We start from the raw sequence: 111,620 nt of genomic DNA, 5'->3' as shown, positions 1-111,620 counted from the left end.
ATGGACGGGCATCATTTCCTTGAGACGGCGGTCGTTTTCCTGCTCGCGACGGTGATCGCCGTCCCGCTCACCAAGCGCTTCCGCCTCGGTGCCGTCCTCGGTTACCTCCTCGCCGGTGTGGTCATCGGCCCATCGGTGCTGGGCCTCATCAGCGACACCGAAGGCGTCGCGACCATTTCCGACTTCGGCGTCGTGCTGATGCTGTTCGTCATCGGCTTGGAATTGTCGCCGTCGCGCCTGTGGGTCATGCGCCGCGCCGTTTTCGGCAGCGGCAGCCTCCAGGTGCTCACCTGCGCGCTGGCCTTGGGCGCGATCGGCTACTTCCTGTTCGGTCTCACCTGGAAGGCCGCGGTGATCGTCGGCGGCAGCCTGGCGTTGTCCTCCACGGCGTTCGGTCTGCAGATCCTCGCCGAGCGCAAGGAAGCCGGCACCGTCTATGGTCGCCAGGCGTTCGCCATCCTGTTGTTCCAGGACCTCGCGGCGATTCCGTTGATCGCGGCCGTCGCCCTGTTGGGCGGCACGATCGCGCGTGACGCCCACGCGCCCGACCTCATGAGCGTCCTCCGCGTGGTCGGCACCATCCTCGCGGTGATCGTCGGCGGCCGGCTGCTGTTGCGCCACGTCTTCCGCTTCGTGGCGCGCGCGAAGAGCACCGAGGTCTTCACGGCCACCGCGCTGCTGGTCGTCATGGGCACGGCGTGGCTGATGGAACTCGCGGGCATCTCGACGACCCTCGGCGCCTTCCTCGCCGGTCTGCTGCTCGCGGACTCGGAGTACCGGCACGAGCTCGAATCGAACATCGAGCCATTCAAGGGATTGCTGCTCGGCCTGTTCTTCATCAGCGTCGGCATGTCGGTGGACCTGGCCATGCTGGTCGACAAGCCCCTGCTGGTGTTGGGCATGCTGGGCCTGTTGCTGGCGGTGAAGGCGCTGCTGATCATGCCCCTGGGCAAGCTCGTCGGCGCGCTCACGACCGCGGACGCGGTACGGTTGGCCGCGGTGCTCGCCTGCGGCGGCGAGTTCGCCTTCGTCATCCTCAACCTGGCCCAGCAGAACCGCCTCATCACCGACAGCCAGCGCGGACTGATGGTGATGGCCATTTCGCTGTCGATGGCGGTGACGCCGCTGCTCGTCCTCATCGCCGCGCGGCTGATGACGGAGCGCGTGCGCAAGCCCGATCGTGAATTCGATGCCATCGAGACGGATACGCCGCGGGTGATCATCGCCGGCTTCGGGCGGATGGGGCAGATCGTCGCCCGCATCCTGCGCGCCCAGGGGATCCAGTTCGTCGCGCTGGAAAGTTCGGTGGAGCAGGTGGACACGTCACGCCGCTTCGGCGGTACGTCGCTGTTCTTCGGCGATCCGGCGCGCCCGGAGATGCTGCGTGCCGCGCAGGCCGACAAGGCCGAGGTCTTCGTCATCGCGACGGACGATCCGGAAGCGAACCTGCGCACCGCGCGGCTCGTCCGCCGGCAGTACCCCCACCTGAAGATCGTGGCCCGTGCGCGCAATCGCCAGCACGTGTTCCGCCTCATGGACATCGGCGTCGACGACCCGGTGCGCGAAACCTTCTACTCGAGCCTCGAGATGACCCGCCACGTGCTGGAGTCGCTTGGGATGAGTTCGGACGTCGCCGAGAACCGCATCGAGCGGTTCCGCAAGCATGACGACCAGGTGCTACGGGCGCAGTACCTCGTCTACGACGACGAGACCGCGCTGGTGCAGACGAGCAAGGAAGCGCTGCACGACCTGCAGCAGCTCTTCGAGGCGGACGCCGTCGAAGAGCGCGTCCGCGACGGGGAGAAATAACCGCCGTTGGCGGTTACTTCGCCTGGTCGACCATCCACTTGACGGTGTTGGTGACCTGCTCGTCGGTGAGGGCGGGATTGCCGCCCTTGGCCGGCATGTGGTTCCCGTCCGGGCCGGTATAGCCCTCGATGGCGTGCTTGGTGAGGGTGGCGAGGCCTTCGGCCACGCGGGCCGACCAGGCGCCCTTGTCCCCCAGCTTCGGCGCCCCGGCCACGCCGGCCGTATGGCAGCTGTGGCAGAGGTTGTCGTAAATGGTCTTGCCGTCGGTGCTGCCGCCGTAGGCGACCTGCGAGGCGGCGGCCTTGGCCGCGGCTTCCTGGGCGGCCAGCATCGCGGCACGGCCCGTGTCACCGGCGTACACCCCGCCGACGGGCGCGATCCGGGCCTCGGTGCGCTTGGCTACCGCCGGATCCTGTTCCTTCGGGATGTTGCTGTAGATGGTATACGCGATGACCATCAGGACCAGGGCCAGGACACTGAGGCCGGCGGTCAGCCATGAGAACTGACGCATGAAGTTCTGGTCGGACTTGCTCGGAGAACCGCTCACGCATTGACTCCACTGGTTTTGGGTGTGCCGTCCCCCTCCCCGGGATCCGGCGTGCCTGCCGGCCGCTACGCGCGGCGTCGAACCCAGCGAGTATAGCGGAACCTCCGCGCGAGTCAGCGGTCCCGATTCCGACGATGGCAGGGGATGGGATTTCGAGACATGCCGTCAGTCATGGCATACCCCTGTCAACCGGCATTGTTCAATTCCGTTCCCGTACACCTATATTGGCGCCGTCTATCATTCACCTTTTACGGGTATAAACCCCCGTGGCGCAGGCCGCATCGGACGGAACTGTGAGGCCGTCCGGCTATTCATCTGGGAGTGTTGCATGTCGCGTTTTTGGAAGATCGCGCTGGCGGTCATCGTGGTTGTGGTGGTTGCGGGCATTTTTGTCGTGCCGCGCCTGGGCCACCACGGTGGCGACGCCAATGCACAAGGCAAGACCAACGGCGAGGGGCAGGGCGACCAGCCGCCCGTGCCGGTGACCGTCGTTCCCGTGGCGTCCCAGGACGTGCCCGTCTACCTCGTCGCCACCGGCACCGCGCAGGCACGTAACTCGGTGGTCGTGCGCCCGCAGGTGGGCGGCCAGCTGATGAAGCTGAACTTCCAGGAAGGCCAGGAAGTGAAGGCGGGCGACGTCATCGCCGAGATCGACCCGCGCACGATCCAGTCGCAGTACGACCAGGCCGTGGCGAAGCTGCGCCAGGACCAGGCTGCCGCGGCCACCGCGAAGAACAACCTCGAGCGGTCGCAGAACCTGGTCAGCAAGGGCGGCCAGCAGTACGTGTCCAAGCAGGACCTGGACAACCTCAAGAACACCCTCGACCAGGCCGCGGCGACGGTCGTGGCCGACCAGGCCTCCATCCGCGCCTCGCAGGTGCAGCTCGGCTTCACCAAGGTCGTCGCCCCGATCGACGGCCTCGCCGGCATCCGCGCCGTGGACGTGGGCAACATCGTCGCAACGTCCGACACGATCGTGACCCTCACCGAGGTCCATCCGATCTACGTCTCGTTCAACCTCCCCGAGAAGAACCTCGACCTTGTCCGCAGCGCCATGCGCGAGGACCCCGCCACGCCGCTGGAAGTGGACGCGCTCGACCGCATCGACGCCCACGTCATGTCCACCGGGCGCCTGGACGTCATCGACAACGCCATCGACACCACGACGGGCACGTTTCGCCTGCGCGCGCTGTTCGACAACCAGAAGACCGAGCTCTGGCCGGGGCAGTTCGTGAACGCGCGGGTGAAGGTCCGCACGGTGAAGGGTGGACTCGTGGTGCCGGCCCAGGCCGTGCAGCGCGGTCCCGACGGCGACTATGTCTACCTCGTGCAGGGCGACAACACGGTCAAGATGCAGGCGGTGGAAACGGCGAGCGAGGTCGGTGACAGCCACGTCCTCATCGGCAAGGGCCTGAAGCTGGGCGAAAAGGTGGTCACCGAAGGCCAGTTCCGCCTGAAGCCGGGCTCGAAGGTGCAGCCGCTGGCGCCGGGACAGGTGCCCGCCGCGCCGACGGCCGAGGAGTTGCAGAAGGCGGCTGCCAAGAAGGGCCAGGGCCGCCAGGGCGGACGCCGCTGATAGCGCGCGGCGCGCCCACGACGGGCGCGCCGACCATGGACCGCAAGGTCCCGACACCAGGATCACACCGTGGGTTTCTCGACACTCTTCATTCGCCGGCCGATCGCCACGTCACTGCTCATGGTGGCGGTGCTGCTGCTCGGCATCCTCGGCTATCGCCAGCTGCCGGTGTCGGCGCTGCCGGAGATCGACGCGCCGAGCCTGGTCGTCACCACGCAATACCCGGGTGCCAGCGCCAGCACGATGGCCGCGCTGATCACGACGCCGCTGGAGCGCAATTTCGGCCAGATCTCCGGCCTCAACATGATGAGTTCGGACTCGTCGGCCGGTCTGTCGACGATCATCCTGCAGTTCAACATGGACCGCGACATCGATATCGCGGCGCAGGACGTGCAGGCGGCGATCAACCAGGCGCGCGGCACGCTGCCGAACAACCTGCCGTATCCGCCGGTGTACAACCGGGTGAATCCGGCCGACGCGCCGATCATGACGCTGATGCTCACCTCGGAAAGCCGTCCGCTGCGTGACGTCAACAACTACGCCGATTCCATCCTGGCGCAGAAGCTCTCGCAGGTGCAGGGCGTGGGCCTGGTGTCCATCGCCGGCAACGTGCGCCCCGCCGTGCGCATCCAGGTGAACCCGGCGCAGCTGGCCAACCTCGGCTTGACCATGGAGGACGTGCGCAGCTCGCTCACCCAGGCCAACGTCAACGCGCCCAAGGGCACGCTCAACGGCAAGACGCAGTCGTACAGCATCGGCACGAACGACCAGCTGGTGGATGCCGCCGAGTACAAGGGCACGATCATCAGCTACAAGAACGGCGCCCCCGTGCGCCTGTCCGACGTGGCGAACGTGGTCGACGGCGTGGAGAACGACCAGCTCGCCGCGTGGGCCAACGGCAAGCCCGCGGTCCTGCTCGACATCCGCCGCCAGCCTGGCGCCAACATCGTGCAGACGGTGCAGCAGATCCGCGAGACCATTCCGGACCTGCAGAAGGTGCTGCCCGCCGATGTGCACCTGAAGGTGTTCTCGGACCGCACCATCACCATCCGTGCCTCTGTCGAGGACGTGCAGTTCACGCTCATCCTCACGATCTGCCTCGTCGTGGCGGTGATCTTCGTCTTCCTGCGCCGCCTGTGGGCCACGGTGATCCCGTCGGTCGCCGTGCCGCTGTCGCTGATGGGCACGTTCGGCGTGATGGCGTTCGCCGGGATGTCGCTGGACAACCTCTCGCTGATGGCGCTGGCGGTCGCCACCGGCTTCGTGGTGGACGACGCGATCGTCATGATCGAGAACATCGTCCGTTACATCGAGCAGGGCCAGGATGCGAAGACGGCCGCCGAGGTGGGCGCGAAGGAAATCGGCTTCACGGTGCTGTCGCTGACCGTGTCGCTGGTCGCGGTCTTCCTGCCGCTGCTGCTGATGCCCGGCGTCACCGGCCGACTCTTCCACGAGTTCGCCTGGGTGCTGACGATCGCGGTGACGATCTCGATGCTGGTATCCCTGACGCTCACGCCGATGATGTGCGCGTACCTGCTGCGGGCGGACCAGCTGCCCGACGCCGAGGATGCGCACGAGCACGCCGCGGCCGCCGGCAAACACACCACGTGGTCGCGCATCGTCGAGGGTTACGGCCGCAGCCTGGACTGGGTCCTCGACCATCGGCCTCTGACCATGATCGTGGCCGGCCTCAGCGTCGCGCTGACGGTCGTGCTGTACATCGTCATCCCCAAGGGTTTGCTCCCCGAGCAGGACACCGGCCTCATCACGGCCGTCGTGCAGGCCGACCAGAACGTGGCTTTCCCGCAGATGGAACTGCGCACGAAGGCCGTGGCCGATGCGCTGGCCAAGGATCCCGCCGTGGCCGGCGTCGCCGCCTTCATCGGCGCGGGCTCGATCAATCCCACCCTCAACCAGGGCCAGATCTCGCTGGTGCTGAAGGACCGCGGCGATCGCGACGGCCTCGACGAGGTGCTGCCGCGCCTGCAGAAGTCGGTGTCGCAGGTGGCGGGCGTGGCCCTTTACCTGAAGCCGGTGCAGGACGTGACGCTGGACAGCCAGGTCTCGGCCACCGAATACCAGTACTCGATGTCGGACGTGAATTCGACCGAGCTGGCCGGCTATGCACAGCAGATGACATCCGCGCTGCGCAAGCGGCCGGAACTGGCGGACGTGGACAACAACCTCGCCGATAAGGGCAATGCGCTGAAGCTGACGATCGATCGCGACAGCGCCAGCCGCCTCGGCGTGCCGGTGCAGACGATCGACGACACGCTGTACGACGCGTATGGCCAGCGCCAGATTTCGACGATCTTCACCCAGCTCAACCAGTACCGCGTAGTGCTGGAGGTGTCGCCGGAGTACCGCAACAGCACGGACCTGCTCAACAAGCTGACCGTGCGCGGCAACGGCAACGGTGCCCTCACCGGTTCGAACGCCACCAGCTTCGGCCAGCTCGCGTCGAGCAACTCGGCCACTCCGGCGGGTATCGGCAACACCGGCAACGTGGGCTTCCAGGTTGGTGTCGGCGGCACGATTCCCCTGGCGGCACTCGCCAGCGCCCAGGTAACCAGCGCGCCGCTGGTGGTCAGCCACCTGCAGCAGCTGCCTTCGGTGACCATCTCGTTCAACCTCGCGCCGGGCTATTCGCTGTCCACCGCGGTGGACGCGATCCATGAGGTGGAGAAGGATCTGAACTTCCCGCCGCAGGTGCGCGGACAGTTCATTGGCAAGGCGGCGGAATTCTCGTCCTCGGTGGGCGACGAGGTACTGCTGCTCCTCGCGTCGATCATCGTCATCTACATCGTGCTGGGCGTGCTGTACGAGAGCTACATCCATCCGCTGACGATCATCTCCACGCTTCCGCCGGCGGGCGTGGGCGCGCTGCTGGCGCTGCTCCTCTGCGGCATGAGCCTCTCCGTGGACGGCATCGTCGGCATCGTGCTGCTGATCGGCATCGTGAAGAAAAACGCGATCATGATGATCGACTTCGCCATCGAGGCGAAGCGCACCGGCATGAATGCGGCCGACGCCATCCGTCGCGCCTGCCTCCTGCGCTTCCGCCCGATCATGATGACCACCGCGGCAGCGCTGCTCGGCGCCCTGCCGCTGGCCCTGGGCAATGGCATCGGGTCGGAATTGCGCAAGCCCCTGGGCGTGTCGATCGTCGGCGGCCTGCTGCTCTCGCAGCTTGTGACGCTCTACACCACGCCCGTGATCTACCTGTACATGGAACGGTTCTCCGACTGGCTGGCCGAGCGGAAGCGACGACGCGCCCTGGCGCACGACGCCCAACCCCAAGCCGCGGGCTGATGACGGTCAGTCCGAAGGCCACCGAAGCACCCTTTTCGCCGGACGGTTCGCCGCCCGGCGAAACCTTTTTCCGGCTGGCGCGTTAGGGTTCGGATGCCCCGCTTTCCCATGCCCCCGACAAGCCTCCCCGCGCCATGAATATCTCCGGCCCGTTCATCCGTCGCCCCATCGGCACGTCGCTGCTCGCCATCGGCATCTTCGCGGTCGGCATCATCTGTTACGCCCTCCTCGGCGTCGCGGCGCTTCCGAACATCCAGTTCCCCGCGATCTTTGTCCAGGCGTCGCAGTCGGGCGCCGACGCGAGCACGATGGCCTCGACCGTGGCCGCACCGCTCGAGCGCCATCTCGGCCAGGTGCCGGGCGTGGAATCGATGCGCTCGAACAGCTCCGAGGGCAGTACCTTCGTGCTGCTGTTCTTCCAGAACGGCGTGAACATCGATTCCGCGGCGCGCGACGTTCAGGCGGCGATCAATGCGGCCCAGCCCGACCTTCCGTCGGGCCTGCTGAACCAGCCGTCGTACACCAAGGCCAATCCGAACGACGACCCGATCATCGTGCTGGCGCTGACTTCGGACACCGTGGCGCCTACCGACCTCTACAACGTGGCGGATTCGGTCCTGGCCCAGCGCCTGCGCCAGCAGGAAGGCATCGCCACCGTCGACATCGCCGGCAGCGCGACGCCGGCCATCCGCGTGGACGTGAACCTGCGTGCGTTGAATGCCATGGGCCTCTCGCCCGACCAGCTGCGCAATGCCCTTACCGCCGCCAACGTCACCTCGCCGCAAGGTTTCCTCAGCGACGGCCATACGACGATGGCCGTCACCGCGACCGACTCGCTGCACAAGGCCGACGAGTTCGCCAAGCTCATCATCGGCGTGAAAGACGGCGTGCCGATCCGCCTCTCCGATATCGCCAAGGTCTACGACGGACAGCAGGACGCCTACCAGGCCGCGTGGTTCAACGGCCGCCCCGGCATCCTGATGTACGTGTACAAGAAGGCCGATGCCAACGTCATCGAGACGGTGGACCGGGTGAAGGCGCTGATGCCGCAGATGCAGACGTGGCTGCCGGGGGGCGTGCAACTGCATTCCTTCTTCGACGGCACGCCGACCATCCGCGCGTCGCTGCACGAGGTGCAGGCCACGCTGCTGATCAGCCTCGCCATGGTCATCATGACGATGGCGCTGTTCCTGCGCCGGCTGGCGCCGACCCTGATCGCGGGGCTGGCCGTGCCCTTGTCGCTGGCTGGCGCGTTCATCGCGATGTATGCGTTCGGTTACACGCTCAACAACCTCACGCTCCTGGCGCTGGTGATCGCCATCGGCTTCGTGGTCGACGACGCCATCGTGGTCATCGAGAACGTCATCCGCCACATGGACGAAGGCATCCCCCGTTTCGAGGCGGCGCTGCTCGGCGCACGCGAGATCGGCTTCACCATCGTCTCGATCACCGGCTCGCTGGTCGCCGTCTTCATCCCGCTGCTGCTGGCGCCTGGCGTCATCGGCATGTTCTTCAAGGAATTCACCGTCACCCTGGTGTCGGCCATCGTCGTCTCGGCGCTGGTGTCGCTGACACTCACGCCGTCGCTCTGCGCCCATTTCCTCACCGCGCACAAGGACGACAAGCCGGAGTCGCGGCTCGGCCGGGCGCTCGAGCGCGGGCACGCGCGCCTGCTCGGCGCGTACCGCAGGGCGCTGGACTGGACGCTGCGCCACGCGCTGCTCATGGCACTGACGCCGCTGATCCTGATCGGCATCACCATCGTCCTCGCCGGCATGGTGAAGGGCGGGTTTTTCCCGCCGCAGGACACCGGCCTCATCGGCGCCCGCGCGACGTCGAGTTCCACCGTCTCCTTCGGCGAGATGAAGACGCGACAGGCGCGCATCACGGAGATGCTCCTGGACGATCCGGACGTGAAGGCCGTCGGCTCCCGCCTGGGAACCAGTCGCACCGGCTCGAGCGGCTTCTTCAATATCGAACTGAGGACGATGGCGGAGGGACGCAAGGACAGCACCTTCGTCGCGCTCGATCGTCTCTCGGCGAAGGCCAACAAGTTTCCCGACCTCAACCTGCGCCTGCGTCCGATCCAGGACCTGCCCACGGGCGGTGGCGGCGGCAATTCGCAAGGCGGGCAGTATTCGGTGTCGCTGAAGGGCGACGACGTGGCCGAGCTGCAATTGTGGATACCGAAGCTGGTCGACGCGCTGAAGAAGAACCCGATGCTGAAGGATGTCGGCAGCGACATCGATGCGGCCGGCCTGCGCCAGAACATGGTGATCGACCGCGATACGGCCGCACGCCTCGGCGTGGGCATCGGCGACATCGATGGGGCGCTGTACAACGCCTTCGGCCAGCGCGCCGTGTCCACCATCTATTCGGACATCAACCAGTACCGCGTCATCGTCAACGCCTTGCCGCAGATGGCTGCGACACCGGAGGCGCTGAACCAGCTTTACGTTCGCTCGAAATCCGGCGCCATGGTGCCCATGTCGGCCCTGACCCGGCAGGAGCCCGGTCTCGCGCCGACCCAGGTCGTGCACGAGGACCAGTACACGAGCATGAGCGTCAGCTTCAACCTCGCGCCGAACGTGAGCATGGGCGAGGCCATGGAGATCATCCAGAAGACGGTGGAAGGCATGCGCATGCCCGGCAACATCCGCCTCGATGCCGACAGCAGCTTCGGCCGCTTCCAGCAGGCGCAGAGCAACATGCCCCTGCTGATCCTCGCGGCGATCATCGTCGTCTACCTGCTCATGGGCATGCTCTACGAGAGCCTGATCCACCCGGTCACGATCATCTCCACGCTGCCGGCCGCGGGCGTGGGCGCGCTGGCCGCGCTGGTCATCACCGATACCGAACTGTCGGTCGTGGCGATGATCGCGCTGGTACTGCTGATCGGCATCGTGAAGAAGAACGCGATCATGATGATCGACTTCGCCCTGGTGGCCCAGCGCGACCACGGCCTGAGCTACAAGGAGGCGATCCGCGAGGCCTGCCTGGTCCGCTTCCGCCCGATCATGATGACCACGATGGTCGCGATCCTCGCGGCGACGCCGCTGGCGATCGGCCTGGGCGAGGGGGCGGAACTCCGCCGGCCGCTGGGCATCGCGATGATCGGCGGCCTGGTCATCTCGCAGAGCCTCACGCTGCTGTCCACGCCCGCCCTCTATGTGATCTTCGCCTGCCTGTCGGAGCGCTGGAAGGCGCGCAAGGCACGGCGGCTGGAGCGGCGCCGGGCCTTGCGCGCCTCGCGAGCCTGATCGCAGGCTCGCTTTCCCCTCCGGCGCCAATCGGGCCACAATGGACAGGTTTCCAGTCCATGACCTGGCCCACTCAAAGCACAAGGCTCGCCGAATCATGTCCAGCTCGCCCAAGATCATCTACACGCTTACCGACGAGGCGCCGTTCCTCGCCACCGCTTCTTTCCTGCCGATCGTCGAGGCCTTCGCCGGCACCGCGGGCGTGGCCGTGGAAACGCGCGACATCTCGCTCGCCGGCCGTATCCTGGCGCAGTTCCCGGACCGCCTCACCGACGCACAGAAGATCGGCGACCACCTGGCCGAGTTGGGCGAACTGGCCACGACGCCGGACGCGAACATCATCAAGCTGCCGAACATCAGCGCCTCCGTGCCGCAGATGAAGGCGGCCATTCGTGAACTGCAGGCACAGGGTTACGCGCTGCCCGACTACGTCGACGCGCCGGCCACCGAGGAAGACAAAGAAACCAACGCCCGTTACGGCAAGGCGATGGGCAGTGCCGTGAACCCGGTGCTGCGCGAAGGCAATTCCGATCGCCGGGCCCCGCTTTCGGTGAAGAACTACGCCCGCAAGCATCCGCACCGCATGGGCAAGTGGTCCCCCGATTCCAAGTCGCACGTCGCCCACATGGACGGCGGCGATTTCTACGGCAGCGAAACGTCCGCGACCATGGACAAGGCCGGCAGCCTGCGTATCGAATTCGTCGGCAAGGACGGCGGCACGAAGGTGCTGAAGGATAAGGTCGCGGTCAAGGCCGGCGAGATCGTCGACGCCGCGGTGATGAGCCGCAAGGCCCTCGCCAGCTTCATCGACGCCGAGATCGCCGACGCCAAGGCGAAGGGCGTGCTGTTCTCGCTGCACCTGAAGGCGACCATGATGAAGGTGTCCGACCCGATCATGTTCGGCGTCGTGGTGCGCGAGTTCTACAAGGACGTGCTTGCGAAGCACGCCGACGCGCTGAAGCAGGTGGGCTTCGATGCCAACAACGGCATCGGCGACCTGTATGCGCGCCTCGACAAGCTCGACGCAGGAAAGCGCGCCGAGATCGAAGCCGACCTGAAGGCCGAATACGCCAACCGTCCGGCGCTCGCCATGGTGAATTCCGACAAGGGCATCACCAACCTGCATGTGCCCAGCGACGTCATCATCGACGCCTCCATGCCGGCCATGATCCGCGACTCCGGCGGCATGTGGAATGCCGAAGGGAAGCTGCAGGACGTCAAGGCCGTCATTCCCGATCGTTCCTACGCCGGCGTCTACCAGGCGGTGATCGACGATTGCATCGCGCACGGCGCCTTCGACCCCGCCACCATGGGCAGTGTGCCGAACGTGGGCCTCATGGCGCAGAAGGCCGAGGAATACGGTTCGCACGACAAGACCTTCCAGCTGCCAGCCGACGGCAGCGTGCGCGTGGTCGCCGACGATGGCTCGGTGGTCTTCGAGCACGCGGTGGAGCAGGGCGACATCTGGCGCATGTGCCAGACCAAGGACGCGCCGATCCAGGACTGGGTGAAGCTCGCCGTGCAGCGCGCGCGCCTGTCGTCGACGCCGGCGGTGTTCTGGCTGGACAAGGCACGCGCGCACGATGCGCAGGTGATCACCAAGGTCGAGCGCTACCTCAAGGACCACGACACGAGCGGCCTCGACATCCGCATCCTCTCGCCGGTCGACGCAACGACGTTCTCGCTCGAGCGCATCCGCAAGGGCGAGGACACCATCTCCGTCACGGGCAACGTGCTGCGCGACTACCTCACCGACCTGTTCCCGATCATGGAACTCGGCACCTCGGCGAAGATGCTTTCCGTCGTTCCGCTGATGGCTGGCGGTGGCCTGTTCGAAACCGGCGCCGGCGGCTCGGCCCCGAAACATGTGCAGCAGTTCGTGGAAGAGGGCTACCTGCGCTGGGATTCCCTCGGCGAGTTCCTCGCCCTGGCCGCCTCCCTGGAACACCTGGCCGAGCGTTACGACAACCGCCACGCCCGCGTGCTGGCGAAGACCCTCGACCAGGCGAACGGCCGCTTCCTCGACAGCAACAAGTCGCCCGCGCGCAAGGTCGGCGAGATCGACAATCGCGGCAGCCACTTTTACCTGGCGCTGTATTGGGCCCAGGCGCTCGCCGCGCAGGACGACGACGCGGACCTGAAGGCGAAGTTCGCGGGCGTGGCGAAGGCGCTGGAAGAGAACGAGGCGAAGATCAATGGCGAGCTCATCGGCGCGCAGGGCAAGCCCGTCGACATCGGTGGCTATTACCACCCGGACATGCAGCGCGTGCGCGCCGCCATGCGCCCGAGCGCGACGCTGAACGCCGCGCTGGCTTCGCTTGTCGCGTCACGCTAACCCGTTGGAAAGTGGCCCCGTAGATCGGACGGGGCCCTCTCCTACACGGGATCGCTTGCGGTCGTCAGGGTCGCCAGTTCGCCCTCGGTAAGTGCCAGCGACGTCGCCTTTGCAAGGTCATCCAACTGCTCCACCGATGTCGCACTGGCGATGGCCGCCGCGATGGCGGGTTGTGCCATGACCCAGGCCAGCGCGACTTGCGCGGGCGTGGCACGGTGCGCCTCCGCCACCTGGTCGAGCGCACCGAGGACGCGGTAGCCGCGGTCGCCGAGGTACGTCTTCACCCGTCCGCCGCGCGCCGCGCTCTTCCCGAGGTCGGCTTCGCTGCGGTACTTGCCGCTGAGGAAGCCGCTGGCCAGCGAGTAGTAACTGATCACGCCGACGTGTTCCTTCACGCACAGCGGCTGCAGGTCATCCTCGAAGCCCTTCCGGTCCATGAGGTTGTACTCGGGCTGCATCGACTCGTAGCGCGCCAGGCCCTTGGAGGCACTGGTGTCGAGGGCGTCCGCGAGCCGTGTGGCGGCATAGTTCGATGCTCCGATGACGCGCACCTTGCCGGCCGTCACCAGGTCGTCGAACGCGCGCAGCGTCTCCTCGAGGGGAACCTTGGGATCGTCCTCGTGCGACTGGTACAGGTCGATGCGGTCCGTGCGCAGCCGGCGCAGCGAATCGTCCACGGCCTCGCGGATGTTGGTCGGCGAGAGTCCGGGATAACGGGCCCACTTGCCCACCTTCGTGGCGATGACCACCTGATCGCGCTTGCCACTCCGGGCAAGCCAGTTGCCGATGATCGTTTCGGATTCGCCGCCTTCGTTGCCGGGCACCCATGCCTCGTACACGTCGGCGGTGTCGATCAGGTTGAAGCCGTGGTCCACGAACGCGTCGAGGAGGTCGAACGAGCGGGCCTCGTCGACGCTCCAGCCGAACACGTTGCCCCCGAAGGCGAGCGGAGCCACCTGCAGGGGCGAGCGGCCGAGTTGGCGAAGCTTCATGCGTCATCTCCTGTGGGGTGGGAAACACCCATGATGACGCACGCCAGGTTCAGAGGGTGTGTCCGTCAGCAGCAGGCGGCACAGGCCGGGTCGAGGGGTGCGGTGCGGGGCGAGGACTCCGGCCGCAGTGCCGCGGGGGCGTCGGTCGAGCGCGCTCCCGCGCCGCGGTCGTCGTCGCCCCGACCCAGGCGCAGGACCAGTTCGCGGTCGACGATGTGGCCGTGCATGAAGGCCAATCCGGTGAAAATCGGTGCCATGACAACCTCTCAGTGGGAGCGTCGCGAACACTTGCGACTACAGGGGAAGTGCAGGGTGCCCGTTCCGCGGGGCGCCAAAAAGCGATATGTTTGCAACCCGGTCTTGAGGATTTTTCACATGTCCCGGTTGCCGCTCGGTCTGCTTCAGGGGTTTGTCCTGGTCGCCCGGACGGGCAAGCTTTCGCGCGCCGCGGAACAGCTGAACCTCACGGTCAGCGCCTTGAGCCACCAGATCCGCAACCTCGAGGAGCGCCTTGGCCGCTCCCTGTTCGACCGCGGTCCCCGCGGCGTCACGTTGACCGCGGAGGGTGCGGGCCTGCTCGACGCCATCGGGCACCACTTCGAAGGCATCGAGCAGGCACTGGGTCGCTACCAGGGGCGTCAGCAGGACGCGGTGAAGGTGAGCGTGCTTCCGTCGGTGGCGTCCAGTTGGCTCGTGCCCCGCCTGCCGCGCCTGGTGGGCAAGCATCCGGAGCTGGAGCTCAGCCTCCACTCCTCGGTCTCGATCGTCGACTTCGACACCGAGCCCACTGTCGACGTCGCCATCCGCTACGGTCTCGGTGCGTGGGCGCGCACGAAGGCCGACAGATTGTTCGACGAGTACATCGTCCCGATCGCCAGCCCCTCGCTGGTCCGCCGCATGGGTGGGCTGCCGGACACGTCGCTCGCGGGCTGGCCGTTGCTTGGCGATCCCTCGGGTCGATGGAACAACTGGTCCGAAGCCTTCGGCATGCCGCTGCCCTCGCGCTACGTCGCCCGCTTCGACAACACCGAGCACCTGCAGCGCGCGGTGCTCGAGGGCATGGGCGTCGCCCTCGGGCGCCTCGTCATGGCCCGCTCGCTGATCGAATGCGGCGCGCTCACCGTGCTGTGCGATGAACGCCTGCGTGTCGCGGAAGCGTATTACCTCGTTTACCCAAAGCGCTCCGAGGCGCACAGCGGCGTCTCCCGCTTCCGCGAATGGCTGCTGGGTGAAGCGAAGGAATACGAGGCCGGGCTCGGGGACGGCACCCGCCTTGGCGTCGAACGATACCTGCCCTGAACAGGGGCGCTTGACCGCCTTACGCTGCGGCGCGACAATTCACCGGCTACCACGCGGTGTCTCGCGTGGCGGCATCCTCCTTAGCTTATCCAGGCATATGGACGTCTACCCTAGTCGACGCGCCGGCTCCCGCACGCATCGGGTCCCGGCGCTGGCAAAACTCATCGCCCGCGGCGACCGCACCCGGTCGGCCGGCGCTTTCCTCCGCTAGGGAAAGTCCGGCTCTCCTCGTCCGGAAGCCGTGAGCTTCCGTTATTCGAGGATTGAGCCATGAACCTCCAGCTCGACAAGAACGGTCCGCGCATGTTCGGCCGTCGTCTCGCTTTCGCACTCGCTCGTCGCCGTGCCACCGGCCCGGTGCCGGCCAAGCGCACGATCACCGTCCCGCGCTCGCTCGATGCGGCCGAAAGCCCGGCGAAACCCGTGGATGGCAAACTCCCGCGGCCATGAACTGCGACATAGACACGACGGCGCGGCCCTCGCCGCTCACCGCTCATCCCCCAAGCGACACCGACCGTCGGCTCCGCGCCGGCGCGCCTGCTCTCGGCTGACGCCGACGAGCGCTCGCGCCCTCCGGACCGGGTCCGGAAAGGCAGCGAGCCATGAAGATCCACACCTCGCAGGCGGCCGTGGCCGCCAAGACCGGCGCCAGTGCCATCGCGGATGCGTACCGTCCCGCGGGCGACCTGCTGCGCGCGCTCGACGCACGTCCCGACGGTCTCGACGAAGCGGCCATCGCCGAGCGCCTTGATCGTGACGGCATCAACGAAGTGGGCCACGAGAAGCCGCCGCACTGGTCGATGCAACTGCTGCACGCCTTCCGCAGCCCCTTCATCATCGTGCTGCTGGTGCTCGCGGTCGTGCAGCTGCTTACCGAGCCGGACGACTACACGGGCCCGGTGATCGTCGCGGTGATGGTCGGCATCAGCGTGCTGCTGTCGTTCACCCAGGAATTCCGCTCGTCGCGCGCCGCCGAGTCGCTGAAGGCCATGGTGCGCAATACCGCCACGGTCACCCGTCGCGCGGAAGATGGCCATGCCGAGCGCATCGAGGTGCCGGTGGAGGAACTGGTTGCCGGCGACATCGTGCACCTGGGCGCCGGCGACATGGTGCCGGGGGACCTGCGCCTGCTCGCGGCGAAAGACCTGTTCATCAGCCAGGCCATCCTCACCGGCGAGTCGATCCCCGTGGAAAAGGCGGCGCCCAACGCGACGACCGCAGCCGATCCCTCCGTCGGTCCGCTGGACCTGCCGACCGTCTGCTACATGGGCACGAACGTGGTCTCCGGCACGGCAACCGCGGTGGTCCTGGCCACGGGCCCGCGCACCTACCTCGGCTCCCTGGCTCGTACGCTCTCGGGCGAGCGCGTGCAGACCAGCTTCGACCGCGGCATTTCCTCCGTGAGCTGGCTGCTGATCCGCTTCATGGCGGTGATGGTGCCGGTCGTGTTCGTGATCAACGGCTTCGACAAGCACGACTGGGTCGAGGCCTTCATGTTCGGCCTCTCGGTCGCCGTCGGCCTCACGCCCGAGATGCTGCCGCTCATCGTCACCGCGAACCTCGGCAAGGGCGCCATCGCGATGTCGAAGCGCAAGGTCGTGGTGAAGCGCCTCAACGCGATTCAGAACTTCGGCGCGATGGACGTCCTCTGCACGGACAAGACCGGCACGCTCACGCTGGACCGCATCGTGCTCGAGCGCCACGTCGATCTCGCCGGTAACGACTCGGACGAGGCGCTGCAATACGGCTACCTCAACAGCCGCTTCCAGACCGGCCTGCGCAACCTCATGGACAAGGCCGTGCTCACCCACCGCGATCTCGAGGCGACCGCGCGTCGCTTCCGCATCGTCGACGAGATCCCGTTCGACTTCCAGCGCCGGCGCATGTCGGTGGTGGTGGCGGACGGGGAGGGCGAGCAGCTTCTCGTGTGCAAGGGCGCGGTGGAGGAGATGCTGGCGATCTGCACGCAGGCGCGCACCGGCAACGTCGTCGAGGCGATGACGGAGGACAAGCGCGCCGCGATCCGTTCGATGACCCGCCGCCTCAACGAGGACGGACTTCGCGTGCTGGTCGTGGCGATCCGTCGTGATCCGTCGAGCGATCGCGCCTATGGCGTCGCCGACGAATCCGGACTCACCGCCGTCGGCTGCCTCGCCTTCCTCGATCCGCCGAAGGATTCGGCCGCCACCGCCATCCAGGCGCTGCGGCACCACGGTGTCGCGGTGAAGGTCATCACCGGCGACAACGAGGCGGTGACGCGGAAGATCTGCGCCGAAGTGGGCCTCGACGTGGATGCGTCGGCGCAGGGCCGCGATATCGAGCAACTCGACGACGAAGCACTGGACGCGATGGTCGACCTGACCACCGTATTCGCCAAGATGTCGCCCGTGCAGAAAGCGCGCGTGGTGAAATCGCTGCAGCGGCGCGGCCACACCGTCGGCTTCCTCGGCGACGGCATCAACGACGCACCGGCGCTGCGTGAAGCCGACGTGGGTATTTCAGTGGATACCGCCACTGACATCGCCAAGGAGTCGGCGGACATCATCCTGCTGGAAAAGAACTTGATGGTGCTGGAAGAGGGCGTGATCGAAGGTCGCGTCACCTTCGGCAACATCATGAAGTACATCAAGATGACCGCCAGCTCGAACTTCGGCAATGTGTTCAGCGTGCTCGTCGCCAGCGCCTTTCTGCCGTTCCTGCCGATGCTTCCGTTGCAGATCCTGGTGCAGAACCTCCTTTACGACCTCTCGCAGTTGTCGATTCCCTTCGACCGCATGGACGAGGAGTACCTGCGCCAGCCACGTAAATGGGACGCTGGCGACATCGGTCGCTTCATGGCGTGGATCGGGCCCGTCAGCTCGGTGTTCGACATCACCACCTTCTGGCTCATGTGGCACTACTTCGGTGCGAACGACGTGGCGCACCAGTCGCTGTTCCAGTCCGGCTGGTTCATCGAGGGCCTGCTTTCGCAGACGCTGGTGGTGCACATGATCCGCACGCGGCGCGTCCCGTTCCTGCGCAGCATGGCGTCGGCACCCGTGCTGGCGCTTACCGGTACGATCATGGTCGTGGGCATCATCATCCCGTACACCGGCCTGGGTACGCGTATCGGCATGCAGCCGCTGCCGGGCATTTACTTCGCGTGGCTTGCGCTCACGCTGGCGAGTTACTGCGTGCTGACGCAGGTGGTGAAGACCCTCTATATCCGCCGTTACGGTCGCTGGCTCTAGCGAGTATCGCCACGCCGGGACATGGGCGTCGCTGGACAGACGGGCGCGGCGGCAACGGGTTTCATACGTGCTCCCATGATGGAGACACGCCCATGTACCGCTTTTCCTTCGCTGCCGCCCTGTTCATCGTTCCCGCCGCCTGCCTCGCCCAGGTCCCAAACTCGGTGCCGCCGCGCTACGTCGATGCCATCGACTGGCCCGCGCATGAAGCGGGCCTGGAGAATTTCGCCCTGGCCGAGGAAATGCTCGCGCTCAGTTTCGACAGGCTTTGCAACGACACCTTCTGCGAGGGCCCCTACGGGAACCTGCGCCCGATGCAACTGAGTTGCTCGGTGGACGCCGCCAAGGGCACGCTGAAACAATGCCTGTGGATCTTCGCGGGCAGCGCCACATCCGTGAACGCGGCAACGGGGGCCGTGCAGGTCTCGGCCAAGATATTCAAGCGCAAGCTCCAGCTCGCCCGCAACACGCCGGTGGCGTCGTTCTACGATGTCATGCAGGGCGGCGAACTGCTCAACGAGAAGCTCCCCATGACACGTCGGACGGTCTATGAGAACCTCGTGGGCTGCTTACCGTGATACGACGGCTTACACAAAGGCGCGGGCGTCGGCGAGCAGACGCGATCCGGGGATGAGGGTCTCATACGTGCTCCTTACCACGGAGACAACCGCATGATCCGAAAGACCCTCGCCGCAAGCCTTTTCGTCCTCACCGCCGCCGGTTTCGCCGGCACCGCATTCGCCGCCGCGGAGCCGGTCGCCCAGCGGTACGTCGATGCCGTCGATTGGCCGGCCCACGAGGAAGGCATGAGTCGCTTCTTCGCCGCCGAAGCAAAACTGGTCGCCGGCTTCGACGCCGTCTGTGGCGACACGTTCTGCGAAGGCGAATACCCTAACCTGCGCGCCATGGAACTGCGCTGCTCGGTGGACGCCACGAAGTCGACGCTGAAGCAGTGCCGGTGGACCTTCGCCGGCAGCACGGCCAGCGTGAACAACAAGACCGGTGCGGTGACGACCACGGCCAAGCTCTTCAAGTGCAAGCTCATGCTCGCCAAGAACACGCCGATCGAGTCGTTCTACGAAATGGTGAATGGGGAAGACCCGCTGAACGCGAAGCTTCCGATGTCCCGTCACTCCGTCTACGACAGCATCAACGGCTGCCTGTAGTGATGCCGGCATCCGTCCCGCCACGTGCGGGGCGGGTGCCTTCGGTCAGGGCCGCGCCAATCCGAATGGCTGTTCGGTCCGCGTGGCAGCCATCGGGGGTGGCGCCTTCGCCGTCGCATGTTCCTCCATGGCGACCACGACGCGGTCGCGTCCCGTCGATTTGCCGCCGTAAAGTGCCTCGTCGGCCACGACGAGCAGGCGATCGAGGTCGTGACCGTGACGCAGCGTGCATGCAACGCCGAAGCTCGCCGTAACACGCGCGCTCGACGGGCCGCCGGCGGGAGGGGCGGCGATCCCTGCACGGATAAGTTCGGCACGCTTCGCACCGGCGGCCTCGTCGATGCCCGGGAACAGGATCGCGAATTCCTCGCCGCCGAGACGCCCGAACACATCGTCCTGGAGCAGATGGTCGCGGCATTCGGCCACCACACGCAACAGCACCCAATCACCTTCGGCATGGCCGTAGGTGTCGTTCACCAGCTTGAAGTGATCGAGGTCGAACAGCACGAGACACGACGGTTTGCCCGTCTTTTGCGCCGCGAGCAGCACCTGCTGCGCCCGTTCGACGAAATGCTGGCGATTGCAGATCCCGGTCAGGCTGTCACGGCGGGCCATGCGCATGAAGCGCAGCTGCGAGCGCTTCGTGCGCGCGAGCCACAACCCGATAGTCGCCAGCACCGTCAGGAGCAGCACGATATAGAGGCGGCTGGTTTCCACGGCGCGGCGGTCCACTTCGCGCTGCAACTGGAGGATCTGGTTCTGCCGGTCGAGCGCGTCGGCCTCCATGCGGCTGGAGGTGAGCTGCTGTTTCACCATCTGGTAAGCGAGCGCGCGCGCGCTCACATCGTCCAGGTAACCCTTGTCGGCCTGCATGTACCGTTCGAGCCATTGCACCGCGGTTTCAAAGTCGCCGCGCTGCCTGGCGATCAGGAACAACGTGCGCAGCGCCGCGGCCAGCGGCTCGGAGTAGTCCTTGCCCGGCGCACTCTTCACGGCGGCATCGGCGTATTTCTCCGCGGCAGCGGCGTCGCCCACATCCCACCAGGCTTGCGCGAGCAGCGATTCCACTTGCGACGTGAGGCTCGCGTAGCTGTCGCGCAGGACCGCGGGGTAGTTCTTTTCGAGGATATCGATGGCATCGCGCGGGCGTTTGTCGCGGATGGCCGTGTCGGCCACGTCCGCTCGCAGCGCATTGGCGATCAGGTTTTCGCTGGCGGCCTCGCAATCGGCGATGCCCTTCGCGTAACGTGGATCGTTTCCATCGATGCGCTTGCCGCGAAAAAGCGAGTGCAGCTTGATGAAGGTGCCCTTGCATGCGCTGTCGCCGGCGGGCGTGCTCTGGATCATGCGGTCCGCGTATTCGGCGGCGAGGTCGTATTGCCCCGCCGTCGCGAGCATCTGCGCCGCCTCGCCCAGTCCTTGCAGTCGCGCTTGCGGATCGGTCACGCTCGGCAGCATGTCGGTGAGATCCGAGAGCCGCGAGAACGCCTCCTCGTAGCGGTGGCCGATGCCCAGGATGTTGATCAGCGTGGCCGTGGCGCGGAACCGCAACACCTTGTCGGGTGAACTTCCGACGACGGTTTCCAGGAGCGGCACGGCGGTCTCATAGTCGCCCGCGTATGCCACCTGCCACGCTTCGAGGTAGCGGAGATGGGCGCGCTGCTTGTCGGTCAGTGTGGCCGCCTCGTGTCCGAGACGGGTGACCGTTTCAACGAATTTCTGATGGTCCGACGTCTTGTTCGCGTCGGCCCAGGCCAGGGTCGCGGTAGCGTTCTCGCCCGGTTGGAGCTGCGCAATGGCGACGCCGGCATGGCCAGCCAGGGCGAGCAGCGCGATCGCCAGCCGGCAGCGGTGCACGACGCGACCCACGATGCCCATCGGGGATGCTTACGCCTGGTACTGCGCGAGACGAACGGTGGCTTCCTCGTCGTCCTTGCGTTCCTGTTCCGGGTCCGGATCCTCTTTTTCGCGATCGAGCTGGATCCCGTAGAACGTGCGGGGGGCAAGCCTGGCGCGGAGCGTGTCTTCGTCACCGGCAAGGATTGCCGCCGCGAGGTCTCCCTCGACCCCGGAGGCGGTGAGTTCGCGGGTCAGCTCGTCGGCGCCCGCGGCACGCAGCGCGGCGTCGGCGCCCATGCGCTCCAGGAAATCGATGACGTTGGACATGTGTTCCCCTGTCGATGGCGCCGGACACCTCCCAGGTCCCCGTACGCCCTCCGATCATAGCGCGGCGGACCCGCCTGTCGGTGAAGATTGTCGTTCAGGACGCCCGGGCGAGCGCCGTCAGCCGGTCACGTATGGAGGGATCGGGCTCGAGGGCACGGCACGGTGGTACCGCGAGGGTATCGGACGTGCCCAGGGTGGTCTCCGGCAGGGTGGCGAGGGCGATGCGCTCGATGCGTGGATCCTGGAAGGGCAGGGTGGCCGCCCGGTAGACGATGACGTCGTGCTGCACCGGGTAGTGTCTTGCCAGGACGTCCGCGAGCACCGCGAGTCGCCGCGCGTCGGTGTCGAACCGCCCGCCGGTGAGGTCGCCGGCGATGCCTGCCTGCCAGAGCAACAACCAGGCGGAGGTGTCGACCACGCGGCGGTAGAGCATGAATTGCGTCGCTTCGAAATGCTGGCAGCCGACCCGGCCAGGATCTACGCCGAGATCGGCGTAGAGGCAGTCTTCCGACGATACCCCCGGTTCCATCCGGGCGACGTAACCCTCCTCCCGCGCTCGTGCCACGGCCTCGTGCGGTGCCTGTGCGAAGACGCCGGGATGGCCGTAGAAGACCCCACAGACCCGCCGGCCCGCACGGACTTCGCCAAGCATGGCGTCGACCATCTCCCGGTACGTCTCCTGGCGCGGCTTTTCCTCGCCGTACAGTGGCTGCAGGCTGCGCACGTCGCCGTGCATCCGGCGTACCCACTGTTCGACCAACCCGTCGGACACGCCGACGAAAACGACATCGGCCGACGCGATATGGCTGCGGGCCAATGGCGTGATGTGGGACCCGAGCGTCATGCCCACGCCCACGCAAGCGAGCGACCCGCGCGCCGTATTCGCCATTCGTCGTGCCCCGATGCCATCCCCGATGCGCCATCGTAGCGTCCGAGGCCCCGGCGTGCCCGCGAAACGCCACGACCCGGGCCCGAACATGGCCTTGGGGTGGCTCAGTATCTCGCCACCGACAAGGGGAGATATCGATGCACAGGACGCCAGGGCTGGACACGCTGCGCGCGATCGCGATCGTCTGGGTGATGCTGTTCCACAGTTTTTACGTCGGAGGCCTCGGCGAGGGCTACGGTGGGCTCGAACGCTCCGGCTGGATGGGCGTGGACCTGTTCTTCGTGCTCAGCGGTTACCTCATCGGATCGCAGGTGCTGGCATCGTTGCAGGCGACCGGGCGCCTCGATGTCGTGGGTTTCTACCGGCGCCGCGGCGTGCGCATCCTGCCGGCCTTCCTCGTGGTGTTCGCCATCTACGCGCTCTTGCCCGACTGGCGCGAAACGCCGGGCATGCAGCCGTTGTGGCAGTTCCCGACATTCACCTTCAACCTGCTGTTCGATACCAGCGACAACTACGCGTTCTCCCACGTCTGGTCGCTATGCGTCGAGGAGCATTTTTACCTCGCGTTCCCCTTCCTCGCCTTCGCGCTGACGCGCCGGCCAGCGGTCTGGAAGTTCGTCGCGGTGTGCGCCGTCGTAGTCCTCGGCGGCATGGTCCTGCGTGCCTGGTTGTGGACGCACGTGGTGGCGCCGGTGCAAGCGGCGGGCGGAAATGCCGGACTGGCATACCTGCGCCACCTCTACTACCCGACGTGGTCGCGCCTCGACGGACTCCTGGCTGGCGTCGTACTGGCGGCGTGCCGCGTCTACCGGCCGGCGATCCTCACGCGGTTGCGGGCACACACGACGAGGCTGCTTGTCACGGGCCTGGTCCTGCTCGCGGCATCGCTCGTCATGTTCGACGGCGCACGGACCGCGTTCTGGCCCTGCGTCATCGGGTACCCGCTGCTTTCGGCGGCCATGGCTGTCTTTGTCATCGCGGCGAGCGGAGGGACGTGGCTGGCCCGGCTCCAGGTTCCCGGCGCGGGCTGGCTTGCCGGTACCTCTTACAGTCTCTACCTCAGCCACAAACTCGTGTTCGCGCTGGTGGAAAGGGGCCTGGACGGACGATGGGCCGACGACCGCTACCTGCGTTTCGGCCTCTTCGCCGCCGCGACCCTCGCCGGCGGCGCCTTGCTGCACTACGCCGTGGAACGGCCGTTCCTGCGCTGGCGCGACCGGCGCGTTCCCGCTTCGGCTACACTGTCGCCGCCCAAGGTGATCCAAGGCGTCAGCGCCGCGGATTGAAACGGGAATCCGGTGACGCGCGCGGTCTCCATGCCGCCGCCATTCCGGAGCTGCCCCCGCAACGGTAGGCGAGCAAGAGGACGGCATCCAGCCACTGTGCCCTCGAGGCATGGGAAGGCGCCGCCCGGCAGGCCCCACGGCCTGCGCTCGCGAGCCCGGAGACCGGCCTCGAGGTACACCGGACAGGCGGAGGGCCATGTCGTGGGTGGCCGTCGAGCACGCCCCGCCGGCAATCCCGCATTCCCTGCTCCCGTCCCTCGCCATTCATGCCGCGCGGGTTGGCGCGGTCAGCAGGGAGTTACACCGTGTCGTTTCGTTCCTCCACCCTCGCGGTCGCCATCGCGACGGCCTTCCTCGTGCCCGGCGTGTCGTTCGCCGCCGACGCTTCCACGGACCTGGACAAGGTCGTGGTCACCGCCAGCCGTACCGAGCAAGCGCTGGGACAGGTGCTTGCCGCCTCCACGGTGCTCGACCGCGCGGACATCGAGCGCCTGCAACCGCGCTCCCTGGCCGACCTGCTCGGCAGGACGCCCGGTGTCTCGATCGCCAACAATGGCGGGCCCGGCAAGGCCACCTCCGTCTTCATGCGTGGCACTGAATCCGACCACGTGCTCGTGCTCGTCGACGGCGTGAAGGTGGGTTCCGCCACCTCCGGCACCGCAGCCTTCCAGGACATCCCGGTCGACCAGATCGAGCGCATCGAGATCGTGCGCGGGCCCTACTCGAGCCTGTACGGATCCGATGCGCTCGGTGGCGTGATCCAGATCTTCACCCGCCACCCCGACGGTGCCTTCGTACCGAATGCCTCCATCGGTGTCGGTAGCTACGGCACCGTGCGCGGTTCCGCCGGCTTCGCCGGTCGCGGCGCGCAGGGTTGGTACTCGGTCGAAGCAAGCCACGACCAGACCGATGGCATCAATGCCTGTCGTGGCAAGCCCAGCCCGGGCGGTGGCGGCTGCTTCACGTACGAGCCGGACAAGGACGGCTATCGCAACAACGCGCTGTCGTTGAAGGGCGGTTGGCGCTTCGACGAACAGTGGGATGCCGACGCCAACGCGACGCGCACGGAAGGCCGCAACCACTACGACGGCACGAGCAGCAACTTCGCCGAGTCCGCGACCCAGGTGCTGGGCGGCCGACTGCGCTACAAGCCCGCGCAGGAGGTCGTGGTGACGGCGAACCTCGGCCGTAGCGACGACCTTTCCACCGACTACGAGAACGGGACGTACGCCGATACGTTCAACACGCACCGCGACCTCGCTTCGGTGCAGGCGGACATCGGCCGGGTCGCCGGTGGCGCCGGCCTCACCACGGTGGGCTTCGATTGGCAGCGCGACCGCGTCGTGGGCAACACCGATTACCTGGTCGACGCGCGACGCAACCATGCGTTGTTCGCGCAATGGCAGGGCGAGTTCGGCGACAGCTCCGTGCAGGGCAGCCTCCGTCGCGACGATAACAGCCAGTTCGGCGGCAAGACGACCGGCAGCCTGCAATACGGCTATGCGCTGACGACGACCCTGCGCGTCACCGGCAGCTACGGCACCGCGTTCAAGGCGCCCACGTTCAACGATCTCTACTATCCGGACTACGGCAATCCCGACCTCGGTCCCGAAACGTCGCGGAACTGGGAGCTGGGACTGCGCGGCACCCCTGGCTGGGGCGGCTGGTCGCTCAACGCGTTCCAGAATCGGATCGACAACCTGATCGTGTTCGACGCCAGCCTCAGCGGACCGCTGTTCCCGTTCGGCGGCGCCAACAACATCGCGCGCTCGCGTATCCGTGGCGTCGAACTGGCGGCCGATACGACGCTGGGTGAGTGGCGCCTTTCAGGGAACGCGACCTGGCTCCAGCCGGAAGACGAGACCGATGGCCCGACGCACGGGAACCTCCTGCCGCGGCGCGCCCGCCGTAGCGCCAACCTCGACGTCGATCGCAACTTCGGTGCGTTGAGCATCGGTGCCGGGCTGTCGGCCTCGGGCTATCGCTACGACGACACCGCGAACGCGCACCGCCTGGGCGGCTACGCGCTCACCGACCTGCGCGCGGCCTACGCGTTCGCGGATGCCTGGAAGGTCGAGTTGTCGGCGAACAACGTGTTCGACCGCCACTACGAGACCGCCCGCTATTTCAACCAGCCTGGTCGCAACTGGCTGCTCACGTTGCGTTACCAGCCCCGTTCCTGATCCGCACACTCCCGGAGATTCCGCGATGAAGCCTTTGTCACGCCCCCTGTTCGCCGCCGTCGCCGCGCTGTTCGCGCTGCTCATGATCGCCACGCGTTTCAACCACTTCGGCGACGCGTTGCACCTTCCCGACGCGTCGATGGCCCTGTTCTTCCTCGGCGGCATCTACCTGCGTAAGCACCTCGCCTTCCTCGCCTTCGTGGTCCTCTCGGTGCTGGTGGACTGGTACTCGGTGAGCTATGCCGGCGTGAGCGATTTCTGCATCACGATCGCGTACTCGTTCATGCCGCTCGCGTACGCCGTGCTCTGGTATGCGGGCCGCCTGCTCGCGCCGCGTTACAACGGCTCGCTGGCCTCGCACGCCCTGGTCTTCGCGGGTCTGCTCGTGAGCGCCACGCTCTCGTACGCGGTATCCAACGGTGCCTTCTACTGGCTCGGCGGCCGGTATGCGGAGCCGAACATGGCGCAGTATGTACAGCGCTTCGCCCAGTGGGCGCCGCTCTTCGTCCGCGCGGCCGCGGGCTATGTGCTGACCGCGCAGGTCGTGCAGGCGCTGGTATTCCGCTTCGCGCCCAGCGCCACCGGCGATCGGGCCGCGCAGGCATGAGCGACGCCACGCCCTGGGCAGGCATGGACGACGAAGCGCGCCATCGCGACCGCATGCGTCGCAAGAAGGAACTGATCGACCGGCGCATCGCCCGTGCCACGATCGATCGTGGCGTGCTGGTGGTGAACACCGGTAACGGCAAGGGCAAGAGCTCGTCCGGCTTCGGTATGCTGGCGCGGTCGCTCGGCCATGGCTTTCGCTGCGGCGTGGTGCAGTTCATCAAAGGCAGCTTTTCCACCGGCGAGGAGGCGTTTTTCCGCATGTTCGAGGACGGCCCGCTGGACTACCACGTGATGGGCGAGGGCTACACCTGGGAGACGCAGGACAAGGCGCGCGACATCGCCGCGGCGACCGCGGCCTGGGAAGAAGCGGAGCGCATGCTCGGCGACCCGTCGTACGACTTCGTGCTACTGGACGAACTCAACATCGCCCTAGTAAAGGGTTACCTGCCGCTCGACCGTGTGCTCGTAGCACTCAGTGCGCGTCCCGAACGACAGCACGTCGTCGTGACCGGCCGCGGCGCACCGAACGAGCTCGTCGCGGCGGCGGACACCGTCACGGAGATGCGCGTGGTGAAACACGCGTACCAGGCAGGCATCCGGGCGCAGAAGGGCGTGGAGTTATGAGCCGGCACTGCCCGGCGCTGCTGGTGTCCGCGCCCGCCTCGGGGCAGGGCAAGACCAGCGTCACCGCGGCTCTGGCCCGTGCGCATGCGCGGCAGGGACGGCGCGTGCGCGTGTTCAAGACGGGTCCCGATTTCCTCGATCCGATGATCCTCGCGCGTGCCAGCGGTGCGCCGGTGTACCAGTTGGATGCCTGGATGGGTGGCGAGGCGGAGGTGCGATCCCGCCTCTACGACGCGGCTGGCGACGCGGACCTGATCCTCGTCGAAGGCGTGATGGGATTGTTCGACGGATCGCCGTCCAGCGGCGACCTCGCGATCGCCTATGGTCTCCCGGTGCTGGCCGTCATCGACGGCAGTGCCATGGCGCAGACCTTCGGCGCGCTGGCGCACGGGCTGGCGACCTACCGTTCCGGGCTGACGCTGCGCGGCGTGCTCGCGAACCGCGTGGGTGGTGCGTATCACGCCGGTTTGCTGCGCGACAGCCTGCCGCCCGGCATCGACTGGTATGGCGCCTTGCCGCGAGACGCGTCGATGGCCTTGCCGGAGCGCCACCTTGGCCTCGTCGCCGCCGGCGAGCTGGACGATATCGACGTGCGTCTCGATGCCCTCGCCGATGCGTGGCTGGCCCAAGGCGTGTCGGGTCTTCCACCCACCGTGGCCTTTGCCGCGCCTGACGTCATCGCGCCCCGACAGCCTTTGCGAGGCGTGCGTATCGCGGTCGCGCACGACGCCGCGTTTGTGTTCATCTACCCGGCGAACCTCGACACGCTTCGTGCGGCGGGCGCGGAGCTCGCGTTCTTCTCGCCCGTCGCCGGTGACGCGTTGCCGCCGTGCGATGCGGTGTGGTTGCCGGGCGGTTACCCCGAGCTGCACATCGAGGCGCTCGCGGCACACGACGACCTGCGTCGCTCCCTGCACGCGCATGTGGATGCGGGCCGCCCGTTGCTCGCCGAATGCGGCGGTCTCCTCTATGCGTTGGACCGACTGACCGACCGCGACGGTCACGAAGGCGAGATGGCGGGCTTGCTGCGCGGCAGCGCAGCGATGCAGCCGCGCCTCGCCGCCCTCGGGATGCAGGAAGCGCGGCTCCCCGAGGGAACCTTGCGGGGCCACTCGTTCCACTACGCGCAGGCCGACGTGGAGGCGGAGCCGCTGGCGATCGCCGGTAATCCGCACGGTGGTCCCACCGCGGAGCGCATCTATCGGCGAGGCAGGATGACGGCGAGTTTCGTGCACTTCTACTTCCCTTCCGATCCCGATGCAGCGGCGCGCCTGTTCCTGCCATGACGACCGCGCTCGCGATGCTGGTCGCGCTGCTGTCGGACGCGGTATTCGGTGAACCGCGACGCTTCCATCCCCTGGTCGGCTTCGGGCGCTTCGCGAGTGCCTGCGAACAAATCCTGTATGCCGACGCCCGGTTCGCCGGCGTCGCGGCATGGTGTTTCAGCGTCCTCGCGCCCGTCGCCTTGCTCTGCGTGCTGCGTGCATACCTGCCCATGGCTGCGTCCTTCGCGGTCGATGTAGTCGTGGTCTGCTTCGCGGTGGGCAGGCGCAGTCTTGGCGACCATGCGCGGCCCGTGGCGCAGGCGTTGCTCGACGGCGACCTCGATCGCGCCCGCGAAGGCGTGGGCAGGATGGTGAGTCGGGACACCGAGGCGCTGGACGAGACCCGTGTCGCCGCCGCCGCGACGGAATCCGTGCTCGAGAACGGTCACGACGCCGTCTTCGGCGTGCTGTTCTGGTTCGTGCTGCTCGGCGCGCCCGGGGCCTTGCTGTTCCGGCTCGCGAACACGCTGGATGCGATGTGGGGCTATCGCACGCCACGTTACGAACGCTTTGGATGGGCCGCGGCGCGCGCCGACGACGTGCTCGGTTTTCTTCCGGCCAGGCTCACGGCGTCGACATACGCGGCGCTCGGCCACTTCAGGGGTGCCATCCGTTGCTGGCGCGCGCAGGCTGCGGCGTGGGACAGCCCCAACGCCGGCCCGGTCATGGCGTCGGGCGCCGGTGCGCTGCGTGTGCGGCTCGGTGGCCCTGCGCCTTACCACGGCCGTTGGGAGGAACGTCCCGAGCTGGGCGAAGGCGATCCGGCGGATGCTGGTGCCGTCTTTCGCGCGCTGCGGCTCGTGGATCGCGGTGTCGTGGCATGGCTCGTGATCGCTATCGTCGTTGGAGCGGCTGCCCATGCTTGAGCACGGCGGACGCCTCGGGCGCGCGGCACGCGAGTTCAGCATGCCGCGCGAAGCCTGGCTGGATCTCTCTACCGGCATCAGCCCGCACGCATGGCCCCTGCCGCCGGTACCCGCATCGGCATGGCACCGCTTGCCGGAGGACGACGATGGCCTGCTCGACGCTGCGCGGGATTATTACGGTACGGACCATGTGTTGCCGGTCGCCGGATCGCAGGCGGCGATCGGTGCGCTGCCACGCCTGCGCCCACCATCGCGCGTCGCGGTCGTTGACCCGGCATACGCGGAGCATGCGCACGCATGGCGTCAGGCGGGGCACGAGGTGGTGGCGCTTCCGCTGGAGGAACTGCTTGCGCATGCGTCGACGTTCGACGTGCTGGTCCTCGTTCGCCCGAACAATCCCACGGGCGTGTGCCTCGATCGCCATCGCCTTCTCGAGCTGCATGCCGATGCACGGCGTCCCTGGCTCCTTGTCGATGAGGCATTCATCGACACGCAGCCCGAGCAAAGCCTCGTATCCCACGTGCGCGAGGGCCTGATCGTCCTGCGTTCCGTCGGCAAATTCTTCGGTCTCGCTGGCGCTCGCGCTGGCTTCGTCGCCGCGTGGCCGGCATTGCTCGAGGCGCTGGCCGAGGCGCTGGGTCCGTGGACTCTGGCGGGACCGACGCGTCACGTCGTCGCCCAGGCACTCGCTGATCGCGCATGGCAGGCGTCGGCGCGTACGTGGTTGCGCGATGCGTCGGCGCGGTTGGCTGCCCTGTTGACGAGGCATGACCTGCGTCCCTCCGGTGGTTGCGAGTTCTTCCAGTACTGCGAGCGTCCCGACGCGGAGGCGCTTTATCGCGCCTTGGCGACACGCGGCATCCTCGTGCGCCATTTCTCCGCGCCACAGGCGCTGCGTTTCGGTTTGCCTGCCGACGACACCGCCTTCGCGCGGCTGGATCGTGCGTTAACGGAACTGCGTGCATGAGCGCCCGCGTCGTCATGGTCCAGGGATGTACCTCGGATGCGGGCAAGAGCACGGTCGTGGCCGCGCTGTGCCGGTGGCTGCACCGCCGGGGCGTCGCCGTCGCGCCGTTCAAGCCGCAGAACATGGCGCTCAACGCCGCGGTGACGATCGATGGCGGGGAGATAGGTCGCGCCCAGGCCGTGCAGGCCCAGGCCGCGGGCGTGCCGGCGCACACCGATTTCAATCCCGTGCTGCTGAAACCGAACAGCGACACGGGCGCACAGGTGATCGTGCACGGCCGTTCCGTCGGGAACATGGATGCCGTCGGCTACCACGCCTATAAACGCGTGGCGATGGAGGCCGTGCTCGCCTCGCACGAGCGCCTCGTTTCCACGTATGCCGCCATCGTGGTCGAGGGGGCGGGAAGCCCGGCCGAGATCAACCTGCGCGACCGCGACATCGCCAACATGGGTTACGCGGAGGCGGTCGACTGTCCCGTGATCCTGGTGGCCGACATCGATCGCGGCGGGGTTTTCGCCCATCTGGTGGGTACGCTGACGCTGCTGTCGGAGAGCGAGAGAGCACGGGTCGTCGGCTTCGTCGTCAATCGTTTCCGCGGCGATATCGCGCTGCTGCAACCGGGCCTCGATTGGCTGGAGCGGGAGACGGGAAAGCCGGTGCTCGGTGTCCTTCCGTACCTGCATGGGCTGGTGCTCGAAGCGGAGGATGCGCTGCCACAGGCCCGCGCAGCGAAAGAAGGCGCGCGCCTGCGCGTGGCCGTGCCGGCGCTGCCGCGCATCAGCAATCACACCGACCTCGACGCGCTGCGCCTGCACCCGGAGGTGGATTGCCTGTTCGTCGGCCCGGGGGAAGTGTTTCCCGCCTGCGATCTCGTGGTGCTGCCCGGTTCGAAGTCCACGCGCGCGGATCTCGCGTGGTTGCGCGGGCAAGGGTGGGACAGCGCGATCCTTCGCCACGTTCGTTACGGCGGCAAGGTGATCGGCATCTGTGGCGGCATGCAGATGCTCGGCCGTGCCGTGCACGACCCAGAGGGCATCGAAGGTGCTCCCGGTTCCGACAACGGCCTGGGCCTGCTCGACCTCGAGACCACGCTGGCGCCGACGAAGCAGTTGCGCAACGTCCATGGCCGTCTCGTTCCGGGCGGCGCCGAGGTTGCCGGCTACGAGATCCATTGTGGCGTGAGTGTCGGGCCGGGCCTGGCGCGGCCTGCGGTGCAGCTGGACGACGGACGCGGCGACGGTGCGCGGTCCGACGATGGCCGTGTGCTGGGAACGTACCTGCACGGCCTCTTCGACCATCCGCAGGCGCTTGCGGCACTGCTGGGCGAAGCGGGTCTCGACCACGCAGCGCCACTGGACCTCCCGTCCCTGCGCGAAGCCACCTTCGATCGTCTTGCGGATACCGTCGACGCACATCTGGACACCGCCATGCTCACTTCGCTGTTTGGTATGTCGCCATGCTGAGCCTCGTCCTCGGTGGCGCGCGTTCGGGCAAGAGCGCCCTGGCGGAACGGCTTGCCATCGCCAGCGGCCGGGAAGTGGTGTACGTCGCCACCGCGCAGGCGCTGGATGCCGAGATGAGCGAGCGCATCGCTCACCACCGCTCGCGGCGCCCGACCGGATGGCGTCTCGTCGAGGAGCCGCTCGCGCTCGCCGACACGCTGGCCAGCCATGCGCGCGACGATCGCTTCGTCCTCGTCGATTGCCTCACCTTGTGGCTTTCGAACCTCCTCGGCGCGGAAGACGCGTCGCGCTTCGAGAGGGAGCGCGACGCTTTGTTGCAGGCAAGGGCGCTTCCCGGCGACGTGTGTTTCGTGAGCAACGAGGTCGGCCTCGGCATCACACCGCTGGGCGAACTCACCCGCCGTTTCGTCGACGAGGCGGGCCGGCTCCACCAGGCTCTCGCGCAGCGATGCGACCGCGTCGTCTTCGTCGCGGCGGGCCTGCCCCTGACCCTCAAAGGAACGCTTCCATGAACGACTGGCTCGCGGCGCCCTGCCGCGTACCGGATCAGGCCGCCGCCGCTGCGGCTGCGGCACGGCAGGGCACGCTTACCAAGCCGCCGGGCTCCCTCGGCAGGCTCGAGGCGCTCGCTATCCAACTTGCCGGCCTGCAAGGCATCGCGCGACCGAGCGCCACGCGCGTGCGCATCGCGGTGTTCGCGGCGGACCACGGCGTGGCGGCCGAAGGCATCTCGGCATTTCCGCAGGCGGTGACGGGCGAGATGCTGCGCAACTTCGCGCGGGGTGGCGCGGCGATCGCCGTGCTCGCGCGCGAACTGCAAGCGACGCTCGAGGTGGTGAATCTCGGCACGGTAAACGACCCGGGCGAGATCCCGGGCGTGCGCCGTCATGTCATCGCCGCTTCCACCGCTAACTTCTGCACCGGGCCCGCGATGACCGAGGTACAACTCGACGCCGCACTGGCCGCGGGCGTCGCGAGCGTCGCGGATGCGGTCGCGACAGGCACCGACATCTACGTCGGCGGCGAGATGGGCATCGGCAATACGACGGCCGCCGCGGCGCTCGCCTGCGCACTGCTCGGCGAGGCGCCCGAGGCGTTGGCCGGGGCGGGCACCGGTCTCGGCACCGACGGCGTCGCGCACAAGGCACGCGTGATGGCGCTTGCGCTGGCGCGGCATGCGGACGCCGTCACGCCGCGGGAGCGGCTGCGCCGGCTCGGTGGCTTCGAGATCGCCGCACTTGCCGGTGCGTTCGTCGCCGCGGCACAACGCGGGTTGCCCGTCCTCGTCGACGGCTTCATCGCCAGCGTCGCGGCCCTCGCCGCCGTGGCGCTGCGCCCCGACACGCGGCCATGGCTGATCTTCGCGCACCGCTCGCAGGAGCACGGCCATGCGCGCGTGCTGGAGGCGCTCGCGGCGGAACCCCTGCTCGACCTGCACCTTCGCCTCGGCGAAGCCAGCGGTGCGGCGGTGGCGGTGCCGCTGCTGCGCCTGGCTTGCGCGTTGCACGGCTCGATGGCGACCTTCGCCGAAGCGGGAGTGTCGGAAGCATGAGCATCCATCTGCTACGGCACGGCGACACGGGCCAGCGCAGCTACCGCGGACAACGGGACGACCCGCTGTCGACACTCGGATGGCAGCAGTTGCGCGACGCGGTGGAGGGCATGACGTGGGACCGCGTGGTGTCGTCGTCGCTGTCGCGTTGTGCCGCCTTCGCGAACGAATTTTCGGAACGGCGTGGCCTGCCGTTGCGCATCGATGCGCGCCTGATCGAATACCATTTCGGCGCATGGCAAGGCGTGCCCATCGAGACGATCGCCGAGCGGGACGGCGAAGCGCTGGCTCGCTTCTGGCGTGACCCCGTCGCCTACCCGCCACCTGATGGCGAGACCTTCGAGGCGTTTCGCGGGCGGCTCTCGCAAGCGCTCGACGATGTCGCCATCGAAGCATCGACGGCACGCGTGCTGGTGGTGACACACGGTGGAGCGATCCGCCTGCTGCGCTGCCTCGTCGAAGGGCGCGACTTCGGGGACATGGCGGGGATCGACGTGCCGCACGCCTCGTTGCATGCGCTGGCATGGCGCGCGTCGGGTACGTGATGCGCGGCCTCGCCATCGCCTTCGGCTTCCTCACGCGCCTTCCGGTGCCGCGGATCGAGCCCCGGTCGGATGCGCTCGCCGGCTCGCTCAAGTGGTATCCGCTGGTGGGCCTCGTGCTCGGCACGCTGCTGGCGGGCGCCGCGACACTCCTCTCTGGCGTGCTTCACCCGCTTCCGGCGGCGGCCATCGTGCTCGTCGCGTGGGTGGCCCTGACCGGCGCGCTGCACCTCGACGGCCTTGCCGACAGCGCGGACGCCTGGATCGGCGGCCTCGGCGACCGCACCCGCACGCTGGCCATCATGAAGGACCCGCGCAGCGGCCCCGCCGGTGTCGTCTCGCTCGTCCTGGTATTGCTGCTGAAGTTCTCGGCGCTCGCCACGCTGGGCGATCCATGGCTGCTCTTGCTGCCGCCGCTGCTGGGCCGCGCGGCGATCGTCGTGTGGTTCCTCATGACGCCTTATGTGCGCGCGGGTGGTCTCGGCGACCCCTTGCGCGGCGCACCTATCGCCGGATGCCATGTCGCGATCGCACTGGCCGTGCTGTCGTCGCTTTGCTTCGGCAAGGCGGGCGTGATCGCGCTCCTCGGCGCCTTCGCGATCGGCTGGCTATGGCGCCGTGCCGTCATGCGCAGACTCGGCGGCTTCACCGGCGACACGGCCGGTGCGCTGGTCGAACTGGTGGAAGCCGTGACCTTGATGATCCTCGTCTCGCGATAGCCTTCGGCGATCGGCACCTGGTCGCTATCGGCCATTCTGCCGATGGGCAAGGGTGCCGGACAGGCGTACATTCCAACGCTTCCGCGGGCCGGCGACGCCCGTCAAACGGAGTCTGGCATGATCGCTTTCCTGCGCGTCTTCGCCTTATCGCTGCTCATGGCATCCGCCGCCCAGGCCCAGGAGATGCACGACCACGGTGTCCCCGAGAAACTGGGCGACGTGTCGTTTTCCACCTCCTGCGCGCCATCGGTGCAAACGTCGTTCGATCGCGGCGTCGCCCTCCTTCACTCGTTCGCGTATGCCGCGGCCCGTCAGGCCTTCGAGGGCGTCGTGGCGAAGGACCCGAAGTGCGCCATGGGCCACTGGGGGATCGCGATGGCGTTCTTCCACCCTGTCTGGTCGCCCGCCCTGCCGGCGGAAACCTTCGCCCGCGCACAGGCCGAGGCTCGCGTGGCGGCGCGCCTGGCGACGAATGCGTCACCGCGTGAGCGGGCGTACATCCAGGCGCTCGGAAAGCTCTATGGCGGCGAGGACGCCAAGCCCGCGGCGCGCACGCTCGCCTACGAACAGGCGATGGCCGGTGTCGCGCGCGACGATCCCGAGGACGTCGAGGCCCAGGTGTTCTATGCGGTGGCACTGCTGTCGAACGCGCCGATGACCGACAAGACGCACGCGAAGCAGAAGCAGGCCATCGCCATCCTCGACCCGCTGTTCCGCGCCCATCCCGATCACCCGGGCATCGCGCACTACCTGATCCATGCCTGCGACAGTGCCGAACTGGCACAACGCGGCCTACCGGCGGCGAGGAAGTACGCGGACATCGCCCCTTCGGCGCCGCATGCGCTGCACATGCCCTCGCACATCTTCACCCGGCTCGGCCTGTGGGACGATTCGATCCGCTCCAACCTCGCTTCGAAGAAAGCGGCACGCGAGCATGACGACACCATGGGCCAGGTGCACGCGATGGACTACCTCGTTTATGCGTACATGCAGAGCGGTCGCGATCGCGAAGCGCGGGGAGTCATTGGCGAGTTGAAGGCCATGCACGGCCTGGACATGGACGACTTCGGGATCGCCTATCCGGTGACGGCCATGCCTATTCGCGAAGTCGTCGAACAAGGCCGGTGGAACGAGGCGGCTACGATAGCGCCACCTGCCGGCGCCCCGGCGTCCGTCGTCGCCATCGCGGTGTGGGCGAAGGGAATGGGTCTCGCGCGGAGCGGACATCCCGAGGAGGCCAACGCCCAGGCGAGCCGCCTCGATCGGATCCAGGCGCAACTCAAGACCGCCGGCGACGACTACTGGTCCGTGCAGACCGGGGTGCTCGCCTCCGAGGTGAAGGCATGGGCCGCTCAGGCCAAGGGCGACGCTTCGGCAGCCGTGGCCCTGATGACCGACGCCGCCGAACGGGAAGACAGGGTCGAGAAACGTCCGGTGACGCCGGGGCCCATCGTCCCCGCCCGTGAGCAGCTCGGTGAAATCCTGCTGGCGCAGAAGCAACCGGGACCGGCGCTGGCCGCGTTCAACATGGCGCTCAGCCAGGCCCCTGGTCGCGCCGGAGCCTTGCGCGGCGAGAAAGCCGCGGAAGCCACGCGGTAGCGCACCGCGTGGCCTCGTCGCTGCGTGGGCTTAGCCGCCTATCTCGCGCATCCACGCGTCCATGCCGCCTTCGACGTTGAATAGCTGCGTGAAGCCATGCGCCGCGAAGCGCTCGGCGGCCGCGCGGCTGGAGACGCCCACGTTGCAGATGAAGGCGATCGGCGTGTCCTTCGGCAGCTGGGCGAGGCCTTCGTAGCCTTCGTTCTCCAGGATGCGCGCACCGTCGATCGGTGCGACCACCGCGCGATTCTGGGCAGGACGGGTATCGACGAGGACCACGTCGCCCGCGTCGAGCTTCGCCTTCAATGCCTGCACGCTCATCGAAGCGATCTCGACCGCGCCCGGGAATTTCAGGCTGAGGCCTTCGCCCTGCACCGTCGACACCCAGTCGATGACGACGCCCTTGGCGCGCGCGGCGCTACCCGGGTCGAAGTGCACTTCGATGCCGCTGGCGACGGTCACGATGTCGTGGTCGCCGGCAGGCGCCAACTGGAAGCCGGCGCTGTGGTCGGGGCCGATCTCCAGGTGCAGGGCCATGCCTTCGGCGTTGGCCATGCCACCGCGGATGGCCTCGGCGGCCTTCTCCGTGATGGTGATTTCCGGCGGCGTGCGATCGGGCGCCGGCGCGCCGAACAGGCTGTAGAGCTCACCGCTGGTGTACATCTGGCGGATGATGTCCGAGCCGCCGACCAGCTCGCCCTTGACGTAGAGCTGCGGGATCGTGGGCCACTGGCCGAAATCCTTGATGCCCTCGCGGATTTCCGGATCCTCCAGCACGTTGACGGTGTGGTAGGTCGGGATCACGTCGTTCAGGGTGTTGATTGCCGCGGCGGAGAAACCGCACATCGGCTGCTGGCGCGTACCCTTCATGAACAGCACGACGTCGTGCTGGCCGAGCAGGGATTCGATGCGCTCGCGGGTGGGTGTATCGAGGGCCATGGGGTCACCGCGGGAGGGGAAAGGGGAGCCATTTTACCGGCATCCCTCGCACATGGGCCCGTTCCGGTCCGTTTCAACCCGCTACGGACACCCCGGCCCCGCGCAAGCTCGACAGGTCGGCCCGGCAGTCCGCCAGCGGTGCGAAGCCCAGCACGGCCTGGGGCGACGGGAGGACCGTCTCGCGGCTGGCACGGCCCAGCGGAGTGACCCGGTCCGTCCAGTGGATCAGCTCCATGGCGCCGGTGAAATCTTCCACCAGGGCGGTGCAATGCTCCACCCAGTCACCGTCGTTCAGGTACAGGATCCCGTCCATCGGACGTACGTGGCCGAAATGGATGTGACCGCAGATGTGGCCGTCGAGTCCGCGCTCGGCAGCGTCCCGTGCCACGCGCTGTTCATAGTCGCGGATATAGGCCAGCGCGGCGCCGACGTGAGACTTCAGGATGATCGACAGCGGCAGGTACGGCAGCTCCAGGCGTGAGCGCACCGCGTGCACACGGCGGTTCGCCCAGCAGATGAAGCGATGCAAGGTATCGCCGAGCCATGCGATCCAGCGCCGGCCGACGTGTTCCGGATCGAACTCGTCGCCATGGCTGACCCGGTACCGGCGTCCATCCGCGCCTTCATGGATGGCGTCCAGTTCGACCCTGATGCCGGCGATGCTGGTGCCGACCAGGCCGCGCATCTGGTAGTCGTGGTTGCCGGGAATGTAGATCACCTCGATCCCGCGCCCGGCGATAGCCACCAGTTCCGCCAGGACGGCGGTATGGTCCGGATGCCACCAATGACGCTTCGCGAGTGCCTCGAGGTCGACGATGTCGCCGACGAGGTAGAGCCTCTCGCATTCCAGGCTGCGCAGGAAGTCGAGGAGGTAGGCCGCCTTGCAGTCGGGCGTGCCGAGGTGCACGTCGGAGATGAAGGCGCTGCGGCAGGTGAGCTTCGCCATGGCATCGGTTCCCGGGGTCGTCCCGGGTTGCCAGTCTCCGGGCGCGAGGTAACCGGGTCATGGCGGGGGTGTTGCAGGGATGTTGCGCCTCCGCATGGACGACGGGCGCCATCTTCTCGCATCATTAGCCCCAACCGCCCGTGTGAAACAGGAGAGCTACGATGCGCCCTTCGATCCTGCTCGACCTGAAACGAGAAGCCATCCGGGAAGCCGCCAGCCGCTTCCGCACGACCAATCCGCGCATCTTCGGTTCGGTGTTACACGGCACCGACCAAGACGGAAGCGACTTGGACGTACTCGTCGATGCGCTCCCAGGGGCCACGCTTTTCGATCTGGGTGGTTTGCAGGTTGAGCTGGAGAGCCTTTTAGGTATCCCGGTCGACCTCCTGACGCCAGCCGATTTGCCCCCAGCGTTCCGCGCACAGGTCCTGGCGGAAGCCAGGCCAATATGACGAATCATCGCCAGTGCGATTATCTCGACCACATGAGGCAGGCGGCGACGGACGCGTGAGGATTTGTGGAAGCCATGGAAAAGGCCGACTTCCTCAGTGACAAGCGTACGCAGCAGGCGGTCATCATGAGCCTCATCATCATCGGCGAGGCCGCTACCAAACTCATGGACGGCTATCCGGACTTCATCTCGACACATACCGATATTCCATGGCGTAGCATGCGCGGCATGCGAAATCGCATCGCTCATGGATACTTCGATATCAACCTGGATGTCGTATGGGAAACTGTCGAGACCGCGCTCCCCGACCTCTTGACGCAACTGAACCGTCTCGCTAGCTAGCGCTAGTCAATTTTGCCGCGCAGCGCAGCCTCCGTTGCAGGAATGATGGCTTCAACCCAATGCGAATACTGCGCGGAGGAGGGGTGCAGCCCATCATCCGCCAGCATTCCAGACAGCGCGCCCGCTCCGCGCGAAGCCGACGTCACGTCCACCGACCGCGCATGCATTCGTAACGTCTCTTCACGTGCAATCGCGTTGAAGACGTCGATCTCACGCGCGATCGCCGTGCGGTCGCGTCCTTCCGCGAACGTCGTGACGCCCCAGTCGGGGATGGACACCACCACGACCCGGCCGGCATCGCCGGCGAGACTCACGGCGCGCTGGAGCAGGGCGGTGAACTGCTCGCGGTATTCGGCGACGGATCGCCCGCGATACTGGTTGTTCACGCCGATCAGCAGCGTGACCAGCGTGTAGTGGGGCTCGAGCCGGGAGGCGTCCATCGCCGATGCGAGTTCGTCCGTGGTCCAGCCCGTCGCGGCGATGATGCGCGGCGCATCCATGGCGAAGCCGCGTTCGCGCAGCCGCGCAACCAGCTGCACGGGCCAGCGGCCTTCCTCGGCGACGCCCTCGCCGATGGTGTATGAGTCGCCCAGGGCGAGAAACGTCGCTGCCGCCACGGATCAGGCGACCGCGCTGGCGGCCGGAGTCGCCTCCGTCGCCATCCGTCCGAGCACACGGTCGATGCGCACGATTACCTCGGCCAGCTGCGCCGGCTCGGGCAGCAAGGTGAGGCGCAGGTGTCGGCTCGCGGACAGGTTGAAGCTGGTGCCGGGAACGACGAGGACGTTTTCCTCTTCCAGCAGGCGCAGCGCGAAGGCGGTGTCGTCGAACTGCGCGATGGCTTCCGCGCGTACTTGCGGGAAGGCGTAGATCGCGCCGCCGGGCGCCACGACATCGAGGAAGGGGCTGGCGGCGACGCCGTCGAGCACGATGCGGCGGGCTTCATGAAGGCGTCCGCCGGGTGAGGTCAAGGCGCCGATCGTCGGTTTGTCGAGGAGCGCGGGGCGCACGGCCCATTGCGCCGTGACGTTCGCGCACAGCCGTAGCGCGGCGAGCAGTTGCAGCGCGTCGCGGTAGTCGGCGGTGCGCCGCGGGTCACCGGAAAGACTCATCCAGCCCACGCGGTAACCGCATGCCCGGTGCACCTTCGACAAGCCGCCGAAGCTGACGCAGGGATGGTCGCCCGCGATGGCCGCGAGGGGCTGGAAGGGCACGTCGTCGTAGAGGATCTCGTCGTAGATCTCGTCGCAGAGCAGGAGCAGGCCGTGCCGGCGTGCGACCTCCACGATGCGTTCGAGCAAGGCCCGGGGGTAGACCGCGCCCGTGGGATTGTTCGGATTGATGAGCACGAGCGCTCGCGTGCGCGGGCCGACCAGCGCATCGATCTCGTCCGGGTCCGGAAGGTGGCCATTGGCGGCGAGGCAGCGGTAATAGCGCGGGCTGCCGTCGTTGAGGATCGTGGCGGCGCTCCACAGCGGATAATCCGGACTGGGCAGCAGGACTTCGTCGCCGGGCTGGAGCAGCGCGCGGAGCGAGATGTCGATCAACTCACTGACGCCGTTGCCGACGAAGACACGGTCCATGTCCACGTCCGTCGCGCCGCGCGCCCGCTGCTGGGCCACGATGGCCTCTCGGGCTTCTTCCAGCCCTTGTTCGTGACCATAGGCCTCGCTGTCGCCCAGGTGCGCGCCGATGGCTTCGCGCAGGTGCGGCGGCGTCGTGAAGCCGTAGCGACCGGGATTGCCGATGTTGAGCTTGATGATCGGCTGGCCGGCCGCTTCCATCTCGCGCGCGCGCCGTGTGAGGGCGCCGCGGATTTCGTAGCGCACTTCCGCCAGGTGCGCGCTGGGCTTGATCGGTGACACGTGGTGCGTCCGCTGGCTGCGCCGGGCATTCCCCGGCGGTCGTGTCCCGATCCTAGCAGCGTCCTTCCAGCCCCGCGAGCAGGCATAATCGCGGCATGACCGACACCTCGGACCTGGCGCGCCTGCGCCATATCGGCTGGCGCGATGCGGCCCTGCCCGACGATCCACGCCGACTCGCGCGCGTGGTGGCGCAGCATCGCGCCGGTTACGAGGTGCACGACGGGTCGTCGGCGTTCAACGCGCAACCCGCCGGCCCCTTCCTGAAGCGTGGCCTGGATCCATCGCTGCGCCCGGCCGTGGGCGATTTCGTCTTCCTCGACCATGCCAGCCATCCGGTGATCGAGGCGGTGCTGCCACGGCGCTCGGTGCTGACCCGCGCGGCGGCGGGCGAGCGCTACGAGCGGCAGATCATCGCGACCAACATCGACTACGTATTGGTGCTCACCGGGCTGGACGGCGACTTCAATCCGTCCCGCATCGAACGTTACCTGACCCTCGTCGAAGGCTCGGGTGCGCGTCCGGTGGTGTTGCTGGGCAAGGCCGACACCGGTGTGGACGTCGATCGGGCAGTCGCCGAACTCGTGCCGCGCCTGCCCGCCGATGCCGCCGTGCATGCCATCAACGCCAAAGACACGGCGACGGTCGACCTGCTGGCGCCCTACCTCGGCCCCGGCATGAGCGCCGTGCTGGTCGGATCGTCGGGGGCGGGCAAGTCGACCCTCACCAACACGCTGTTGGGCGAAGAACGGATGGCCACGGGTGCCGTACGCACGCACGACAGTCGCGGCCGGCACACCACGACGCACCGGGCCCTGCTCAGCCTGCCGTCCGGTGGGTGCCTGATCGACACGCCGGGCATGCGCGAGCTCAAGCTCACCGGCGAGGAAAACCTCGACCTCTTCGCGGATATCGAGGCGCTCGCCGCGCAGTGCCGCTTCGCGGATTGCAGCCATGGCAACGAGCCCGGCTGCGCCATCCAGGCCGCACTGGCTTCCGGTGAACTGTCGCCGCAGCGTTGGCGAAATTTCCTGAAGCTGCACGACGAGCGCGAGGAGCAGGCGGCCACCCTCGAGGCACGCCTGAAGCGCAAGGCGGCCCCGAAGCCCGGCGGCAAACCGCGGCGCGGCGGCTGGTCCCGCGACGACGACTGATCCCGCGTTCCGACATCCATGCCATCGCCGCCCGACATACAGGGTCGGCGCTCGTGATTAACGTGCTTCGCTCCAATCGCAGAGCAAGGAGCGCGGCATGGCAACGAACACCCCCGGACGCGGCGCGATCGCCATCGCGATCGTTTCGGCGCTGACCGCGACACCAACGTCATGGTCCCGACCGGCGCAATACGTCGTGCAGCGTGGAACCGCGGATTTCCTTTCGCCCGGCGATGTCGTGCGCGCGTCCGGGCCCGGGACGATGGCGACACGGGTGGAAACCCGTGCCACGCTCGATGCGGAAGGGGCGCGATTCGTCAATGACGGCGCGGGCACACGCAATGCACGCGCCTATGGCGTCTTCGTCAACGATGGCGGGAGCCTCTCGCTCGCCGGCAGCCAGGTCGGTGTGAGCGGCCCCTGGGGCATCGGTATCCAGGTGCAGGGCAAGGCGACGCTCGACCTCGGCGACACACTCGTGGAGGTGCCTGGCGAGGCAGGCATCGGCGTTCTAGTGCATCGCGGGAGCCTCGCATCGTTGGATGACGTTCGGATCGTCACGCACGGAAGGCACGGCGTGGGCCTGTTCGTGGCAGGCGGCTCCCAGGTGACCGCCGAAGGCGCGCACATCGCAGCGGCCGCCACCGGGGCCACGGCGCTTGGCGTCAACCACGGAGAAGCACGCCTGCGCGGATCCACGTTGGAAGCGCCGGGCGGCAACGCCGTCAGCACGCGTTTCCAGGGTGATGGCACGGCACGCGTCCGCCTCGACGACAGCACGGTGCTCGGACGCATCGAGAGCGGTACGCCGGGGTTGTCGATCCACGCCCGCGGAACCCGCATCGACGGAGACGCCGTCCGGACAGGCAAGGGCGAACTCGAGATGCGGCTTGCGAATGGCGCCTGGCGTGGTCGCGGTAGCCGGTTGACGTCGTTGCACCTGGATCACTCTGTGTGGACCGTGACCGGCGACAGCGACGTCGGGTCCGTACGCCTTGCGGCCGGCGGTCGTATCGACGTCGACCGCGCGCAGGCGGGTTTCCGCAGCGTGCGCGTCGGCAGTTGGCATGCCGATCCGGATGCGTCCGGCATCGTGCTGGGCGCGCGGCTGGATGCGGGTGGGTCGCTGCGCCGTCAGGCGACGGACCGCTTGCTCGTCAGCGGCGACGCCACGGGGCTTACGCCGTTGCATGTCGCGAACGTGGGCGGTGGCGGCGCGGCGACAACGGAACGCGGCGGGCCGAGCGGGCCCGGCGACGGCATCAGCGTGGTGCAGGTGGCGGGTGCGTCCATGAGCGACGCGTTCCAGCTCGCGGGCGATTACGTCGCGGTCGGACCGTGGCAGTACCGGTTGCAGGCCTACGAGCCCGGTCGCAGCGATCCCGACCAGCGCCTCGTCGCGGGCGAGGGCGGCTACTGGGATTTCCGCCTGCAGAGCACGCGCGCTGGCGAGGCGACATCGCGTACCGCCCTGGTGCCGCAAGTACCCGCTTATCTCGTGCTCGCGCATGCCCTGTTCGGTTACGGCCGCGGCGCGATCGACGCGCTACGGCCCGTCGGCGTTTCGTTCTCGCGCGGGCCCGCCGTGCGCGTGCTCGCCTTCGGCGGCGATGCCGGATATCGCAGCAGTCTCTCCCGGGCGTCCTACGGCATCGACTACCGGCGCAGCGATCGCGGCCTGCAGGTCGCGGGCGACGTACTCGTCCAGGCCATCGGTGACACGACGCTGCGCACGGGAGTGGCGCTTTCCGTCGGCAGCGCGCGCATTTCCCCGCGCGCCGACGATGGCGATAGTGCCGCACGCGCAACCGCGCACGGGATCGCGTGGCACGCCTCGTGGACGACGCAAAGTGGCTGGGCCGTGACGTCGGCGTATGGCGTCACGCGCTATCGAATCGACGTGCGGACGCCAACACGGGGCGAGGTACTGCCGCGGTTGCGGGCGAAGGGCAGCGAGGCAACGGTCTCGGCGGCGTTCCGCTGGCGACCGTCGGCGCGACTGCTCGTCGAGCCCGGCGTCTCCGTGCTCTGGCAGCGGCTTCGCTTCGCCCGCGGCAGGGACGGTGACGGTATCGATGTCGTCGGCGGCTCGCCTCGGCGCACCACCTTGCGCGGTGGCGCGAAGGCTTCGCTCGTGTTCCAGCCTGAAGGAAGGAGGCTCTACGCCTGGTCGCCGTACATCGACCTGCGTTATGCGGTGGCGCGCGACAGCGGCACGTCGCTCCAGGTGTCGGGCGAGCGCCTGCCATCCGCCCGCGCGGGCCGTTCCATCGACGTGGCTGCCGGCGCGACATTCGAGTTCGGTACGCGATGGACCGTCTGTGTCGATACGACGGCCCGCCTGGCTCGCGGCCGCGGCAGCGAATCCGGGCGCGGCGCGCGCGCCGGCGCGGTCTGGAGCTTCTGAGGCGTGCTGTAAAGGACGCTTGACATTGATCCGGGCCGGGCTCAGGATAATGTCAAGCGTGCTTGACACGATCGTGTGCCGGGCGCTGACAGGGGGAGCCATGCGAGCCGTACATAAGCGTTACCTGCGTGAGTTGTTTCCGGCGATGGTCGCCTATGTACTGCTGCTCTTCCTGTCGGTGAGTTGGCTGCGGACACTGCAAGGCGATCTGGCGCGCACGCTCGTCACCCTTCTTCCCGTCCTGCCGATCGCCTACGTCATCCGCGCGATGGTGCGGGTGATCCGCGACCAGGACGAGTTCGAACGCCGCATCGACCTGGAGGCCATCGCGATCGCTGGCGCCATCGGCGGCTTCGGCTTCTTCACCTACGGCATGCTGCTCAACGCGAAGGTGATCCCGGCAACCACCGCCGAATCGGTGGCGATCTGGGTGCTGCCGGTGCTGCTGGGATGCTTCGGCGTGGTGAAGTGCGCCGTTCGGCTGTACTACCGCGCGCGATGAACAACCGCGTCCGTGAACTCCGCACCTTGCTGGGCTGGTCGCAGGCTGAGCTCGGCGAGAAGCTCGACGTATCGCGGCAGACCGTGAATGCCATCGAGACCGGCAAATACGACCCGAGCCTGCCGCTCGCGTTCAAGATCGCGGCGCTTTTCGAAACGTCCATCGAAACCATCTTCACCCCGGGGGAGCAGGAATGAAACGACCGCCACGGATCGCCGTCATCGTCGTCATCGTGGCCGCCGCCTTGAGCGGCCGGCAGTGGATGCGCCACGGCGGCGCCGAGTCCAGCCCCGCAGCGCAGCCGCTGGCGGCGACGAAGCCGGCGCCTCCACGTACCTGGCACCTCGGCTCGCTGGAACTGAAACCCTGCGAGTTGCCGCAGCCGCATTCGGGCCTGTCCACGGCGGCGTGGTGCACACCGTTCGACGTGCCGGAGGATCGCGCGCACCCGGAAGGCAGGAAGATCTCGCTGCGCCTCGCCATCGTTCGCAGCAGCGCCCAGGTACCGGCGCCGGACATGGTCGCCTTCATCGCCGGCGGCCCGGGCCAATCCGCGGCGGAAAGCTATCCGGCGATCGCTCCCGCGCTCGCACCGCTGCTCGCCCATCGCAACCTGCTCCTGCTCGACCAGCGCGGCACCGGTGGATCGCATCCGCTGAGTTGTCGCGATGACGAACCGGGCGCGCCGGGAGGTGTGGAAGACGAAGGCGGGTTCGACGCCGAGGCCGTGCGCAAGGAAACGCGCGGCTGCCTCGAGCGGCTCTCGAAGGACGCGGACGTGCGCTTCTACACGACCACCGATGCCGTGGCGGACCTCGAGGACGTGCGCCGTGCCCTGGGTTCGCCGCAGTTCGACCTGCTCGGTGTCTCCTACGGCACGCGCGTGGCCCAGCACTACGCGATGCGCCATCCGGACGGCCTGCGCACGCTCATCCTCGACGGTATCGCGCCGAACAGCCTCGTGCTCGGCGAGGATTTCGCGGTGAACCTCGATGCCGCGCTCAAGGCGCAGTTCGCGCGCTGCCATGCAGACGAGGCCTGCCGGGCACGCTTCAGCGACCCGTACCAGACGCTCTACCAGTTGCGCGACGCACTGCGCGCCAACCCGCACAAGGTGAGCTTCCGCGACCCGCAAGACTACGCCTCGGTGCAACGCGTGCTCAGCGAGTACTCGCTGGCCACGGTGGTGCGCATGTTCGCCTACTCACCGGAAACCGCCGCGCTACTCCCGCTGTCCATCGATGCCGCGGCCCACGGCGACGTCGGCCCCCTGCTCGGCCAGGCCAAGCTCCTTACGGGCGATCTGGGCGACACGATGGACGGTGGCATGCAGTACTCGGTGATCTGTTCCGAGGATGCCGACCTGTTGCGGTCGCGTCCGGAAGACAAGGACACGATCCTCGGCGACACCATGATCGAGGCCTTTCGCGCCGCGTGTTCGGTCTGGCCGCACGGTGCACGCCCGGCGGATTTCCACTCGCCGCTGAAGAGCGACGTACCCGCCCTGCTGATGTCGGGGGAGTTCGACCCGGTTACGCCGCCTCGTTACGGCGACGAGGTGCTCAAGGGCCTTCCCAACGGCCGGCACCTCGTCCTGAAGGGGCAGGGCCACAACGTGGTGGCGCGCGGCTGCATGCCGCGGCTGCTGGACCGTTTCATCGACAAGGCCGATGCGAAGGGCCTGGATGCGGGTTGCCTGGACCGTCTGGCGCCGCTGCCTGTCTTCGTCGGTTTCAACGGAGCGACCCCATGATCGAGGTCAAGGATCTGCACAAGGCCTTCGGCGACGTGCGTGCCGTCAACGGCGTGAGCTTCACCGCGCGGGATGGTGAAATCACCGGCCTGCTCGGGCCGAACGGCGCCGGCAAGACCACGACGCTGCGCATGCTCTACACCTTGATGACACCGGACGCGGGACAGGTGCTGGTGGACGGCGTGGACGCCGCGGCGGACCCGCTCGCGGTACGCCGCCAGCTCGGCGTGCTGCCCGACGCGCGCGGCCTCTACAAGCGACTGACCGCCGCCGAGAACATCGACTACTTCGGCGGACTTCACGGGGTGCCCGCGAACCTGCTGCGCGAACGCCGGGAAGCGCTCATCGACGCGCTCGAGATGCGTGACATCGCGGGCCGGCGCACCGAGGGCTTCTCGCAAGGCCAGCGAGTGAAGACGGCGATCGCACGCGCGCTGGTGCATGACCCACGCAACGTGTTGCTCGACGAACCCACCAATGGACTCGACGTCATGGCCACGCGGGCCATGCGCCGGTTCATGCGCCAGTTGAAGGACGAGGGGCGCTGCGTGCTGTTTTCCAGCCACATCATGCAGGAGGTCGCGGCGCTCTGCGATCGCATCGTGGTGATCGCCCACGGGCGCGTCGTCGCCGACGAGACGCCCGCGGCGCTTCTGGCGCAGACGGGCGAAACGAGTCTCGAGGATGCGTTCGTGAAAATCATCGGAACCGACGAGGGCCTCGCCGCATGAGCGCGTTCAGCACCGTTTACTGGAAAGAAGTGCGCGAGAACCTCCGCGATCGCCGCACGCTGATCAACGCGTTGATCACCGGCCCGCTGCTGGGCCCGGTGATGTTCATCATGTTGATGAACGTGATGATCAACCAGCAACTGGCGAAGTCGGACCGGCCGCTGTCGGTGCCGGTCATCGGCGCCGAACTGGCCCCTAACCTCGTCAAGGCGTTGAAAGGCGCAGGCATCGATGCCGCACCGGCCTTGGCCGACCCCGAAACGGCGGTACGCGAGCAACGCGCCGATGTGGTCGTGCGCATCTCGCCGGAGTACGCGCAGGCCTGGAGCAAGGGCCAGGCCGTGCAGGTCGAAGTGATCTACGACTCGTCGCGACGCGACGCGTCCACGCCGGTGGCGCGGGTGCGCAATGTCGTCGAAAGCTACGGCAAGCGCGAAGGCGCCATGCGACTCATCGCACGCGGCCTGTCGCCGACCACCGCATGGCCGGTACAGGTGGCCGAGCGCGACCAGGCGACGTCGCAGTCGCGCTCCGCGCTGATGTTCTCGTTCCTGCCGTATTTCTTCGTGCTCACCGTTTTTCTCGGCGGCATGTACCTGGCCATCGACCTCACGGCGGGCGAGCGCGAGCGGCAGTCGCTGGAACCCTTGTTCGTGAACCCGGTGTCGCGCTGGAAGATCCTCGCGGGAAAGCTCGGTGCCATCTGCACCTTCTCCGTGGTGAGCCTCCTGCTCAGCGTCGCGGCCTTCGCCACGGCCCCGTGGTTCATTCCCACCGACAAGCTCGGGATCGCGCTGGACCTCGGCCTGCGTTTCGGTGCGCAGGTGGTGCTGTTGATGCTGCCCCTGATCCTCTTGCTGGCGGCCTTGCAGTCCCTGGTGTCGGCGTTCGCGAAGAGCTATCGCGAGGCGCAGACGTACCTGTCGATCCTCATGATCGTTCCCGTGTTGCCGAGCGCGCTGCTGTCGGTGATTCCGGTGCGCGCGGAGCCATGGATGTACGCGGTGCCGCTGCTGGGCCAGAACCTGGGCATCGTGCAGTTGCTGCGCGGCGACGGCGTGCCGGGATGGCAGATGGGCCTGTGCCTCGCGGGCGGCTTCGTGGCGGCGATACTGGCGGTATGGGCCACCGCGTGGATGTACCGTTCCGAGCGCCTGGCCATCTCGGGCTAAGAGCCTCAGCGCCAGCGCACGTCGACACCCACCAGGAAGCTCCTTCCCGGCGCCGGCTCGTAATACCGCCCGTTTCCGTCATTGACGATCACCGACCCCACGACGTGCCGGTCGGCAAGATTGTCCACTCGTGCGAACGTGTTCACGCGCCACGGCCCTTCCTCGAAGACGTACCCGCCCGACAGGCCGAACAACGCATACCCCGGCGCCGACTCCGTGCCTAAGTCGTTGACCGACGTCGCGCCCATGGCGCTCATGTCGAAACCGGCCTGCCAGCCGCGCGTGCCGCCATAGTTCAGCGCCGCATATCCAAAGGAGCGCGGCACGCCAGGAATGCGGGTGCCCGCCGACACCGGCGTATCCGACGCCGGGCATCCGGCCGACGCGCAGGTGAGGAACGGCGTGCGGAAGCTGGCCTGGAGGTGCGTGTACGACGCGACGAAGCGCAGGTTCGTCGCCAGGTCGGCCTTGAACGACGCCTCGATACCTTGCCGTCGCGAGCGCGCGATGTTCTGGTAGGTCGTGCGGCCCCCGAGGTTCGTCGCCACGGCCAGCTCGTCGTCGCTGTCCGCGCGGAAGACGGCAACGTTCGCCTCGATGCCATCGGACGGGCGCAATTTGAAACCGAGTTCCGCGTTGTGCGAGTGCGACGGCTTCAGGTCGAAGGCGAGCCCGGCTCCGCGGTCGGCGCGGTAGCCCAGCTCCGAGAACGTGGGCGTTTCGAAGCCGCGCCCCCAGTTCGCGTACACGTGCATCCACGTCGCGGCGCGCCAGAGGATGCCGAACACCGGCGTCGTCGCGGCGTACTTCACCGTGCCGCTGTCGTCCGGGTTGCCGGCGGCGATGTAGCGGTCGGTGGAACGGAAACGGACTTCGCTATGCCGTGCGCCGCCCATCAGGGTCCAGTCGTCGGCGACACGCCAGGTGGCTTGCGCGTACTGGTCGAAGTCGAAGACCCGGTCGACCTCGTCGCGGCGCTTCGCACCGCGCACGCCCAGCGCATCGCCGACGAAGTTCTCGTAGCCTTGGCGATGCTGTTCCTGGTTATCGTAGGCCACGCCGGCAGCCAGTTCGAACGGTCGACCCGCGAGCGTGTTCCGCCAGGTCCAGCGCGCGTCGCCGCCGCCGTATTCGTTGTCCAGGTCCACCACGCCGCCCGAATTGCCTGGCTGCGACACCTGGGTGGCGACAGGGATGGAGAGGTACTGCGTCACGCCGCGCTGGCCGTAATAGCCCATGATGCGGAGGCTGTTGGCGTCGTCGATGCGCTGGTCGTAGATGAGGCCCGCCTGTTGCTGGTCCGCCGACTTACGCGTGTCGAACGTCTCCGCCGCGGCGGCCACCTGGCGCGGATTCGCCTTGTATTGCGCTCGCGTCAACCCGAGCGGATCCTGCGCGTCGGGTACGTCCAGCGTGTTCACCACCAGGGTGAGCTTCGCGTCGTCGTTGAGTTTCCAGCCGATCTTCGCGTTGCCGGACTCGCGGCGCGCGGCACTGTGGTCGCGGTAACCGCTGGTGCGGAAGTGCGTGAAGTCGACGTTGTAGTCGACGGGCCCATCCACGCCCCGCGCGTTGACCGAACTGCGGACGTTGCCGTTGCTGCCGGCCGCCACGCCGAAGCGAAGCTCGGCGGGATCGGTGCCGTCGGCGGTGAACAACTGCACCACGCCACCCGATGCGTTGCCGTAGAGGGCTGAGAAGGGTCCACGAAGCACTTCGACCCGATCGGCGGAATCGAGGTTGAAGTGCGACACCTGGCCCTGGCCGTCCGGCATGCTCGCGGGGATGCCGTCGGTGTAGAGCCGCACGCCGCGGATGCCGAAGGTCGAACGCGCCCCGAAACCCCGTATCGACACCTGCGCATCCTGCGCGTAGTTCTGCCGGTCGCGCGCCACGATGCCCGGGATGGCCTGCACCCGCTCGGACAGGTTCACGTCGAACGAGCCGTCGGGTGGTGTCGTCGCCACGTCGATCGCGGCGGGGACATCGTAAGGCGTCTGCGCGGTGCGCGTCGCGGTCACGACCACGGGCGCGAGCTGCGCCTCCTGGGCCGTGGCCACACTGCACAACGCGAGCAGGATGCCGCCCGCCAAGGGACGGAAGTGGGGCAAGGACATGTGCGGGGTTCCCTGGGGTGGGGCGGTCATGATGCGGAACGGAGTGTATTCGTTACCTCAAGGTCACCCTACCCACTTTGGGGTAGGAGGCCGCCCGTGTCCGGAGGAGGTCCTCCGCCGTGCTAGCCTTCCCGCCCACATCCCCAACGAAAGCGGTGCCGCCATGAAGAAGTTCACGAAGAAGTTCATCATCGCCAATGCGGTCGCCCTCGCCGCGTCCTTCGCCGTCCAGGCCTTCCAGGTCGACCAGCCCGCCCAGGCGACGCCGCCGGCCAGCGCCGGCCAGGTAGCTACGGCCCAGTTGCAGAAGGCCGTCGACGGCAGCTGGCGCTCGCCTGCGAACAAGGCTCGCGATGCGTACCGCCATCCGGCCGAGACGTTGACATTCTTCGGCATTCGTCCGGACATGACCGTGATCGAGATCTGGCCGTCGGGCGGCTGGTTCACGGAAATTCTTGCGCCGTACCTCAACGAGAACGGGCACTACATCGCTGCCGTGCCCCCGGGCTCGAAGAGCGCCGTGGCCCTGAAGAAGAAGTTCGGCTTCGACAAGGCGCATTACGGCCATGCCGGGTTCGTCGAGTTCGACGACAAGAAGCCGAACCTCGGTGCCCCCGGCTCGGCCGACATGGTCCTGACCTTCCGCAACGTGCATAACTGGGCGGCCGACGGCAATGCGGACGCCATGTTCAAGGCGTTCTACACGGTGCTGAAGCCCGGCGGCGTGCTCGGCGTGGAAGACCATCGCGCCGACAAGGGCAAGAAGCTGGATGAGGTCGTCAACAGCGGTTACCTGCCGACGGACTATGTCATCAAGCTGGCCACCGATGCCGGCTTCAAGCTCGATGGGCAGAGCGAGGTCAACGCCAACCCGAAGGACAACCACGACCATCCCAAGGGCGTGTGGACCCTGCCGCCGACGCTCGAGCTGAAGGACCAGGACAAGGCGAAGTACATGGCGATCGGCGAATCCGACCGCATGACCCTGCGCTTCGTGAAACCCGCCACGGCGAAGTAATGTCTGGAAGATGCCCCAGGTGCTGGTCGCACTGAACAAACCCTTCGGCGTGCTCTGCCAGTTCACCGCCGAGGACGGCCGGCCCACGCTGGCCGACTTCGTGCCGCAGAAAGGCGTTTACGCGGCGGGGCGTCTGGACCAGGACAGCGAGGGACTGTTGCTGCTCACCGACGACGGCCGGTTGCAGCACCGCCTCGCCGATCCGAAGCACAAGCAGCCGAAGACATATGTGGTGCAGGTCGAGGGGATGCCGTCGCAGGATGCCCTCGAGCGCCTGCGCCGCGGCGTGTTGCTGAAGGACGGGCCGACCTTGCCGGCCGAGGTCACGGCGATCGACGCGCCCGATTGGCTCTGGCCGCGCGATCCGCCCGTGCGCTTTCGCAAGACGGTGCCGGATGCCTGGTTGCGTATCGTCCTGAGGGAAGGCCGGAACCGGCAGGTGCGCCGCATGACCGCTGCCGTGGGCTTGCCCACCTTGCGATTGATTCGCGAGGCGGTCGGTGGTTATCGGCTCGACGGACTGGCGCCGGGCGAAGTGCGGGTCATCGATTCCGCCAAGACCCTCGGTTTGTAGGAGCCGCTACAGCGGCGAGAAACCAACAGCGCATTGAAGCGGCCGGCCACTTGCCCTCGCCGCTGTAGCGGCTCCTACAGGTGTGCGGGGATCCAGCGCGCTACCACTCAGCGACCGAGCCATCCGGGTGCCGCCACAGCGGGTTCCGCCAGTCGGCGACCTCGCGGCTGCGCTCGATCACCAGTTCCTCGTTCACGTCGATGCCAAGGCCCGGGCCGGTGAAGGGCTTCGCATAGCCGCCATCATCCAGCGCGAGCGCCTCCTTGTTCAGCACGTAATCGAGCACCTCGCCACCACGGTTGTAGTGGATGCCGATGCTCTGCTCCTGCAGCGTCGCGTTCCAGCTGACGAAGTCCACATGGAGGCAGGACGCCAGCGCGATGGGTCCGAGCGGGCAGTGCGGCGCGAAGGCCACGTCGTACGCCTCGGCCATCGCGGCGAGCTTCACGCATTCGGTGATGCCGCCCGCGTGCGAGAGGTCCGGCTGGATGATGGCGATGCCGCCGCGCTCCAGCACGTGCTTGAATTCGAAGCGCGAATACATGCGCTCGCCGGCCGCCAGTGGAATGGACGTCTGCGCCGCGATGCGCGGGTAATACTCCGCCTGTTCCGCCAGCACCGGTTCCTCGATGAAGAGCGGCCGGTACGGTTCCAGTTCCTTCACCAGCACCTTGGCCATCGGTGCCGACACGCGGCCATGGAAATCCAGGCCGAACTCGATCGTGTTGCCGAACGCCTCGCGGATTTCCGCAATGCGCGCCACCGCATCGTCCACGGCCTTGCTCGAGCCGATCATGCCCATCTCCTCGCACCCGTTCATCTTGAACGTGTCGAAGCCGTGGGCCAGGCGCTCGCGGATCTGCGCGATGATGTCGGCGGGACGGTCACCGCCCACCCAGCAATAGGTCTTCATGCGGTCGCGCACGCGGCCCCCGAGCAGCTCGAAGACGGGTGCGCCGAGCACTTTCCCCTTGATGTCCCACAGCGCCTGGTCGATACCGGCGATGGCGCTCATGAAGATGGCGCCGCCGCGATAGAAGCCGCCGCGGTACATCACCTGCCAGAGATCGTTGATGCGCGAGGGATCCTTCCCGACGAGGTACTCCGACAACTCGTGCACCGCGGCTTCCACCGTGCGGGCCCGCCCCTCGACCACGGGCTCGCCCCAGCCGACGACGCCTTCGTCGGTCTCCATCTTGAGGAACATCCAGCGGGGCGGGACGCGATAGGTGGTGATGCGGGTGATCTTCATGCTTATACCGAGCGATAGGCTTTGACGAAGGCCTGCGCGCGTTCACGCGTGCGCGAGACGGGCTGACCCGCTTTATACAGGTCTCCGCCCAACCCCGCACCGATGCAGCCGGCATCGAGGAACTGGCCGATGTTCTCCGGCGTGACGCCACCGACCGCGAGGAGGGGTACATCCGGCGGCAGGACCGCCCGGATCGACTTCACATAGCCGGGCCCCCACTGCGATGCCGGGAAGAGCTTCAAGGACTGCGCGCCGGCGGCGAGCGCCGCGAAAGCCTCGCTCGGCGTCGTGAAGCCGATGGAGGTGTACATGCCGCGATCGCGGCCGCGGCGGATGACCGCCGGGTCCGTGTTCGGCGTGACCAGCAGGTGCCCGCCCAGGTCGGCCACGGCGTCCACGGCATCCGGCGTGAGGACGGTACCGGCGCCGACGAGGGCACGGTCGCCTGCGGCCTCCAGCGCGAGCGGGATGCTGCGCTGCCAGTCGGGCGAGTTGAGTGGCACCTCGATGGCGTCGAAGCCCGCCTCGAGCAGCACCTCGACATGGGCGACGACCTCGTCCGGCGTGATGCCACGGAGGATGGCGATGAGGGGAAGGGCGGTAGGCCAGGCCATGGAGGTCACTCGTGGTAGAGCTGGGAGCGGCCGCCGTCGATGCGGATGTCGGCGGCGTTGATGTAGCGGGCTTCGTCGGACGCGAGGAACAGCGCGGTATACGCGATTTCCTCGGGCTCGCCGATGCGCTTATTCGGCAGGATCTCGGTCTGCTTGCGGCGCTCGGCCTCGGGATCCGGTGCGGCCGCGAAGCCCGCCTCGGCGATCGCCGTGAGCACGAGGCCCGGTGAGATCGAGTTCACCCGGACGCCACGCGCCGCGTATTCGATGCCGAGTGCCTTGGTGAGGCCGATCAGGCCATGCTTCGCCACCGGATAAGGGAAGCAGTGCGGGATGATCTTGTGGCCGTGCACCGAGGCGATGTTGACGATGCTGCCCCGGCCGAGTTCCAGCATGCCGGGCAGTACCGCCTTCGCGCAATTCCACGCGCCCTTGAGGTCGACTTCGAAGCAGCGCGACCATTCGTCGTCGCTCAGTGACAGCGGATCGTTGAAGACGTTGATGCCGGCGTTGTTCACCAGCACGTCCGGCGCGCCGAAGCGCTCCGTGGCGGCAGCGACCATGCGTTGCACGGCATCCGGATGCGTCACGTCGGCCTCGAACAGCATGGCGTCCTCGGTGTCGAGCCCGGTAAGGGTCTCGCGCGCCTGCGCGTTGTCCTCGAGCACGTTGAGGACGATCTTCGCCCCGTGTGCGGCGAACAGGCGTGCCGTAGCCGCGCCGATGCCCTGGGTGGCGCCGGTGACGATGGCGACCTTGCCGGCAAGGCGCGGGAGGGGCGTGGTACGTGGATCGGGACGGGCGCTCATGCCTTCACTCCATGACCGTAACGCGCCTCGGGCAAGCCGCGGCCGCGCGGCGGCGTGCCGATGAAGATGGCGCCGTTGCAGGGTTCGCTCTCGAGGATCTTCGGGTCGATGCCCTTGGACGCGGAGGTGACGACCATGCGGTCGAGCGCGGGACCGGCGAAGCTCACGCAGCTGGGTTGGCGCGCGGGCAGGGTGACGACGGTATCGACGCGGCCATCCGGCGCGTAGCGCACCGCGCGCGATCCGCCCCACTCGGTATTCCAGAGGAAGCCGTCCGCGTCCACGGTGGACCCGTCGGGCTCGACGCCTTCCCCGACTTCCGCGAACACGCGGATGCGATCCACGTCGCCGCTGGCGGCATCGTAGTCGCAGGCCATGATCTGCCGCGTCGGCGAATCGGTGAAGTACATCGTGCCGCCGTCCGGGCTGAAGCAGATGCTGTTGGTGATCGCGGCCTTCGGCAGGGCCAGTCGGCCCAGCTTTCCGTCATGCGTATAGCGCCAGAAGGAAGCGGTCTTCTCCGGCCCGCGCTCGTTGAGCGTGCCAAAGACGAAGTTACCGCCGCGGTCGCAGCGCCCGTCGTTGGCGCGCATGCCCGTGAGGTCCGGCTCGATGTCATCGAGGACGTGCAACGTCCCGTCGCGCGTGTCGTACCGGGCCAGCTGTTTCTCCAGCGCCAGCAGCAACACGCCCGGCACGTGGGTGAGGGCGAAGCAGCAGAGGCGGGCCGGAAGCGTCGCTTCGGACACCGCACCCGTGATGGGATCGTAAGCGTACAAGTGCGAGGTGGCGATGTCGGTCCAGCGGACCAGGCTCGCCAGGTCGTCCCAGATCACGCCTTCGGCGTGGGCCTGGCGCTGCGGCGAGATCGGCGTGAAATTTTCGGTCATCAGCGGGACTGCCTGCGGTTCTTGAGCTGGTCCACGAGCACGGCGATCAGCAGGATCGCGCCGCGCACGAGGTATTGGTAGAAGGCGTCGATGTTCATGAGGCTCATCGCATTCTGCACGGTCCCCATGATGAGGACGCCAACGAGCACGCCGCTGATCGTCGCCCGCCCGCCCATGAGCGACACGCCGCCGAGGACGCAGGCGGAGATCACGTTCAGCTCGAAGCCCTCGCCCGCGTTGGGCTGGCCGCTGGTCATGCGCGAGGCGAGGATGACGCCGGCGAGCGCGGCGACGAGGCCCTGGATGAGGAAGATGGCGATGCGCACACGGTCCACGGCGACGCCCGCGAGACGGGCGGCGTCCGGGTTGCCGCCGATGGCGAGCGTATTGCGGCCGTAGATGGTCTTGTTGAGCAGCACGCCGAAGACGACGAAGCAGGCCAGGGTGATCCACACGGGCACCGGCAAGCCGAGCACCTGCGAACTGCCGAGGGTGAAGAACGCTTCGCTGCTGACGCCGACCGCCTGGCCGTGCGAGGCGATGAAGGCGAGGCCGCGGACGATCTCCATCGTCGCCAGCGTCGTGATCAGCGCGTTGATCTTCAGCTTGGCGATCACCACGCCGTTCACGAAGCCCACCAGGGCGCCGGCGACGATGGCGGCGGCGATGCCCACCGTGACGCTGCCCGTCGCATTGGCGACGATCGCGCAGAACACGCCGGCGAAGGCCACGGTGGAGCCGACGGAGAGGTCGAAGTCGCGCGATGCGAGGCAGAACATCATGGTGCAGGAGACCATGCCGATCTGCGACACCGACAGGGCCAGGCCCACCACGTTGTCCCACGAGAAGAAGTACTGCACCGTCATGCTGAGCACGGCGAACAGCACGACGAAGATGCCGATCAGGCTGTAGTCGTCGACGAGGTGCCAGAGCAGCGCCCGGCGGCGGTCCTGCGGCGTCTCGCGAGTCGCGGCGATGGCGGCGGCGTTGGACTCGGTCATGGGTCAGGCATTCCTTGGAAGAGAGGTTCCCGCGCCTTCGGGGAGCGCGGCGGCGAGGACGTTCTGCTCATGGGCGGACGCGCGATCGAACTGCGCGGTGATGCGGCCATGGCACATGGTGACGATGCGATCGGACACGCCGAGCACCTCGGGCAGTTCGCTGGAGATCATCACCACGGCGACACCTCGCGAGGCCAGTTCATAGAGGACGTTGTAGATCTCGTTCTTTGCGCCGACGTCGATGCCGCGCGTGGGTTCGTCCACGATCAGCACGCGGAGGTCCTTCTCGGCAAGCCAGCGCGAGAGGACGGCTTTCTGCTGGTTGCCGCCCGAGAGCAGGCGGATTTCCTGTCGGCGGTGCGGCGTGCGGATGCGCAGACGCTCGATATAGCTGTCGGCGGTGCGTGCCTCGACACGGTCGTTCACGAACAGGCCGGCGGTGAGGTGGTTGCGTCGCGCGCTGATGTTGATGTTTTCCGACACCGAGCGCACGCCGATGATGCCTTCCTCCTTGCGGTCCTCGGGACAGAACACGAGGCCGTGGCGGATGGCATCGCGGATGTGCGACGGCTTGAGCGGCTGGCCGTCGACGCGTACCTCGCCGGCGGTGCGGCGGTCAGCGCCGTAAACGACGCGCATGATTTCCGAACGCCCGGCGCCGACGAGACCGAAGAAACCGACGATCTCGCCCGCTCGCACGTCGAAGCTCACGGGGACAGGCATCGCGCGGCCAGTGACGCCCTGCACGGACAGGCGAACCTCGCCCTGCTCGCGCGGGCGATAGCCGAAGATGTCGCTGATTTCGCGCCCGACCATGCGCTGCACGAGCACGTCGCGCGTGACGCCTTCCAAGGTGTCGAAATCGGCCACCTTGCGGCCGTCGCGGAAGATCGTGGCCGCGTCGCAGAGTTCGAAGACCTCGTCCATGCGGTGCGAGATATAGATCATCGCCTTGCCCTGCGCGCGCAGGTCGCGGACGAGACGGAAGAGCACGTCCGTTTCGCGATGCGAGAGCGAGCTCGTCGGCTCGTCGAGGGCGAGGATCTTGGCGTCGCGCAGGATCGCCTTGACGATCTCCACCATCTGTCGCTGGCCGATCGACAGCTGCTTCAGCTTTGCGCGCGGATCGAGGTCCACGCCGAGTGCATCCAGGCGCTCGCGTGTCCAGGCTAGCGCGCGGCGGCGGTCGACGAGGCCGAAGCGGGTGGGCAGGCGGCCGAGCAGCAGGTTCTCCATCACCGAGAGTTCCGGGACGTACTGGAGCTCCTGGTGGATCACGGCGACGCCGGCGTCGATGGCATCGGCGGCCTTGCGGAAGTGCATGACCTGGCCGTCGATGGCGACTTCGCCCTCGTCCGGGATGTATTCGCCGCCGAGGATCTTCATCATCGTCGACTTACCCGCGCCGTTCTCGCCGAGCAGGCCGTGCACGCTCCCCGCGCGCACCTGGAAGCCCACGTCACCGAGCGCGCGCACGCCCGGGAAGGTCTTCCCGATGTGCCGGAACTCGAGACGCGGCGCGCCGGTCATCGTCAAAGCCCCATTTCCTTGCGGATCTCATCCGCGTTGGCGCGCGTGATCAACTTGCCGGTGGTCAGGGTGAGCGGCGGCGGTGCCTTGCCGTTCTTGATCCACTCGTACATGTTCACGGATGTTTCGTAGCCGTGCCGCTTCGGGCTGATGAGCATGCTGCCGAAGAAGCCCGTGGCCTGCGCCTTGGAGAATTCGTTGAGCGCGGACTTGCTGCCGCCGATGCCGACGCCGATGACGTTGTCGGCCGAGAAACCGCGGCCTTCCGCTGCGCGCACGGCGCCCAATACCGCCTCGTCGTTGAGGCCGAAGGCGACCCAGTGCTTGTAGTTCGGGTGCTGGGTGATGGCGATGTTCGCGGCGTTGAACGAGTTCTCGGTGTCCGTCTTCGCCTGGGGCGCGTTGACGATGTTGTCCTTCGGGAAGCCGGCCGAGGTGAGCGCGGCGACGGCGCCTTCGGTGCGTTCGCGCGCCGTGGGTAGCTGGTCGTAGGAGATGCGCAAGGCACCCGTTTCTTCCGGCTTCCAGCCGCGCTGCTTCATCTCGTCCGCGATGGCCTGGCCCACCTGTTCTCCGATCTTCGAGGCCGAGATACCCATGTGCGGCACGGACTCGATCGGCTTGCCGGCGCCGTCGACGAGACGGTCGTCCACCGTCATCAGCTTCAGGCCGTCCGCGTTCGCCTTGGCGACGATGGAGGGGCCGAGCTTCACGTCCGGCGTGCAGATGACGAAGCCCTGCGCGTGCTGCGCCTTCAGGTTGTCGATGGTGGTGAGCACCTGGCCGCCGTCGGGGGCGCCGATCTTCACCAGGGTGAAGCCCTTCTCCTTCGCGGCCTGCTCGGCGTACTTCCATTCGTCCTGGAACCAGGGTTCCTCGGGCTGCTTCACCACGAAGCCGATCTTCACCTGGTCGTTCGAGCCCTGGGAGCAGGCGGAAAGGGCCAAGGCAAGCGCCGTGAGGCCGAGGGCGATCTTCATCTTCATGTGCGGGTCCTCGTGAAACGCATGGGGTTATCCAGCCAGTCCGCGACGGCGGGCCACGGCGATCACACCGTGGCCAGCGAGGTCGCGCTGCTCGTCGTCGCCGAGGACCGTGACGGCCCCGGAAAAGAAATCGTCGCCTTCCACCAGCCGGGCGATGGCTTCGCGCAGGATCGGCTTGCCGCTCACCACGAAGCGCGTGCCCGGGCTCATCCGGATCGCGCTGGAATTCTTGAGCGTCAGCAGGTCGGAGCCGAGCACGGCACCGAGCAGGAAGTTCGCCCGTGCGTTAGCGTCGTAGACCGCGAACTGATCGAGGATGCGCACGCTGAAGCAGGCACGCCCCAGACCGATCTTCTTCGCCGACGCGGCGCCCGCGAGCAGCATTTCGCTGTCGATGCGCTGGGCGAAGCCTTCCTTCAGCGAACTGGCGAGGATCGTGTCGTGCGAGATCACGTGAAGCAGTTCGCCGGCCAGGGTGGTGACGCAACCCTCGATGCGGCGATCGGCGTCGATGCTCACGAATTTCGAGTGCGAACCGGGCAGCACGATGACAGTGGGCTCGTCGAGGCCGAGGCGTTCGATCAGTGCGAAGGATTCGACCTCCTCGCCGCGCATCATGTCCATGGCCTCGCAGTTGTGCAGGCCGATGTGGTCCACGGCATTGCGCACGCCGGGGACGAACCAGATCGGGTCGCGCCACACGTTGGGCAGGTGGCGCTCGCGCATGGCGTCGGCGAGGTCGTCGATGCCGGCGGCCGCCACCACGTGCGGAATCTCGCAGAGACCCATGTTGGAGGTGATCATGCCGGAGGCCAGCGCGCGGCCGATGTCCGCCTCTTCGAGGCCTGCCGTGGCGAGCGCGTCGGCGATCGTCTCGCGCACTCCTTGCTCGAGCCGCTCCTTGCTGCCGGTGATCGCGGTATCGCGTACACCGACCTGTCGCGCGGCCTGGCCGATGACGATGCCGTCCTGCCAGACGCTGACGCGTGTATTGGTGGTGCCCGTGTCGATGGTGAGGATGTTCATCGAGGATCCGCTCAAGGTCGCCCTGGATTCTTGGCGTTGCCCGCCAAGGCAGGCAAACTAGAAATTCTTCGGGCCTTCCCCAAATTTTTCTTGATGACTCCGCAATGAAGCGCTCGCTACCCCTCAACGCCGTGCGCGTGTTCGAGCTTGCAGCGCAGCATTCGAGCTTCACGAAGGCGGCGGAGGAATTGTCCCTGACGCCCGCCGCGGTCAGTGCACAAGTCAAATTGCTCGAGGCTTACCTGGGCACCGCCTTGTTTGTGCGGAGCAACAATCGGCTGAAGCTGACGCCTGCGGGCGAGAACTATTTTCCGCGCATCCGCGACGCTTTTCGTGCATTGCAGCAGGCCACGGACCAGGTCATGGGCGAGCGGAGCGCATCGTTGCGGGTGTCGGTGCCCCCCACCTTCGGGACGAAATGGCTGGTGCCGCGGTTGTTCCGCTTCTTCGCCCGGCATCCGGACATCGCCGTGGAAGTCGTCACCGACAGTGGCGAGGGCGGTGGCTGGGACCTCGCGGTGGACGATCGCGTAAGCGAAGGGATCGAGCAATCGATCCTCGCCGTGAGCCGGTACACCCCCGTCTGTGCGCCGGCCCTCGCCGGCCGCTTACAGGGCCCGGACGATCTCCCCACCCAGATGCTCCTGCATGAGCGACCGGGTCGTCGTGCCGCCCCGGCCATCGGCTGGGACCAGTGGTTCGAGCGCGCGGGCGTCGCTCCCGGCCCGGTCTCGCGAGAGATGGGCTTCGGCGACGGCACGATGATGTTGCAGGCGGCGATCGAGGGGCAGGGCGTGGCGCTGGCGCAAGAACTGCTGGTGGCCTACGACCTCGCCGCGGGCCGGCTCGCCGAGCCCTTCCGTCTCGAGGTGCCGCTGCAGCACACGTATTACCTGGCGGTGTCGCGCGAGGCGGAGTCGCGGGAAGAGACGGGGTTGTTCAGGGCGTGGCTGTTCGCCGAACTGGGTAGCGCGGCCTAGCAATCCCGCGCGGTCTTCCGTTTCCGCCACCAGATCACCCCGATCACGGCGATGGCCGCGACGATGGCCAGCCACACGCCCGTCTGGCCGCGGTGGATCCACATCGCCAGCCATTCGTGGTTGTGCGCGCCGAAGTAGCCGAGGTAGACCCAGATCGGCACGCTGATCGCGGCGGCGAGGCCGTCCAGGAGGAGGAAGCGGAAGAAGCCTACCCGGTGGGTGGCGCCGGCGGTGATGAAGACGGCGGTGCGCATGCCGGGGAGGAAGCGGGCGACGAACATCATCCGGTTGCCGTAGCGCTCGAACTTTTCCTGCACCTTGGCATAGCGCTCGGGGGTGAGCAGCCGCGCGACGAGGCGCCAGCTCATGATCCGCCCGCCGAAGTGGCGGCCGAGCAGGAACATCGTGGAGTCACCGACCAGGACCCCTGCCATGCCCACGCCCACCATGGTGTGGACGTCGCCATAGCCGAGGCCCGTGATGATGCCCCCCGCGACGAGGCTGATGTCCTCGGGCAGCGGGATGCCGGCGCCGCACAGCATCAGCGCGAAGAAGACGGCGAGGTAGCCGTTCCTTCCGAAGAAGTCGACGAGGTCGTTGAGCAGGTCCATCAGTGGCGCACGTAGCCGGCCCGGGCCGGTCCTTTGGTGGTACGAAAGCGGGATGATCCCATGGATCGGGTGACGGTCGCGGTGCGGCGCATCATTCGCCGTCCGCCGGGGCGGGCGCCGCGCGCGCGGCGAGCAGCACGCGCAGTTCGGCCTTCTCGGTGTCGTCGAGGACGCCTTCATGAGACCGGGCAATAAGGTACTCGCGGCGTTGGGACACGGCCTGTCGTTCCATTTGAGCTAGTGCGTCCAGGAATTCCTTCCGCTGGGCCTCGAAGTCATTCAAGAGCCCGGCTTCCACCAGCTTCATCAACGCCGGGTATTCAGGTCGATCCGTGAAACTTTCGAGCAGGATAGCCGGATTGATATCCGGTCGGCTCCGCGCAAGATCGATGAGTTCCTGGAGCAAGTCGACTCCCTTCGCCTCATAGCGACGGAAGCCGTGAGGTTCGTCTATTTCCAGCGCTAGGCTGGGTTGTGACAGCAGCATCGTGATTGCTGCTCGCACCAAGCTACGCTGTACGTTAGCCGCCTTGGGCCGGTCGCCGGAATCGGGCTGAGCCTCAAGTTTGGCCTGGGCGCCCGTGCGTCGTTCGAGTTCCTGAGCCATCAAGTCTCGAAATGCACCATCGGGAAGCTTGGAGATCAACGGTCGGGCCCGTTCGGCCAGTCTGGCCTTCCCATCAAGCCGCTTCGTGTCGACGTCGCGCCCCAGTTCCTCGAAGAAGTATTCGGACATCGGCATCGCATCCTTCATGCGCTGCTCGAAGCCCTCCTTGCCTTCCTTGCGCACCAGCGTGTCCGGATCCTCCCCGTCCGGGAGGAACAGGAAGTGGGCCTGCCGGCCGTCGCGCATGCGCGGCAGGATCGACTCCAGCGCGCGCCACGCGGCCTGGCGGCCGGCACGGTCGCCGTCGAAGCAGAAATAGACGTCGGGCGCGGCGCGGAACAGCACTTCCGCGTGCTCCGGCGTCGTCGCCGTGCCCAGCGTGGCCACCGCGATCGGCAAGCCGGCCTGGTGCAGCGCGATGACGTCCATGTAGCCCTCGACCACCATGATCCGCGTGAGGTGCTGGTGGGCCTGTTTCACCTGCCACAGGGCGAACAGCTCGCGCCCCTTGTGGAACAGGGGTGTCTCGGGCGAATTGAGGTATTTGGGACTCTGCTCGGACGAGAGCACGCGACCGCCGAACGCGATCACGCGGCCGCGCCGGTCGAGGATGGGAAACATCACCCGCTCGCGGAAGCGGTCGTAGCGGCTGCCGCGCTCGTTGCTGGCGACCATGCCGGCTTCGTTGAGCAACTGGCGCCGGCGATCCGTCGTGCCGAGGGCTTTCATGACGCCGTCGAAACCGGCGGGTGCCCAGCCGATGCGGAAGCGTTTCACGATCTCGTCGTCGAGTCCGCGCCTGTCGATGTACGCGCGGGCCTCGGCGCTGTTCCCCAGCTCGCGCTGGTAGAAGCTGGCGGCGTCGTCGAGGAGGCTGTAGAGGTCGCTGCGGTCCTCACGGGGCTTGTCGTCGCGCGTGCCCTCGTAAGGCACCTTCATGCCGGCCGACTGCGCCAGTTCCTCGATGGCGTCCGGGAACTCGAGGCGGTCGTAGTCCATGATGAACTTGATCGCGCTGCCGTGGGCGCCGCAGCCGAAGCAGTGGAAGAACTGCTTCTGCGGGCTCACGTAGAACGAAGGCGACCGTTCGTTGTGGAACGGGCAGCAGGCCGTCCACTCCCGCCCGGCCTTTTTCAAAGGCACGCGGCGTTCGATCACGTCGACGATGTCGACGCGGGTCAGCAGTTCATCGATGAAGCTGTCGGGAATACGGCCACGCATCAGTCCCCTAGGATGCCATGCATCCGCTTCCGTATGGAGTCCGGCAGGGTCGTCAGAAGGCCATCTTGAACACGCCGATGACCGCCAGGATCGCGATCACGAACAGGATCAGGAAGATGGCGAAGCAGACCTTGGCGATGGTCGCGGCGATACCCGAGACGCGGCTGAAGCCCAACGCACCCGTAACCAGGGCAATCAGGCCGAAGATGATGGCGTACTTGAGCATGGGTATTCCTCCTTGGACCGCGGGGAGGATGCTGGGCCGCATGTGGGAGCGTCGTGAAGCCCGTTGCGGAGCGGCGGGCTTGGCACGCCCTGCCACAGGGGCTGTCGCCAGCCCCGTACGTTCAGGCCAGCTTCGCCTTCACCTTGCCCGCCACGGCGGCCATGTCGGCGCGGCCGGCGGCCTTTTCCTTCACCAGGGCGACGACCTTGCCCATGTCGCGGGCGGTCGTGGCGCCCGAGTCGGCGATGGCGGCCGCGATGATCGCGTCCAGTTCGGCCTCGTCGAGCTTGGCCGGAAGGTAGCCGTCGATGACGCCCATCTCGTAGCGCTCGATGTCCGCCAGGTCGGTCCGGCCGGCCTTGTCGTACTGCTCGATCGAGTCGCGGCGTTGCTTCTGCATCTTTTCGAGCACGGCCAGGACCTGCGTGTCGTCCAGCTCGATCCGCTCGTCGACCTCACGCTGCTTGATCTGGGCCTGGACCAGGCGGATGACGGCCAGACGGTCTTTTTCCCCGCCCTTCATGGCGGCCTTCATGTCTTCGGTGATCTTTGCCTTGAGGCTCATGCTCTTTTCTCCGGGACGACGAAAAGCCGGCTTCGCCTTTCGGCAAAGCCGGCTCGGGATTTCCGCCTGATTGCGGTGGCTGCGCGAACGCGCCAGCCGCGCTACCATGCCAGCCACGAGGCCGGCAGGTGCATCAGTACATGCGGGTCCGGCGCGTCGTGTCGCGGGACAGACGGCGCAGGTGGCGCTTCACAGCAGCGGCGCGCTTGCGCTTACGCTCCTGGGTCGGCTTTTCGTAAAATTCGCGCTTGCGCGTTTCGGCCAGCACGCCAGCCTTCTCGCACGTACGCTTGAAGCGGCGAAGGGCAAGCTCAAACGGCTCGTTCTCGCGGACTTTAACGCTCGGCATGGAAACTCCACTTGTTTAAACTGACCCGTGAACCCGGGTGAGCCGTGGATTATAACGTGATCGAGATCAGAAATTCAAAGCCCATATTGGGCGTGGAAACGTCCTGCGACGAGACCGGGGTGGCCCTGCTTCGCTGGGACCCGGAGCAGCCGGGCCGCGGCCTCCTTTCCCATGCGCTTTTCAGCCAGATCGCCCTGCACGCGGAATACGGCGGCGTGGTGCCCGAGCTGGCCAGCCGGGACCACGTCCGCAAGCTGCTGCCGCTGGTGCGGGAGGCCCTCAAGGCGGCCGGTCTCACGCCAGCGGACCTCGGCGGCGTGGCCTATACGGCCGGTCCGGGACTCGTGGGCGCGTTGCTGGTCGGCGCGTCCGCGGCGCGGGCCATGGCCTGGGCACTGGGCGTCCCGGCCATCGGCGTGCACCACATGGAGGGGCACCTCCTGGCCCCCCTGCTCGAGGACGACCCGCCGGAGCCGCCCTTCGTGGCGCTGCTGGTGTCCGGCGGCCATTCGATGCTGGTCGAGGTCAAGGCGATCGGGGAATACCGCATCCTCGGCGACACCCTGGACGACGCCGCGGGCGAGGCCTTCGACAAGACGGCCAAGCTCATGGGGCTGCCTTATCCGGGCGGGCCGGCGCTGGCGAAGCTCGCCGAGCAGGGCACGCCCGGGCGATTCCGTTTCTCCCGGCCCATGGTCGACCGGCCCGGGCTGGATTTCAGCTTCTCCGGGCTGAAGACCCAGGTGCTGCTGGCCTGGCAGGCATCGGACAAGAGCGAGCCGACCCGGGCTGACATCGCCCGTGCCTTCGAGGAAGCCATCGTCGACACGTTGGCGATCAAGTGCCGTCGTGCCCTGGACGCCGCCGGCGCGAAGCGGCTGGTGATCGCCGGCGGCGTCGGTGCGAACAAGCGCCTGCGCGAACAACTGGCGCAAGCGGGCGCGGCCGACGGGTTCCGCGTGTACTTCCCGCGCCTGGCGTTCTGTACGGACAACGGCGCGATGATCGCCCTCGCGGGCGCCATCCGGCTGGCGGCGGGGCAGCAGCAGGACGAGACCATCCAGGTGTTTCCGCGCTGGAACCTGGAGACCCTGCCGGCCGCGTGATCCCACGCGACTTGCGAAATGACGGCGCCTCACCGACCCTGTGAGGCCCTCTCCATCGCTGTATCTCCCATGGATATCGTCTTCATAGAAGACCTGCGCATCGACGCGGTCATCGGCATCTACGACTGGGAGCGCCGGATCCGGCAGACGTTGTCGTTCGACCTCGAGATGGCCTTCGACAATCGCCGCCCGGCGGCGAGCGACGACATCGCCGATACGCTCAATTACAAGTCGATCTCGAAGCGCCTGCAGGCGTACGTCGAGGCGTCCAGTTTCGGCCTTGTCGAAACGCTGGCCGAGCGCTGCGCCGAGATCGTGCGCGAGGAGTTCGGCGTGACATGGGTCCGGCTCAAGCTCTCCAAGCCCGGCGCGGTACGCGGCGCCAGGGCGGTCGGCGTCCGCATCGAACGCGGCACGCGCCCGGAATGATCGAGCCGCAGCACATCCAGACGTTCCTCGACGAGGTCATGCCGTCGCCGATATGGCGGCGGGTCGTCCTTGTCGGTGGGCTGATCGTCGCTGCGTGGCTCGTCGACCTGTTCGGCCGCCTTTTCCTGCATCGCGTCGTGCGCGCGGCCACGCGGCATACGCAGTGGCGCTGGGACGACGCGCTCTACGAATTCGGCAGCTTCCGCTGGCTTGCGCGGATGCTGCCGGGCATCGTCGTGTACTACGGCATTGAACTGCTGCTGCCCGTGGACGATGGCGTGGGCGCCTTCGTGCGCAACCTCGCCGTGTGCTGGATCATCGTCTGCGTGATCTCCGCCATGGCGCGCGCCTTACTCGCCTTCGAATCGCTCTACAGCGCGACGCCTTCCGGGAAACGCTCCATCAAGGGCATCGTGCAGCTGCTGCAGATGGCGCTCTGGATCGTGGCGTTGGTGCTGGTGATCACCAAGCTCACGCATCAGAGCATCGGTTTGCTGCTCTCCGGCATCGGCGCGATGTCGGCCGTCCTGCTGCTGGTCTTCAAGGACACCATCCTCGGTTTCGTCGCCGGCATACAGCTGGGCACGAACGACATGCTGCATGTGGGCGACTGGATCACCATGCCTTCCGCGGGCGTCGACGGCGACGTCATCGACATCACGCTGCATACGGTGAAGGTGCGTAACTTCGATCGCACGATCGTCACGGTGCCCACCTGGAAGCTGATCTCCGAGTCGTTCCAGAACTGGCGCGGCATGGCCGAATCCGGGGGCCGCCGGATCAAGCGGGAGCTGTTCGTGGACGCGGCGGGAGTGCGCTTCCTGGAAGACGAGGAAATCGAGCGCTTCGCCGGCGTCCATCTGCTCAAGGCTTACCTGGAACGCAAGCGCGAAGACATCCGTCGCTGGAACGAGGCCCTCGGCGAGGCCGGCAAGCTGCCGGTCAACCGGCGTCGCCAGACCAACATCGGTGCCTTCCGCGCCTATGCCGAGGCCTACCTCGCGGCGCACCCGGACGTGCACGAGACCATGACGCGCATGGTCCGCATGCGCGACCCCGGCGCGCAGGGCATTCCGCTGGAGGTCTATTGCTTCACCAATACCGTGGTCTGGCTCGACTACGAACGCATCCAGGCGGACATCTTCGACCACCTCATCGCGATTCTTCCGGCCTTCGGCCTGCGGCCGTTCCAGCAGCCTTCGGGCGGCGACATACGTGACGGTTTCGCCGGGATGCGCCATGACGCGACGATCGGGAGCTGACATGGGCCGTGCCTGGCTCAGCCTCGGATCGAACATCGACGCGGAACGGTGGCTCGGACTCGCTGTCGCCGAGCTGCGCGCGCGTTTCGGCGCGCTGGCCGTCTCGCCGGTATACCGGAGCGCCGCAGTGGGATTCGACGGTCCGGATTTCCTCAACCTCGCGATCGGTCTCGACAGCGACCTCGGCCCCGAGGAACTCAACGACTGGCTCCATGCGCTGGAGGATCGGCACGGCCGCGTGCGCGGCGGCGAGCGTTTCGCCAGCCGCACGCTCGACGTGGACATCGTGCTTTACGACGACCTCGTGCTGAGCGGCGAGGGGCATCTGCAGATTCCGCGCGGCGAACTGCGTCATGCGTTCGTCTTGAAGCCGATGGCGGATATCGCACCGGATGTCCGCCATCCGGTCAACGGGAAGACGATGGCCGAACTGTGGGCGGCGTTCCCGGCTGCATCTGAACCCTTGGCGGTGGACGAGGCGTGCAGCCTGTCTGTGGGAGCCGCCATGGCGGCGAGGGATTAGCCGGGAGACTTCGTTGGTTCCTCGCCGCTATAGCGGCTCCTACGAGAACTGGCGGGGGCTCGGCCAAAGATGCTACAACGCCCCCACATCGGACCAAGGGGAACAAGGAAATGGGTAAGTTCGGACGCAGTTGGGCGCTCATGAAAGCCAGCGCCACTATTCTTCGCCAGGACAAGGAGCTGATGCTCTTTCCGTTGCTGGCCGGCCTGGCCTCGCTCGTGGTGGTCGCCACCTTCGCGTGGCCGGTGTACACGCTCTTCGCGCACCACCACGCCGACTTCGAAGGCCAGCGGCAGCACGTCTCGCCGCTGTTCATGCTGGTGAGCTTCCTTTTCTACTTCGTGCAGTACGGCGTGGTGATCTTCTTCAACGTCGCGCTCGCGTCGGCGGCGATGATCCGCCTCGATGGCGGCAACCCCACCCTCGGCGACGGCATCCGCACCGCCATGGGCAAGCTGCCGAACATCATCGGTTATGCCCTCATCGCCGCGACGGTCGGCATGATCCTGCGCGCCTTGCAGGAGCGCCTCGGGTTCATCGGACGCATCGTGGTCGGCTTGCTGGGCCTCGGCTGGACCGTGGCCACCTTCCTCGTCGTGCCGGTGCTCGCCGCACAAGACGTCGGCCCGATCGATGCGGTGAAGCGCAGCACGTCGCTCCTGAAGCAGACCTGGGGCGAGAACCTGATCGGCAATGCAGGCATCGGCCTCGCCGGCGGCATCCTCACCTTCTGCCTGATCTTCGCCAGCGCGGTCCTCTTCTTCGCCGCGGCGGCGACGCATTCGGTCGCGTTGATGGTCGTCGTCGGCGTCGTCGCGGTCATCGCCATGATCGCCCTGAGCTTGTTCCAGACGGCGATGCACGGCGTGTATTCGGCGGCGCTGTATCGCTACACCCAGAACGGCGACCCGGGCCAGGGCTTCGACCGCGCTTTGCTCGAATCGGCGTTCCGGCAGAAGAACTGAAGCGCCAAGCGTCTCCGACGCCATGGGGGAAGCGCGCTGGCGAGCACCCTTCGCGCGCCAGCGCGCTTCCCACCAGCGCGCTTCCCACCAGCCGTGGTCAGATCGTCAGCGCGCGGCCGCCGTCGACGCGGATGATCTGGCCTGTCGTGTAGTGCGCGTCCATCATCAGCCAGCGCACGGCTTCGGCCACGTCCCCGGGCTCGCCTTTGCGGGCGAGCGGCGTCTTCGCGATGAGCACCTCGGCCGCTTCTTCCGGTTTCCCTGAAGAAGGCCAGAGGATGGCGCCCGGCGCGACGGCGTTGACGCGCACGTCGGGTGCGAGTTCCTTCGCCAGCGACAGGGTCAGCATCGCCAGCGCCGCCTTGGCCATCGAATACACCGTGTGGCCCGCCAAGGGCCGCTCCGCGTAGATGTCCACGATGCTGACGATCGCGCCCTTTGCTTCGCGCAGCGCGGAGGCGGCTGCCTGGGCCAGGAAGAACGGCGCGCGCGCGTTCGCGGCAAACAGGTCGTCCCAGTGGGCCGACGTGGCCTGGCCGATCGGTGTCGGATAGAAGGCCGACGCATTGTTGACCAGCCCATCGAGTCGTCCGAACCGGCGGACGACCGACTCGACCAGCGGGTTCAGGGTCGCGTCGTCCTCGAGGGCGGCGGCGAACGTCGCCACGCTGCCGTCGCGCAAGGTATTCAATTCGCGTGCGAGCGCGTCGGCTTCGTCGGCGGAATGGCGGTAGTGGAGGGCGACCGAGCAGCCTGCCGCGTGCAGCCGGCGAACGATCGCGGCGCCCACGCGGCGGGCGCCGCCGGTCACGAGGACGACAGGGGAAGGGTTCACGGCTGACTCCTGTTCGTGAGGCGCACGAGCTTGCCGCAAACGGCGGCGTGCGTCACGTCGCCGGCTTACGCCTGGCAACGGTTTTCTTTGCCGTGGCGGCGCGGGGAGCGGCCTTTTTGGCGGTTTTGCGGACCGTGGCCTTCTTGGCGGTCGCCTTCTTCACTGTCTTGCGGGCCGAAGCCTTCGGCTCCGGATCGCCGACAGGGCCGGCTCCCACCGTGCTCGCGGTCTTCGAGGCACGTCGCTTCGTTCCTGACGGGGTCTCATCGCCATCGTCGATGTGCACGTCGCCGCTGAACAGGTCGATGGCGGTTTTCGCCACCTGGCCGGTGTCGTAGTAGGCGTAGGCACCAACGCCTAGCGCACCGACGATCGGTAGCCAGCGGGAGATGCCCTTGCCGACGGCGCGTTTCGATACGCTCACGCCGATGCGCCCGGCAAGCCGCTGCAGCACGCTGGTCGCCGCGGTGCGGAAGACCAGGCGATCGCCCACGCGGATGGCGACGTCACGAAAGGCTTGCGCCGCCGTGTGGCGGAACAGGCACCAGAGCATCTGTTCGCGGCCTAGTTTGGCGGTCTTCCCGTAGGCCGCGGCGATGTCGCTCACCAGCTGCCCCTGGATCCGCCAGATAGCGACCAGTTCGGGGAGGACCGTGAGCCAGCCCAGGGGGCCTGGCGGCAAGGCCAGCGAGCCTGCCGTGAGCGCGGCCTTGTTAGCGGCACTGCTCGCCAGCCGGCGGCATTCCTCCGCGGCGCTTCCCTTGCCCGCGCGGGGGACATCGCTGTCCGGGATGCGGCTCACGAACTCGAGGATCGCCTTGGCCACCGGACTTTCACCCCGATCGGCACTGACGGGAACGATCTCCTTCGACGTCGAAGCCGGATCGTGTTTCGCCATCGTCATTCACTCCGCTGCGGATGCGCCGCCATCGTGGCCGCCGCGACGTGATTCGTCCATGAAGCGCAGGCGTGCCCGGCCGAAAAGGCGAAAGGCACGCGAAAGCTGGCGGCCTTCACAATCGTTGATACGTTATAACATTTTATGAAGTGAGCCCATGACCCCTGTTCGCCTCGCGTCCTGCATCGCACTGGCCCTCGCGGCCGCCACAGCCCACGCCGCCGATGTCCCGCCGCAAAGCCCCACGAACCTGGGCGCGGTGGACGTGACGGCGAAACTGGACGAGGCACGCAACAGCCTTTCGCCCGACACGGGCAGCAGCCAGTACGTCATGGACCGGCAGACCATCCAGGCGTTGCCGCTGGGCGACTCCACGCCACTCAACCAGGTGATCCTGCAGGCGCCCGGCGTGGTGCAGGATTCCTACGGGCAACTGCACGTGCGCGGCGACCACGCGAACCTGCAGTACCGCATCGACGGCGTGCTGATTCCCGAGAGCATCGGCGGCTTCGGCCAGACGCTCGACGCGCGCATGATCCAGAACGTGAAGCTGCTCACCGGCGCCCTGCCAGCCCAATACGGCGAGCGCACGGCGGCCATCGTCGACATCACGACCCGCACCGCGTCGAAGGACGGCGTTGGCGGCAGCGTGGGCATCACCGGCGGGCAGTTCGGCACGATCAACCCGAACGCGACGTTGTTCGGCCGTAGCGGCGCCTGGAGTTGGTTCCTCACCGCCAACTACCTCGAAAGCGATGTCGGCATCGAGAACCCGACGGCCAGTCGGAAGCCGATCCACGACCACACCAACCAGGTGAAGGCGTTCGGCGACATCTCTTACCTGATCGACAACGACACCCGCCTCAGCTTCCTGTTCGGCGCCACGAACAATCGCTTCGAGATTCCGAACAACCCAGGACAGGCTCCCGAGTTCGGCTATCTCGACGTGACGAATTTCGACTCGGCGCAACTGGACGAACGCCAGCGCGAAAAGACGCGCTTCGGCATCCTCAGCCTGCAGGGAAAGCTCGGCAACACCGCCTACCAGGTGTCGGCTGGACAGCGCTATAGCGGCCTCGATTTCACGCCCGACGACATCGGCGACCTCATGTTCAACGGTGTCGCCTCCAACGTGAGCCGTGCCAATCGTGCCAGTACCTTGCAGGCTGATTTCTCGACGCCGCTGGGCGACAACCACACCTTGCGTTACGGCATGTACGCCTCGTTCGAAAGGGCGACGGCGACGAACAATGCGCTGGTCTTCCCCGCGGACGCCGACGGCAACCAGGCGTCGACGACGCCACTCGATATCGTGGATGCCAGCCGGATCATCGCGCGCACGTATGCGCTTTACCTGCAGGACGAATGGAGCATCGGCGATAAGTGGACCGTCAACTACGGCGCACGCGCCGATCGTTACGACGCCTTCCGCCCGGAAAGCCAGCTCAGCCCGCGCGTCGGTGTCGTGTACCAGCCAACGGCCACGACCACGATCCACGCCGGCTATTCGCGCTACTTCACGCCGCCGGCATCGGAGATGATCAGCCCGACCTCTATCGCGAAGTTCGCGGGTACCACCAACGCCCTTCCGGGCGAGGGCAACGACACGCCCCTGGCGGAGCGTTCGAGCTATTACGACGTCGGCATCTCGCAGAAACTCGGCGACGCGTGGACGGTCGGGATCGACAGCTATTCTCGCCACGTGGCGCGCATCCAGGACGAGGGGCAGTTCGGCACCGCGCTGGTGTATTCCACGTTCAATTACGACCAGGGCAAGGTGAAGGGCGACGAGTTCACGCTGAACTACGACGGCGGTGCGCTCACGGCGTACTTCAACTTCGCGTACAACCGCTCGGTCGGCAAGCGGATCATCACCGGCCAGTACAACTTCGACCCGGACGACCTCGCCTACATCCAGGACCATTTCATCCACCTGGACCATGACCAGAAGTACACATCATCGGGTGGCGTGAGCTACGCCTTCGACGACGCCACGCGCATCGGCGCCGACTATCTCTTCGGCTCAGGTCTGCGCCGCGATGGCCTGGTCCCCAACGGCGACACGATGCCTGCCTATTTCCAGCTGAACCTGAGCGTCTCGCACGATTTCCACCTGACGCCGGTCGGCACGACGCACACGCAGCTGGCCCTGGTGAACGCGCTGGACCGCACGTACGAAATCCGCGACGGCTCGGGCATCGGCGTTGGCGCTCCGCAGTTCGGCCCGCGCCGGGGCGTCTTCCTGTCGCTCCAGCAGGATTTCTGATCGAGCGGGCCTTGACCCGGTGACGTGCGGCATCCGTTATCCTGCGGGCTCGATCCCGACCACGCACGGCATGAACGCGAAGCTTCCCGAACCCGCCGCCGACGAGCGCGCCCATTCCGACCACCTCGCCGCCTTGCTGCGCGAGGAAATCGCCGCCCACGGTCCGATGCCGTTCTCGCGTTTCATGGAACGCTGCCTCTATACACCCGGCCTCGGCTACTACAGCGCGGGCAAGGCCAAGTTCGGCGCCGAGGGCGACTTCGTCACGGCGCCCGAGCTGGGCACGCTGTTCGCCCGCTGCGTCGCTCGGGCGTTCGAGCCCATCCTGGCCTCGCTGGGGCCCGAGGCGGATTTCCTGGAACTCGGCGGCGGCACCGGCGCCTTCGCCGAGGCGGCGCTGCTCGCCCTCGATGCCGCGGGGCGTGCGCCGCGTCGCTTCATGATCCTGGAGCCGAGCGCCGACTTGCGCGAGCGTCAGCGCGAGCGCCTGCGCTCGGCATTGCCAGCAAGCCTGTTCGCACGAGTGCAATGGCTCGACGGTCCGCTGGAGGCGCCATGGGACGGCGTGTTGTTCGCCAACGAGGTGATCGACGCGTTGCCGACCACGCGATTCACCACGCGCGATGGCGAGGTCTACGAGGAACATGTCGTGCTCGATGGCGACGGCCGGTTCGTGCGCAGCGACCGCCCCGCCGACAGCCTCGTGGGCGGCGCCGTGCGCCATGTCGAACGCGACCTCGGCCGTGACTTCGACGCGGGTTATCGCAGCGAGATCCTGCCGCAGCTCCCGTACTGGATCCAGGCGGTCGCGGGCACCTTGCGCCGTGGCGCGATGCTCTTCGCCGACTATGGTTACACGCGAGGCGAGTTCTACCTGCCCGCGCGCACGGACGGCACGCTGCGTGCGTTCTACCGCCATCGCACGCATGGCGACGCGTTCTATCTGCCGGGCCTTCAGGACCTCACCGCATCGGTGGATTTCACCGCGCTCGCCGAGGCGGGCAACAGCGCCGGCTTCGGTGTAGCCGCCTACATGCCGCAGGCGCAGTTCCTGCTGGCTGCGGGCATGCAGGAATTCTTCGAGAACGACTACCTTGCGCTCGACGACGAAGCGGCACGCTACCGCCTCGCGCAGGAAGTGAAGAAGCTGACCTTGCCGGACCAGATGGGCGAGCGCTTCCAGGTGATGCTGTTCGCCAAGGACATCGACGCGGCGGCCTTGCCGGCGGACGTAATGGCGGCGGACCAGGGCTCGCGGTTGTAGGAGCCTACGACGGCTTCGGCACGGCGGCGATCGCCTGCACCTGCGCCTTCTTCATGGCCTCGCCGATCGCCGGCCCCTGCAGGCCCTTCTCCACGAACGGTTGCGCCGTGATCGAGGCGGCGGCGTCGCGGCACGCACGCAGGAAGTCGGCCTGCGGGTAATCGGCGTCTTCGCTGCCCAGGCGCCCGCGCTTGTCGGCCATGCAGGCGAGCAGGAAGGTCTCGAGGCGGGCGGGGCGGCGCAATGCGCCGAGTCCCTCGAGCAGCCGAAGGACCGTCGAAGGCTTCAGCTCCAGCGCCATGTGCGCATTGAGGTGGTGCCTGCACACCATTTCCGCCATGAACGCGAGTTCCACCGGCACCTTCAGCCGCGCAGCCATGGCGCGCACCGGTTCGATCCCTCGCTGCTCGTGCATGATGTGCCGCGGCAGGACGTCGGCCGGCGTCAGGGCCTTGCCGAGGTCGTGCGTGAGGGCGCACCACCCGACCAACGCGTCGCCCGGTGCGAGCCTGGCCGCGGCATCGAGCACCAGTTCCACATGGATGCCGGTGTCGACCTCGGGATGGAACTCCGGCCGTTGCGGCACGCCATAAAGCGCATCCACTTCGGGGAATAGCACGCGCAGCGCGCCGCTCTCGCGCAGGACGCGAAGGAAGGCCGAGGGCATCGGCTCCGCGAGCGCCTTGCGTGTCTCCGCCCATACGCGCTCTGGCACGAGGTGGTCGACTTCGCCGTCGTCCACCATCCGCCGCATCAGTGCCATCGTTTCGTCCGCCACGCGAAAACCGAGCGGCGCGTAACGGGCGGCAAAGCGTGCGACACGCAGCAGGCGAACCGGGTCTTCGGCGAAGGCATCCGAGACATGGCGCAATGTCCGCGTCTCGATGTCGCGCTTGCCGCCGAATGGATCGACGAGCGTCCCGTCCTCGCGTTCGGCGATGGCATTGATGGTGAGGTCGCGTCGTTCCAGGTCCTGCTCGACTGTCACCGACGGATCCGCGTGGAAGGCGAAGCCGTGGTAGCCGCGCCCGGTCTTGCGCTCCGTGCGGGCGAGAGCGTACTCCTCCTTCGTCTGCCCGTGCAGGAAGACCGGGAAATCCTTGCCGACAGGGCGGTAACCCGCGGTCAGCATGTCGTCCGGCGTGGCGCCCACCACGACCCAGTCGCGGTCCACGACCGGGCGCCCGAGCAGCTTGTCGCGGACGGCGCCGCCAACGAGGTAGATGTCCATGCGCGGATTCAGGACCGGCGCCGGGCGCGGGCTTCGTCGAGGCGCCGCTGGCGCACGGACGGCCCGAGCAGGCGGGGAAGCCAGGCGGAGAAGCGCTGCGGGTGGATGCCCAACTGGGCGAGACCGTCCGTCCGTCCCACCGAGTCCGTCAACAACGAACGGAAATTGTCGGGCGTGAAGGGCTTGCCCGGCACGAACTGCGCCACCTGCGCCTGCAGGCGGCCGAGCGCGTCGGGCAGCGGCAGCACCAGTCGGCGTCGGCCGCGCGCGTCGCGAATGGCCCGCACGATGTCGACCAGCGTCCAGGCTTCCGGTCCGTACAGTTCGTAGGTGCGAAGCAGGGAGGCCGGATCGGCGACGGCGCGCGCGATCGCTTCCGCGACGTCGCCGACGTAAACCGGCGCCATCGTCGCGCGAGGTCGCGGCAGCGGTACGACGGGCGCGAGCCGCAACAGGCCGTCAAAGCGCGTGACGAGGCCATCGCCGGGGCCGAAGATCGTGCTCGGCTCGTAGATGGTCCAGTCGAGCGTGGACGCCTTCACCAGGGCCTCGGCCTCGCCGCGCGAGCGCAGGTACCGCGAGGAGCCCTGTCCGGCCTTCAGCGAACTCATGAGGTGCAGGCGATGCACGCCCGTGTCGCGACAGGCGTCCACGACGAGGCGCACCAGGTCCACGTGCACGCGCTGGAAGGTGTTCCGGCCGCTTTCGTTGAGGATGCCCACGAGGTGGATGACGGCGTCCGCGCCGGAGATGTGCCGGCGCAGCGTGGCGGCGTCGTGGACGTCCGCGCTGACGACGGTGACGTTGCGGCCCACGGCGCGCTGCCGGTGCGCCTCTCGATTGCGCGACAGCAGCAGGAGGCTGTGCCCGTCGGCGGCGAGCCGGGGAACGAGGCTGCCACCGAGGAAACCGGTGCCGCCGAGGATGACGATGCGCTGGGCTTTCATGCGAGCAGCGTAGGCCGCTTGCGCCCCGCCGCCAAGCCGGTCATTGCCTGGGCTCCTGCGGGGCTGGCGCGGACGATGCCGCGGCGGGCGCCGGTTCCATGACGGCCGGCGCCGTTGCCGGCGCGGGCTTCGTCACCGCGGGTGCGGGGCAGGCCACCGGCTTGCGTACCGCGCCGGTCGCTGGCAGCGCATAGCTGCGTCCGAGCGGTGTCATCCTGCTGGACATCGCCAGCGCGTTGCCGTTGAGCCGCCAGTCGTAGATCACGGCAAACGCCATCACGCGGGCGACGTACTCACGGGTTTCCTTATAGGGAATGCTGGCAACGAAGAGATCGGGCTCGAGCGTGCCCCGCGCCTCCACCCACTGGTCGACCTTGTTCGGTCCCGCGTTATACGCCGCGCTTGCGAGCCACGGGGCGCCGTTGTAACGGGCGGCCATTTGCGCCAGGTAGCGCGTGCCCAGCACGATGTTCGTGGTGGGTTCGTAGAGGCTTTCGCCGCCGCCCCATGCCAGCCCGTTGTGCTTCGCAACCAGCGCCGCCGTGCCGGGCAGCAGCTGCATCAGGCCGCGCGCGTCGGCGCCCGAGCGCGCGTCGCTCATCCAGGCACTTTCCGCGCGGATGATCGCGTATGCCCACGGCGCCTCGATGCCGGCCTGGCTGGCCTGCTCGACCACGCCGTCCTGGCGCGCCAACGGGAAGCGCTGCTCATAGAGGCGTAGCGCATTGCCCGAAGAGAGACCGAAGACCGCCCGGTCGTACCAGCCCTTGCGGAAGGCGAGATCGGCGGCGAGGCGTTTGCTATCGGCATCGCGGCCGGCGAGTGCCGCCGTCCACTCGCGGCGGGCGAACTTCTGCAGGCCCACGGCATACAACTCGAAGGCGCGATCGAGACCGGGATCCGAGAGCAGCGCGGCTTCCCGGGTTTCGTCCGTCGCCATGCTGGCGGGGCAGATCGCGTACGCCGCGTCGACACGGTCGGCCGCGAGGAAGCCGAAGTAGGTGGCCTCCTGGGCGACGGACCGATACAGCGCCTGTGCCTCGGCCTGCCGGCCCAGTTTCGCGAGCACGAACGCGCGGAAGTAGCGCCATTCGCCATCGTCCTTCTGCGCTTCGCCGAGGGCGTCGAGCGCGGCGAGCGCCGCGGCCCAGTCCTGCCGCGCGAGCGCTACGCGCACCCGCCATTCGCGCGTGGCATCGGTCTGCGCGCCAGCCGGGAGGGCCGCGAGGCGGTCGAGCGCCGACTCGTCGAAATCGGTCGCATGGAACAGCGCCAGCGCATTTTCCACGGCACCGCGCTGTTGTTCGGTGAGGGTGAAGCGGGGCGAGAGCGATTGCCAAGCGCTGTCGGCGGCCGTGGATTGCTTGCGCGCCATCCGCTGCAACGCGAGGGTCAGTGCCTGGCGATGGCGAGGCGTATCCGGCCACGTGGACGCATCCCGGAGGGCGCCGGCGGGATCGTTCAGCGCCTGGGCGATGCGCTGCGCCGCCGGCGCGTCGGCCGGCGGAAGCCACGGTGCCAGGGAGGCGACGGTACCGCCCTTGCCCGCATCGGCGGCGACCTGGATCCGGGCCCACAGGCGGTCCGCCGTGAGCAGCTCCTGGTCGTGCGCCGCGGCGATGACGGGATCGCAGGCATTCGGCAGGCTCGCTTTTTTCCACAGCTCCGCGAGGTCCCGCTCGAAGACCAGCGGCTCGTTGCGCGAAAGCTTCGCCTGCAATGCGAAACAACTCAAACTGTCGCCCAGCCCCGGCTGATACATCGCGCTGAACGTGGTCCAGTCCTTGCGCCTCGCGAGTTCGCCGAGGAAATCCCGGCGTAGGTCGGCGGCGGGGATCAGGCCCGGATAACGCGTGAGGTAGGCATCCACGCGTGCGCGGTCGAGGGTGCGCAGGTCGTGCTCGAGCGCCGCGGCTTCCAGGTAGGGAAACAGGACATAGCTCTCCAGTCCCGTCGCCTGCGCGCGCCACGCATCGCCGCCCTGCTGGGCCGCGGCGTAAGCCTGGCGGAAGCGGGCGCGCTCCGCATCCGTCCCCGCGGCGCTCGCGGAAGCGGCGGCTGCGAGGCCGCAGGCGGCGAGGGCGAGGGCGAGGGTGGCCAGGGCGCGGAGTGAGCGGGCGGCGCGTCGCGATGCCGGAGCAGCCATCATCGGGTCTTCCTTCACGAGTGCATATCCTCACGATTGTAGGGAATACCGCGCGCAGGACGGATGAACGACCGCCGCGAGGGGGATTCGCCCTTGCAGGCGCCGCCCGCTAAGCTTGCGGCGCTACCTCTGCTCCCGACAGGAACGGCATGACGCCCCACACCTCGTATGCGCGATTCGCGCGCCCGCTCGCATGGATCGTCCTCGTACTCGCCGCGACCTTCGGCGCGGCGTACTGGTGGTGGCTGGGACGGCCCGTGGCCTTGCCGGATTCGCCTACCGCGAAGATCGCATGCGTGTCCTACGCGCCGTTCCGCTTCGCGGGCGAGACACCGTTCGATCCGCATGCCTTCATCTCGCCGGAGCGCATCGACGCCGACCTCAAGGTGCTGTCCACGCGCTTCGACTGCGTGCGCACTTACTCCATGGGCCAGGGCCTCGGCGCGGTGCCGGACATCGCCGGCCGCTATGGCATGAAGGTGTTGATGGGTGTCTGGCTGGGTCGCGACCTGGCGGCGAACGAGCGCGAAATGGGACTGGCGCTGGCGGCGGCCAAGCGCGACGCGGCGAGCCTTCGTGGCATCGTCGTGGGAAACGAGGTGCTCCTCCGTCGCGAGCTGACCGAGAAAGCGCTGGCCGGGTACATCGAACGCATGAACGCGGCCACCGACGTGCCCGTCACGTATGCCGACGTGTGGGAGTTCTGGAAGGAGCACGCCGCGCTGGCCAAGGCCGTCGATTACGTCACCATCCACATCCTTCCTTACTGGGAAGACCAGCCCGTGGCGCCCGAGAAGGCGATCCGTCATGTCGCGGACGTGTACCAGCGCATGAAGGCCGAGTTTCCGGGCAAGCAGGTCATGATCGGCGAGACCGGCTGGCCCAGCCAGGGACGCACGCGCCGGGACGCGAGCGCGAGTCTCGTGAACGAAGCGCGCTACCTGCGCGAGTTCCTCAACTACGCCGCCACGGTCGACATGCCCTACAACGTCATCGAGGCCTTCGACCAGCCGTGGAAACGCGACCTCGAAGGCACCGTGGGCGGCTTCTGGGGCATCTTCGACGTGCAGGGCCGGCCGAAGTTCGCGATGAGCGGACCCGTCGTGGAGGAGCCTCGCTGGTCCTGGGCGCTCGCCGCTGGCGGTATCGGTGCGCTCTTCTTCCTCGTGGCGGGCGCGATCCGTCGTCGCTGGCACGGCATGGCGGGATGGGTTTCCCTCGCGCTCTCGGGATTCGCGACCGGGACCGCGCTCGCGGGGCATGCGCGACTGCTGGAATTCGCCTGCCGCGACCGCCTTGAGTGGACGGTCGGCATCGTCGCCGGTATCGCCGGCGCGGCGACCGCGCTCTCCCTTGCGCGAGCGATCGCCGCCCGCCTGGCCGCTCCCATGAATCCCGCCGAGGTCGTGCCGGCGCTCGCCGAGCGGCGTCTGCTCGGTCTGGCCTGGACGGACAGCTTCACTCCGCAGCGCTTCGTCTGGATGTTCGCCCTAGCGCTTTACGGCATCCTGATGGTCTTCAACGGCCGCTACCGCGATTTCCCCATCGGCCTGTTCGCGATGCCGTGCATCGGTTTCCTCCTGCTCGCGTTGCTGCGCACGCGCGAAGGCCCGCTCATGCCGCTCGTGGAAGAGCGACTGCTCGCCATCTGGCTGGTGCTGCTTGGCGCCGCCGTCGTGGTGCAGGAGATCGGCGCCAACGCGGTCGCGTGGGGCTGGCTTTTCCTCAATCTCGCGCTGGCGCTGCCGGTGCTGCTGGCCTGGCGGCGGGCACGCTAGCCGTCTGCCGGTCGACCTGCACGCGCACCAGTCGCAGCGTGCCGACCAGGAGCGCCAGGGCGCCGCCTTCGTAGCAATACAACTGCAATGCGATCGCGCCGAGGGACACCGCCAACACCGCGGCGAACCTGTGCCGCCAGAACACGGCAAGCAGGGCCGCCAGCACCGCCGCGTAGCCGTAGCCGTAGTCGAGGAAGCCCTGGACCACGACGTTGCGAAGTCCGCACCACCATGGCCCTGTCTGCGCCTCGCAGGCATGCGCCATGTGCGATGGCTCGATGAATTCGTAGCGCACGAGCGCGGCCGCGAAAGCCACGGCGACGACGACTGCCCAGGGCAGGGCGGTTTGCAGGTTCGGTTTCATGCGCGGGGTGCAGCCTCGTCCGTGGATGCCGCGCCGGCAGCCTGCGCAAGGGAAAGCGGGAGGCGGATTTCGGCGGCGAGGGGTAGATGATCGGAGAACGCGCGGGGCAATGTCCACGTCCGGTCGAGCTTGATGTCGGCGGAGGTGAGGATATGGTCCAGCGCGCGCCGGGGCTTCCAGCTCGGGAAGGTCGGCGTCGCCACCGTCGGGGGCTGCAACGCCGTCCGGGAGAACAGGTGGCGCATTTCGAGGCTGGTTGGCTCGGTGTTGAGGTCGCCCATCAGCACCGCATGCGGGTAAGGCGCGAGCAGTTCGGCGATGAAGGCAAGCTGGCCCATGCGCGCGGCCGCGCCCAGCGAAAGGTGCGCGATCACCACGACCAGCGCGTCGGTGCCGTCGCCGAAGCGCACGAACAGCGCGCCGCGCCCCTTGATCCTGCCGGGTAGCGGGTAATCGATGACTTCGCTGGGTTCGATCCGGCTCAGCAGACCGTTGGCGGAATGCGCCACGCGCGCCATCGGCCGGTTCGGCTGGTGGCTCCAGTAGGGCATGCCCGAGGCTTCGGCGATGTAGCGCGTCTGGTTGAGGAATCCCGAACGGAGGCTTCCTGCATCCGCCTCCTGCAGGCCGACGACGTCGAATTCATGGAGCAGCTCGGCCAGGGAGTCGAGGTTCGCCAGCTTCGACCGCCCAGGTAGCACCGCGTTGACGCTGCGGGTGACGTAGTCGCTGTATCGCTGGACGCTCGCGCCGGCGAGGATATTGCAGCTCAGCAGGCGCAGCGTGCGCTCCGGAGCGGATGACAGTGTCGGCGTGGCGCGGGTCATGGGGTGCTGCGTCGGTTCTCGGCTAGCCATGAAGGCCAGAGGATGCCCTCCGTCGTGTGAACGGAGGGCATCGGGGGGCGCCGTTACTTGCCGCCCTTCAATTCCTTGTCCACCAGGTACTTCGCGACGCCATTGAGTTCGTCGAAGTCCTTGATCTGGTTGCTGCGGTACTTGCCGTTGACGACGATCGTCGGCGTGCCGTCGATGCCCCAGCCCTGGATCAGCTTGCCGTCGGCGAGGATGCGCTGGCGAATGCCGTCGTCCTTCGTGGCCAACGCGATGAACCTGGCCTTGTCCACCCCGTAGTTCTGGGCATACCAGTCGGCCAGTTCATCGATCGTGTGGATCGGGTAGTGGTCGGTGTGGATCGCCTTGAACAGCGCCGCGTGCGCCTTGTTCGCCACGCCCAGTTCCTGCGCCGCATAGAAGGCCTGCGCATAAGGCAGCCAGGCGTCGTTGAAGGCGGCGGGAACGGCGCGGAACGTCACGCCCTTGGGCAATTCCTTCTGCAGAGCCTCCGCATAGGGCTCGTAATGCGCGCAGTGGATGCAGCCGTACGAGAACACCTCGACGACCTCGACCTTGCCGTTCTTCGGATCGAGACGCTGCGGTGTCGTCGTCGCGACATATTGCTGGCCATCGGTATATGCCGGCGCGGCGGCCGTATCGGCGGGGCCCGCACTGCACGCGGCGGTCAGCGCGAGGCCGACGAAGAGGAACGAGAGGCGCTTGAACATGGATGTCTCCGGGTGGGATCGATGCGCGGTCACTTGCCCGCGGCTTCCTTGGTGACGAGCCACTGGGTCAGCTCGACCGACTGCGGATACCCGCCGGCGCTGCCCGGCGTGAGACGGTACTTGCCGTTCACGACGATCGTGGGCGTGCTATCGACCTCATAGGCGCGGATCAGTTCATCGGCGCGCTTCATCTTGGTGTTGATGGTGAAGGAGTTAGCCGTGGCGACGAAGTCTTCCGGCTTCACCCCGAACTTCGCGTAGAACTTCGCGACGTCGTCGATGGTCGGCCACGCGGCGGGCGCCTTCGGCTTGCCCGCCTTCTGGTCCATGATGCCGAGCTCGCCGCTCTTGAACACGGCGTCGAACATGGCGTCGTGGCTTTGCTTGTCCACGCCCAGGGCCTGGGCCGTGAGGTAGGCGCGCTGCAGCAGCGGCCAGTTCTCGTCGGGGCGGAACGACGCGGGCGTATAGGTCATCACCGCGCCTTTCGGCAGGTCCTTGGCGAGTTCGTCGACCACGCCATGGAACTGGAAGCAGGCCGGGCAACCGTACGAGAACACCTCGGTGACCTCGATCTTGCCGGGTGTGCTGGTCGGCTGGGCCGGATCGATGCGGAAGTAGTTCTTGCCTTCGACCCACTTGCCGTCATCGACGAAGGCCTTGGGCGCGGGACGCTTATCGTCCGCATCGGCAGCGGCCGGCGTGGCAACAGCGGCCGTGGTGCCTGCGGAAGCGGGCGTGACTGCCGGCGCCGTCGTCGAAGCAGGGGCGGGCGCGGCGGCCGTGGTGGCCGGCGTCGCGGGCGCCGTCGTGGCGGTGGACGCCGCGGCCGGTGCGCTGGCCGCGGTGTCGTTGTTGCCACCGCTGCAGGCGGCGAGGCCGATCAGGGCCGCGCAAAGGAGGGGAAGGCGCATACGCATGGGGGGTCCTTTTCTTACCTTCTGAAACAGGAACGGGCCCGACGGGCCCGTTCGATCGTCCAACTTTAACGCGATCAGGGCGTCGCGGGCGCGGCGGAGGCCGGCTCGTTCGAGTGCAGGCCTTCGAGGTAGCTGGCGACGGCGGCGATGTCCTTGTCGTCGAGCTTCTGCGCGATGCCGGCCATGATCTTCGTATGGGCGTCGTCGTTGCTCTGCGCGCCGTTGTCGTGCCAGCCCTTCAGACGCGCTTCCACGTACTTCGCATGCTGGCTGGCGACCTGCGGGTAATGGGCACCCGGGTTACCGCGGCCGTCCGGCCCGTGGCATGCCATGCACGCGGGGATGCCGCGGTCCATGTCGCCCTGGCGGTAGAGCGTCTGGCCCTGTTCGACGAGCGCCTGGTCGGCGACGCCGGGCAGGGACGCCTTGGTGGCGAAGTACGCGCCGATGTCGTGCATGTCTTGTTCCGACAGCGACTGCGCAAAGCCCATCATGATCGGGTTCATGCGCTTGCCCGTCTTGAAAGCGGCCAGCTGGGCGGCGATGTACTGCTCGCTCTGTCCCGCGAGTCGCGGGTACTGCGCGTCCGTCGAATTGCCGTCCATGCCGTGACAGGCGCCGCAGACCGCGGCCTTGCCCTGTCCAGCCGTGGCGTCGCCCGGCTTCAGCGCGGCAGTGGCTTCGCCACCCGCGGGGGCGGTGGGCGTCTCCGCCTTCGGCATGCCCGGCGTGGCGGGGTCGGTCGCGGGATTCGCGCCCGGCTTGGCCTCGGCCGTGGACGGAGCCAGCGTGGAAGCCGACTTCGCGGGGGCAGCGGTCTGGGCCGCGGCTGCAGTCATGACGAGCAACGCGGTGATGGCAGCGGCGGCGTGCCGAAACTTCATAAGTCTCTCCAAGGGGGAACCTTCCGGACCGGGGCGCGTTCCCTGCCGCGCCTCAACCAAAAGATTATGGCGGGCGCGGGAGAGCCCGGTCAAACCGCGTCGGCGCGCGAACCCGAACCCGATCGCATACACTGCCGGACCTTCGCGTTCCCCAGCCCCACGGGCCCCGTACCCATGTCTTCCAATCCCCTCAACGGCGCGCGCTTCGTCCTGGCCGCGAACGAAATCATCCAGCTCCCCTACGACCAGGGAGCGGAAGTGGCCTTCGCCGGGCGCTCGAACGCAGGCAAGTCCAGCGCGTTGAACGCGCTCACCGGACACAACGGTCTCGCGCGCACCTCGAAGACCCCGGGGCGCACGCAATTGATGGTCGTGTTCGACCTGCCACCGCTGAAAACGGAGGGCGCGGCACCGGTCGACGCCCGGCTCGTCGATCTGCCCGGCTACGGGTACGCGAAGGTCCCCGAGGCGATGCGCAAGCATTGGCGCGGCGAGATCGACGCCTATCTGAAGATGCGCCGCAGCCTGCGCGGGATCGTGCTGATCGTGGACATCCGTCACGAACTGAAGGAGTTCGACCGGACGATGCTGGAGTTTTGCGCGGCCACGGCATTGCCGTGCCACGTGCTGATGACGAAGGCGGACAAGATCTCGCGAGGCGAGGCGGCGAAGGCGCTCGAGGCGCTGCGCAAGGATTTCCGGAACAACGGCGTGCCCGGCACGGCACAGGTTTTTTCGTCCACGGCGAAGACGGGCGTGGAAGAAGCGCGCGCGCGGGTCATGGAGCTGCTGGCGACACCGCGGCCGCACGAGCTCTAGCTACGCCGAGGCCGGCCTGGCGCTTGCCTGGGTGGGAGCCGACCTGTCGGCGATGGGTGCTCGCGTCGCGGCTGAATGAGCTCCGGAGAAAACGGTTCCCTCAGGCAAGCGTCGCCATGAACACGCGGCAGAGCGCTTCCATGCCCTTGCGGTCCGCGTCGTCGAAGCGTGCCACGGACGGGCTGTCCACGTCCCACACACCGAACAGACTGCCGTCCGCCTTCACCAGGGGAACCACGATCTCGGAGTTCGACGCCGAATCGCAGGCGATGTGCCCCGCGAACTCGTGCACGTCGCGAACGACCTGCGTTTCCCGCGTCTGTGCGGCCGTGCCGCAAACGCCGCGGCCGAGCGCGATGCGGATGCAGGCCGGCTTGCCCTGGAACGGGCCGACGACCAGTTCCGAGCCGTCGAACAGGTAGAAGCCCGCCCAGTTGAGATCGGGGACGGCGTCGTAGACGAGGGCGGCGAAGTTCGCGGCATTGGCGATCGTGTTCGTCTCGCCGTGCATGAGGCCCTCGGCTTGCTGGGCCAGTTCCGCATACAGGACGGCCTTGTCGTCGGTGGCGATGGCCTTGGCTTCGAACATGGCGGTTCCGGTGCGATTCGTGGACAGAAGGCGTGTATGGTGCCACGTCCCCGCTTCCGCAAGGCCGCGTGCCCATGTCGAGACACCTGTTCGTCGCCGGTACCGATACCGGCATCGGCAAGACCCACGGCGCCCAGGCGCTGGTCCACGCGTTCCGCCAGGTGGGCGAGCGGGTCGCGGGGATGAAGCCGATCGCCAGCGGCTCGGCACGCGGCCGCGAGGGCATGCGCAACCAGGACGCCCTCGACCTCCAGGCGGCGAGCGGACCGCCGCCGGCCTACGACCTCGTCAATCCGATCGCGCTGGAAGAAGCCGTGGCGCCGCACCTCGCGGCAGCGCGTTCGGGCGTCGACGTCGCATGGCCACCGCTCGACGCGGCCTTTCGGACGCTTGCCGACGATTACGACCGGGTCGTGGTGGAGGGCGTGGGCGGATGGCTGGTGCCGCTGGGTAATGGGATGTCGATGGAGGATTTCCCCAAGCGCTGGGACCTCGACGTGGTGCTCGTCGTCGGCATCCGCCTCGGTTGCATCAGCCATGCGCGGCTCACCGCGCGCGCCATCGAGGGCGACGGCTGCCGGTTCGCGGGGTGGATCGCCAACGTGATCGAACCGACCATGCCGCTGCTGGAGGAAAACATCGCCACGTTGCGCGACTGCCTGCCGGCGCCATGCCTCGGCGTGCTCCCCCATCGCGTCGCGCCGGCCTCCGCGGCCGTCCTGCTCGACCTCGCCCCGTTCGCCTGACGGCACCTTCACGCCTCCCGACATAACTAGTAAAGCCATGACGACCTACTACCTGTCCGTCAAGGACATGACCAAGGCGAAAGGCCCGGACCCCGAACTGTCGTTCGAAGGCATCGGCCCCGAGAAACTCGCCCAGGACATTGCCGACGCCATGCGCGGCGACACCTTGTTCCAGCGCTGGCGGGCGAAGCAACCGGAACCCGACGAAGTGGATCCCTCGCTGGGGGTGACGGATGCGAGTGCATCGGCCAGGGGCGAGCTTTCGAACGGCCGCACGGACGTGCAGCTCACGACCTCGTTGCCGATGCGCATCGTCAAGCACCGGTTGAACCTGCTTATTGGGTCCAGCTGGGAACTTCGAGACACGCGCTGATTCCTGTAGGAGCCGCTATAGCGGCTCCCACAAAAGCGCTGGTCCTTACCTGTGGCTGTTGTCCCGGGCCCGCCAGCGCGGCTAGAGTCGGGGACTTTCACCGCCCAGGGGATAGCCCGTGCCGAAGCTTCGCATGCTCGTGATCGCCACCTCGATCGCCCTCACCGCCGCCTGCTCGTCGTCGAACGACGCCGACAAGACCGCTCCGGCACCCTCCGGAAGCGCCCCGGCCACTCCGGCTACCCCGGCCACCGCTGCCACGGCACAGGCTTCCCACGTGAACCCGCTACTCACCCAGAGCACCCTGCCGTTCCAGGCCCCGCCGTTCGACAAGATCGTGGATGCCGATTTCCAGCCGGCGCTGGAAGAGGGCATGAAGCAGCAGCTGGCCGAGATCGAGGCGATCGCCAACGCGTCCGAGGAACCGACCTTCGAGAACACCATCGTCGCGATGGAGAAGTCCGGCGTGCTGCTACGGCGTGCAGAGGCGGTCTTCAGTGCGCTCACCGGCGCGAACACGAACGACACGTTGCAGAAGGTCGAGGAAGAGGAGTCCCCGAAGCTCGCCGCGCATAGCGATGCGATCTATCTCAACGACAAGCTCTTCAAGCGCGTATCGACGCTGTACGACAAGCGCGACTCGCTGAACCTCGACCCGGAATCCGCGCGCCTGCTCGAAGTCACGTACAAGGACTTCGTCCACGAGGGAGCGAAGCTTTCCGAGGCCGATAAGACCAAGCTGAAGGAGATCAACAAGGAAGAGTCGACGCTCAGCACGAAGTTCACCAACCAGCTCCTCGCCGCGACCAAGGCCGGTGCGCTGGTGGTCGACGATCGCAAGGCCCTCGACGGCATGTCGGACGCCGACATCGATGCCGCCGCGGCGGCCGCGAAGGAACGCAAGCTCGACGGCAAGTACGTCATCGCCCTGCAGAACACCACGCAGCAGCCGGCGCTCCAGGCACTGAACGACCGCGCCACCCGCGAAAAGCTTTTCAAGGCGTCGTGGGAGCGTGCCGAGCACGGCGACGCGAACGATACGCGCGAGATCGTCACGCGCATCGCCCAGCTCCGCGCCGAGCGCGCCAAGCTGCTCGGCTTCCCGAATTACGCCGCCTGGAAGCTCGACGACCAGATGGCGAAGACGCCGGACGCCGCCGAGAAGTTCATGGAGCGCCTGGTGCCCGCCGCCGTCGCCCGCGCGAAGGCCGAATCTGCCGATATTCAGAAGGCGATCGACGCGGAGAAGGGTGGATTCCAGGTACAGGCCTGGGATTGGGACCACTACGCCGAGAAGGTACGCAAGGCGAAGTACGACCTGGACGAGTCGCAGATCAAGCCGTATTTCGAACTCGACAACGTGCTGCAGAACGGCGTGTTCTACGCCGCCAACCAGCTTTACGGGATCACCTTCAAGGAGCGCAAGGACATCCCGACCTGGCAACCGGACATGCGCGTGTTCGAAGTGTTCGACAAGGACGGCACCTCGATGGCGCTGTTCTACTGCGACTACTTCAAACGCGACAACAAGGGCGGCGGCGCGTGGATGAGCAACCTCGTCGACCAGTCGAAACTGTTCGGCGCGAAGCCGGTCGTGTTCAACGTCACCAACTTCACCAAGCCCGCCGCGGGCCAGCCGGCGCTGCTGACGTTCGACGACGTCACGACGATGTTCCATGAGTTCGGCCACGCGCTGCACGGCATGTTCGCCAACTCGCAGTACCCGTCGCTCTCCGGCGCCAACACCGCGCGCGACTTCGTCGAGTTCCCGTCGCAGTTCAACGAGCAGTGGGCGACGGACCCGAAGGTGTTCGCCAACTACGCGAAGCACTACAAGACGGGCGAGCCGATGCCGGCCGAACTGGTCGCGAAGATCAAGAAGGCGAAGAGCTTCAACCAGGGCTATGCCATGAGCGAACTGATCTCGGCCGCGCTCCTGGACATGCGCTGGCACATGCTGCCCGCCGGCGGTCCGAAGCAGGACGTGGACGCGTTCGAAACCGACGCGCTGAAGCAGGCCGGCTTCACGCTGCCCCAGGTGCCACCGCGCTATCGCTCCAGCTATTTCCAGCACATCTGGGGTAACGGGTACGCCGCGGGTTACTACGCCTACCTGTGGACGCAGATGCTCGATTCGGACGCCTTCGAATGGTTCAAGGAGCATGGCGGACTGACCCGTGAGAACGGCCAGGTCTTCCGCGACAAGATCCTTTCGCGCGGCAACACCGAAGAATTGGGCAAGCTCTACCGCGACTTCCGCGGCAAGGACCCGAGCATCGAACCGATGCTGAAGGATCGCGGCCTCAAGTAAGAGGCTCGGGAAGGAGGGCGGCCGGTGGCCGCCCTTCGTCGGGCGTCAGGGCGCAAGCTCGATATGGCTGAGCTTGAGGTTGCCCCCGCGCCATACGATGCCCTGGACCTCTTCCAGCGGCGGCGCGCGGTAATCGATGGTGTGGCGCAGGCGACTGCCTTCCTGCGTCCGTAGCGGTTTGGGCCGATGCAAGGTGAATGCCTGCACTTCCGCCAGGTTCGTGTGCCTGAGCAGTCCGATGTGCGCGTCCGCCGTCCTGCTGTCGACTTCCACATGGAAGGACACGTACTGGTAGGCATGGCGAAACAGCAACTGGCAGTCCGTGCGTAGCCTGGGCTTCCCTTCGTTCACCGCCGTAAGCGCACAGCCGTCGTCGGTGTCGACGATGAGCAGGGGCTCCTCGCCGGTGACCACGAGGATCTCGCCCAGGTCGTGCGTGCTGTTGGCCGCGAGGGTCCGCGGCCCGGCGTGGTCGAAGCGCTCCGTGTACGGCGCCGTAGCCGTGCTGTCATTCGCCGCGGCAAGCAGGGCGAGCACGCTCTTTGCTCCGGTGGCGGAGGGTCGCGGCGCAGGCCGAACGTGGGGTGCCTGGGCTTCGGCCGTGTAGTGTGCCTGGCCCTCCGGAGCGGGCGTGGGCGGCAGATGCAACGTCATGTCGCGTTCCTCCTTGATGGATGGGTGTCCTTCCTTCGACTGCGCGCCACGAGCATAGGCGATGCGAGGCGGCGCGCCACGCCCATGAAAAAGCCCCTTCCCGCGGAAGGGAAGAGGCTTGCTGCCGGTGTGCCGGAAACGCGCTGCGTTTGCCGGTTGCCGCTATCCCTTGGCCATGCGTCGCCGATAACGCATGTACAGCCGCTTCATGAGGTAGAGCACGTGGCCTCCGAAACCCTTGTCCTGGGCCTGGAGTAGTCGGCTGTTCTCCTCGTAGAGCATCCTCATCTGTCCATCGCGCGCTCCGATGAGGTCATGCAGGAGGGATACGTCCTCGGCGGTGAGGGCATGACCGGCGGAAAAATGCGCGGGAAGCTGGCGATTCACGTAATGCGTCGTGTGCCGCCCGGTCGTCTCGTCGGTGGAGCGGTCCTTCGTGTAGAAATAGAGCGCGATCGACTTCCGCGACAGGCCGGGCCGGTCGGCCGGAAGCGTGATCTGCTGGAAGCCGTGCCAGCTGTTCTCGGTGGTCTCGAAGATGACGCAGCGATTGAACAGCGGCATGACGCGCACCGCCGGCTCCGGGTCGGCATACGGATCGCGATAGAGGTCGAGGAGTCCGCCCCAGCTTTCTTCCCATTCGTGGTTGAGGTACACGATGAGGTTCAGGCGACGGTGCCAGCGCTCGCTCGGGTGGTAGTTGAAGTCGATGTGCGCGCTGAGGGGCTGCCCGTCCCGGTTCTCGTGCGTGCCGCCGCCGAGGTAGAACGGGTCGTAAAGCAATCCCTCGATGCCGGTGATCCGCCCGATGTACGCCAGGAAAGCCGGCGTCTGGATCACCTCGTCGAGCTGGCGATAGGCGGGGCCCAACTGTGGCATGGCGTCGACAGTCGACTTGCCGCCCGGCCGGCCATCGTCACCGATGTAGTTCCCGCGCTCGAAGGCGGGGAACTCCCTGAGCAATTCGTCGATGTAGGCGCGGTCGAAGAAGTCATCGATGACGACGTGGCGAAACGGCTGGGCATTGGCGAACGCGCGCGCGTGGCTCCCCACGTTGTCGCGAACCGCGGGATTGACGATGGTTTCGTGGCTCACGTTGAAAGTTCCGACCCTGGATATCGCCGCATTCTAGAACATAAAAAAGGCCGCGCCCTCACGGGCGCGGCCTTTCGCTTTTCAGCGCCGAGACTTACTCGCCGATCGTCAGCAACGACGCGTTGCCGCCCGCGGCCGTGGTATTGATCGTGAGCGTGCGCTCGCCGGCGAAGCGGAGCAGGTAGTGCGGGCCGCCGGCCTTCGGGCCGGTGCCCGAGAGGCCTTCGCCACCGAACGGCTGCACGCCGACGACCGCGCCGATCTGGTTGCGGTTGACGTAGCAGTTGCCGACGCGCGCGCGGCTCTGGATGAACTCGATGGTGTCGTCGATGCGGCTGTGGACACCCAGCGTGAGGCCGAAGCCTGTGCCGTTGATCTGATCGATCACTTTTTCGAGTTCCGAGCCCTTCCAGCGGATCACGTGCAGGACCGGACCGAAGATCTCACGCGTCAGGGTTTCCAGCGACGGGATCTCATAGGCGCGCGGCGCGAAGAACGTGCCGTTGGCCGTCGACTCCGGCAGCGGGACCTCGGCGATCTTCTTCGCCTCGCGATCCATGCGCGCGATGTGGTCCACGAGGATCTTGCGCGCGTCCTCGTCGATCACCGGACCGACGTCCGTGGAGAGGAGACCGGGGTCGCCGACCTTCAATTCGGCCATGGCGCCGGCGAGCATCCCGATCACCTTGTCGGCGATGTCTTCCTGCACGAACAGCACGCGCGCCGCGGAGCAGCGCTGGCCGGCCGACTGGAAGGCGGAGGCGATCACGTCCTTGACGATCTGCTCGGGCAGGGCCGAGGAGTCGGCGATCATCGCGTTCTGGCCGCCGGTTTCGGCCACCAGCGCGGCGATCGGGGCGTTGCGCGCGGCGAGGGCGCGGTTGATCGCCCAGGCGGTCTCGGTGGAGCCGGTGAAGGCGACGCCGGACACGCGCGGATCGCGGGTGAGCGCCGCGCCGACCGTGGCGCCGTCGCCCGGCAGGAACTGCAGCACGTCGGTCGGGACGCCGGCCGCATGCAACAGCTTCACGGCTTCGTGGCCGATCAGCGAGGTCTGTTCGGCGGGCTTGGCGATCACTGCATTGCCGGCGGCGAGCGCGGCTGCCACCTGGCCGAGGAAGATCGCCAGCGGGAAGTTCCACGGGCTGATGCAGACGAACACGCCGCGGCCGTTGAGGAACAGCTGGTTGCTTTCACCGGTGGGACCCGGCAGCTGTTCCGGCTGGCCGAACAGGCGACGGGCCATCGTGGCGTAATAACGCAGGAAGTCGGCGGCTTCGCGGATCTCGGCGATGGCATCGGGCAGGCTCTTGCCCGCTTCGCGCACGCACAGGGCGATGAACTCGGCGCGGTTGTGCTCCAGTTGCTCCGCGGCATGCTCGAGGATGGCCGCGCGGCTGGCGGCCGGCAGGCGATCCCAACCCGGCTGCGCCTTCACGGCGGCGGCCAGTGCCTTGTCGACCATGGCCGCGTCGGCGTTCTCGACCGTGCCGACGATGCGGCGGCGGTCGGAAGGATCGGTGACCTCGACCTTCGTGCCGCCGGTGACGCCACCGGCGACCAGCGGGACCGCGTTCCACGGACCGCTGTGGCGGTTCACGGCGTCGGCGAGTTCGTTGAGCTCGTTGTCGTTAGCGAAGTTCATGCCCATGGAGTTCTTCCGAAGTTCACCGTAGAGATTGACCGGCAGGGGGATGCGGGGATGGGGGATCGAGGCGAAGCCGCGCACGATCTCGCACGGATCGGCGACGAGGTCCCGCACCGGCACGCTTTCATCGACGACGCGGTTGACGAAGCTGGTGTTTGCGCCGTTCTCGAGGAGGCGACGCACAAGGTAGGGGAGCAGGTCCTCGTGGCTGCCGACCGGCGCGTAAACGCGGCAGGGCACGTTGAGCTTGTCCTTGCCGATCACTTCCGCGTAGAGGTCCGCGCCCATGCCGTGCAGGCGCTGGTTCTCATACGGACGGCCCTGCGCGATGTGGTGGATCGCGGCGATCGTGTGGGCGTTGTGCGTGGCGAACTGCGGGTAGATCGCGTCCGTGCCGGCGGCGAACAGGCGGCGCGCGCAGGCCAGGTAAGAGACGTCGGTGTTGGGCTTGCGCGTGTACACCGGGTAGCCCGGCAGACCGCCTTCCTGGGCGCGCTTCACCTCGGCGTCCCAGTAGGCGCCCTTCACCAGGCGCACGAACCAGCGGCGGCCGGTGGCGCGTGCCTTCTCGGTGACCCAGTCGATGACGAACGGGGCACGCTTCTGGTACGCCTGGATGACGATGCCGAGACCGTTCCAGCCTTCCAGCGACGGGTGCTCGAAGACGTCGCCGATGATGTCGAGCGAGAGCTCGAGGCGGTCGGCTTCCTCGGCGTCGACCGAGAGGGCGATACCGTTCTTGTACGCAAGCTGCGAGAGCTCGAGCAGCTTGGCACCCAGTTCGGCGCGGGCGCGGGCCCGGTTGCCGACTTCATAGCGCGGGTGCAGGGCGGAGAGCTTCACCGAGATCGACGGTGCTTCCAGGTTGTTCGGGAAGGGGCCGCGCGCGCCGAGCGCGTTGATCGCGTCGCGGTAATCCTGCTGGTAGCGCTCCGCGGTCTCCTGCGTGAGCGCCGACTCGCCGAGCATGTCGTAGGAGTAGCGATAGACCGCGTGCTCCTTCTCGTTGGAGCGGTCCAGCGCTTCCTTGATCGTGCGGCCCATGACGAACTGGTGGCCCATGATGCGCATGGCCTGGCGCACGGCCAGGCGCACGACCGGCTCGCCGGCGCGACCGACCAGGCGGCGCAGCGCGGACGAGAAGTCGTGGCGGGTTTCCTCAGCCAGGTTCACCAGGTGGCCGGTGAGCATCAGGCCCCACGTGGAGGCGTTGACGAACAGCGACTCGCTCTGGCCCAGGTGCTTCTTCCAGTCGGCCTCGCCGAGCTTGTCGCGGATGAGCTTGTCGGCCGTCGCCTTGTCCGGGATGCGCAACAGCGCCTCGGCCACGCACATCAGCAGCACGCCTTCCTCGGAGGAGAGGTCGTACTGGCGCATGAAGGACTCGACCGCGCTCTGGTCCTTGGCTCGCGCGCGGACGCGCGTGACCAGGCCGGCGGCGACGTCGATGACGTGCTCGCGCTCGGTCGGCGGCAGGGTGGCCTGGGCCAGCAGGTCGTTGACGGCCTCGGTTTCGTCGCGCAGCCAGGCGGCGGTGATGCGCGCGCGCGCCGGCTCGGCGCCGGTCGGGAGTTCGGGACGGAGGATGGTCGGGTTCACTTGGGCGTTTGGGGGCGAGGGAGACCGCCCATTGTAGGGGAGCGGACCCGTTCGTGTGTTATTGCGAACGGGCCGTGCGGGAAGCTTTGCAGGGCGCCTCCGGATGCGGCAACTTGTCCGCAGCATCCATACCGCCCTATCATCCCAATGTTCCAGGCACGCCGGGCTCCCATGATCGTGCTTCGACCGACCGTCGCGGGTCAGCCGCGCGTGTTGTGGCTACGGCCCAACCGTGCGCTGGACAAGCGCGGTCTGCGTCGACTGATCATCGGCCTTGCGGCGATGACCCTGGCGACGGCGTCACTCGGTGCATGGCAGGGGAATGTGTTCGCTCCCTTCTTCGCACTGATCGAGGCCTTCGTCGTGGGGTTCGCGCTTGGCGCGGCCTGGCGAGCCGGCGACAGGGGTGAACGCATCGCGATCGGTCCGGATACGTTGGAGGTTCGTGCCGTGCCGGGACACCGGACGGTCCGTTTCCAGACGTACTGGGTGCGGGTCGGACTGGCAGCGGGGGACGGACGACAGCGTCTGGTGCTCACGTCGCACGGCAACGAGCTCGAAATCGGGGCTTTCCTGGGGGAAGAGGAAAGGACCGAGGTGTCAAGGAAACTCATGGTGCTGCTGTCCGAAGTCTCTGGCCAGACGCGCAGGTAGGTTCAACAAAGGTGCAAGACATGACATCTGGCGGCATCGGACGATCTGTATCGGCGTGGGCGGCGGGCGCCTTCGCGCTGTTCGGAGGGGCGGCGTGGGCGAATCCCGAACCGAACCAGCTGAACATGACCAAGGGCGCGGCCGAATGGTCGCCCTATGCCATGCACATGGTGGCGCTGTGGGTCTGCGTGGTGATCGGCATCGTCGTCTTCGGCGCCATGTTCATCGCCATGTTCCGCTTCCGTAAGTCGCGCGGTGCCGTGGCCGAGAAGTGGGCGCACAGCACGAAGCTCGAGGTGGTCTGGACGGTCATCCCCGTCATCATCCTGATCTTCCTGGCCCATCTGGCCACCGGCGGCCTCACTTCGTTCGCCGACACCACGAATTCCGAGATGACCATCAAGGTCACCGGTTACCAGTGGAAGTGGCGCTACGACTACGTCGACTACAAGGGCAAGGGCGTCGACAAGGTCGGCTTCATGTCGAAGCTTGAAGACACCTCCAACCGCACCCGCCAGCTGAAGTCCAACCTCGACCCGGAGAAGATCCAGGTCGACGGATACCACACGTACCTGCTGGACGTGGACAAGCCGCTCGTCCTCCCCACCGACACCAAGATCCGCTTCGTGATCGTCGGCGGCGACGTCATCCACTCGTGGTGGGTGCCGGCGCTGGGCTGGAAGATGGATGCGATCCCGGGCATCGCGAACGCGGCCTGGACCAAGATCAAGGAGCCCGGCGTCTACCGTGGCCAGTGCGCCGAGCTCTGCGGCCAGGACCACGGCTTCATGCCCATCGTGGTGAAGGCCGTGCCCAGGGCCGAATTCGAACAGTGGCTGGCCACGCAGGAAGACGAGGCCAGGCTGCAAAAGGCCGCGCAGACCGTACAGGCCGCAGCTCCCGCCCCGGCCCCCCAGGGTTAACCCGCACGTTTAGGTAGAGGTAAGGCCATGGCGCACGCAGCCACCCACGACCACCACGATCACCACGGGGCCCCGAAAGGGTTCTTCCAGCGCTGGGTGATGTCCACGAACCACAAGGACATCGGCACGCTGTACCTGATCTTCTCGCTGACGATGTTCTTCATCGGCGGCGCCTTCGCGATGGTCATCCGCGCGGAGTTGTTCAAGCCGGGCATGCAGCTCGTGCAGCCGTATTTCTTCAATGAAATGACGACGATGCACGCGCTGGTGATGATCTTCGGCGCGATCATGCCCTCGTTCGTGGGCCTGGCGAACTGGATGATCCCGCTCATGGTCGGCGCGCCGGACATGGCGTTGCCGCGCATGAACAACCTGTCGTTCTGGATCCTTCCGTTCGCGTTCTTCATGCTGCTGTCCACCCTGTTCATGCCGGGTGGCGGTCCCGCCGGCGGCTGGACGATGTACCCGCCGCTGTCGTTGCAGGGCGAATCGGTGGCGTACGTGATCTTCGCGATCCACCTGATGGGCATCAGCTCGATCATGGGCGCGATCAACATCATCGCCACCATCCTCAACATGCGCGCGCCGGGCATGGACCTGCTGAAGATGCCGGTGTTCGTGTGGAGCTGGCTGATCACGGCGTTCCTGCTGATCGCGGTGATGCCCGTGCTCGCCGGCGCGGTGACCATGCTGCTCACCGACAAGTATTTCGGCACCAACTTCTTCAACGCGGCCGGCGGCGGCGACCCGGTGCTGTTCCAGCACATCTTCTGGTTCTTCGGGCACCCCGAGGTCTACATCATGATCCTGCCTGCGTTCGGGATCATCTCGGAGATCATCCCGACCTTCGCCCGCAAGCCGATCTTCGGTTACCGCGCGATGGTGTTCGCGATCGCCTCCATCGCCTTCCTCTCGTTCATCGTCTGGGCGCACCACATGTTCGCCGTGGGCCTGCCGATGGGCGCGGAGATCTTCTTCATGTACGCGACGATGCTGATCGCGGTGCCCACGGGCGTGAAGGTCTTCAACTGGGTGTCCACGATGTGGGGCGGCTCGATGACCTTCGAGACCCCGATGCTGTTCTCGATCGCCTTCGTGATCCTGTTCACCATCGGCGGTTTTTCGGGCCTGATGCTCGCCCTGGCGCCGGCCGACTTCCAGTACCACGACACGTACTTCGTCGTGGCGCACTTCCACTACGTGCTGGTGACCGGTGCCGCGTTCTCGATCATGGCCGCCGCGTACTACTGGCTGCCGAAGTGGTCGGGCAACATGTACAGCGAGACCTGGGGCAAGATCCATTTCTGGTCCAGCGTCATCTCGGTCAACGTGCTGTTCTTCCCGCAGCACTTCCTGGGCCTCGCGGGCATGCCACGCCGCATCCCGGACTACAACGTCGCCTTCGCCAACTTCAACATGGTGAGCTCCATCGGCGGCTTCTGGTTCGGTGCCTCGCAGCTGATCTTCCTGGGCGTGATCGTGCATTGCGTGTACTTCTCGAAGAAGAAGGCCGCCGATCGCTCGTGGGAAGGCGCCAAGGGCCTGGAGTGGACCGTGCCGTCGCCGGCGCCGTTCCATACCTTCGACGTGCCGCCGGTCATCCATGACGACGAGCTCGCCCACGGCAACACGGAACACTGACCGATGCAGGGCACGACCGACGCCGAATTCGCCGCGCGCCGCAAGCGCGCACGCCGCACCGCCCTCTTCGCGGGCGGTTTCGCGGTGGCCGTGTTCGTGCTGTCGATCGTGCAGATGCTGAAGGTCTGACCGGCCAAAACAAGATATCCACGGGAAACCACCATGGGTCACCAGCAACAAGACGTCTATTTCGTACCGAGCAAGAGCTACTGGCCGATCGTGGCCGCGATCGCCATGTTCGTCACCGTGTACGGTGCCGCGCACTGGTTGAACGCGCAGCCAGGCGAGGGCGGCATCGGCAAGCCGCTCTTCTGGGTCGGCATCGCCATGGTCCTGGGCATGTTCTTCGGCTGGTTCCGCTCGGTGATCAACGAGTCGCTGGCGGGTAACTACAACGGCCAGGTGGACCGCTCGTTCCGTATGGGAATGATGTGGTTCATCTTCTCCGAAGTGATGTTCTTCGGTGCCTTCTTCGGCGCGCTGTTCTACGCCCGCATCTTCTCGGTGCCCTGGCTGGGTGGCGAAGGCCACGGCGTGCTCACCCACCAGTTCGTCTGGCAGGGCTATGAAGCCGCATGGGGCGCCAGTGGTGGCGGCGGCCCGGAAAAGATCGGCGGCTCGTTCCAGACGATCGCGGCCTGGGGCCTCCCGCTGCTCAACACCCTGATCCTGCTTTCCTCGGGCGTGACGATCACCATCGCGCACCATGCGCTGAAGGCCGGCCACCGCAAGGCGCTGCTGATCGGCCTGGGTGCGACGGTGCTGCTGGGCTGCCTGTTCCTGTGGTTCCAGGCGCACGAGTACGCGGAAGCGTACGAGCACTTCAACCTCACGTTGGGCAGCGGCGTCTACGGCGCCACGTTCTTCATGCTCACCGGCTTCCACGGCATGCACGTGACGCTGGGCACGATCATGCTGGCGATCATCTGGATCCGCTGCGCGAAGGGCCACTTCTCGAAGGACGACCACTTCGGCTTCGAAGCCGTCGCGTGGTACTGGCACTTCGTCGACGTGGTATGGCTGGCGCTGTTCCTCTTCGTCTACGTGCTCTGATCCAAACGAACCCGCCGCGAGGCGGGTTTTTTTGCTGACCCGTTTAAATCGATCTCATGCTAGGTTCGGAGGACTTGGTAGGGGAGTTTCCGCATGAAGTTGCTTCACCTGGCCGGCGCGTTCGCGCTGCTCGCGTCCGCGATCGCAGCGCCGCTGCACGCCACCGATGCGCCCGTCGTCAGCGGCAATGCTCGCTTCACGGTCCTCACGCCGCGCGTCATCCGCATGGAGTATTCGCCCAGCGCGCAGTTCGAGGACGCGCCGTCGCTCGTCTTCACCACGCGCGACAAGGCGCCGGATGCGAAAGCCAAGGTCAGCCATGAGAAGGGCTGGTTGGTCGTCCGCACGGACGTGCTGACGCTGCGCTACAAGGAAGGCTCGGGCGCCTTCACCGCCGCCAACCTCGGTATCGCGTCGAAGACGACGAAGCCCGCCATCGATTGGCATCCCGGCCTCAAGGAATCCAGCAACCTCGGTGGCACGGCGCGCACGCTCGACCAGGTGGATGGCGATCGCCATGCGTCGGACAACTCGCTGCTCGACCTGGGAGATGGCCTCATCTCGCGCGACGGCTGGCACCTCGTCGACGACACCGGCAGCTTCGTCCTTGGCAACGAGAAGCTGCCCTGGGTGCACCGCCGTGCCTGCCAGGACTGTACCGACGACACCTTCTTCGGCTACGGCCACGATTACACCGCGGCGCTGGGCGATTTCGCCCAGATTGCCGGCCGTGAGCCGCTGCCGCCGCGCTATGCCTTCGGTTACTGGTGGTCGCGCTATTGGAATTACAGCGACGACGAACTGCGCGACCTCGTCGGTCATTTCAACCGCTACGGGATCCCGCTCGACGTGCTCGTCATCGACATGGACTGGCACCGTACCGATGGCCTGTCGTGGATCCACCCGAAGAAAGACGTCAACGGCCAGAGCATGGGCTGGACGGGCTACACGTGGAACCGCAGCCTCTTTCCGGAGCCGGGACGCCTGTTGCACTGGCTCGGCGCGCAGGGACTGAAGACGACGCTCAACCTGCATCCGGCTTCCGGCATCCTCCCGCACGAGGACGCGTACAAGGATTTCATGGCCGAGCTGAAGGCCGATCCGGCGAAGCCGCTGCCTTTCGAGGCGGCCGACGCGGCGTACATGGCGGCGTACTTCAAGACCGTGCTCGATCCGCTGAACGCCCTCGGCGTCACCTTCTGGTGGCTCGACTGGCAGCAGTGGAAAGAATCCAAGGCGATGCCCGGCCTGTCCAACACGTGGTGGCTCAACCATGTGTTCTTCACCCACATGCAGCAGGAAGGTCGCGGGCGCCCGATGATCTATCACCGCTGGGGCGGCCTCGGTAACCATCGTTACCAGGTCGGCTTTTCGGGCGACTCGATCATCTCGTGGGCCTCGCTGGCCTTCCAGCCGCGCTTCACCGCCACGGCGTCGAACGTGCTGTACGGCTACTGGAGCCACGACCTCGGCGGACACACCTTCCGCGACGAAAGCGATCCGGCCACGCGTCGCATCGATCCGGAGCTGTACATCCGTTGGATGCAGTTCGGCGCGTGGAGCCCCATCATGCGCACGCACACCACGAAGAATCCGAACCTCACGAAGGAACCGTGGCGCTTCGCCCCCGCGGAGTTCGACGCGCTGCGCGACACGGTCCTCACGCGTTACACCTTCCTGCCGTACACGTACACGATGGGTCGCAAGGCGTACGACACCGGCGTCTCGCTGGTGCGCCCGATGTACTACGCGTGGCCGGATAACGACGAGGCCTACACCGCGCGCGGCGAGTACATGTTCGGCGACGACCTGCTCGTTTCGCCGGTAGCCGCGGCGGGCGACGCCAATGGGTTCGCCGCGCACGACACGTGGCTGCCGGCAGGCAACTGGTTCGACACCGTCGACGGCGGCGTCGTGAAGGGCGGCCGCACGTTCGCCGGCCATTACCGCCTCGGCGAGATACCGGTCTTCGCCCGCGCGGGCGCCATCATCCCGACCAATACCGACCCGACCGTGAGCGTGGCCCATGACGGCGGCGCGCGCACCTTCCGTGTCTATCCCGGTGGAAACGGCAAGGCGGAACTGTACGAGGACGCGGGAGACGACGACACGTACCGCAACGAAGCCTTCGCGCGCACGGTGCTCACGTCCGAATGGTCAAAGCACGCGCTCCGGGTGCGGATCGCCGCTCGCGCGGGCAGCTATGCCGGCATGCCCACCTCGCGGCAGTGGTCCGTGGAGGTCGTGGGCTCAGCGGTACCGGCGAAGGTCACGGTGGATGGCGTGGCACTCAGCCGGTCGGACGAAGCGAAGCCCGGCACGTGGCGTCTCACCGGCAAGGACCTCACGTTGCACATGACCCTGCCCGCGCACGGTTACGACCAGGCGCAGGTCGTGGAGGTGACATGGCCGGATAACGCCCCGGACGTGAACGGCCTCGTCGGCCAGATGCGCGACGTCCGCGAGGCGGTGGCCTGGCTGAAGGCGCATTGGCAGGATGTGAATGGCGTTCCCGACGATGTCTCACTCGCCGCGCAGGCGGACCTGCTGATCGATTACCGCCCCGAGCGTTTCGTGGAGGAAGTCGCGGCGTTCCGCAAGCGCTATGCGCAGCTGGACAAGGCGCTGGAGCAGGGTGGCGTGCCCGCGGACATGCGGGCGGCCTTCAGGGCCCGATTGGGCGCCAGTCGCTGATTCGAAGGAACCCGCCGTGAGGCGGGTTCTTTTTGCGTATCGAATGCCGCACCGCGCCTTGGCCTCCCCGCCACAAGCGCTAGAATTGGCCAACCCCGTGGGGATGCAGCCAGCCCATGAAGATGCCCAGCGCCACCATGGCGATGAGCACCAGGGAGAGGCCGATGCGGCGGGTGAGGGCCCAGACCGTGCGCTTGCTCTGGCCCTTGTCGGTCATCATGAAGAACAGTGCCTGCCCGAGGTTGAACAACACCACGAGCAGCATGATCACCAGCGCGTATTTATAAATGGTTTCCACGTGATCGTTCCGCCCCATTGCGACAATCCGAGTATAGCCGTCGCCACGTGGGGTCTTGCATGACCTTCCTGCGCCGTCCGACGTGGTTCGCTGTCGCACTTACCATCGCCGGCATCCTGCTGTTCGTGCGCCTGGGCGTCTGGCAGCTCGATCGCGCCTCAGAAAAGGACGAACTGCTGCGGCGCTTCGCCGCAGGGGCGGCGGCCGGGGTCGAGGAATTCGGCATGGTGGCCGAGGCGCCGCCCGTGGATCGCTACCCGCGGCTCGACGTGCGCGGCAGCTTCATACCGGGCCACTATTACCTCCTGGACGACCAGACACACGCGGGGCAGGTCGGCGTGCACGTGTACGTGCCTTTCGCGCCCCGCGGCCGCGACCCGTACCTGCTCGTGGACCTCGGTTTCCTGCCCAAGGAGCGCGGCGCGAACCCCCGCCTGCCGCCGCTGCCGAGCGGGGAGACGCATGTGCGCGGGCTGTACGTGCCGCCGCCGGGCATCGGCATCCGGATGGGAGGCGACAGCCTGCCCGGCCAGCGCGGACCCGAGAAGACCATGATCTATGTGGACCTCAAGGAAATCGGCGCCGACCTGGGCCGCTCGCTGTATCCTCGCGTGCTGTTGCTGGATGCCGACCCGGCGAGCATCTACACGCGCGACTGGACGCCGGGCTTCATGCCGCCGGCCCGTCACCGCGCCTATGCCTTCCAGTGGTTCACCTTCGCCCTCGCGGCGGTGGTGATGTTCGTCCTCCTGCACCGCAAACGTCGCTGAGCCGCCGTCCGAGACCTCATGACCGATCCGAACGCACCTAACCCGACACTCCGCCGCGGCCGCCTCAAGCTGGTGCTGATCATGCTGGTGTTCCTCGCGCCGATCCTCGCCGCGGGCCTGCTCACGCTGTCCGGATGGCAGCCGCAGGGGAAGGGCAACGGCCAGCCGATCGTGCCGCAGCGCAGCCTGGCGAATGTCCATGTCGATGTCGACGGCAAGCCCTGGGCCTGGCGCGACAGCGAGCCGAGGCTCACGCTGGTCGCGCTGCCCGGTCCCGATTGCGCCGCCCGTTGCGTGCATACCCTCACGCTGATGCGCAACGCGCGCATCGTGCTCAACCGCAACGCGGATCGCCTGCGCCTGCTTTACATCGGAACGGCGCCCTCGGGCGCGGACGCCGAGGCCGTGATGCGCGACTACGCGAGCGGCAGCGATCCCGCCGATGCATTCGCCCCGTTCCGCCCGGTCGAGGCCGACAGCGTCGCGGCCGTGCTGGTCGAATCCAACGCCACCGCGCTCGCGTGGTACCCGGCCGGCTTCGATCCGAACGGCCTGCGCAAGGACTTGCAGAAGGTGATCCGCTGATGACGCCGCGTGCCGTGACCATTCTCCGTACGCTGGCCTTGCTGGCCGCGTTGTTCGCCTTCTGCGTCGTGATGTTCGGCGCCTTCGTGCGCCTGTCGAACGCCGGTCTTTCCTGTCCCGACTGGCCGACCTGTTACGGCAAGGCCACCTGGCCCGGTCATGCGCAGGACATCGCGCAGGCGAACCAGGCCTTCCCGGATCGTCCCTTCGAAACGCACAAGGCCTGGCGCGAGCAGGTGCACCGTTTCCTGGCCGGCAGCCTTGGCGTCATGGTGTTGGCGATCGCGCTCGTCGCGGCGTGGCGCCGCCGTTTCGCGGTGGCTGCCGTGCTCGTCGCCGCGGTGTTCGCGGCCGTGGGCGTCGTCATGTACATGCGCGGGGAGCACATCGTTTCCTCGTGCCTGTCCGCGCTGGCCATCGCCTTGCCGTTGCTGGCGGCCGCAAAGCTCGACAGGCCGGGCGCCTGGAAAGTGGGCGTCGCCACGCTGGCGGTCATCATCTTCCAGGCCATGCTCGGCATGTGGACGGTGACCCTGCTGCTGAAGCCGATCGTCGTGATGGGGCACCTCCTCGGCGGTCTCGCCACCTTCGCCCTCCTGGCGTGGGCCGCGTTGCGCTGGTGGCGGGTGGGTACGCCGGACGACCGCTTCGCCGCGCTGCGCGCGCCGGTGGCGATCGGCATCGTCGTCCTGGTGTGCCAGATCGCGCTCGGCGGCTGGACCAGCTCGAACTACGCCGCCCTTGCCTGCGGCACGGACTTCCCGAAATGCCTGGGGGAGTGGTGGCCGCAGACCGACTTCCCGCAGGCCTTCGTCCTCTGGCGCGGCGTCGGCGTGAACTATGAAGGCGGCGTGCTCGACATGGCCGCGCGCAGCGCCATCCAGATCGCCCACCGCATCGGTGCGCTGGTGACCTTCTGCTACCTCGGATGGCTTTCGCATCGCCTGGCCCGCGCCGGCCTGCGCAAGGTTGGCATCGCCGTGGGCGTCGTGCTCGTCGCCCAGCTGCTGCTGGGCATCGGGAACGTGCACCTCGGCCTGCCCCTGCCGGTGGCGACGGCGCACAATGGCGTGGCCGCGCTCTTGTTGTTCACCTTGCTGGCCGCGCTGGCGAGCACGCAGCGCCTGCCCGTGTCGGAGTCCCCGTGAGCGTCCTGGGTCAATACCTCGAACTGACCAAGCCGCGCGTGGTCGCGCTGCTGGTCTTCTGCGCCGTGATCGGCATGTTCCTCGCCGTGGACTCGAACGGGCAGCGCATGCTTCCCGGCTGGCATGCCGTCGTGTTCGGCACGCTCGGCATCTGGCTGGCCTCGGCGTCGGCCGCCGCGTTCAACCACCTGATCGACCAGCGCATCGACAAGCTGATGGCGCGCACCTCGCACCGCCCGCTGGCGACGGGGCAGCTCACGCCGATGCAGGTGTTCGTGTTCGCGATGACACTGGGCATCCTCTCGATGCTGGTGCTGGTGTTCCTGGTGAACATGCTCACCGCGGTGCTCACGTTCTTCTCGCTCATCGGTTACGCGGTGATCTACACGGCGTACCTGAAGCGCGCGACGCCGCAGAACATCGTCATCGGCGGTATCGCCGGCGCGGCGCCGCCCATGCTGGGCTGGACCGCCGTCACCGGATCGCTGCACCCATACGCGCTGCAACTCCTGTTGATCATCTTCGTCTGGACGCCGCCGCATTTCTGGGCGCTGGCAATCTTCCGCGTCGACGACTATTCGCGCGCGCAGGTGCCGATGCTGCCGGTAACCCACGGCGTCACGTACACGCGCTGGCACATCCTGTTCTACACGATCCTGCTGTTCGTGGTGACGCTCCTCCCGTTCTTCACCGGCATGAGTGGCCTCATCTACCTGTTCGGCGCCGTCGTGCTCGGCGCGGGCTTCCTCTGGTATGCCATCCGCCTGCTCAATCCGCCGGACGAGCTGTTCGCGATGAAGACGTTCAACTACTCGATCGTCTACCTGATGGTGCTGTTCGCCTTCCTGCTGGCCGACCACTGGCTCGTCGATCCGGTGATCCAGACAGGCTTCCGCTTCGAGCCGGTGGCGTAAGGACACCTGGCCTCCACGGGGTCAGATGGCGCCATGCAACCAGCTGGCGACGTCATCCGGCCGTTCGAGGTGCAGGTGGTGTCCGCCGTCCATGTGCGTGACGTGGATGTCCGCCACGCAATCGATGCGCACCTGCAGGGCTTCCGATTCCAGGTAAGGCGGGTGCGGTCGCGCAAGCAGCAGCGACGTCGGCGCGGCGAGGCCCAGCAACAGCGCCATCACCTGGGTCTCCGCCAGGCGGATTGCCGTGGGCCGTGACAGGCGCGGATCGCTGCGCCAGCTGTAACCGCCCTCCACCTCGCGCAAGCCACGCTCCACGATCGGTCGGGCCAGGGTTGCGTCGAGTCCGCTCGCCAGGGCTCGCGCGCGTGCGGCGTCGTCGATAGCGGGGAAGACGCGGAGCGGGCGGCTGCCCGCGGACGTCGACGCCATCGCTTCACGAAAGCGGTCGAGCGTGCGCGAGCCGTCGTCACCCAGGGGACCGAGGCCTTCGATGAGCGCGAGGCGGCGCACGCGCTCGGGCGCTGCGACCGCCACGAGCGTCGCCACGCCCGCGCCGAGCGAATGCCCGAGGAGGTGGAAGCGGGGCAGGGCGAGCGCATCGGCGGCGGCGAGCACGGCACGTGCGTAATCCACGTGCTGGTAGACGGTGCCCTCGGGCAGGTGCTGCGAGTGGCCATGGCCCGGCAGGTCGAGCGCGATCACCTGGAAGCGGTCGGCGAGGAGCGGCGCGAGGAGCGCGAAGCTCGCGGCATTGTCGAGCCAGCCGTGCAGCATCAGCAGCGGCTGCGCATCGGGTTCGCCCCAAGCCAGGGCGGCCAGTTCGAGCCCAGGGACCGAGACCTTCAGCTCACGCATCGCCACCTGCCTCGCTGATGACGTCGCCGACCGCGTTTCGCGCGGAGCCGGTGGTGCTCGTGCCTTCCGGCGAAAACTCCGGCCAGCCCTGCCCATGCCGTGACACGAGGTTGGCGAGCGCATCCACATGGGCGGGCGTGGCGTTGAGGCAGGGGATGTAGCTCAGGGTCTCGCCGCCGGCGTCGCGGAAGAACTCGGCATTCTGCATGGCGATTTCCTCCAGCGTTTCCAGGCAGTCCACGGCGAAGCCCGGGCTGATGACGTCGATCCGCTTGATGCCTTGGGCCCCGAACGCCTTCACCGTCTCGTCCGTGTAGGGATGCAGCCAGCGCTCGCGGCCCACGCGCGACTGGTAGCTGAGCGGTGCTTCCGCCTCCGACAGCCCCAGGGCCTCTCGCAGCAGTCGCGCTGTGGCCTGGGACTGGTCGAAATACGGATCGCCCTCGCGCACGTACCGCTCAGGGATGCCGTGGAAGCTCATCAGCAGCTTTTCGCCCCGCCCATGGGCGGCCCAGTGCCGCCGCACGCTGTCTGCGAGGGCGGCGATATAGCCGCCCTCGGCATGGTAATCGTTGATCTGGCGCAATTCCGGCGGCCAGCGCAGGCGCTTGATGGTGTCCGCGACGGCATCGAAGACGCTGCCGGTGGAGGTCGCCGAGTACTGCGGATACAGCGGCAGCACCAGGAGGCGGCGGACGCCATCGCGCTGCAGCGCCGCGATCGTTCCGCCGACGTCCGGCTTGCCGTAGCGCATCGCGAGCACGACCCGCACGGGCGCGGCGAGACGCGCCGTGAGTGCCTCCTGGAGTCCGGCGGCCAGCGCCTCGCTGTACACGCGCAGCGGCGAACCTTCCGGCGTCCAGATGCGGGCATAGGCGTGGGCGGAGCGCTTCGGTCGCACGCGCAGGATCACGCCGTACAGAATCGCCTTCCAGGCCAGGCGCGGGTAGTCGATGACGCGCGGATCGCCGAGGAACTGCGCGAGGTAAGGCCGCACCGCGGCCGCCGTGGGCGCCTCAGGTGTACCAAGATTAACCAGCAGCACGCCGACCTGCGGCGCATTGTCGTGGGATCGACCGGCTGGGCCGGTATAGTCGGGGTTACCTGGCATCGGCGTCCGGCGCTCGCGGGGATCGTTGCAGTCTGCCATACGGCGGCGTAGCGAGGCTCGCACGGACCGTCGCAACCGATGCCCATCCGCGCCACGAAAGGAGCCACCCGATGTCCCCACGTCTGTTCAGCCTGCTCGCCCTGGGATTGATGACCCTGCTGCCTTCGCTGGCCGCACAGGCGGCGGATCCGCCGAAGAAGCAGGCCCGGGAGGCGGTGCGGGTGCTCAAGGACATGGTCGAGGACGCCCCGGACAAGTCCCTGCCGACCGACATGCTGAAGAACGCGCACGCGATCGCGGTCATCCCCAAGATGGTGAAGGGCGGTTTCGTGTTCTCCGGTACCAAGGGCGAGGGCCTCATCTCCATCAAGCATGACGGCGTCTGGTCCAACCCGAACTTCATCTCGCTCGCCGGTGCCGGCTTCGGCTTCCAGGCGGGTATCCAGTCCGCCGACGTCATCCTCGTCTTCATGACGGACCGCGGCGTCAACGAGATCATCGACGGCAAGTGGACGATGGGCGCCAACGCCGGGGCCGCCGCCGGTCCCGTCGGTCGCTCCGCCACGGCGGCCACCGATGGACGGATGAACGCCGAGATCTACACCTACGCCCGGGCCAAGGGGCTCTACGCGGGCCTGGCCCTGGACGGCGCCCATTTCAGCATCGACGACGACTCCAACGAGGAAATCTACGGCCCCGGCATCACGGCGCGACGGATTTTCGAAGGCGGTGTGACGAACGTCCCGAGCGAGGTGGTCGAATTCAGGGATAAACTGGAGGAGTACACTAACCGCTGACCCACCGTCCCACCGGCCGCCGATCCAGGCGCCCTCGAGGTTCCCATGAGCATTACCCATATCGTCCTCCTGCTGCTCGTCGTCGTGCTGATCTTCGGCACGAAGAAGCTGCGCAACATCGGCTCGGACCTGGGCGGCGCCATGCGCGACTTCAAGAAGGGCCTGGACGGCGACGAAGAGGCACGCCAGCAGCGCGAGCGCGAGGAAAAGCTGCGCGCCGATCCGCCGGCGTCGACCCAGGTGCCGCCGGCCCACAGCGAGACCAGCGAGCCGCGCGACCGCGCTCCTTGATCCTGGCGGCGCCATGATCGACATCAGCCTCACCAAGCTGCTGCTCCTCGCGGTGGTGGCGCTCATCGTCCTCGGACCCGAGCGCCTCCCGCACGCCGCACGCACCGCCGGCGCCCTGTTGCGCCGGATGCGCAGCGGCTGGGACAGCGTGCGCGCCGAGGTCGAGCGGGAAATCCAGGCCGAGGAAATCAAGCGCACGCTGCGCGAGACCGCCGAGAACGCCCGCGCCACGCACGACAGCGTGCGTGAAGACATCCGTGCCACCGGCGCCGGCATCCGCGACACCGGCGAGCGCGTGCGTGACACCTTCACCGAAACACAGACGGCGCGCGCCGAGGGCCGCGAGCCCGACCCGGCGCTCGACATGCTCCCGCTGAAGCGGGGCGACGAGCCGGCCGCGCCCGGAAGCGATGCACATGACCGCACCTGAGCCCGATCCGTCGCCCGACGACGTGGTCGAAGAAGGCCTGTTCTCCCATCTGGTCGAACTGCGCTCGCGCCTCATGCGCGCCATCGTCGTGCTCCTGCTCGTCCTGCTGGCGCTGGTGCCGGTGGCCAACCACCTCTATGCCGAGCTGGCGAAGCCGCTGGTCGAGCGCATGCCGCAGGGCGCGCACCTGATCGCCACGGAAGTCGCGAGTCCCTTCGTCACGCCGCTGAAGCTGGCCTTTTTCGTCGCCCTGTTCATCAGCATGCCGATGATCCTGTACCAGCTCTGGGCCTTCGTGAGCCCGGGGCTCTATCGGCACGAGAAACGCCTGGCCCGGCCGCTCCTGGTGGCGTCGCTGGTGTTGTTCTATTCGGGTTGCGCGTTCGCGTATTTCATCGTGCTGCCCGCGGCGTTCAAGTTCCTCAACGCCGTCACTCCCGAGGGGGTGGCGATGATGACCGACATCACGCATTACCTCGATTTCGTCATGCTGATGTTCTTCGCCTTCGGCCTGTGTTTCGAGGTGCCGGTGGCGGTGGTGATCCTCGCGGCGATCGGCATCGTCGATGCCGAGAAACTCAGCAAGGGGCGCGGGTACGCCATCGTCGGCGCGTTCGCCATCGCCGCGTTCATCACGCCGCCCGACCTGCTTTCCATGATCATGCTCGCGGTGCCGATGTGCCTCCTGTATGAACTCGGCCTGCTCGCGGTGCGCTTCCTGCTGAAGCCTGCCGGGACGGAGTAGCGCATGGGCACCTCGATCGGCTGGCTCGCGGTGAAGGGCAGGAGCGGCGACGAGGTACTGGCGGCGCTCGACCTCGTGCCCAACGAGCAGACGGCGAGCCATCCGCGCCGCGGTTTCTCGCTGGCGCTGCCCAACGGCTGGTTCGCCGTCGTCACGCGCTTCGCCGCCCCGCTGATCGCCGACGACGCCATGCGCCGCCTCTCCCGCGGATGCGTCGTGGTCACCTGCGAATACGACGACCATGTCATGGTCAGTTCGTCCACCTGCTATGTGAACGGCTTGCGCAACTGGCGTGCCGAACACGATGGCCAGCAGGACGACACGCGCGACCTGTCCACGAGCGGCAGCCTGCCGGCCGCCTTCGACGCCATTCATGCACGCATCGAGGCGATGCAGGACGCGGCGGACGCCGAGGCCGACGACGTCGACCATTACTACTCGTTGCCGATCGAGCTCGCGCAGAGCGTGACGACCTTCCATGCCGACTTACCGGCATCGGCTTTCGGCGCGACGGCTTGCAAGGGCTGGACGCTCGTCGAAGCCATGGCCCCGCCAGCGCCCGATCCCGACCTGCCACGCAAGGTGCGCAAGGCCGTGGAGAAAGCCTCGCGCCCCTGGTGGAAGATCTGGTAGCCCTCAGCGGGTGTGGTTCAAGGCCATGCCCTTGAGGACGTTGAGTGCCTGCGACAAGGCGTAGTCCTCGATCGCCAGCTTGCCGTCGTCGTCCGCGCCGCTCTTGTCCTCGGCCGCGGCTTTCTCGTTCACGAGATGGTTCGGCAGGTCCGCTTCCGAACCGATCAACTGCGGCGGCGTGTCGGCCTTGTTGACCGCGAGATCGGCCAGGGCGATGTCGGGCTTGATGCCTTCCGCCTGGATCGACGTGCCGTTGGGCGTGTAGTAGCGCGCGGTGGTGATCTTCACCGCATGGGTTTCGTCGAGTGGCAACACGGTCTGCACGACGCCCTTGCCGAACGTGCGGCGTCCCATGATGAGCGCGCGATGGTTGTCCTTCAGCGCACCCGAGACGATTTCCGCGGCGGAGGCCGTGCCGTTGTCGGCGAGGATGACGATCGGCGCGCCCGCCAGCATGTCTCCCGGGTGCGCGTCGAAATGCAGGTTCGCGTCGGGCAGCCGGCCCTTCGTCGTGACGATGGTGCCGCCGTCGAGGAAGGTGTCCGACACACCGACCGCGGTCGTCAGCAGTCCGCCGGGGTTCGAACGCAGGTCCAGTACGGCGCCGCGCGGGGCGCCGTTCTTCTTGATGTAATCGCCCAGCTTCTTGTCCAGGTCGGAGGCGGTGTCTTCCTGGAACTGGCTGACGCGGATGTAGACGAAGCCGGGATCGAGTTGGCGCAGCTTCACGCTGGTGACGTTGATGCGCTCGCGCACCAGTGGCATGTCGATGGGCTTGTCCGACTTCTCGTGGAGGACGGTCAGGGTGATCTTGCTTCCCGGGTCGCCGCGCAGCTTCTTGAACGCCTCGTCGATGTTCTGGCTGTCGACGACCATGCCGTCCACTTTGAGGATGGTGTCGCCCGGCTTGATGCCCGCGCGCGACGCGGGCGTGTCGTCGATGGGCGAGACGATCTTCAACATGCCGTCGACCTGGAGCACCTCGATGCCGAGGCCGCCGTACTGGCCGGTGGTGTCCTCGTCGAGTTCGTCCAGGCCTTCCTTGTCGAGGTACTCGCTATGCGGATCGAGGTTCTGCAGCATGCCGCTGATTGCGGCATTCATGATCGTCTTGTTGTCGAGTTTCTCGACGTAGGCCTGCTGCACGATGTGGTACACCCGCGTGAAATTGCGAATGTCGTCGAGGCTGACCTCGCCGTCGGCGCTCTTGGCCACGGCCGCGGCGGTCGTCGACGACGCGGCCGGCGCGTCAGGTTGCTTCAGCGGCTTCTGCTGGGCCTGGGCCATGGGAACCGCCAGCGCGCCGAGGGCGAGCACGAGGGCGAGGCGAAGGGGGTGCTGGCGCATGCCGGTCTCCGGGGTCAATGCCGTTTGCTGAGCCAGCCGCGCGCATCGATGGGCTTGCCACCCTGGCGCAGCTCGAAATAGGCGCCGTTGTCGCCGGCGGGCGCCGCGGCGGTGCCGACGGATTCGCCGGCCTCCACCATGTCGCCCACGCCGTGCAGCAGCGTTTCGTTGTTGCCGTACATGCTCATGAATCCGTTGCCGTGGTTCACGATGATCATCATGCCGTAGCCGCGCAGGAAGCTGGCGAACACCACGCGTCCGCGAGCCACCGCCTTCACCTCGCTACCTCGCGGCGCCACGATGATGACGCCGTTGCCGTAGGCGTGCACCGGGCCGTTCGCCGGCCAGGGTAGGTTGCCGCGCAAGTTGGACAGGGGTGCCGCGGTGGGCGACCCCTTGGGGGTGGGCGCCGGCTCGGCCGCCTTGGCGGCTTCGTCGATCACCTTCTGCAGGCGGGCGACCAGGGCATTCATGTCCTGCTCGTTCTGTTTGAGGGCGGCCATCCGCTGGGCCTGGTCCTTGTATTTCGCGTCGGCTTCCGCGGCGAGCTTCTGTTGCGCG

Annotated in this window: 104 protein-coding genes, 1 pseudogene and 1 riboswitch (1 of these 106 running past the window's edge); of the genes and pseudogenes, 62 read left to right on the top strand and 43 right to left on the bottom strand. The window is 67.3% G+C overall.

Translation table 11 applies throughout. The features are described 5' to 3' along the window. Entirely contained in the window at positions 1 to 1,809 is a 1,809-nt protein-coding gene (locus ACQKIE_RS06985; RefSeq protein WP_427457221.1) for a monovalent cation:proton antiporter-2 (CPA2) family protein, read from the top strand. A gap of 13 nt (positions 1,810 to 1,822) precedes the next feature. Here ACQKIE_RS06985 and ACQKIE_RS06980 read toward each other — a convergent pair whose 3' ends face one another. Next, a complete protein-coding gene (locus tag ACQKIE_RS06980) occupies positions 1,823 to 2,320 on the bottom strand; it encodes a c-type cytochrome (RefSeq protein WP_427458407.1) in 498 nt (165 codons plus the stop codon). 364 nt (positions 2,321 to 2,684) lie between these two features. Here ACQKIE_RS06980 and ACQKIE_RS06975 point away from each other — a divergent pair, with 364 nt between their 5' ends. From ACQKIE_RS06975 to ACQKIE_RS06960, 4 genes are all read left to right on the top strand, one after another. Further along, on the top strand, positions 2,685 to 3,932 hold the full coding sequence (locus ACQKIE_RS06975) for an efflux RND transporter periplasmic adaptor subunit (RefSeq protein ID WP_427457219.1): 1,248 nt from the start codon (positions 2,685 to 2,687) through the stop codon (positions 3,930 to 3,932). 69 nt (positions 3,933 to 4,001) lie between these two features. After that, positions 4,002 to 7,244 (top strand): efflux RND transporter permease subunit, encoded by a 3,243-nt coding sequence (locus ACQKIE_RS06970; protein WP_427457217.1) that lies wholly within the window; start codon positions 4,002 to 4,004, stop codon positions 7,242 to 7,244. A 134-nt stretch (positions 7,245 to 7,378) separates the two neighbouring features. Then, positions 7,379 to 10,504 carry an efflux RND transporter permease subunit gene (locus ACQKIE_RS06965; protein ID WP_427457215.1) on the top strand — a complete coding sequence of 1,042 codons (3,126 nt, stop codon included), beginning with the start codon at positions 7,379 to 7,381 and terminating at the stop codon, positions 10,502 to 10,504. 97 nt (positions 10,505 to 10,601) lie between these two features. Next, positions 10,602 to 12,839 carry an NADP-dependent isocitrate dehydrogenase gene (locus ACQKIE_RS06960; protein ID WP_427457211.1) on the top strand — a complete coding sequence of 746 codons (2,238 nt, stop codon included), beginning with the start codon at positions 10,602 to 10,604 and terminating at the stop codon, positions 12,837 to 12,839. Between the two features lie 41 nt (positions 12,840 to 12,880). Here the strand turns inward: ACQKIE_RS06960 and ACQKIE_RS06955 are convergent, their stop codons facing one another. Both ACQKIE_RS06955 and ACQKIE_RS06950 read right to left on the bottom strand, forming a co-directional pair. Then, entirely contained in the window at positions 12,881 to 13,831 is a 951-nt protein-coding gene (locus tag ACQKIE_RS06955; protein ID WP_427457209.1) for an aldo/keto reductase, read from the bottom strand. Between the two features lie 65 nt (positions 13,832 to 13,896). Continuing rightward, the gene (locus ACQKIE_RS06950; protein ID WP_427457207.1) at positions 13,897 to 14,088 is read right to left on the bottom strand and encodes a hypothetical protein; all 192 of its coding nucleotides are present in this window, start codon (positions 14,086 to 14,088) and stop codon (positions 13,897 to 13,899) included. 118 nt (positions 14,089 to 14,206) lie between these two features. Between ACQKIE_RS06950 and ACQKIE_RS06945 the strand changes: the two genes are divergently transcribed. From ACQKIE_RS06945 to ACQKIE_RS06925, 5 genes are all read left to right on the top strand, one after another. Next, positions 14,207 to 15,130, top strand: a complete 924-nt coding sequence (locus ACQKIE_RS06945; RefSeq protein WP_427457205.1) for a LysR substrate-binding domain-containing protein — start codon at positions 14,207 to 14,209, stop codon at positions 15,128 to 15,130. A gap of 270 nt (positions 15,131 to 15,400) precedes the next feature. Further along, a complete protein-coding gene (locus tag ACQKIE_RS06940) occupies positions 15,401 to 15,580 on the top strand; it encodes a hypothetical protein (RefSeq protein ID WP_427457203.1) in 180 nt (59 codons plus the stop codon). A gap of 152 nt (positions 15,581 to 15,732) precedes the next feature. Continuing rightward, on the top strand, positions 15,733 to 18,360 hold the full coding sequence (mgtA, locus tag ACQKIE_RS06935) for a magnesium-translocating P-type ATPase (RefSeq protein WP_427457201.1): 2,628 nt from the start codon (positions 15,733 to 15,735) through the stop codon (positions 18,358 to 18,360). A gap of 92 nt (positions 18,361 to 18,452) precedes the next feature. Continuing rightward, positions 18,453 to 18,938 (top strand): hypothetical protein, encoded by a 486-nt coding sequence (locus ACQKIE_RS06930; RefSeq protein WP_427457199.1) that lies wholly within the window; start codon positions 18,453 to 18,455, stop codon positions 18,936 to 18,938. 93 nt (positions 18,939 to 19,031) lie between these two features. Then, positions 19,032 to 19,526: a hypothetical protein gene (locus ACQKIE_RS06925; RefSeq protein ID WP_427457197.1), complete on the top strand. Its 495-nt coding sequence runs from the start codon at positions 19,032 to 19,034 to the stop codon at positions 19,524 to 19,526. Positions 19,527 to 19,571: 45 nt separating this feature from the next. Here the strand turns inward: ACQKIE_RS06925 and ACQKIE_RS06920 are convergent, their stop codons facing one another. The 3 genes from ACQKIE_RS06920 to ACQKIE_RS06910 form a co-directional block, all read right to left on the bottom strand. Then, on the bottom strand, positions 19,572 to 21,404 hold the full coding sequence (locus tag ACQKIE_RS06920; RefSeq protein WP_427457195.1) for a diguanylate cyclase: 1,833 nt from the start codon (positions 21,402 to 21,404) through the stop codon (positions 19,572 to 19,574). A 9-nt stretch (positions 21,405 to 21,413) separates the two neighbouring features. After that, on the bottom strand, positions 21,414 to 21,692 hold the full coding sequence (locus ACQKIE_RS06915) for a hypothetical protein (protein WP_427457193.1): 279 nt from the start codon (positions 21,690 to 21,692) through the stop codon (positions 21,414 to 21,416). 94 nt (positions 21,693 to 21,786) lie between these two features. Next, complete coding sequence (locus tag ACQKIE_RS06910) at positions 21,787 to 22,581, bottom strand: SAM-dependent methyltransferase (protein WP_427457191.1); 795 nt, start codon at positions 22,579 to 22,581, stop codon at positions 21,787 to 21,789. Between the two features lie 137 nt (positions 22,582 to 22,718). Between ACQKIE_RS06910 and ACQKIE_RS06905 the strand changes: the two are divergent. The 13 genes and pseudogenes from ACQKIE_RS06905 to ACQKIE_RS06845 form a co-directional block, all read left to right on the top strand. Beyond that, positions 22,719 to 23,819: pseudogene (locus ACQKIE_RS06905) on the top strand (acyltransferase family protein); the annotation flags it as partial. Beyond that, positions 23,819 to 24,052, top strand: a riboswitch (cobalamin riboswitch). (Overlaps the previous pseudogene by 1 nt.) 81 nt (positions 24,053 to 24,133) lie before the next feature. Beyond that, entirely contained in the window at positions 24,134 to 26,050 is a 1,917-nt protein-coding gene (btuB, locus tag ACQKIE_RS06900) for a TonB-dependent vitamin B12 receptor (RefSeq protein WP_427457189.1), read from the top strand. A gap of 25 nt (positions 26,051 to 26,075) precedes the next feature. After that, positions 26,076 to 26,657 (top strand): hypothetical protein, encoded by a 582-nt coding sequence (locus ACQKIE_RS06895; protein WP_427457187.1) that lies wholly within the window; start codon positions 26,076 to 26,078, stop codon positions 26,655 to 26,657. Between the two features lie 23 nt (positions 26,658 to 26,680). After that, positions 26,681 to 27,283 carry a cob(I)yrinic acid a,c-diamide adenosyltransferase gene (gene cobO, locus ACQKIE_RS06890; RefSeq protein WP_427458405.1) on the top strand — a complete coding sequence of 201 codons (603 nt, stop codon included), beginning with the start codon at positions 26,681 to 26,683 and terminating at the stop codon, positions 27,281 to 27,283. After that, positions 27,280 to 28,569: a cobyrinate a,c-diamide synthase gene (locus ACQKIE_RS06885; RefSeq protein ID WP_427457185.1), complete on the top strand. Its 1,290-nt coding sequence runs from the start codon at positions 27,280 to 27,282 to the stop codon at positions 28,567 to 28,569. Before cobO ends, ACQKIE_RS06885 begins: the two co-directional genes overlap by 4 nt. Continuing rightward, entirely contained in the window at positions 28,566 to 29,474 is a 909-nt protein-coding gene (gene cbiB, locus ACQKIE_RS06880) for an adenosylcobinamide-phosphate synthase CbiB (protein WP_427457183.1), read from the top strand. Before ACQKIE_RS06885 ends, cbiB begins: the two co-directional genes overlap by 4 nt. Then, positions 29,467 to 30,441 carry a threonine-phosphate decarboxylase CobD gene (gene cobD, locus ACQKIE_RS06875; protein WP_427457181.1) on the top strand — a complete coding sequence of 325 codons (975 nt, stop codon included), beginning with the start codon at positions 29,467 to 29,469 and terminating at the stop codon, positions 30,439 to 30,441. The genes cbiB and cobD overlap by 8 nt, the downstream gene beginning before the upstream one ends. Continuing rightward, positions 30,438 to 31,904: a cobyric acid synthase gene (locus ACQKIE_RS06870; protein ID WP_427457179.1), complete on the top strand. Its 1,467-nt coding sequence runs from the start codon at positions 30,438 to 30,440 to the stop codon at positions 31,902 to 31,904. Before cobD ends, ACQKIE_RS06870 begins: the two co-directional genes overlap by 4 nt. Further along, a complete protein-coding gene (cobU, locus tag ACQKIE_RS06865; RefSeq protein ID WP_427457177.1) occupies positions 31,898 to 32,416 on the top strand; it encodes a bifunctional adenosylcobinamide kinase/adenosylcobinamide-phosphate guanylyltransferase in 519 nt (172 codons plus the stop codon). The genes ACQKIE_RS06870 and cobU overlap by 7 nt, the downstream gene beginning before the upstream one ends. Then, positions 32,413 to 33,456, top strand: a complete 1,044-nt coding sequence (cobT, locus tag ACQKIE_RS06860) for a nicotinate-nucleotide--dimethylbenzimidazole phosphoribosyltransferase (RefSeq protein WP_427457175.1) — start codon at positions 32,413 to 32,415, stop codon at positions 33,454 to 33,456. The genes cobU and cobT overlap by 4 nt, the downstream gene beginning before the upstream one ends. Next, positions 33,453 to 34,001, top strand: a complete 549-nt coding sequence (locus ACQKIE_RS06855) for a histidine phosphatase family protein (protein WP_427457173.1) — start codon at positions 33,453 to 33,455, stop codon at positions 33,999 to 34,001. Before cobT ends, ACQKIE_RS06855 begins: the two co-directional genes overlap by 4 nt. Then, complete coding sequence (locus ACQKIE_RS06850) at positions 33,998 to 34,717, top strand: adenosylcobinamide-GDP ribazoletransferase (protein WP_427458403.1); 720 nt, start codon at positions 33,998 to 34,000, stop codon at positions 34,715 to 34,717. The genes ACQKIE_RS06855 and ACQKIE_RS06850 overlap by 4 nt, the downstream gene beginning before the upstream one ends. 117 nt (positions 34,718 to 34,834) lie before the next feature. Further along, entirely contained in the window at positions 34,835 to 36,316 is a 1,482-nt protein-coding gene (locus tag ACQKIE_RS06845) for a hypothetical protein (RefSeq protein WP_427457171.1), read from the top strand. Positions 36,317 to 36,346: 30 nt separating this feature from the next. Here the strand turns inward: ACQKIE_RS06845 and grxD are convergent, their stop codons facing one another. Further along, on the bottom strand, positions 36,347 to 37,255 hold the full coding sequence (gene grxD / locus ACQKIE_RS06840; protein WP_427457169.1) for a Grx4 family monothiol glutaredoxin: 909 nt from the start codon (positions 37,253 to 37,255) through the stop codon (positions 36,347 to 36,349). A 73-nt stretch (positions 37,256 to 37,328) separates the two neighbouring features. Next, entirely contained in the window at positions 37,329 to 38,201 is an 873-nt protein-coding gene (locus tag ACQKIE_RS06835; RefSeq protein ID WP_427457167.1) for a UDP-2,3-diacylglucosamine diphosphatase, read from the bottom strand. Between the two features lie 161 nt (positions 38,202 to 38,362). Here ACQKIE_RS06835 and ACQKIE_RS06830 point away from each other — a divergent pair, with 161 nt between their 5' ends. Continuing rightward, positions 38,363 to 38,653 carry a nucleotidyltransferase family protein gene (locus tag ACQKIE_RS06830; protein WP_427457165.1) on the top strand — a complete coding sequence of 97 codons (291 nt, stop codon included), beginning with the start codon at positions 38,363 to 38,365 and terminating at the stop codon, positions 38,651 to 38,653. A gap of 74 nt (positions 38,654 to 38,727) precedes the next feature. Continuing rightward, positions 38,728 to 38,994, top strand: a complete 267-nt coding sequence (locus tag ACQKIE_RS06825; protein WP_427457163.1) for a HepT-like ribonuclease domain-containing protein — start codon at positions 38,728 to 38,730, stop codon at positions 38,992 to 38,994. Positions 38,995 to 38,996: 2 nt separating this feature from the next. Here ACQKIE_RS06825 and ACQKIE_RS06820 read toward each other — a convergent pair whose 3' ends face one another. Together ACQKIE_RS06820 and ACQKIE_RS06815 are read right to left on the bottom strand one after the other, a co-directional pair. Continuing rightward, positions 38,997 to 39,611 carry an SGNH/GDSL hydrolase family protein gene (locus tag ACQKIE_RS06820; RefSeq protein ID WP_427457161.1) on the bottom strand — a complete coding sequence of 205 codons (615 nt, stop codon included), beginning with the start codon at positions 39,609 to 39,611 and terminating at the stop codon, positions 38,997 to 38,999. A 3-nt stretch (positions 39,612 to 39,614) separates the two neighbouring features. Further along, positions 39,615 to 40,859 (bottom strand): aminotransferase class I/II-fold pyridoxal phosphate-dependent enzyme, encoded by a 1,245-nt coding sequence (locus ACQKIE_RS06815; protein WP_427457159.1) that lies wholly within the window; start codon positions 40,857 to 40,859, stop codon positions 39,615 to 39,617. A gap of 95 nt (positions 40,860 to 40,954) precedes the next feature. Between ACQKIE_RS06815 and rsgA the strand changes: the two genes are divergently transcribed. The 7 genes from rsgA to ACQKIE_RS06780 all read left to right on the top strand — a co-directional run bounded on the left by rsgA (position 40,955) and on the right by ACQKIE_RS06780 (position 48,575). After that, positions 40,955 to 42,010 carry a ribosome small subunit-dependent GTPase A gene (gene rsgA / locus ACQKIE_RS06810; protein ID WP_427457157.1) on the top strand — a complete coding sequence of 352 codons (1,056 nt, stop codon included), beginning with the start codon at positions 40,955 to 40,957 and terminating at the stop codon, positions 42,008 to 42,010. A gap of 97 nt (positions 42,011 to 42,107) precedes the next feature. Then, positions 42,108 to 44,417 carry an autotransporter outer membrane beta-barrel domain-containing protein gene (locus ACQKIE_RS06805; RefSeq protein ID WP_427457155.1) on the top strand — a complete coding sequence of 770 codons (2,310 nt, stop codon included), beginning with the start codon at positions 42,108 to 42,110 and terminating at the stop codon, positions 44,415 to 44,417. Positions 44,418 to 44,517: 100 nt separating this feature from the next. Then, a complete protein-coding gene (locus ACQKIE_RS06800; protein WP_427457153.1) occupies positions 44,518 to 44,919 on the top strand; it encodes a hypothetical protein in 402 nt (133 codons plus the stop codon). Further along, positions 44,916 to 45,116, top strand: a complete 201-nt coding sequence (locus ACQKIE_RS06795) for a helix-turn-helix transcriptional regulator (protein WP_427457151.1) — start codon at positions 44,916 to 44,918, stop codon at positions 45,114 to 45,116. Before ACQKIE_RS06800 ends, ACQKIE_RS06795 begins: the two co-directional genes overlap by 4 nt. Then, complete coding sequence (locus ACQKIE_RS06790) at positions 45,113 to 46,672, top strand: alpha/beta hydrolase (protein ID WP_427457149.1); 1,560 nt, start codon at positions 45,113 to 45,115, stop codon at positions 46,670 to 46,672. Before ACQKIE_RS06795 ends, ACQKIE_RS06790 begins: the two co-directional genes overlap by 4 nt. Further along, positions 46,669 to 47,403, top strand: coding sequence for an ATP-binding cassette domain-containing protein (locus ACQKIE_RS06785; protein ID WP_427457147.1), 735 nt, complete (start codon positions 46,669 to 46,671; stop codon positions 47,401 to 47,403). Before ACQKIE_RS06790 ends, ACQKIE_RS06785 begins: the two co-directional genes overlap by 4 nt. Continuing rightward, positions 47,400 to 48,575 carry an ABC transporter permease gene (locus ACQKIE_RS06780; protein WP_427457145.1) on the top strand — a complete coding sequence of 392 codons (1,176 nt, stop codon included), beginning with the start codon at positions 47,400 to 47,402 and terminating at the stop codon, positions 48,573 to 48,575. The genes ACQKIE_RS06785 and ACQKIE_RS06780 overlap by 4 nt, the downstream gene beginning before the upstream one ends. A gap of 5 nt (positions 48,576 to 48,580) precedes the next feature. Here ACQKIE_RS06780 and ACQKIE_RS06775 read toward each other — a convergent pair whose 3' ends face one another. After that, entirely contained in the window at positions 48,581 to 50,692 is a 2,112-nt protein-coding gene (locus ACQKIE_RS06775) for a TonB-dependent receptor family protein (protein ID WP_427457143.1), read from the bottom strand. A 163-nt stretch (positions 50,693 to 50,855) separates the two neighbouring features. On the opposite strand from ACQKIE_RS06775, the gene ACQKIE_RS06770 reads away from it, so the two are divergent. Together ACQKIE_RS06770 and ACQKIE_RS06765 are read left to right on the top strand one after the other, a co-directional pair. Continuing rightward, entirely contained in the window at positions 50,856 to 51,710 is an 855-nt protein-coding gene (locus tag ACQKIE_RS06770; protein ID WP_427457140.1) for a class I SAM-dependent methyltransferase, read from the top strand. A 19-nt stretch (positions 51,711 to 51,729) separates the two neighbouring features. After that, positions 51,730 to 52,284, top strand: coding sequence for a pseudouridine synthase (locus ACQKIE_RS06765; RefSeq protein WP_427458401.1), 555 nt, complete (start codon positions 51,730 to 51,732; stop codon positions 52,282 to 52,284). 100 nt (positions 52,285 to 52,384) lie between these two features. Here the strand turns inward: ACQKIE_RS06765 and dgoD are convergent, their stop codons facing one another. Genes dgoD through ACQKIE_RS06725 form a run of 8 tightly spaced genes read right to left on the bottom strand, consistent with a single transcriptional unit; the run spans position 52,385 to position 60,392 of the window. Further along, complete coding sequence (gene dgoD, locus ACQKIE_RS06760; RefSeq protein ID WP_427457138.1) at positions 52,385 to 53,536, bottom strand: galactonate dehydratase; 1,152 nt, start codon at positions 53,534 to 53,536, stop codon at positions 52,385 to 52,387. Positions 53,537 to 53,538: 2 nt separating this feature from the next. Further along, a complete protein-coding gene (locus ACQKIE_RS06755) occupies positions 53,539 to 54,150 on the bottom strand; it encodes a 2-dehydro-3-deoxy-6-phosphogalactonate aldolase (RefSeq protein WP_427457136.1) in 612 nt (203 codons plus the stop codon). A gap of 5 nt (positions 54,151 to 54,155) precedes the next feature. Next, complete coding sequence (locus ACQKIE_RS06750) at positions 54,156 to 54,959, bottom strand: SDR family oxidoreductase (protein ID WP_427457134.1); 804 nt, start codon at positions 54,957 to 54,959, stop codon at positions 54,156 to 54,158. Beyond that, entirely contained in the window at positions 54,956 to 55,849 is an 894-nt protein-coding gene (locus ACQKIE_RS06745) for an SMP-30/gluconolactonase/LRE family protein (protein ID WP_427457132.1), read from the bottom strand. The genes ACQKIE_RS06750 and ACQKIE_RS06745 overlap by 4 nt, the downstream gene beginning before the upstream one ends. Beyond that, positions 55,849 to 56,850 (bottom strand): L-arabinose ABC transporter permease AraH, encoded by a 1,002-nt coding sequence (gene araH / locus ACQKIE_RS06740; RefSeq protein ID WP_427457130.1) that lies wholly within the window; start codon positions 56,848 to 56,850, stop codon positions 55,849 to 55,851. Before araH ends, ACQKIE_RS06745 begins: the two co-directional genes overlap by 1 nt. Positions 56,851 to 56,853: 3 nt before the next feature. After that, positions 56,854 to 58,380, bottom strand: coding sequence for an L-arabinose ABC transporter ATP-binding protein AraG (araG, locus tag ACQKIE_RS06735; protein ID WP_427458399.1), 1,527 nt, complete (start codon positions 58,378 to 58,380; stop codon positions 56,854 to 56,856). Positions 58,381 to 58,382: 2 nt separating this feature from the next. Further along, a complete protein-coding gene (locus tag ACQKIE_RS06730; RefSeq protein ID WP_427457128.1) occupies positions 58,383 to 59,366 on the bottom strand; it encodes an arabinose ABC transporter substrate-binding protein in 984 nt (327 codons plus the stop codon). A gap of 27 nt (positions 59,367 to 59,393) precedes the next feature. Beyond that, complete coding sequence (locus tag ACQKIE_RS06725; RefSeq protein ID WP_427457126.1) at positions 59,394 to 60,392, bottom strand: 2-dehydro-3-deoxygalactonokinase; 999 nt, start codon at positions 60,390 to 60,392, stop codon at positions 59,394 to 59,396. Positions 60,393 to 60,496: 104 nt separating this feature from the next. Between ACQKIE_RS06725 and ACQKIE_RS06720 the strand changes: the two genes are divergently transcribed. Beyond that, the gene (locus ACQKIE_RS06720) at positions 60,497 to 61,372 is read left to right on the top strand and encodes a LysR substrate-binding domain-containing protein (protein ID WP_427457124.1); all 876 of its coding nucleotides are present in this window, start codon (positions 60,497 to 60,499) and stop codon (positions 61,370 to 61,372) included. Here the strand turns inward: ACQKIE_RS06720 and ACQKIE_RS06715 are convergent. The 5 genes from ACQKIE_RS06715 to rpsU all read right to left on the bottom strand — a co-directional run bounded on the left by ACQKIE_RS06715 (position 61,369) and on the right by rpsU (position 64,951). After that, complete coding sequence (locus tag ACQKIE_RS06715; protein ID WP_427457122.1) at positions 61,369 to 61,983, bottom strand: DedA family protein; 615 nt, start codon at positions 61,981 to 61,983, stop codon at positions 61,369 to 61,371. The genes ACQKIE_RS06720 and ACQKIE_RS06715 overlap by 4 nt on opposite strands. Positions 61,984 to 62,074: 91 nt before the next feature. Continuing rightward, entirely contained in the window at positions 62,075 to 63,811 is a 1,737-nt protein-coding gene (dnaG, locus tag ACQKIE_RS06710) for a DNA primase (RefSeq protein ID WP_427457120.1), read from the bottom strand. A gap of 52 nt (positions 63,812 to 63,863) precedes the next feature. Beyond that, on the bottom strand, positions 63,864 to 64,037 hold the full coding sequence (locus ACQKIE_RS06705; RefSeq protein ID WP_427457118.1) for a DUF1328 domain-containing protein: 174 nt from the start codon (positions 64,035 to 64,037) through the stop codon (positions 63,864 to 63,866). A gap of 121 nt (positions 64,038 to 64,158) precedes the next feature. Further along, positions 64,159 to 64,602 carry a GatB/YqeY domain-containing protein gene (locus ACQKIE_RS06700; RefSeq protein WP_427457116.1) on the bottom strand — a complete coding sequence of 148 codons (444 nt, stop codon included), beginning with the start codon at positions 64,600 to 64,602 and terminating at the stop codon, positions 64,159 to 64,161. 133 nt (positions 64,603 to 64,735) lie between these two features. Then, entirely contained in the window at positions 64,736 to 64,951 is a 216-nt protein-coding gene (rpsU, locus tag ACQKIE_RS06695) for a 30S ribosomal protein S21 (RefSeq protein ID WP_029213735.1), read from the bottom strand. 83 nt (positions 64,952 to 65,034) lie between these two features. Here rpsU and tsaD point away from each other — a divergent pair, with 83 nt between their 5' ends. The 5 genes from tsaD (at position 65,035) to ACQKIE_RS06670 (ending at position 69,236) form a co-directional block, all read left to right on the top strand. Further along, complete coding sequence (gene tsaD / locus ACQKIE_RS06690) at positions 65,035 to 66,057, top strand: tRNA (adenosine(37)-N6)-threonylcarbamoyltransferase complex transferase subunit TsaD (protein ID WP_427458397.1); 1,023 nt, start codon at positions 65,035 to 65,037, stop codon at positions 66,055 to 66,057. 69 nt (positions 66,058 to 66,126) lie between these two features. After that, positions 66,127 to 66,486: a dihydroneopterin aldolase gene (gene folB, locus ACQKIE_RS06685; protein ID WP_306849135.1), complete on the top strand. Its 360-nt coding sequence runs from the start codon at positions 66,127 to 66,129 to the stop codon at positions 66,484 to 66,486. Next, complete coding sequence (locus tag ACQKIE_RS06680; protein ID WP_427457113.1) at positions 66,483 to 67,748, top strand: mechanosensitive ion channel family protein; 1,266 nt, start codon at positions 66,483 to 66,485, stop codon at positions 67,746 to 67,748. Before folB ends, ACQKIE_RS06680 begins: the two co-directional genes overlap by 4 nt. A 1-nt stretch (position 67,749) precedes the next feature. After that, the gene (gene folK / locus ACQKIE_RS06675) at positions 67,750 to 68,271 is read left to right on the top strand and encodes a 2-amino-4-hydroxy-6-hydroxymethyldihydropteridine diphosphokinase (RefSeq protein WP_427457111.1); all 522 of its coding nucleotides are present in this window, start codon (positions 67,750 to 67,752) and stop codon (positions 68,269 to 68,271) included. Positions 68,272 to 68,381: 110 nt separating this feature from the next. Beyond that, positions 68,382 to 69,236: a DUF6159 family protein gene (locus tag ACQKIE_RS06670; RefSeq protein WP_427457109.1), complete on the top strand. Its 855-nt coding sequence runs from the start codon at positions 68,382 to 68,384 to the stop codon at positions 69,234 to 69,236. Positions 69,237 to 69,333: 97 nt separating this feature from the next. Here ACQKIE_RS06670 and ACQKIE_RS06665 read toward each other — a convergent pair whose 3' ends face one another. Both ACQKIE_RS06665 and ACQKIE_RS06660 read right to left on the bottom strand, forming a co-directional pair. Next, the gene (locus ACQKIE_RS06665) at positions 69,334 to 70,071 is read right to left on the bottom strand and encodes a pteridine reductase (RefSeq protein ID WP_427457107.1); all 738 of its coding nucleotides are present in this window, start codon (positions 70,069 to 70,071) and stop codon (positions 69,334 to 69,336) included. A gap of 52 nt (positions 70,072 to 70,123) precedes the next feature. Then, entirely contained in the window at positions 70,124 to 70,969 is an 846-nt protein-coding gene (locus tag ACQKIE_RS06660) for a hypothetical protein (RefSeq protein WP_427457105.1), read from the bottom strand. A gap of 157 nt (positions 70,970 to 71,126) precedes the next feature. Here ACQKIE_RS06660 and ACQKIE_RS06655 point away from each other — a divergent pair, with 157 nt between their 5' ends. Both ACQKIE_RS06655 and ACQKIE_RS06650 read left to right on the top strand, forming a co-directional pair. Further along, the gene (locus ACQKIE_RS06655) at positions 71,127 to 73,235 is read left to right on the top strand and encodes a TonB-dependent receptor (protein WP_427457102.1); all 2,109 of its coding nucleotides are present in this window, start codon (positions 71,127 to 71,129) and stop codon (positions 73,233 to 73,235) included. A gap of 70 nt (positions 73,236 to 73,305) precedes the next feature. Continuing rightward, positions 73,306 to 74,499 carry a class I SAM-dependent methyltransferase gene (locus ACQKIE_RS06650; RefSeq protein WP_427457100.1) on the top strand — a complete coding sequence of 398 codons (1,194 nt, stop codon included), beginning with the start codon at positions 73,306 to 73,308 and terminating at the stop codon, positions 74,497 to 74,499. Between the two features lie 4 nt (positions 74,500 to 74,503). On the opposite strand, the gene ACQKIE_RS06645 is transcribed toward ACQKIE_RS06650, so the two are convergent. From ACQKIE_RS06645 to ACQKIE_RS06635, 3 genes are read right to left on the bottom strand one after another with little or no spacing between them, the layout of a single operon-like run. After that, a complete protein-coding gene (locus ACQKIE_RS06645; protein WP_427457098.1) occupies positions 74,504 to 75,730 on the bottom strand; it encodes a multifunctional CCA addition/repair protein in 1,227 nt (408 codons plus the stop codon). 8 nt (positions 75,731 to 75,738) lie between these two features. Continuing rightward, complete coding sequence (locus tag ACQKIE_RS06640) at positions 75,739 to 76,677, bottom strand: complex I NDUFA9 subunit family protein (RefSeq protein WP_427457095.1); 939 nt, start codon at positions 76,675 to 76,677, stop codon at positions 75,739 to 75,741. Between the two features lie 40 nt (positions 76,678 to 76,717). Next, positions 76,718 to 78,826 carry a transglycosylase SLT domain-containing protein gene (locus ACQKIE_RS06635; protein ID WP_427457093.1) on the bottom strand — a complete coding sequence of 703 codons (2,109 nt, stop codon included), beginning with the start codon at positions 78,824 to 78,826 and terminating at the stop codon, positions 76,718 to 76,720. Positions 78,827 to 78,972: 146 nt separating this feature from the next. Here ACQKIE_RS06635 and ACQKIE_RS06630 point away from each other — a divergent pair, with 146 nt between their 5' ends. Further along, positions 78,973 to 80,601, top strand: coding sequence for a glycoside hydrolase family 17 (locus ACQKIE_RS06630; RefSeq protein WP_427457091.1), 1,629 nt, complete (start codon positions 78,973 to 78,975; stop codon positions 80,599 to 80,601). On the opposite strand, the gene ACQKIE_RS06625 is transcribed toward ACQKIE_RS06630, so the two are convergent. The 5 genes from ACQKIE_RS06625 to ACQKIE_RS06605 all read right to left on the bottom strand — a co-directional run bounded on the left by ACQKIE_RS06625 (position 80,549) and on the right by ACQKIE_RS06605 (position 84,333). Continuing rightward, positions 80,549 to 80,965 (bottom strand): hypothetical protein, encoded by a 417-nt coding sequence (locus ACQKIE_RS06625; RefSeq protein ID WP_427457089.1) that lies wholly within the window; start codon positions 80,963 to 80,965, stop codon positions 80,549 to 80,551. The genes ACQKIE_RS06630 and ACQKIE_RS06625 overlap by 53 nt on opposite strands. Further along, entirely contained in the window at positions 80,962 to 81,792 is an 831-nt protein-coding gene (locus tag ACQKIE_RS06620; RefSeq protein WP_427457087.1) for an endonuclease/exonuclease/phosphatase family protein, read from the bottom strand. Before ACQKIE_RS06620 ends, ACQKIE_RS06625 begins: the two co-directional genes overlap by 4 nt. A gap of 83 nt (positions 81,793 to 81,875) precedes the next feature. Further along, a complete protein-coding gene (locus ACQKIE_RS06615) occupies positions 81,876 to 82,529 on the bottom strand; it encodes a thiol:disulfide interchange protein DsbA/DsbL (protein ID WP_427457085.1) in 654 nt (217 codons plus the stop codon). Positions 82,530 to 82,558: 29 nt separating this feature from the next. Further along, positions 82,559 to 83,449, bottom strand: coding sequence for a thiol:disulfide interchange protein DsbA/DsbL (locus ACQKIE_RS06610; protein WP_427457083.1), 891 nt, complete (start codon positions 83,447 to 83,449; stop codon positions 82,559 to 82,561). Positions 83,450 to 83,523: 74 nt separating this feature from the next. Then, complete coding sequence (locus ACQKIE_RS06605) at positions 83,524 to 84,333, bottom strand: c-type cytochrome (protein ID WP_427457081.1); 810 nt, start codon at positions 84,331 to 84,333, stop codon at positions 83,524 to 83,526. 174 nt (positions 84,334 to 84,507) lie between these two features. On the opposite strand from ACQKIE_RS06605, the gene yihA reads away from it, so the two are divergent. After that, positions 84,508 to 85,152: a ribosome biogenesis GTP-binding protein YihA/YsxC gene (gene yihA, locus ACQKIE_RS06600; RefSeq protein WP_427457079.1), complete on the top strand. Its 645-nt coding sequence runs from the start codon at positions 84,508 to 84,510 to the stop codon at positions 85,150 to 85,152. A gap of 100 nt (positions 85,153 to 85,252) precedes the next feature. Here yihA and ACQKIE_RS06595 read toward each other — a convergent pair whose 3' ends face one another. Next, positions 85,253 to 85,741 (bottom strand): GAF domain-containing protein, encoded by a 489-nt coding sequence (locus tag ACQKIE_RS06595; RefSeq protein WP_427457077.1) that lies wholly within the window; start codon positions 85,739 to 85,741, stop codon positions 85,253 to 85,255. 74 nt (positions 85,742 to 85,815) lie between these two features. Here ACQKIE_RS06595 and bioD point away from each other — a divergent pair, with 74 nt between their 5' ends. From bioD to dcp, 3 genes are all read left to right on the top strand, one after another. Next, positions 85,816 to 86,487 (top strand): dethiobiotin synthase, encoded by a 672-nt coding sequence (bioD, locus tag ACQKIE_RS06590; protein ID WP_427457075.1) that lies wholly within the window; start codon positions 85,816 to 85,818, stop codon positions 86,485 to 86,487. 37 nt (positions 86,488 to 86,524) lie between these two features. After that, positions 86,525 to 86,860 (top strand): hypothetical protein, encoded by a 336-nt coding sequence (locus ACQKIE_RS06585; RefSeq protein ID WP_427457073.1) that lies wholly within the window; start codon positions 86,525 to 86,527, stop codon positions 86,858 to 86,860. A gap of 133 nt (positions 86,861 to 86,993) precedes the next feature. Further along, positions 86,994 to 89,171, top strand: coding sequence for a peptidyl-dipeptidase Dcp (gene dcp, locus ACQKIE_RS06580; protein WP_427458395.1), 2,178 nt, complete (start codon positions 86,994 to 86,996; stop codon positions 89,169 to 89,171). A gap of 45 nt (positions 89,172 to 89,216) precedes the next feature. Here the strand turns inward: dcp and ACQKIE_RS06575 are convergent, their stop codons facing one another. The 3 genes from ACQKIE_RS06575 to putA form a co-directional block, all read right to left on the bottom strand. Further along, entirely contained in the window at positions 89,217 to 89,825 is a 609-nt protein-coding gene (locus ACQKIE_RS06575) for a hypothetical protein (RefSeq protein WP_427457071.1), read from the bottom strand. Between the two features lie 162 nt (positions 89,826 to 89,987). Beyond that, complete coding sequence (locus tag ACQKIE_RS06570; protein ID WP_427457069.1) at positions 89,988 to 90,920, bottom strand: 2OG-Fe(II) oxygenase; 933 nt, start codon at positions 90,918 to 90,920, stop codon at positions 89,988 to 89,990. 94 nt (positions 90,921 to 91,014) lie between these two features. Continuing rightward, a complete protein-coding gene (putA, locus tag ACQKIE_RS06565; RefSeq protein ID WP_427457067.1) occupies positions 91,015 to 94,167 on the bottom strand; it encodes a bifunctional proline dehydrogenase/L-glutamate gamma-semialdehyde dehydrogenase PutA in 3,153 nt (1,050 codons plus the stop codon). Positions 94,168 to 94,338: 171 nt separating this feature from the next. Here putA and ACQKIE_RS06560 point away from each other — a divergent pair, with 171 nt between their 5' ends. From ACQKIE_RS06560 to ACQKIE_RS06535, 6 genes are all read left to right on the top strand, one after another. After that, positions 94,339 to 94,821, top strand: a complete 483-nt coding sequence (locus ACQKIE_RS06560; protein ID WP_427457065.1) for a DUF2244 domain-containing protein — start codon at positions 94,339 to 94,341, stop codon at positions 94,819 to 94,821. Positions 94,822 to 94,841: 20 nt separating this feature from the next. Next, positions 94,842 to 95,744, top strand: coding sequence for a cytochrome c oxidase subunit II (gene coxB / locus ACQKIE_RS06555; protein ID WP_427457063.1), 903 nt, complete (start codon positions 94,842 to 94,844; stop codon positions 95,742 to 95,744). A gap of 27 nt (positions 95,745 to 95,771) precedes the next feature. Further along, positions 95,772 to 97,385 carry a cytochrome c oxidase subunit I gene (gene ctaD, locus ACQKIE_RS06550; protein ID WP_427457061.1) on the top strand — a complete coding sequence of 538 codons (1,614 nt, stop codon included), beginning with the start codon at positions 95,772 to 95,774 and terminating at the stop codon, positions 97,383 to 97,385. A 3-nt stretch (positions 97,386 to 97,388) separates the two neighbouring features. Further along, the gene (locus ACQKIE_RS06545; RefSeq protein ID WP_427457059.1) at positions 97,389 to 97,514 is read left to right on the top strand and encodes a hypothetical protein; all 126 of its coding nucleotides are present in this window, start codon (positions 97,389 to 97,391) and stop codon (positions 97,512 to 97,514) included. A 33-nt stretch (positions 97,515 to 97,547) separates the two neighbouring features. Then, complete coding sequence (locus ACQKIE_RS06540) at positions 97,548 to 98,438, top strand: cytochrome c oxidase subunit 3 (protein ID WP_427457057.1); 891 nt, start codon at positions 97,548 to 97,550, stop codon at positions 98,436 to 98,438. A 93-nt stretch (positions 98,439 to 98,531) separates the two neighbouring features. Beyond that, positions 98,532 to 101,132, top strand: a complete 2,601-nt coding sequence (locus tag ACQKIE_RS06535; RefSeq protein WP_427457055.1) for a TIM-barrel domain-containing protein — start codon at positions 98,532 to 98,534, stop codon at positions 101,130 to 101,132. Between the two features lie 79 nt (positions 101,133 to 101,211). Here the strand turns inward: ACQKIE_RS06535 and ACQKIE_RS06530 are convergent, their stop codons facing one another. Beyond that, positions 101,212 to 101,448 (bottom strand): twin transmembrane helix small protein, encoded by a 237-nt coding sequence (locus ACQKIE_RS06530; RefSeq protein ID WP_427457053.1) that lies wholly within the window; start codon positions 101,446 to 101,448, stop codon positions 101,212 to 101,214. A 41-nt stretch (positions 101,449 to 101,489) separates the two neighbouring features. Here ACQKIE_RS06530 and ACQKIE_RS06525 point away from each other — a divergent pair, with 41 nt between their 5' ends. From ACQKIE_RS06525 to cyoE, 4 genes are read left to right on the top strand one after another with little or no spacing between them, the layout of a single operon-like run. Then, positions 101,490 to 102,200: an SURF1 family protein gene (locus tag ACQKIE_RS06525; RefSeq protein ID WP_427457051.1), complete on the top strand. Its 711-nt coding sequence runs from the start codon at positions 101,490 to 101,492 to the stop codon at positions 102,198 to 102,200. 18 nt (positions 102,201 to 102,218) lie between these two features. Beyond that, positions 102,219 to 102,785 (top strand): hypothetical protein, encoded by a 567-nt coding sequence (locus ACQKIE_RS06520; protein WP_427457049.1) that lies wholly within the window; start codon positions 102,219 to 102,221, stop codon positions 102,783 to 102,785. Then, positions 102,785 to 103,933: a COX15/CtaA family protein gene (locus tag ACQKIE_RS06515; RefSeq protein WP_427457047.1), complete on the top strand. Its 1,149-nt coding sequence runs from the start codon at positions 102,785 to 102,787 to the stop codon at positions 103,931 to 103,933. Before ACQKIE_RS06520 ends, ACQKIE_RS06515 begins: the two co-directional genes overlap by 1 nt. Continuing rightward, complete coding sequence (gene cyoE / locus ACQKIE_RS06510) at positions 103,930 to 104,847, top strand: heme o synthase (protein ID WP_427457045.1); 918 nt, start codon at positions 103,930 to 103,932, stop codon at positions 104,845 to 104,847. The genes ACQKIE_RS06515 and cyoE overlap by 4 nt, the downstream gene beginning before the upstream one ends. A 21-nt stretch (positions 104,848 to 104,868) precedes the next feature. On the opposite strand, the gene ACQKIE_RS06505 is transcribed toward cyoE, so the two are convergent. Beyond that, entirely contained in the window at positions 104,869 to 105,705 is an 837-nt protein-coding gene (locus ACQKIE_RS06505) for an alpha/beta fold hydrolase (protein ID WP_427457042.1), read from the bottom strand. After that, a complete protein-coding gene (gene hemH, locus ACQKIE_RS06500) occupies positions 105,698 to 106,816 on the bottom strand; it encodes a ferrochelatase (RefSeq protein WP_427457040.1) in 1,119 nt (372 codons plus the stop codon). The genes ACQKIE_RS06505 and hemH overlap by 8 nt, the downstream gene beginning before the upstream one ends. A 110-nt stretch (positions 106,817 to 106,926) precedes the next feature. Between hemH and ACQKIE_RS06495 the strand changes: the two genes are divergently transcribed. From ACQKIE_RS06495 to ACQKIE_RS06475, 5 genes are read left to right on the top strand one after another with little or no spacing between them, the layout of a single operon-like run. Further along, positions 106,927 to 107,613, top strand: a complete 687-nt coding sequence (locus ACQKIE_RS06495) for a lipid-binding SYLF domain-containing protein (RefSeq protein ID WP_427457038.1) — start codon at positions 106,927 to 106,929, stop codon at positions 107,611 to 107,613. Positions 107,614 to 107,658: 45 nt separating this feature from the next. Further along, entirely contained in the window at positions 107,659 to 107,904 is a 246-nt protein-coding gene (gene tatA / locus ACQKIE_RS06490; RefSeq protein WP_427457036.1) for a twin-arginine translocase TatA/TatE family subunit, read from the top strand. Between the two features lie 13 nt (positions 107,905 to 107,917). Next, positions 107,918 to 108,334: a Sec-independent protein translocase protein TatB gene (gene tatB / locus ACQKIE_RS06485; protein ID WP_427457034.1), complete on the top strand. Its 417-nt coding sequence runs from the start codon at positions 107,918 to 107,920 to the stop codon at positions 108,332 to 108,334. Continuing rightward, positions 108,321 to 109,079 (top strand): twin-arginine translocase subunit TatC, encoded by a 759-nt coding sequence (gene tatC, locus ACQKIE_RS06480; RefSeq protein ID WP_427457032.1) that lies wholly within the window; start codon positions 108,321 to 108,323, stop codon positions 109,077 to 109,079. Before tatB ends, tatC begins: the two co-directional genes overlap by 14 nt. A gap of 3 nt (positions 109,080 to 109,082) precedes the next feature. After that, positions 109,083 to 109,712, top strand: coding sequence for a hypothetical protein (locus ACQKIE_RS06475; protein WP_427457030.1), 630 nt, complete (start codon positions 109,083 to 109,085; stop codon positions 109,710 to 109,712). Between the two features lie 3 nt (positions 109,713 to 109,715). Here ACQKIE_RS06475 and ACQKIE_RS06470 read toward each other — a convergent pair whose 3' ends face one another. Then, a complete protein-coding gene (locus ACQKIE_RS06470) occupies positions 109,716 to 111,059 on the bottom strand; it encodes a S41 family peptidase (protein ID WP_427457028.1) in 1,344 nt (447 codons plus the stop codon). 14 nt (positions 111,060 to 111,073) lie between these two features. Further along, positions 111,074 to 111,620, bottom strand: partial view of a murein hydrolase activator EnvC family protein gene (locus tag ACQKIE_RS06465; RefSeq protein ID WP_427457026.1) — the 3' portion only. Its footprint extends 626 nt past the window's final position; 547 of the gene's 1,173 nt are visible here — the last part of the coding sequence; the start codon falls outside the window, past its right edge; it ends in the stop codon at positions 111,074 to 111,076.

The organism is Luteibacter sp. NPDC031894 (assembly GCF_050273135.1).
Taxonomy (GTDB): Bacteria; Pseudomonadota; Gammaproteobacteria; order Xanthomonadales; family Rhodanobacteraceae; genus Luteibacter.
Note: the sequence above shows the minus strand (reverse complement) of the source record. Positions and strands in the feature narration are given on the sequence as shown.

Bases quoted from the DNA above. Each gene is read 5' to 3' on its own strand.
- ACQKIE_RS06855 (WP_427457173.1), top strand. From the start codon at position 33,453: ATGAGCATCCATCTGCTACGGCACGGCGACACGGGCCAGCGCAGCTAC.
- ACQKIE_RS06965 (WP_427457215.1), top strand. From the start codon at position 7,379: ATGAATATCTCCGGCCCGTTCATCCGTCGCCCCATCGGCACGTCGCTG.
- hemH (WP_427457040.1), bottom strand. From the start codon at position 106,816: ATGCCAGGTAACCCCGACTATACCGGCCCAGCCGGTCGATCCCACGAC.
- ACQKIE_RS06770 (WP_427457140.1), top strand. From the start codon at position 50,856: ATGAAGAAGTTCACGAAGAAGTTCATCATCGCCAATGCGGTCGCCCTC.
- ACQKIE_RS06720 (WP_427457124.1), top strand. From the start codon at position 60,497: ATGAAGCGCTCGCTACCCCTCAACGCCGTGCGCGTGTTCGAGCTTGCA.
- cobU (WP_427457177.1), top strand. From the start codon at position 31,898: ATGCTGAGCCTCGTCCTCGGTGGCGCGCGTTCGGGCAAGAGCGCCCTG.
- ACQKIE_RS06975 (WP_427457219.1), top strand. From the start codon at position 2,685: ATGTCGCGTTTTTGGAAGATCGCGCTGGCGGTCATCGTGGTTGTGGTG.
- ACQKIE_RS06835 (WP_427457167.1), bottom strand. From the start codon at position 38,201: ATGGCGAAGCTCACCTGCCGCAGCGCCTTCATCTCCGACGTGCACCTC.
- ACQKIE_RS06870 (WP_427457179.1), top strand. From the start codon at position 30,438: ATGAGCGCCCGCGTCGTCATGGTCCAGGGATGTACCTCGGATGCGGGC.
- ACQKIE_RS06640 (WP_427457095.1), bottom strand. From the start codon at position 76,677: ATGAAAGCCCAGCGCATCGTCATCCTCGGCGGCACCGGTTTCCTCGGT.
- coxB (WP_427457063.1), top strand. From the start codon at position 94,842: ATGACATCTGGCGGCATCGGACGATCTGTATCGGCGTGGGCGGCGGGC.
- ACQKIE_RS06575 (WP_427457071.1), bottom strand. From the start codon at position 89,825: ATGACGTTGCATCTGCCGCCCACGCCCGCTCCGGAGGGCCAGGCACAC.
- ACQKIE_RS06910 (WP_427457191.1), bottom strand. From the start codon at position 22,581: ATGGCGAATACGGCGCGCGGGTCGCTCGCTTGCGTGGGCGTGGGCATG.
- ACQKIE_RS06940 (WP_427457203.1), top strand. From the start codon at position 15,401: ATGAACCTCCAGCTCGACAAGAACGGTCCGCGCATGTTCGGCCGTCGT.
- tatA (WP_427457036.1), top strand. From the start codon at position 107,659: ATGAGCATTACCCATATCGTCCTCCTGCTGCTCGTCGTCGTGCTGATC.
- bioD (WP_427457075.1), top strand. From the start codon at position 85,816: ATGTCGAGACACCTGTTCGTCGCCGGTACCGATACCGGCATCGGCAAG.
- btuB (WP_427457189.1), top strand. From the start codon at position 24,134: ATGCCGCGCGGGTTGGCGCGGTCAGCAGGGAGTTACACCGTGTCGTTT.
- ACQKIE_RS06780 (WP_427457145.1), top strand. From the start codon at position 47,400: ATGAGCGCGTTCAGCACCGTTTACTGGAAAGAAGTGCGCGAGAACCTC.
- cobD (WP_427457181.1), top strand. From the start codon at position 29,467: ATGCTTGAGCACGGCGGACGCCTCGGGCGCGCGGCACGCGAGTTCAGC.
- ACQKIE_RS06670 (WP_427457109.1), top strand. From the start codon at position 68,382: ATGGGTAAGTTCGGACGCAGTTGGGCGCTCATGAAAGCCAGCGCCACT.
- ACQKIE_RS06625 (WP_427457089.1), bottom strand. From the start codon at position 80,965: ATGAAACCGAACCTGCAAACCGCCCTGCCCTGGGCAGTCGTCGTCGCC.
- dgoD (WP_427457138.1), bottom strand. From the start codon at position 53,536: ATGAAGATCACCCGCATCACCACCTATCGCGTCCCGCCCCGCTGGATG.
- ACQKIE_RS06680 (WP_427457113.1), top strand. From the start codon at position 66,483: ATGATCGAGCCGCAGCACATCCAGACGTTCCTCGACGAGGTCATGCCG.
- ACQKIE_RS06650 (WP_427457100.1), top strand. From the start codon at position 73,306: ATGAACGCGAAGCTTCCCGAACCCGCCGCCGACGAGCGCGCCCATTCC.
- tatC (WP_427457032.1), top strand. From the start codon at position 108,321: ATGACCGCACCTGAGCCCGATCCGTCGCCCGACGACGTGGTCGAAGAA.
- ACQKIE_RS06725 (WP_427457126.1), bottom strand. From the start codon at position 60,392: ATGAACATCCTCACCATCGACACGGGCACCACCAATACACGCGTCAGC.
- rpsU (WP_029213735.1), bottom strand. From the start codon at position 64,951: ATGCCGAGCGTTAAAGTCCGCGAGAACGAGCCGTTTGAGCTTGCCCTT.
- ACQKIE_RS06525 (WP_427457051.1), top strand. From the start codon at position 101,490: ATGACCTTCCTGCGCCGTCCGACGTGGTTCGCTGTCGCACTTACCATC.
- ACQKIE_RS06520 (WP_427457049.1), top strand. From the start codon at position 102,219: ATGACCGATCCGAACGCACCTAACCCGACACTCCGCCGCGGCCGCCTC.
- ACQKIE_RS06620 (WP_427457087.1), bottom strand. From the start codon at position 81,792: ATGACCCGCGCCACGCCGACACTGTCATCCGCTCCGGAGCGCACGCTG.
- rsgA (WP_427457157.1), top strand. From the start codon at position 40,955: ATGACCGACACCTCGGACCTGGCGCGCCTGCGCCATATCGGCTGGCGC.
- ACQKIE_RS06845 (WP_427457171.1), top strand. From the start codon at position 34,835: ATGATCGCTTTCCTGCGCGTCTTCGCCTTATCGCTGCTCATGGCATCC.
- cbiB (WP_427457183.1), top strand. From the start codon at position 28,566: ATGACGACCGCGCTCGCGATGCTGGTCGCGCTGCTGTCGGACGCGGTA.
- ACQKIE_RS06660 (WP_427457105.1), bottom strand. From the start codon at position 70,969: ATGGCGAAACACGATCCGGCTTCGACGTCGAAGGAGATCGTTCCCGTC.
- ACQKIE_RS06805 (WP_427457155.1), top strand. From the start codon at position 42,108: ATGGCAACGAACACCCCCGGACGCGGCGCGATCGCCATCGCGATCGTT.
- ACQKIE_RS06750 (WP_427457134.1), bottom strand. From the start codon at position 54,959: ATGAGCGCCCGTCCCGATCCACGTACCACGCCCCTCCCGCGCCTTGCC.
- ACQKIE_RS06585 (WP_427457073.1), top strand. From the start codon at position 86,525: ATGACGACCTACTACCTGTCCGTCAAGGACATGACCAAGGCGAAAGGC.
- ACQKIE_RS06745 (WP_427457132.1), bottom strand. From the start codon at position 55,849: ATGACCGAAAATTTCACGCCGATCTCGCCGCAGCGCCAGGCCCACGCC.
- ACQKIE_RS06795 (WP_427457151.1), top strand. From the start codon at position 44,916: ATGAACAACCGCGTCCGTGAACTCCGCACCTTGCTGGGCTGGTCGCAG.
- folB (WP_306849135.1), top strand. From the start codon at position 66,127: ATGGATATCGTCTTCATAGAAGACCTGCGCATCGACGCGGTCATCGGC.
- ACQKIE_RS06615 (WP_427457085.1), bottom strand. From the start codon at position 82,529: ATGTTCAAGCGCCTCTCGTTCCTCTTCGTCGGCCTCGCGCTGACCGCC.
- ACQKIE_RS06560 (WP_427457065.1), top strand. From the start codon at position 94,339: ATGATCGTGCTTCGACCGACCGTCGCGGGTCAGCCGCGCGTGTTGTGG.
- ACQKIE_RS06715 (WP_427457122.1), bottom strand. From the start codon at position 61,983: ATGGACCTGCTCAACGACCTCGTCGACTTCTTCGGAAGGAACGGCTAC.
- ACQKIE_RS06925 (WP_427457197.1), top strand. From the start codon at position 19,032: ATGATCCGAAAGACCCTCGCCGCAAGCCTTTTCGTCCTCACCGCCGCC.
- ACQKIE_RS06985 (WP_427457221.1), top strand. From the start codon at position 1: ATGGACGGGCATCATTTCCTTGAGACGGCGGTCGTTTTCCTGCTCGCG.
- ACQKIE_RS06895 (WP_427457187.1), top strand. From the start codon at position 26,076: ATGAAGCCTTTGTCACGCCCCCTGTTCGCCGCCGTCGCCGCGCTGTTC.
- ACQKIE_RS06505 (WP_427457042.1), bottom strand. From the start codon at position 105,705: ATGCGTGAGCTGAAGGTCTCGGTCCCTGGGCTCGAACTGGCCGCCCTG.
- ACQKIE_RS06950 (WP_427457207.1), bottom strand. From the start codon at position 14,088: ATGGCACCGATTTTCACCGGATTGGCCTTCATGCACGGCCACATCGTC.
- ACQKIE_RS06885 (WP_427457185.1), top strand. From the start codon at position 27,280: ATGAGCCGGCACTGCCCGGCGCTGCTGGTGTCCGCGCCCGCCTCGGGG.
- ctaD (WP_427457061.1), top strand. From the start codon at position 95,772: ATGGCGCACGCAGCCACCCACGACCACCACGATCACCACGGGGCCCCG.
- ACQKIE_RS06535 (WP_427457055.1), top strand. From the start codon at position 98,532: ATGAAGTTGCTTCACCTGGCCGGCGCGTTCGCGCTGCTCGCGTCCGCG.
- ACQKIE_RS06530 (WP_427457053.1), bottom strand. From the start codon at position 101,448: ATGGGGCGGAACGATCACGTGGAAACCATTTATAAATACGCGCTGGTG.
- ACQKIE_RS06630 (WP_427457091.1), top strand. From the start codon at position 78,973: ATGACGCCCCACACCTCGTATGCGCGATTCGCGCGCCCGCTCGCATGG.
- ACQKIE_RS06515 (WP_427457047.1), top strand. From the start codon at position 102,785: ATGACGCCGCGTGCCGTGACCATTCTCCGTACGCTGGCCTTGCTGGCC.
- ACQKIE_RS06540 (WP_427457057.1), top strand. From the start codon at position 97,548: ATGGGTCACCAGCAACAAGACGTCTATTTCGTACCGAGCAAGAGCTAC.
- ACQKIE_RS06595 (WP_427457077.1), bottom strand. From the start codon at position 85,741: ATGTTCGAAGCCAAGGCCATCGCCACCGACGACAAGGCCGTCCTGTAT.
- mgtA (WP_427457201.1), top strand. From the start codon at position 15,733: ATGAAGATCCACACCTCGCAGGCGGCCGTGGCCGCCAAGACCGGCGCC.
- dnaG (WP_427457120.1), bottom strand. From the start codon at position 63,811: ATGCGTGGCCGTATTCCCGACAGCTTCATCGATGAACTGCTGACCCGC.
- ACQKIE_RS06645 (WP_427457098.1), bottom strand. From the start codon at position 75,730: ATGGACATCTACCTCGTTGGCGGCGCCGTCCGCGACAAGCTGCTCGGG.
- ACQKIE_RS06755 (WP_427457136.1), bottom strand. From the start codon at position 54,150: ATGGCCTGGCCTACCGCCCTTCCCCTCATCGCCATCCTCCGTGGCATC.
- ACQKIE_RS06955 (WP_427457209.1), bottom strand. From the start codon at position 13,831: ATGAAGCTTCGCCAACTCGGCCGCTCGCCCCTGCAGGTGGCTCCGCTC.
- grxD (WP_427457169.1), bottom strand. From the start codon at position 37,255: ATGGCCCTCGATACACCCACCCGCGAGCGCATCGAATCCCTGCTCGGC.
- ACQKIE_RS06960 (WP_427457211.1), top strand. From the start codon at position 10,602: ATGTCCAGCTCGCCCAAGATCATCTACACGCTTACCGACGAGGCGCCG.
- ACQKIE_RS06830 (WP_427457165.1), top strand. From the start codon at position 38,363: ATGCGCCCTTCGATCCTGCTCGACCTGAAACGAGAAGCCATCCGGGAA.
- ACQKIE_RS06785 (WP_427457147.1), top strand. From the start codon at position 46,669: ATGATCGAGGTCAAGGATCTGCACAAGGCCTTCGGCGACGTGCGTGCC.
- ACQKIE_RS06930 (WP_427457199.1), top strand. From the start codon at position 18,453: ATGTACCGCTTTTCCTTCGCTGCCGCCCTGTTCATCGTTCCCGCCGCC.
- ACQKIE_RS06470 (WP_427457028.1), bottom strand. From the start codon at position 111,059: ATGCGCCAGCACCCCCTTCGCCTCGCCCTCGTGCTCGCCCTCGGCGCG.
- ACQKIE_RS06605 (WP_427457081.1), bottom strand. From the start codon at position 84,333: ATGAAGTTTCGGCACGCCGCCGCTGCCATCACCGCGTTGCTCGTCATG.
- ACQKIE_RS06610 (WP_427457083.1), bottom strand. From the start codon at position 83,449: ATGCGTATGCGCCTTCCCCTCCTTTGCGCGGCCCTGATCGGCCTCGCC.
- ACQKIE_RS06730 (WP_427457128.1), bottom strand. From the start codon at position 59,366: ATGAAGATGAAGATCGCCCTCGGCCTCACGGCGCTTGCCTTGGCCCTT.
- ACQKIE_RS06705 (WP_427457118.1), bottom strand. From the start codon at position 64,037: ATGCTCAAGTACGCCATCATCTTCGGCCTGATTGCCCTGGTTACGGGT.
- folK (WP_427457111.1), top strand. From the start codon at position 67,750: ATGGGCCGTGCCTGGCTCAGCCTCGGATCGAACATCGACGCGGAACGG.
- ACQKIE_RS06545 (WP_427457059.1), top strand. From the start codon at position 97,389: ATGCAGGGCACGACCGACGCCGAATTCGCCGCGCGCCGCAAGCGCGCA.
- ACQKIE_RS06655 (WP_427457102.1), top strand. From the start codon at position 71,127: ATGACCCCTGTTCGCCTCGCGTCCTGCATCGCACTGGCCCTCGCGGCC.
- ACQKIE_RS06945 (WP_427457205.1), top strand. From the start codon at position 14,207: ATGTCCCGGTTGCCGCTCGGTCTGCTTCAGGGGTTTGTCCTGGTCGCC.
- ACQKIE_RS06980 (WP_427458407.1), bottom strand. From the start codon at position 2,320: ATGCGTCAGTTCTCATGGCTGACCGCCGGCCTCAGTGTCCTGGCCCTG.
- yihA (WP_427457079.1), top strand. From the start codon at position 84,508: ATGTCTTCCAATCCCCTCAACGGCGCGCGCTTCGTCCTGGCCGCGAAC.
- ACQKIE_RS06495 (WP_427457038.1), top strand. From the start codon at position 106,927: ATGTCCCCACGTCTGTTCAGCCTGCTCGCCCTGGGATTGATGACCCTG.
- ACQKIE_RS06635 (WP_427457093.1), bottom strand. From the start codon at position 78,826: ATGATGGCTGCTCCGGCATCGCGACGCGCCGCCCGCTCACTCCGCGCC.
- dcp (WP_427458395.1), top strand. From the start codon at position 86,994: ATGCTCGTGATCGCCACCTCGATCGCCCTCACCGCCGCCTGCTCGTCG.
- ACQKIE_RS06790 (WP_427457149.1), top strand. From the start codon at position 45,113: ATGAAACGACCGCCACGGATCGCCGTCATCGTCGTCATCGTGGCCGCC.
- ACQKIE_RS06700 (WP_427457116.1), bottom strand. From the start codon at position 64,602: ATGAGCCTCAAGGCAAAGATCACCGAAGACATGAAGGCCGCCATGAAG.
- araH (WP_427457130.1), bottom strand. From the start codon at position 56,850: ATGACCGAGTCCAACGCCGCCGCCATCGCCGCGACTCGCGAGACGCCG.
- ACQKIE_RS06800 (WP_427457153.1), top strand. From the start codon at position 44,518: ATGCGAGCCGTACATAAGCGTTACCTGCGTGAGTTGTTTCCGGCGATG.
- ACQKIE_RS06915 (WP_427457193.1), bottom strand. From the start codon at position 21,692: ATGTCCAACGTCATCGATTTCCTGGAGCGCATGGGCGCCGACGCCGCG.
- ACQKIE_RS06475 (WP_427457030.1), top strand. From the start codon at position 109,083: ATGGGCACCTCGATCGGCTGGCTCGCGGTGAAGGGCAGGAGCGGCGAC.
- ACQKIE_RS06920 (WP_427457195.1), bottom strand. From the start codon at position 21,404: ATGGGCATCGTGGGTCGCGTCGTGCACCGCTGCCGGCTGGCGATCGCG.
- ACQKIE_RS06775 (WP_427457143.1), bottom strand. From the start codon at position 50,692: ATGTCCTTGCCCCACTTCCGTCCCTTGGCGGGCGGCATCCTGCTCGCG.
- cobT (WP_427457175.1), top strand. From the start codon at position 32,413: ATGAACGACTGGCTCGCGGCGCCCTGCCGCGTACCGGATCAGGCCGCC.
- tatB (WP_427457034.1), top strand. From the start codon at position 107,918: ATGATCGACATCAGCCTCACCAAGCTGCTGCTCCTCGCGGTGGTGGCG.
- cobO (WP_427458405.1), top strand. From the start codon at position 26,681: ATGGACGACGAAGCGCGCCATCGCGACCGCATGCGTCGCAAGAAGGAA.
- ACQKIE_RS06825 (WP_427457163.1), top strand. From the start codon at position 38,728: ATGGAAAAGGCCGACTTCCTCAGTGACAAGCGTACGCAGCAGGCGGTC.
- araG (WP_427458399.1), bottom strand. From the start codon at position 58,380: ATGACCGGCGCGCCGCGTCTCGAGTTCCGGCACATCGGGAAGACCTTC.